Origin of the sequence: Streptomyces griseofuscus (genome assembly GCF_014673495.1) — a bacterium.
In the GTDB taxonomy this organism is placed as follows: domain Bacteria; phylum Actinomycetota; class Actinomycetes; order Streptomycetales; family Streptomycetaceae; genus Streptomyces; species Streptomyces murinus.
Window position 1 is genome coordinate 3,427,777 of the sequence record NZ_CP051006.1, and the last position, 111,052, is coordinate 3,538,828.

109 protein-coding genes and 1 riboswitch (2 of these 110 running past the window's edge) are annotated in these 111,052 nt (G+C 71.6%); of the genes, 51 read left to right on the forward strand and 58 right to left on the reverse strand.

Annotated features, from left to right (window positions below; translation table 11 throughout):
• Positions 1 to 425, forward strand: partial view of an ATP-binding protein gene (locus tag HEP81_RS15020; RefSeq protein WP_182788937.1) — the 3' portion only. It extends 898 nt beyond the left edge of the window; only the last 425 of its 1,323 coding nucleotides appear in the window; the start codon falls outside the window, past its left edge; the stop codon is at positions 423 to 425.
• A 138-nt stretch (positions 426 to 563) separates the two neighbouring features.
• On the opposite strand, the gene HEP81_RS15025 is transcribed toward HEP81_RS15020, so the two are convergent.
• Positions 564 to 1,604 (reverse strand): NAD(P)-dependent alcohol dehydrogenase, encoded by a 1,041-nt coding sequence (locus HEP81_RS15025; protein ID WP_037662826.1) that lies wholly within the window; start codon positions 1,602 to 1,604, stop codon positions 564 to 566.
• A gap of 182 nt (positions 1,605 to 1,786) precedes the next feature.
• Here HEP81_RS15025 and HEP81_RS15030 point away from each other — a divergent pair, with 182 nt between their 5' ends.
• A complete protein-coding gene (locus HEP81_RS15030) occupies positions 1,787 to 2,683 on the forward strand; it encodes a helix-turn-helix domain-containing protein (protein WP_037662823.1) in 897 nt (298 codons plus the stop codon).
• A 17-nt stretch (positions 2,684 to 2,700) separates the two neighbouring features.
• On the opposite strand, the gene HEP81_RS15035 is transcribed toward HEP81_RS15030, so the two are convergent.
• The 4 genes from HEP81_RS15035 to HEP81_RS15050 form a co-directional block, all read right to left on the reverse strand.
• Complete coding sequence (locus tag HEP81_RS15035) at positions 2,701 to 3,384, reverse strand: ABC transporter ATP-binding protein (RefSeq protein ID WP_037662821.1); 684 nt, start codon at positions 3,382 to 3,384, stop codon at positions 2,701 to 2,703.
• 48 nt (positions 3,385 to 3,432) lie between these two features.
• Positions 3,433 to 4,926 carry an ABC transporter permease gene (locus tag HEP81_RS15040; RefSeq protein ID WP_037662820.1) on the reverse strand — a complete coding sequence of 498 codons (1,494 nt, stop codon included), beginning with the start codon at positions 4,924 to 4,926 and terminating at the stop codon, positions 3,433 to 3,435.
• Positions 4,927 to 5,049: 123 nt separating this feature from the next.
• Positions 5,050 to 6,297 carry a L,D-transpeptidase gene (locus HEP81_RS15045; protein WP_037662817.1) on the reverse strand — a complete coding sequence of 416 codons (1,248 nt, stop codon included), beginning with the start codon at positions 6,295 to 6,297 and terminating at the stop codon, positions 5,050 to 5,052.
• 249 nt (positions 6,298 to 6,546) lie between these two features.
• Complete coding sequence (locus HEP81_RS15050; protein WP_172624668.1) at positions 6,547 to 6,891, reverse strand: hypothetical protein; 345 nt, start codon at positions 6,889 to 6,891, stop codon at positions 6,547 to 6,549.
• A 109-nt stretch (positions 6,892 to 7,000) separates the two neighbouring features.
• Here HEP81_RS15050 and HEP81_RS15055 point away from each other — a divergent pair, with 109 nt between their 5' ends.
• Together HEP81_RS15055 and HEP81_RS15060 are read left to right on the forward strand one after the other, a co-directional pair.
• The gene (locus HEP81_RS15055; protein WP_037662812.1) at positions 7,001 to 7,336 is read left to right on the forward strand and encodes an LAETG motif-containing sortase-dependent surface protein; all 336 of its coding nucleotides are present in this window, start codon (positions 7,001 to 7,003) and stop codon (positions 7,334 to 7,336) included.
• A 43-nt stretch (positions 7,337 to 7,379) separates the two neighbouring features.
• Positions 7,380 to 8,162, forward strand: a complete 783-nt coding sequence (locus HEP81_RS15060) for a hypothetical protein (protein ID WP_172636876.1) — start codon at positions 7,380 to 7,382, stop codon at positions 8,160 to 8,162.
• A 220-nt stretch (positions 8,163 to 8,382) separates the two neighbouring features.
• Here the strand turns inward: HEP81_RS15060 and hutH are convergent, their stop codons facing one another.
• The 3 genes from hutH to HEP81_RS15075 form a co-directional block, all read right to left on the reverse strand.
• Complete coding sequence (hutH, locus tag HEP81_RS15065; RefSeq protein WP_037656149.1) at positions 8,383 to 9,921, reverse strand: histidine ammonia-lyase; 1,539 nt, start codon at positions 9,919 to 9,921, stop codon at positions 8,383 to 8,385.
• A gap of 95 nt (positions 9,922 to 10,016) precedes the next feature.
• The gene (locus HEP81_RS15070) at positions 10,017 to 11,159 is read right to left on the reverse strand and encodes a GGDEF domain-containing protein (RefSeq protein ID WP_037656147.1); all 1,143 of its coding nucleotides are present in this window, start codon (positions 11,157 to 11,159) and stop codon (positions 10,017 to 10,019) included.
• A 148-nt stretch (positions 11,160 to 11,307) separates the two neighbouring features.
• The gene (locus HEP81_RS15075) at positions 11,308 to 12,102 is read right to left on the reverse strand and encodes an enoyl-CoA hydratase/isomerase family protein (protein WP_037656145.1); all 795 of its coding nucleotides are present in this window, start codon (positions 12,100 to 12,102) and stop codon (positions 11,308 to 11,310) included.
• A gap of 370 nt (positions 12,103 to 12,472) precedes the next feature.
• Here HEP81_RS15075 and HEP81_RS15080 point away from each other — a divergent pair, with 370 nt between their 5' ends.
• Positions 12,473 to 12,988, forward strand: a complete 516-nt coding sequence (locus HEP81_RS15080) for a hypothetical protein (RefSeq protein ID WP_243279419.1) — start codon at positions 12,473 to 12,475, stop codon at positions 12,986 to 12,988.
• 25 nt (positions 12,989 to 13,013) lie between these two features.
• On the opposite strand, the gene HEP81_RS15085 is transcribed toward HEP81_RS15080, so the two are convergent.
• Positions 13,014 to 14,132 carry an adenylate/guanylate cyclase domain-containing protein gene (locus HEP81_RS15085; protein ID WP_037656143.1) on the reverse strand — a complete coding sequence of 373 codons (1,119 nt, stop codon included), beginning with the start codon at positions 14,130 to 14,132 and terminating at the stop codon, positions 13,014 to 13,016.
• Positions 14,133 to 14,499: 367 nt separating this feature from the next.
• Between HEP81_RS15085 and HEP81_RS15090 the strand changes: the two genes are divergently transcribed.
• The 3 genes from HEP81_RS15090 to HEP81_RS15100 all read left to right on the forward strand — a co-directional run bounded on the left by HEP81_RS15090 (position 14,500) and on the right by HEP81_RS15100 (position 16,886).
• Positions 14,500 to 15,393 (forward strand): SDR family NAD(P)-dependent oxidoreductase, encoded by an 894-nt coding sequence (locus HEP81_RS15090; RefSeq protein WP_037656142.1) that lies wholly within the window; start codon positions 14,500 to 14,502, stop codon positions 15,391 to 15,393.
• A complete protein-coding gene (locus HEP81_RS15095) occupies positions 15,390 to 16,184 on the forward strand; it encodes an alpha/beta fold hydrolase (protein WP_037656139.1) in 795 nt (264 codons plus the stop codon). The genes HEP81_RS15090 and HEP81_RS15095 overlap by 4 nt, the downstream gene beginning before the upstream one ends.
• Before the next feature lie 117 nt (positions 16,185 to 16,301).
• Complete coding sequence (locus tag HEP81_RS15100; RefSeq protein WP_037656137.1) at positions 16,302 to 16,886, forward strand: TetR/AcrR family transcriptional regulator; 585 nt, start codon at positions 16,302 to 16,304, stop codon at positions 16,884 to 16,886.
• A 366-nt stretch (positions 16,887 to 17,252) separates the two neighbouring features.
• On the opposite strand, the gene HEP81_RS15105 is transcribed toward HEP81_RS15100, so the two are convergent.
• On the reverse strand, positions 17,253 to 18,116 hold the full coding sequence (locus HEP81_RS15105; RefSeq protein ID WP_037656136.1) for a biotin--[acetyl-CoA-carboxylase] ligase: 864 nt from the start codon (positions 18,114 to 18,116) through the stop codon (positions 17,253 to 17,255).
• A gap of 110 nt (positions 18,117 to 18,226) precedes the next feature.
• Here HEP81_RS15105 and HEP81_RS15110 point away from each other — a divergent pair, with 110 nt between their 5' ends.
• The 4 genes from HEP81_RS15110 (at position 18,227) to HEP81_RS15125 (ending at position 21,035) form a co-directional block, all read left to right on the forward strand.
• Positions 18,227 to 19,840, forward strand: a complete 1,614-nt coding sequence (locus HEP81_RS15110; RefSeq protein ID WP_037656133.1) for an acyl-CoA carboxylase subunit beta — start codon at positions 18,227 to 18,229, stop codon at positions 19,838 to 19,840.
• 25 nt (positions 19,841 to 19,865) lie between these two features.
• On the forward strand, positions 19,866 to 20,075 hold the full coding sequence (locus HEP81_RS15115; protein WP_037656131.1) for an acyl-CoA carboxylase epsilon subunit: 210 nt from the start codon (positions 19,866 to 19,868) through the stop codon (positions 20,073 to 20,075).
• A gap of 111 nt (positions 20,076 to 20,186) precedes the next feature.
• The gene (mmpB, locus tag HEP81_RS15120) at positions 20,187 to 20,324 is read left to right on the forward strand and encodes a morphogenic membrane protein MmpB (RefSeq protein ID WP_093675788.1); all 138 of its coding nucleotides are present in this window, start codon (positions 20,187 to 20,189) and stop codon (positions 20,322 to 20,324) included.
• Between the two features lie 93 nt (positions 20,325 to 20,417).
• On the forward strand, positions 20,418 to 21,035 hold the full coding sequence (locus tag HEP81_RS15125; protein WP_037656129.1) for a Maf family protein: 618 nt from the start codon (positions 20,418 to 20,420) through the stop codon (positions 21,033 to 21,035).
• Here the strand turns inward: HEP81_RS15125 and HEP81_RS15130 are convergent.
• On the reverse strand, positions 21,007 to 21,597 hold the full coding sequence (locus tag HEP81_RS15130; protein ID WP_381127071.1) for a hypothetical protein: 591 nt from the start codon (positions 21,595 to 21,597) through the stop codon (positions 21,007 to 21,009). The genes HEP81_RS15125 and HEP81_RS15130 overlap by 29 nt on opposite strands.
• A gap of 361 nt (positions 21,598 to 21,958) precedes the next feature.
• On the opposite strand from HEP81_RS15130, the gene HEP81_RS15135 reads away from it, so the two are divergent.
• Positions 21,959 to 23,731 carry an acetyl/propionyl/methylcrotonyl-CoA carboxylase subunit alpha gene (locus HEP81_RS15135; protein WP_037656128.1) on the forward strand — a complete coding sequence of 591 codons (1,773 nt, stop codon included), beginning with the start codon at positions 21,959 to 21,961 and terminating at the stop codon, positions 23,729 to 23,731.
• Positions 23,732 to 24,098: 367 nt separating this feature from the next.
• Here HEP81_RS15135 and HEP81_RS15140 read toward each other — a convergent pair whose 3' ends face one another.
• On the reverse strand, positions 24,099 to 25,031 hold the full coding sequence (locus HEP81_RS15140; protein WP_078967385.1) for a DeoR/GlpR family DNA-binding transcription regulator: 933 nt from the start codon (positions 25,029 to 25,031) through the stop codon (positions 24,099 to 24,101).
• 177 nt (positions 25,032 to 25,208) lie between these two features.
• Positions 25,209 to 26,657, reverse strand: a complete 1,449-nt coding sequence (locus HEP81_RS15145; RefSeq protein WP_037656125.1) for an NAD(P)H-quinone dehydrogenase — start codon at positions 26,655 to 26,657, stop codon at positions 25,209 to 25,211.
• A 217-nt stretch (positions 26,658 to 26,874) separates the two neighbouring features.
• Between HEP81_RS15145 and HEP81_RS15150 the strand changes: the two genes are divergently transcribed.
• The 3 genes from HEP81_RS15150 (at position 26,875) to HEP81_RS15160 (ending at position 31,010) form a co-directional block, all read left to right on the forward strand.
• Positions 26,875 to 27,312 carry a gamma-glutamylcyclotransferase family protein gene (locus HEP81_RS15150; protein WP_037656124.1) on the forward strand — a complete coding sequence of 146 codons (438 nt, stop codon included), beginning with the start codon at positions 26,875 to 26,877 and terminating at the stop codon, positions 27,310 to 27,312.
• A gap of 140 nt (positions 27,313 to 27,452) precedes the next feature.
• Entirely contained in the window at positions 27,453 to 28,277 is an 825-nt protein-coding gene (locus HEP81_RS15155; RefSeq protein WP_037656122.1) for a purine-nucleoside phosphorylase, read from the forward strand.
• Positions 28,278 to 29,366: 1,089 nt separating this feature from the next.
• A complete protein-coding gene (locus HEP81_RS15160; protein ID WP_037656120.1) occupies positions 29,367 to 31,010 on the forward strand; it encodes a phospho-sugar mutase in 1,644 nt (547 codons plus the stop codon).
• A gap of 144 nt (positions 31,011 to 31,154) precedes the next feature.
• Here HEP81_RS15160 and HEP81_RS15165 read toward each other — a convergent pair whose 3' ends face one another.
• A complete protein-coding gene (locus HEP81_RS15165) occupies positions 31,155 to 31,856 on the reverse strand; it encodes a PH domain-containing protein (protein WP_037656118.1) in 702 nt (233 codons plus the stop codon).
• A gap of 316 nt (positions 31,857 to 32,172) precedes the next feature.
• Here HEP81_RS15165 and deoC point away from each other — a divergent pair, with 316 nt between their 5' ends.
• From deoC to HEP81_RS15180, 3 genes are read left to right on the forward strand one after another with little or no spacing between them, the layout of a single operon-like run.
• Positions 32,173 to 33,132, forward strand: a complete 960-nt coding sequence (deoC, locus tag HEP81_RS15170; protein ID WP_037656117.1) for a deoxyribose-phosphate aldolase — start codon at positions 32,173 to 32,175, stop codon at positions 33,130 to 33,132.
• 5 nt (positions 33,133 to 33,137) lie between these two features.
• Positions 33,138 to 34,586, forward strand: coding sequence for an aldehyde dehydrogenase family protein (locus HEP81_RS15175; RefSeq protein WP_037656116.1), 1,449 nt, complete (start codon positions 33,138 to 33,140; stop codon positions 34,584 to 34,586).
• Positions 34,579 to 35,466 (forward strand): aldehyde dehydrogenase family protein, encoded by an 888-nt coding sequence (locus HEP81_RS15180; protein ID WP_037656114.1) that lies wholly within the window; start codon positions 34,579 to 34,581, stop codon positions 35,464 to 35,466. The genes HEP81_RS15175 and HEP81_RS15180 overlap by 8 nt, the downstream gene beginning before the upstream one ends.
• A gap of 90 nt (positions 35,467 to 35,556) precedes the next feature.
• Here the strand turns inward: HEP81_RS15180 and HEP81_RS15185 are convergent, their stop codons facing one another.
• Complete coding sequence (locus HEP81_RS15185; RefSeq protein WP_037656111.1) at positions 35,557 to 35,961, reverse strand: hypothetical protein; 405 nt, start codon at positions 35,959 to 35,961, stop codon at positions 35,557 to 35,559.
• A 127-nt stretch (positions 35,962 to 36,088) separates the two neighbouring features.
• On the opposite strand from HEP81_RS15185, the gene HEP81_RS15190 reads away from it, so the two are divergent.
• Positions 36,089 to 36,742, forward strand: coding sequence for a uridine kinase family protein (locus HEP81_RS15190; RefSeq protein WP_243279421.1), 654 nt, complete (start codon positions 36,089 to 36,091; stop codon positions 36,740 to 36,742).
• Between the two features lie 280 nt (positions 36,743 to 37,022).
• Here HEP81_RS15190 and HEP81_RS15195 read toward each other — a convergent pair whose 3' ends face one another.
• A complete protein-coding gene (locus HEP81_RS15195; RefSeq protein WP_037656109.1) occupies positions 37,023 to 37,811 on the reverse strand; it encodes a SigE family RNA polymerase sigma factor in 789 nt (262 codons plus the stop codon).
• Positions 37,812 to 38,141: 330 nt separating this feature from the next.
• Between HEP81_RS15195 and afsQ1 the strand changes: the two genes are divergently transcribed.
• The 5 genes from afsQ1 (at position 38,142) to HEP81_RS15220 (ending at position 42,359) form a co-directional block, all read left to right on the forward strand.
• Positions 38,142 to 38,819 carry a two-component system response regulator AfsQ1 gene (gene afsQ1 / locus HEP81_RS15200; RefSeq protein ID WP_046420463.1) on the forward strand — a complete coding sequence of 226 codons (678 nt, stop codon included), beginning with the start codon at positions 38,142 to 38,144 and terminating at the stop codon, positions 38,817 to 38,819.
• Positions 38,816 to 40,405, forward strand: coding sequence for a sensor histidine kinase (locus HEP81_RS15205; protein ID WP_037656105.1), 1,590 nt, complete (start codon positions 38,816 to 38,818; stop codon positions 40,403 to 40,405). Before afsQ1 ends, HEP81_RS15205 begins: the two co-directional genes overlap by 4 nt.
• Positions 40,405 to 41,049, forward strand: coding sequence for a hypothetical protein (locus HEP81_RS15210; protein ID WP_243279422.1), 645 nt, complete (start codon positions 40,405 to 40,407; stop codon positions 41,047 to 41,049). Before HEP81_RS15205 ends, HEP81_RS15210 begins: the two co-directional genes overlap by 1 nt.
• A 466-nt stretch (positions 41,050 to 41,515) precedes the next feature.
• Positions 41,516 to 42,079, forward strand: coding sequence for a VanZ family protein (locus HEP81_RS15215; protein ID WP_037656101.1), 564 nt, complete (start codon positions 41,516 to 41,518; stop codon positions 42,077 to 42,079).
• A gap of 76 nt (positions 42,080 to 42,155) precedes the next feature.
• Positions 42,156 to 42,359 carry a PspC domain-containing protein gene (locus tag HEP81_RS15220; protein WP_037656098.1) on the forward strand — a complete coding sequence of 68 codons (204 nt, stop codon included), beginning with the start codon at positions 42,156 to 42,158 and terminating at the stop codon, positions 42,357 to 42,359.
• 68 nt (positions 42,360 to 42,427) lie between these two features.
• On the opposite strand, the gene HEP81_RS15225 is transcribed toward HEP81_RS15220, so the two are convergent.
• Entirely contained in the window at positions 42,428 to 42,736 is a 309-nt protein-coding gene (locus tag HEP81_RS15225; RefSeq protein ID WP_037656097.1) for a hypothetical protein, read from the reverse strand.
• Positions 42,737 to 42,879: 143 nt separating this feature from the next.
• The gene (locus tag HEP81_RS15230) at positions 42,880 to 44,067 is read right to left on the reverse strand and encodes an adenosine deaminase (protein WP_037656096.1); all 1,188 of its coding nucleotides are present in this window, start codon (positions 44,065 to 44,067) and stop codon (positions 42,880 to 42,882) included.
• 156 nt (positions 44,068 to 44,223) lie between these two features.
• On the opposite strand from HEP81_RS15230, the gene HEP81_RS15235 reads away from it, so the two are divergent.
• Entirely contained in the window at positions 44,224 to 44,988 is a 765-nt protein-coding gene (locus tag HEP81_RS15235; RefSeq protein ID WP_106979922.1) for an alpha/beta hydrolase, read from the forward strand.
• A 23-nt stretch (positions 44,989 to 45,011) separates the two neighbouring features.
• Here HEP81_RS15235 and HEP81_RS15240 read toward each other — a convergent pair whose 3' ends face one another.
• Positions 45,012 to 45,965, reverse strand: a complete 954-nt coding sequence (locus HEP81_RS15240; protein ID WP_078967384.1) for a LysR family transcriptional regulator — start codon at positions 45,963 to 45,965, stop codon at positions 45,012 to 45,014.
• 62 nt (positions 45,966 to 46,027) lie between these two features.
• On the opposite strand from HEP81_RS15240, the gene HEP81_RS15245 reads away from it, so the two are divergent.
• Positions 46,028 to 47,305, forward strand: a complete 1,278-nt coding sequence (locus tag HEP81_RS15245; RefSeq protein WP_037656089.1) for an MFS transporter — start codon at positions 46,028 to 46,030, stop codon at positions 47,303 to 47,305.
• Positions 47,306 to 47,511: 206 nt separating this feature from the next.
• Positions 47,512 to 48,525 (forward strand): sigma-70 family RNA polymerase sigma factor, encoded by a 1,014-nt coding sequence (locus HEP81_RS15250; RefSeq protein WP_037656088.1) that lies wholly within the window; start codon positions 47,512 to 47,514, stop codon positions 48,523 to 48,525.
• Here the strand turns inward: HEP81_RS15250 and HEP81_RS15255 are convergent.
• Positions 48,409 to 48,768: an STAS domain-containing protein gene (locus HEP81_RS15255; protein ID WP_154822647.1), complete on the reverse strand. Its 360-nt coding sequence runs from the start codon at positions 48,766 to 48,768 to the stop codon at positions 48,409 to 48,411. The two genes, HEP81_RS15250 and HEP81_RS15255, sit on opposite strands and share 117 nt — an antisense overlap.
• Positions 48,769 to 48,907: 139 nt before the next feature.
• Here HEP81_RS15255 and HEP81_RS15260 point away from each other — a divergent pair, with 139 nt between their 5' ends.
• On the forward strand, positions 48,908 to 49,828 hold the full coding sequence (locus HEP81_RS15260; RefSeq protein ID WP_037656086.1) for an AEC family transporter: 921 nt from the start codon (positions 48,908 to 48,910) through the stop codon (positions 49,826 to 49,828).
• 6 nt (positions 49,829 to 49,834) lie between these two features.
• Here the strand turns inward: HEP81_RS15260 and HEP81_RS15265 are convergent, their stop codons facing one another.
• The 8 genes from HEP81_RS15265 to HEP81_RS15300 all read right to left on the reverse strand — a co-directional run bounded on the left by HEP81_RS15265 (position 49,835) and on the right by HEP81_RS15300 (position 58,862).
• Positions 49,835 to 50,251: a Uma2 family endonuclease gene (locus HEP81_RS15265; RefSeq protein WP_243279423.1), complete on the reverse strand. Its 417-nt coding sequence runs from the start codon at positions 50,249 to 50,251 to the stop codon at positions 49,835 to 49,837.
• Positions 50,252 to 50,329: 78 nt separating this feature from the next.
• Positions 50,330 to 51,613 (reverse strand): thymidine phosphorylase, encoded by a 1,284-nt coding sequence (locus tag HEP81_RS15270; protein ID WP_037656085.1) that lies wholly within the window; start codon positions 51,611 to 51,613, stop codon positions 50,330 to 50,332.
• Positions 51,614 to 51,688: 75 nt separating this feature from the next.
• A complete protein-coding gene (locus tag HEP81_RS15275; protein WP_037656084.1) occupies positions 51,689 to 52,093 on the reverse strand; it encodes a cytidine deaminase in 405 nt (134 codons plus the stop codon).
• On the reverse strand, positions 52,090 to 53,382 hold the full coding sequence (locus HEP81_RS15280) for an ABC transporter permease (protein ID WP_037656081.1): 1,293 nt from the start codon (positions 53,380 to 53,382) through the stop codon (positions 52,090 to 52,092). The genes HEP81_RS15275 and HEP81_RS15280 overlap by 4 nt, the downstream gene beginning before the upstream one ends.
• A complete protein-coding gene (locus HEP81_RS15285) occupies positions 53,382 to 54,509 on the reverse strand; it encodes an ABC transporter permease (RefSeq protein WP_037656079.1) in 1,128 nt (375 codons plus the stop codon). Before HEP81_RS15285 ends, HEP81_RS15280 begins: the two co-directional genes overlap by 1 nt.
• Positions 54,506 to 56,065 (reverse strand): ABC transporter ATP-binding protein, encoded by a 1,560-nt coding sequence (locus tag HEP81_RS15290; RefSeq protein WP_375139892.1) that lies wholly within the window; start codon positions 56,063 to 56,065, stop codon positions 54,506 to 54,508. Before HEP81_RS15290 ends, HEP81_RS15285 begins: the two co-directional genes overlap by 4 nt.
• A 192-nt stretch (positions 56,066 to 56,257) precedes the next feature.
• Entirely contained in the window at positions 56,258 to 57,313 is a 1,056-nt protein-coding gene (locus HEP81_RS15295) for a BMP family lipoprotein (protein ID WP_037656073.1), read from the reverse strand.
• A gap of 319 nt (positions 57,314 to 57,632) precedes the next feature.
• Complete coding sequence (locus HEP81_RS15300) at positions 57,633 to 58,862, reverse strand: amidohydrolase (protein WP_172624670.1); 1,230 nt, start codon at positions 58,860 to 58,862, stop codon at positions 57,633 to 57,635.
• 636 nt (positions 58,863 to 59,498) lie between these two features.
• On the opposite strand from HEP81_RS15300, the gene HEP81_RS15305 reads away from it, so the two are divergent.
• The gene (locus HEP81_RS15305; RefSeq protein ID WP_078967381.1) at positions 59,499 to 59,891 is read left to right on the forward strand and encodes a hypothetical protein; all 393 of its coding nucleotides are present in this window, start codon (positions 59,499 to 59,501) and stop codon (positions 59,889 to 59,891) included.
• Between the two features lie 19 nt (positions 59,892 to 59,910).
• Here the strand turns inward: HEP81_RS15305 and HEP81_RS15310 are convergent, their stop codons facing one another.
• The 4 genes from HEP81_RS15310 to HEP81_RS15325 all read right to left on the reverse strand — a co-directional run bounded on the left by HEP81_RS15310 (position 59,911) and on the right by HEP81_RS15325 (position 64,869).
• Positions 59,911 to 61,008, reverse strand: a complete 1,098-nt coding sequence (locus HEP81_RS15310) for a hypothetical protein (protein ID WP_375139849.1) — start codon at positions 61,006 to 61,008, stop codon at positions 59,911 to 59,913.
• Between the two features lie 341 nt (positions 61,009 to 61,349).
• Entirely contained in the window at positions 61,350 to 62,288 is a 939-nt protein-coding gene (locus tag HEP81_RS15315; protein WP_037656066.1) for an N-acetylneuraminate synthase family protein, read from the reverse strand.
• An 11-nt stretch (positions 62,289 to 62,299) separates the two neighbouring features.
• Positions 62,300 to 63,541, reverse strand: a complete 1,242-nt coding sequence (locus HEP81_RS15320; protein ID WP_037656064.1) for an N-acylneuraminate cytidylyltransferase — start codon at positions 63,539 to 63,541, stop codon at positions 62,300 to 62,302.
• Between the two features lie 17 nt (positions 63,542 to 63,558).
• Positions 63,559 to 64,869, reverse strand: coding sequence for a DUF6716 putative glycosyltransferase (locus HEP81_RS15325; protein WP_037656173.1), 1,311 nt, complete (start codon positions 64,867 to 64,869; stop codon positions 63,559 to 63,561).
• Between the two features lie 199 nt (positions 64,870 to 65,068).
• Between HEP81_RS15325 and HEP81_RS15330 the strand changes: the two genes are divergently transcribed.
• The 4 genes from HEP81_RS15330 to HEP81_RS15345 all read left to right on the forward strand — a co-directional run bounded on the left by HEP81_RS15330 (position 65,069) and on the right by HEP81_RS15345 (position 68,945).
• Positions 65,069 to 66,046 carry a glycosyltransferase family 2 protein gene (locus HEP81_RS15330; RefSeq protein WP_037656063.1) on the forward strand — a complete coding sequence of 326 codons (978 nt, stop codon included), beginning with the start codon at positions 65,069 to 65,071 and terminating at the stop codon, positions 66,044 to 66,046.
• On the forward strand, positions 66,043 to 67,377 hold the full coding sequence (locus HEP81_RS15335) for an alpha-2,8-polysialyltransferase family protein (protein ID WP_037656062.1): 1,335 nt from the start codon (positions 66,043 to 66,045) through the stop codon (positions 67,375 to 67,377). The genes HEP81_RS15330 and HEP81_RS15335 overlap by 4 nt, the downstream gene beginning before the upstream one ends.
• A 5-nt stretch (positions 67,378 to 67,382) precedes the next feature.
• A complete protein-coding gene (locus HEP81_RS15340; RefSeq protein ID WP_078967380.1) occupies positions 67,383 to 68,546 on the forward strand; it encodes an acyltransferase family protein in 1,164 nt (387 codons plus the stop codon).
• A 225-nt stretch (positions 68,547 to 68,771) separates the two neighbouring features.
• Positions 68,772 to 68,945, forward strand: coding sequence for a hypothetical protein (locus HEP81_RS15345; protein ID WP_157854437.1), 174 nt, complete (start codon positions 68,772 to 68,774; stop codon positions 68,943 to 68,945).
• A gap of 16 nt (positions 68,946 to 68,961) precedes the next feature.
• On the opposite strand, the gene HEP81_RS15350 is transcribed toward HEP81_RS15345, so the two are convergent.
• Positions 68,962 to 69,612 carry a TetR/AcrR family transcriptional regulator C-terminal domain-containing protein gene (locus HEP81_RS15350; RefSeq protein ID WP_037656054.1) on the reverse strand — a complete coding sequence of 217 codons (651 nt, stop codon included), beginning with the start codon at positions 69,610 to 69,612 and terminating at the stop codon, positions 68,962 to 68,964.
• 73 nt (positions 69,613 to 69,685) lie between these two features.
• Here HEP81_RS15350 and HEP81_RS15355 point away from each other — a divergent pair, with 73 nt between their 5' ends.
• Positions 69,686 to 71,089, forward strand: a complete 1,404-nt coding sequence (locus tag HEP81_RS15355) for an FAD-dependent monooxygenase (RefSeq protein ID WP_037656053.1) — start codon at positions 69,686 to 69,688, stop codon at positions 71,087 to 71,089.
• A 34-nt stretch (positions 71,090 to 71,123) separates the two neighbouring features.
• Here HEP81_RS15355 and leuE read toward each other — a convergent pair whose 3' ends face one another.
• Together leuE and HEP81_RS15365 are read right to left on the reverse strand one after the other, a co-directional pair.
• Positions 71,124 to 71,777, reverse strand: a complete 654-nt coding sequence (gene leuE, locus HEP81_RS15360; protein WP_037656051.1) for a leucine efflux protein LeuE — start codon at positions 71,775 to 71,777, stop codon at positions 71,124 to 71,126.
• A gap of 40 nt (positions 71,778 to 71,817) precedes the next feature.
• Positions 71,818 to 73,398, reverse strand: coding sequence for an acyl-CoA mutase large subunit family protein (locus HEP81_RS15365; RefSeq protein WP_037656050.1), 1,581 nt, complete (start codon positions 73,396 to 73,398; stop codon positions 71,818 to 71,820).
• Between the two features lie 79 nt (positions 73,399 to 73,477).
• Here HEP81_RS15365 and HEP81_RS15370 point away from each other — a divergent pair, with 79 nt between their 5' ends.
• A complete protein-coding gene (locus tag HEP81_RS15370; protein WP_037656049.1) occupies positions 73,478 to 74,242 on the forward strand; it encodes a L,D-transpeptidase family protein in 765 nt (254 codons plus the stop codon).
• Positions 74,243 to 74,481: 239 nt separating this feature from the next.
• On the opposite strand, the gene HEP81_RS15375 is transcribed toward HEP81_RS15370, so the two are convergent.
• From HEP81_RS15375 to HEP81_RS15410, 8 genes are all read right to left on the reverse strand, one after another.
• Complete coding sequence (locus HEP81_RS15375) at positions 74,482 to 75,684, reverse strand: hypothetical protein (RefSeq protein WP_051850174.1); 1,203 nt, start codon at positions 75,682 to 75,684, stop codon at positions 74,482 to 74,484.
• Entirely contained in the window at positions 75,684 to 76,406 is a 723-nt protein-coding gene (locus tag HEP81_RS15380; protein WP_037656048.1) for an RNA polymerase sigma factor, read from the reverse strand. Before HEP81_RS15380 ends, HEP81_RS15375 begins: the two co-directional genes overlap by 1 nt.
• Positions 76,407 to 76,909: 503 nt before the next feature.
• Positions 76,910 to 77,128: a hypothetical protein gene (locus HEP81_RS15385; protein ID WP_037656046.1), complete on the reverse strand. Its 219-nt coding sequence runs from the start codon at positions 77,126 to 77,128 to the stop codon at positions 76,910 to 76,912.
• Complete coding sequence (locus HEP81_RS15390; RefSeq protein ID WP_037656168.1) at positions 77,121 to 77,768, reverse strand: RNA polymerase sigma factor; 648 nt, start codon at positions 77,766 to 77,768, stop codon at positions 77,121 to 77,123. The genes HEP81_RS15385 and HEP81_RS15390 overlap by 8 nt, the downstream gene beginning before the upstream one ends.
• 152 nt (positions 77,769 to 77,920) lie before the next feature.
• Positions 77,921 to 78,346, reverse strand: coding sequence for a hypothetical protein (locus HEP81_RS15395; protein ID WP_243279802.1), 426 nt, complete (start codon positions 78,344 to 78,346; stop codon positions 77,921 to 77,923).
• A 118-nt stretch (positions 78,347 to 78,464) separates the two neighbouring features.
• Positions 78,465 to 79,037 carry a hypothetical protein gene (locus HEP81_RS15400; protein ID WP_037656042.1) on the reverse strand — a complete coding sequence of 191 codons (573 nt, stop codon included), beginning with the start codon at positions 79,035 to 79,037 and terminating at the stop codon, positions 78,465 to 78,467.
• A gap of 91 nt (positions 79,038 to 79,128) precedes the next feature.
• Positions 79,129 to 79,836, reverse strand: a complete 708-nt coding sequence (locus HEP81_RS15405; protein ID WP_243279424.1) for a DUF4328 domain-containing protein — start codon at positions 79,834 to 79,836, stop codon at positions 79,129 to 79,131.
• Between the two features lie 152 nt (positions 79,837 to 79,988).
• Positions 79,989 to 81,557, reverse strand: coding sequence for a beta-N-acetylhexosaminidase (locus HEP81_RS15410; RefSeq protein WP_037656040.1), 1,569 nt, complete (start codon positions 81,555 to 81,557; stop codon positions 79,989 to 79,991).
• A gap of 208 nt (positions 81,558 to 81,765) precedes the next feature.
• On the opposite strand from HEP81_RS15410, the gene HEP81_RS15415 reads away from it, so the two are divergent.
• The 9 genes from HEP81_RS15415 (at position 81,766) to HEP81_RS15455 (ending at position 88,479) form a co-directional block, all read left to right on the forward strand.
• Positions 81,766 to 82,314: a 2-oxo-4-hydroxy-4-carboxy-5-ureidoimidazoline decarboxylase gene (locus tag HEP81_RS15415; RefSeq protein ID WP_037656037.1), complete on the forward strand. Its 549-nt coding sequence runs from the start codon at positions 81,766 to 81,768 to the stop codon at positions 82,312 to 82,314.
• 192 nt (positions 82,315 to 82,506) lie between these two features.
• Positions 82,507 to 82,887: a succinate dehydrogenase, cytochrome b556 subunit gene (sdhC, locus tag HEP81_RS15420; protein WP_078967379.1), complete on the forward strand. Its 381-nt coding sequence runs from the start codon at positions 82,507 to 82,509 to the stop codon at positions 82,885 to 82,887.
• A gap of 5 nt (positions 82,888 to 82,892) precedes the next feature.
• Positions 82,893 to 83,375: a succinate dehydrogenase hydrophobic membrane anchor subunit gene (locus HEP81_RS15425; protein WP_037656035.1), complete on the forward strand. Its 483-nt coding sequence runs from the start codon at positions 82,893 to 82,895 to the stop codon at positions 83,373 to 83,375.
• Positions 83,376 to 83,394: 19 nt separating this feature from the next.
• Complete coding sequence (sdhA, locus tag HEP81_RS15430) at positions 83,395 to 85,149, forward strand: succinate dehydrogenase flavoprotein subunit (protein WP_037656033.1); 1,755 nt, start codon at positions 83,395 to 83,397, stop codon at positions 85,147 to 85,149.
• Entirely contained in the window at positions 85,149 to 85,928 is a 780-nt protein-coding gene (locus tag HEP81_RS15435; RefSeq protein WP_037656031.1) for a succinate dehydrogenase iron-sulfur subunit, read from the forward strand. Before sdhA ends, HEP81_RS15435 begins: the two co-directional genes overlap by 1 nt.
• A 96-nt stretch (positions 85,929 to 86,024) precedes the next feature.
• Positions 86,025 to 86,540 (forward strand): hypothetical protein, encoded by a 516-nt coding sequence (locus HEP81_RS15440; RefSeq protein WP_037656030.1) that lies wholly within the window; start codon positions 86,025 to 86,027, stop codon positions 86,538 to 86,540.
• 63 nt (positions 86,541 to 86,603) lie between these two features.
• Positions 86,604 to 87,014, forward strand: a complete 411-nt coding sequence (locus tag HEP81_RS15445; protein WP_037656029.1) for a VOC family protein — start codon at positions 86,604 to 86,606, stop codon at positions 87,012 to 87,014.
• Between the two features lie 37 nt (positions 87,015 to 87,051).
• Positions 87,052 to 87,792 (forward strand): TetR/AcrR family transcriptional regulator, encoded by a 741-nt coding sequence (locus HEP81_RS15450; RefSeq protein ID WP_037656028.1) that lies wholly within the window; start codon positions 87,052 to 87,054, stop codon positions 87,790 to 87,792.
• A 90-nt stretch (positions 87,793 to 87,882) separates the two neighbouring features.
• The gene (locus HEP81_RS15455) at positions 87,883 to 88,479 is read left to right on the forward strand and encodes a Uma2 family endonuclease (RefSeq protein WP_037656027.1); all 597 of its coding nucleotides are present in this window, start codon (positions 87,883 to 87,885) and stop codon (positions 88,477 to 88,479) included.
• An 8-nt stretch (positions 88,480 to 88,487) separates the two neighbouring features.
• Here the strand turns inward: HEP81_RS15455 and HEP81_RS15460 are convergent, their stop codons facing one another.
• Positions 88,488 to 90,032: an ABC transporter substrate-binding protein gene (locus tag HEP81_RS15460; protein ID WP_037656026.1), complete on the reverse strand. Its 1,545-nt coding sequence runs from the start codon at positions 90,030 to 90,032 to the stop codon at positions 88,488 to 88,490.
• A 227-nt stretch (positions 90,033 to 90,259) separates the two neighbouring features.
• Positions 90,260 to 90,508: an SCO4848 family membrane protein gene (locus HEP81_RS15465; RefSeq protein WP_037656024.1), complete on the reverse strand. Its 249-nt coding sequence runs from the start codon at positions 90,506 to 90,508 to the stop codon at positions 90,260 to 90,262.
• Positions 90,509 to 90,587: 79 nt separating this feature from the next.
• Here HEP81_RS15465 and HEP81_RS15470 point away from each other — a divergent pair, with 79 nt between their 5' ends.
• Positions 90,588 to 91,811, forward strand: coding sequence for a D-alanyl-D-alanine carboxypeptidase family protein (locus HEP81_RS15470; RefSeq protein ID WP_037656023.1), 1,224 nt, complete (start codon positions 90,588 to 90,590; stop codon positions 91,809 to 91,811).
• Here the strand turns inward: HEP81_RS15470 and HEP81_RS15475 are convergent.
• Entirely contained in the window at positions 91,759 to 92,670 is a 912-nt protein-coding gene (locus HEP81_RS15475) for a YihY/virulence factor BrkB family protein (RefSeq protein WP_037656021.1), read from the reverse strand. The genes HEP81_RS15470 and HEP81_RS15475 overlap by 53 nt on opposite strands.
• A gap of 160 nt (positions 92,671 to 92,830) precedes the next feature.
• Between HEP81_RS15475 and HEP81_RS15480 the strand changes: the two genes are divergently transcribed.
• A complete protein-coding gene (locus tag HEP81_RS15480) occupies positions 92,831 to 93,586 on the forward strand; it encodes a decaprenylphospho-beta-D-erythro-pentofuranosid-2-ulose 2-reductase (RefSeq protein ID WP_037656162.1) in 756 nt (251 codons plus the stop codon).
• Positions 93,587 to 93,619: 33 nt separating this feature from the next.
• Here HEP81_RS15480 and HEP81_RS15485 read toward each other — a convergent pair whose 3' ends face one another.
• The 5 genes from HEP81_RS15485 to HEP81_RS15505 all read right to left on the reverse strand — a co-directional run bounded on the left by HEP81_RS15485 (position 93,620) and on the right by HEP81_RS15505 (position 98,808).
• Positions 93,620 to 94,204 carry a 2'-5' RNA ligase family protein gene (locus HEP81_RS15485; protein WP_037656020.1) on the reverse strand — a complete coding sequence of 195 codons (585 nt, stop codon included), beginning with the start codon at positions 94,202 to 94,204 and terminating at the stop codon, positions 93,620 to 93,622.
• Positions 94,205 to 94,442: 238 nt separating this feature from the next.
• Positions 94,443 to 95,468 (reverse strand): tryptophan--tRNA ligase, encoded by a 1,026-nt coding sequence (gene trpS / locus HEP81_RS15490; RefSeq protein ID WP_375139848.1) that lies wholly within the window; start codon positions 95,466 to 95,468, stop codon positions 94,443 to 94,445.
• A gap of 108 nt (positions 95,469 to 95,576) precedes the next feature.
• On the reverse strand, positions 95,577 to 97,025 hold the full coding sequence (locus HEP81_RS15495; RefSeq protein ID WP_037656017.1) for a glycine hydroxymethyltransferase: 1,449 nt from the start codon (positions 97,023 to 97,025) through the stop codon (positions 95,577 to 95,579).
• 33 nt (positions 97,026 to 97,058) lie between these two features.
• A riboswitch (ZMP/ZTP riboswitch) is annotated at positions 97,059 to 97,147 on the reverse strand.
• A gap of 94 nt (positions 97,148 to 97,241) precedes the next feature.
• A complete protein-coding gene (locus HEP81_RS15500; RefSeq protein ID WP_037656014.1) occupies positions 97,242 to 98,426 on the reverse strand; it encodes a glutathionylspermidine synthase family protein in 1,185 nt (394 codons plus the stop codon).
• 13 nt (positions 98,427 to 98,439) lie between these two features.
• Positions 98,440 to 98,808, reverse strand: coding sequence for a hypothetical protein (locus HEP81_RS15505; protein ID WP_037656012.1), 369 nt, complete (start codon positions 98,806 to 98,808; stop codon positions 98,440 to 98,442).
• 128 nt (positions 98,809 to 98,936) lie between these two features.
• On the opposite strand from HEP81_RS15505, the gene HEP81_RS15510 reads away from it, so the two are divergent.
• Positions 98,937 to 99,788 (forward strand): DMT family transporter, encoded by an 852-nt coding sequence (locus HEP81_RS15510; RefSeq protein ID WP_037656009.1) that lies wholly within the window; start codon positions 98,937 to 98,939, stop codon positions 99,786 to 99,788.
• Between the two features lie 210 nt (positions 99,789 to 99,998).
• Positions 99,999 to 100,856, forward strand: a complete 858-nt coding sequence (locus tag HEP81_RS15515) for a helix-turn-helix domain-containing protein (protein WP_037656006.1) — start codon at positions 99,999 to 100,001, stop codon at positions 100,854 to 100,856.
• Between the two features lie 16 nt (positions 100,857 to 100,872).
• Here the strand turns inward: HEP81_RS15515 and pdxR are convergent, their stop codons facing one another.
• Positions 100,873 to 102,261 (reverse strand): MocR-like pyridoxine biosynthesis transcription factor PdxR, encoded by a 1,389-nt coding sequence (pdxR, locus tag HEP81_RS15520; RefSeq protein WP_037656005.1) that lies wholly within the window; start codon positions 102,259 to 102,261, stop codon positions 100,873 to 100,875.
• Positions 102,262 to 102,307: 46 nt separating this feature from the next.
• Here pdxR and HEP81_RS15525 point away from each other — a divergent pair, with 46 nt between their 5' ends.
• Together HEP81_RS15525 and HEP81_RS15530 are read left to right on the forward strand one after the other, a co-directional pair.
• Positions 102,308 to 102,805, forward strand: coding sequence for a carboxymuconolactone decarboxylase family protein (locus tag HEP81_RS15525; protein WP_037656003.1), 498 nt, complete (start codon positions 102,308 to 102,310; stop codon positions 102,803 to 102,805).
• On the forward strand, positions 102,802 to 103,536 hold the full coding sequence (locus tag HEP81_RS15530; protein WP_078967378.1) for an isocitrate lyase/PEP mutase family protein: 735 nt from the start codon (positions 102,802 to 102,804) through the stop codon (positions 103,534 to 103,536). Before HEP81_RS15525 ends, HEP81_RS15530 begins: the two co-directional genes overlap by 4 nt.
• Before the next feature lie 7 nt (positions 103,537 to 103,543).
• Here the strand turns inward: HEP81_RS15530 and HEP81_RS15535 are convergent, their stop codons facing one another.
• From HEP81_RS15535 to HEP81_RS15560, 6 genes are all read right to left on the reverse strand, one after another.
• The gene (locus HEP81_RS15535) at positions 103,544 to 104,503 is read right to left on the reverse strand and encodes an ABC transporter substrate-binding protein (protein ID WP_037656001.1); all 960 of its coding nucleotides are present in this window, start codon (positions 104,501 to 104,503) and stop codon (positions 103,544 to 103,546) included.
• Position 104,504: 1 nt separating this feature from the next.
• Positions 104,505 to 106,433, reverse strand: a complete 1,929-nt coding sequence (locus tag HEP81_RS15540; RefSeq protein ID WP_078967377.1) for an ABC transporter permease — start codon at positions 106,431 to 106,433, stop codon at positions 104,505 to 104,507.
• On the reverse strand, positions 106,433 to 107,548 hold the full coding sequence (locus HEP81_RS15545; RefSeq protein ID WP_037656000.1) for a quaternary amine ABC transporter ATP-binding protein: 1,116 nt from the start codon (positions 107,546 to 107,548) through the stop codon (positions 106,433 to 106,435). The genes HEP81_RS15540 and HEP81_RS15545 overlap by 1 nt, the downstream gene beginning before the upstream one ends.
• Positions 107,545 to 109,083 carry a GMC family oxidoreductase gene (locus tag HEP81_RS15550; RefSeq protein ID WP_037655999.1) on the reverse strand — a complete coding sequence of 513 codons (1,539 nt, stop codon included), beginning with the start codon at positions 109,081 to 109,083 and terminating at the stop codon, positions 107,545 to 107,547. Before HEP81_RS15550 ends, HEP81_RS15545 begins: the two co-directional genes overlap by 4 nt.
• A 69-nt stretch (positions 109,084 to 109,152) precedes the next feature.
• A complete protein-coding gene (locus tag HEP81_RS15555) occupies positions 109,153 to 110,673 on the reverse strand; it encodes an aldehyde dehydrogenase family protein (protein WP_037655998.1) in 1,521 nt (506 codons plus the stop codon).
• Between the two features lie 160 nt (positions 110,674 to 110,833).
• Positions 110,834 to 111,052 carry the final stretch of a LysR family transcriptional regulator gene (locus tag HEP81_RS15560; RefSeq protein ID WP_051850173.1) on the reverse strand. Its footprint extends 750 nt past the window's final position, so the window shows 219 of its 969 coding nt (coding positions 751-969); its start codon lies off the right edge, out of view — the gene reads right to left on this strand; the stop codon is at positions 110,834 to 110,836.

Here is a 111,052-nt window from a genome sequence, read left to right on the forward strand (position 1 = left end):
AGCTGCTGAAGCTGATCCCCGTCTTCCGCGAGCACGACTCACGGCTGCTGGTGTGTGCCACCAATTCCGTACGGTCCCTCGACGCGGCCTTTCTGCGGCCGGGGCGGTTCGACTACGTCATCCCCATCGGGCCGCCCGATCCGACCGCCCGCGCGGCGATCTGGGCCCGCTATCTCCGGGGCATGAACGACTCGGTGGACCTCGGCCGGCTGGTCGCCGCGAGTGAGCTGTTCACCCCGGCGGACATCGAGTTCGCCGCCCGCAAGGGAGCGCAGGCCGCCTTCGAACGCGAGGTCGCCCACCGGGAGGGCCGCCCGGCGGACACCGAGGACTACATGAGCGCCATCTCCGACACCCGGCCGACCCTCACCACCCGGGCGATCAAGGAGTTCGGCGAGGACATCGACACGTACAGCAGGCTGTGAGGACACACGTCCCGAAGGGGCGCGGGGAACGGCGCGGGCGACCACGGACAAGCCGCGCCCGGCCGCGCCCCGCCCCCGGCGGCGAATCGCCGCGACGGCCGAGCGCCGCAGGTCAGATCGTCGCGGGTCAGACGCAGGTCAGATCGTCGCGGTGTCGATCACGAACCGGTAGCGCACATCGCTCGCCAGCACCCGCTCGTACGCGTCGTTGATCTCCGACGCGGCGATCAGCTCGATCTCCGCGCCCAGCCCGTGCTCCGCGCAGAAGTCCAGCATCTCCTGGGTCTCGGGGATGCCGCCGATGCCGGAGCTGCTGAGGCTGCGGCGGTTGCCGAAGAGGGACTGGAGGGTGATCTGGACCGGCTCCTCGGGCAGGCCCACGTTGACCATGGCGCCGTCCGTGCGCAGCAGGGACAGGAAGGCGCTGAAGTCGAGCGGGGCCGAGACCGTGTTGAGGATGAGGTCGAAGGTGCCCTTGAGGTCCTCGAAGGTCTGCGGGTCGCTGGTGGCGTAGTAGTGGTCGGCGCCCAGCTTCAGGCCGTCGTCCTTCTTGCGCAGGGACTGGGAGAGGACGGTGACCTCCGCGCCCAGCGCGTGCGCGATCTTGACGCCCATGTGGCCGAGACCGCCGAGCCCGACGACGGCGACCTTCTTGCCGGGGCCCACGTTCCAGTGCTTCAGCGGGGAGTAGGTGGTGATGCCGGCGCACAGCAGCGGGGCGGCGACATCGAGGGACAGGCCCTCGGGGATGCGGACGACGTAGTTCTCGTCCACGACGACGTTCTCGGAGTAGCCGCCGTACGTCGGCGTGCCGTCCCGGCCCGTGTCGTTGTACGTCCAGGTGGGGCCCCGGTCGCAGTACTGCTGGAGGCCGGCCTTGCAGTTGTCGCACTCCCGGCAGGAGTCGACCATGCAGCCGACGCCCACGCGGTCGCCGACGGCGTACTTCGTCACACCGGAGCCGACCTCCGTGACGATGCCCGCTATCTCGTGGCCCGGCACCATCGGGAAGGACGCCTTGCCCCAGCCCTCGCGGACCTGATGGATGTCGGAGTGGCAGATACCGGCGAACTTGATGTCGATCAGGACGTCGAACTCGCCCACTGCCCGTCGCTCGATCTCGGTCCGCTCCAGGGGGGCCTTCGCGGCGGGCGCGGCGTACGCGGCAACAGTGGTCATGGCGGGGTTCTCCCTCACAAGGTCTACGCGTGCCCGGCTGCTTTTCCACCGAGCACATCCCAAGGGTGCCCCGTGTTCCGCGGCGCACCCAGTCCACGCCTTTGCGTACGACCGCTGTGCCTACCACTGGCGGTGTCAGGCTGGCATGCCTACGACCAGCGGGGACGACGGATACTTGCGGTATGGACGAACAGCAGGCCGCCGTGACCGGCCCGCCCCTGGACCGGCGGGCCGAACTCAGCGAGTTTCTGCGCAGCCGACGGGCCCGGCTCAAGCCCGAGGACGTGGGGCTGCCCGACTTCGGCCGGCACCGCCGGGTGCCGGGGCTGCGCCGGGAGGAGCTGGCGCAGCTGGCCGGGGTGTCGGTGGCGTACTACACGCGCCTGGAGCAGGGCAACGGCCGCAATGTCTCGGCGGAGGTCCTGGACTCGATCGCCCGCGCCCTGCGCCTGACGGACGCCGAGCACGCGCATCTGACCCATCTGGCCAAGCCGAAGTCGCACAAGAAGAAGCCGGCGGCCCGCCAGCAGCATGTGCGCCCGCCGCTGCGGCAGCTGCTGGACACGATGGAGGGCGTGCCCGCGTACATCGTGGGCCGGCGTTCGGAGATCCTCGCCTGGAACCGGATGGCGGCGGCGGTGTTCGGCGACTGGGCGGAGCTGCCGGTGACCGAGCGCAACTGGGCGCGGCTGGTGTTCCTCAAACCCGAGTACCGGGATCTGTTCGTCGACTGGGAGCAGAAGGCGATCGACGTCGTCTGCTCGCTGCGCATGGACGCGGGCTGCTATCCGGACGATCCCCGGCTGTCCGCCCTGGTGGGTGAACTCTCCGTCAAGAGCGAGGAGTTCGGCAGGCTGTGGGCCACGCACGACGTCAAGGAGAAGAACCACGGCGTCAAGCGGCTGCACCATCCGCTGGTGGGCGATCTCGCCCTGAACTTCGAGTCCTTCCGCCTGGCGGACGGCACCGACCAGTGCCTGGTCACCTATCACGCGGAGCCCGGTTCCGCGTCGGCCGAGTCGCTGCGGCTGCTGGCCAGTTGGGGCAGTGACGCGACCCGCGCGGGGACCTCCGCGTAGTCCCCGCGCGGCCGGTCTCAGGCGCCCGCGTTCTCCTTCACCGTGATCTTTCCCTTGCGGATGGTGGCGACCCGGGGGGCCTTCTTCGCGAGCGTGGAGTCGTGGGTGACCATGACGAAGGTCAGCCCGTGCTCCTTCCACAGCCGTTCGAGTACGTCCATGATCTCGTCCCGGGTGCTCTCGTCGAGGTTGCCGGTCGGCTCGTCGGCGAGCAGCACCTTGGGCTTCTTCACCAGCGCGCGGGCGATGGCGACCCGCTGCTGCTGGCCACCGGACATCTCGCCGGGCAGATGCCCGAGGCGCTCGCCGAGACCGACGGAGTGCAATGCCTCGGCGGCGAGTTCGCGCCGCTGCTTGGTCTTGATGCCGAGGGGTACGAGGGCGGTCTCCACGTTCTCCTGGGCGGTGAGCGTGGGGATGAGGTTGAAGGACTGGAAGACGAAGCCGATGTTCTCGCTGCGGACCCGGGTCAGCCGGGCCTCGCTCAGCTTGGCCAGGTCGATGCCGTCCAGGACGACCTCGCCGGAGGTGGGCCGGTCCAGGCCGCCGAGCATCTGGAGCAGGGTGGACTTGCCGCCGCCGGTGGGGCCCTGGATGACCAGGCGGTCGCCGTCGCCGATGACCAGGTCGACGCCGTCGAGGGCGTGGACGCTCTCCTTGCCCCGGGTGTAGCGCTTGGTGACGTTCTTGAGTTCATACATGGTGGCTCCTGGGAGGGGTTTCGGGGAGGGCGGTTGCGCGCGGCGCGGCTACTCCACCCGCCGCAGCGCGTCCGCCGGGCGCAGCCGGGAGGCCCGCCAGCCGCCGAACGCTCCCGCGATCAGGCCGCCCGCCACCGCGAGGCCCACCGCCAGCAGGATGGTCGTCAGGCTCACCGGGGCGGTCAGGGCCACCTCCAGGGACTTCGCGGCCTGCCGGCCGGGACCGCCGGCGCTGCCGAACCCGCCGCCGGCGCCGCCCCCGCCGAAGCCGCCGCCACCGGCGCGCCCGCCGCCGAAGCCGCCCCCGCTCGCGCCCAGCTGGGCCTGGAGGGTGGGGCTGATCGCGGTGACGACGTAGGCGCCGGCCAGGCCCAGGGCGATGCCGAGGACGCCGCCCACCAGGCCGTTGACGATGGCCTCGCCGACCACCTGCCGGGTGACCCGGCCCGACTTCCAGCCCAGCGCCTTCAGGGTGCCGAACTCGCGCACCCGGCGGGAGACCGCGGAGGAGGTGAGCAGGCCGGCGACCAGGAACGCGGCCACGAGCACCGCGATCGACAGCCACTTGCCGACGTTGGTGGCGAGCGAGGAGGCGGTGGACAGGGAGCCAGAGACCGTCTTGGCGAGGTCGGAGGAGGTGGTGACCGTCGTACCGGAGACGTTCTTCTGGATCGTGCTCTTGACGGAGTCGATCTTCTGGGAGTCGGTGGCCCGCACGTAGATCGTGGTGACCTTGTCCTTCTCGCCCGCGAGGGTCTGCGCCTGCTTCAGCGGGATGTACAGGTTGGCCGCCGGGTCGCCGCTGTCCGCGGTGGCGATGCCGATCACCGAGTACTTGGTGTCCTTGATGGTGACGGTGGAGCCGACCTTGTACTTCTTCTCCTTGGCGTACGCCGAGTCGGCCACGGCCACCTTGGCATCCGTCTCGGTGGACTTGAAGCCGCGGCCGCTGGTGATCTTGGAGGAGGTCAGCGGGCCGAGCCCGGTCCGCGTGACGTCGGTGCCGTAGACCGAGTACTGGTTGATGTTGAAGTCGGCGCCGCCGCCCTTGACCTCGCCCTGCGGCTGGCCGCTGCCGCCGCCGCGCCGGAAGCCGTAGCCGCCGCTCCCGCCGCTCTGCTGGAACTGGCCGCGGGTGAAGGTGCCGCTGACCTTGACCACGGAGAGGTTCAGACCGCCGGCGGCCGCCGCCACGCCCTGCTGGCCGGAGACCTTGGAGACGGTGGAGGAGGCGAGGGTGCTGAAGCCCTGCACCCGGACCCGGTCGCTGCTCTGCGTGGACTTGTCGCCCTCACCGTGCGCCCCGAACTGGAAACGGGGCTGCTGGGAGCCCGAGGCGGTGGGCGTGGCCGCCTTGGTGACCGTCATGTCCGTACCGAGGCCGTAGAGCGACTGAAGGACCTTGTCCTGGGCCTTGCCCATGCCGCTGGCCACGGAGTTGACGACGATGACCAGCGCGATGCCCAGCGCGAGGCCGGAGGCGACGACGAGCGCCGCCTTCCGACGGCGGCGCAGCTCGCGCCTCAGGTAGGTGAAGAACATGCGCCGCACGTTAGAAACGTCCCGTGACGGCACCCTGAGCCCCCTGTGAGAGATGGCTGAGAAACCCCGGAAACAGCGAGTGCCGCCCCCTCGGGGGCGGCACTCACGGGGCTGTGGGGAGGCTCAGACGGCCGAACCGGCCTTCCACTGGGCCCAGTCCATGTTCCAGCCGTTGAGGCCGTTGTCCGGGGAGACGGTCTTGTCGCCGGTGTGCTGGATCACCACGACGTCACCGATCAGCGAGTGGTCGTAGAACCAGGCGGCCGGGGTGTTCGGGTCGCCCGCGCCCTTGACGTCCTGGAGGCCGACACAGCCGTGGCTGGTGTTGACGCTGCCGAACACCGAGGGGGCGCCCCAGTAGTTGCCGTGGATGAAGGTGCCCGAGGTGGTCAGGCGCATGGCGTGCGGCACGTCCTTGATGTCGTACTCGCCCTTGCCGTCGTCGTCGGTGAAGCCGACGGTCGCGCCGTTCATGCGGGTCTGCTTGAACTTCTCGGAGATCACCATCTGGCCCTCGTACGTGGTGTGCTCGGGGGCGCCGGCGGAGATCGGGATGGTCTTGACGACCTTGCCGTCCTGCGTGACCTTCATCTGGTGGGTCTTCGCGTCGACGTAGGAGACCTGGTTGCGGCCGATGTGGAAGGTGACCGTCTTCTGCTGGACGCCGTAGACGCCGTTGGCTCCCTGGACGCCGTCGAGGGCGAGCTTCAGGGTGACGGTGGAGCCTTCCTTCCAGTAGTCCTGGGGGCGGCAGTCCATGCGGTTGGCGTTGAACCAGTGGCAGGCGACCTCCTGGCCGCTGCTGGTGCTGACCGTGATGCCCTTCTGGACGGCGGCCTTGTTGGTGATCGCCTTGTCGAAGTTGATCGAGACCGGCATGCCCACGCCGACGGTCGTGCCGTTGTCGGGGGTGAAGCTGCCGATGAAGCTGTTCGACGGCGAGACGGTGGTGAAGGACGCGTTCTCGTGGGCTATGCGGCCCTGGGAGTCCTTGGCCGTCGCGGCGATCTTGTAGGTGGTGGAGCGCTCCAGCTGGACGGTCGGCTTCCAGCTGAGCTTGTCCGCGGACAGCTGGCCGGCGACGGCCTTGCCGTCCTCGGTGGTCATGGTGACACCGGTGAGCGTGCCCTTGCCGACCGTGACGGTGCCGGAGTTGTTGATCGACGCGTTGTCCGAGCCGTCCTTCGGGGTGACCGCGATCTGTGCCTCGGACGACTTCTTGGCGGCGGCCGCGTCAGCCTGGGCCTGCGATGATTCACCGCTGCCGTGGGCCGCGGCCTTGTCCCCTCCGGAACAGGCCGAGAGCATCAGCACACCGCCGAGCAGAGCGGACGCGGCCACCAGGCCGTTGCGCCGCTTACCGTCCGTCATCACAAGCTTCTCCATCGTTGCCGAGTCGCAGATAACCCCGAGAGTCCCCGAGTCCCCGTAGGAACCTTCAACGCTACGGCCGGTTCGTCCCGTTCCGGATCCACCGGATCTGTGGGGCACACCACGTCCGCCGGCCCGTGCTGCGGTACATCGCCGGGCGGGTGGTGTGTGATCGGTCCGCGCGCCCCCTCGTACGACGAAACCCCGGACGGCAGGTGGCCGTCCGGGGTTTCAGGTGCCCCGGGACGCTCAGCCGATGCCGTCCTCTTCGTCGTCGTCCTGCCCATCATCCCCGTCGATGTCCCATTCGGGCGAGTCCGGGTCGTAGTCGATCCGCTCACTCGACCAGGAGGCCTGCTGGAGCTCCACCCCGGGCACCGCGCTGACCAGGTCGAACGGGTCCACGAGGTAGGCGAGGGCCTCCGCGGTGTCTTCGGTCACAGCACCCTCGGCCTGGTCCCGCTCGGAGTCCGGCAGCTCGGGATCGGCCGCGAGCCGGCCCAGCGCGGCCTTGGTCACCTCACCGTCGTCCAGGACCTCGACCACCAGCTCCACCCGAAGCCGCACATAACGTGATGTCTCTTCGTCGCTCATGGCGCGAGCGTACGGCCGAAACCTCCCGTGACTTTCCCGTGACCCGCGACTTTCACTAACATCTGCTCACACGGCCAATTCGCCAGCGCCACAAGGGGATCGATATTTCGTGTCATCCGCTCGCCGTCCGCTGCTGACCGCCACCGCCGCGGGCACTCTGCTGTGTGCCCTGTGGTTCGTCCCGTCCGCGAACGCGTCCCAGGAGGGACCGGCGCAGGACACGGCGGTCGGCTCCGTCACGACCTTCTCCGCGCCCGTCACCGAGCAGGCAAGTGTGGTGACGGCGGCGGCCACCAGAGCCGGTTCGGGGTCCGCGGACGACGCCCGGCTCGCCGACACCGGCAGCCCGGACACCACGCCGTACGTCGTCGGCGGCTCCCTGTTCCTCGCCCTCGGCGCCGGGTTCGTGGTCTATTCCGTGCGCCGCGAACGCCTGGGTTTTTAATCTCCCTTGACTGATCTTTCACAGGGCTTACATAGTTCGCCTCATGAAGAGATCATCGGGCGTGCGGCTGTGCGCCACCGTCGCCGTGAGCGCGCTGTCGTTCGCCCTTGTCACGGGGTGTTCTGACGAGGGGTCGAAGGATTCCGCGGACAAGGGCTCCGCGCGAAAGGCGCTGAGCGCCGCCGAGTTGAAGAAGCTGATCGTCACTCAGGACGACCTGCCCGGCTACGCGGTCGGGGCGGTGACTAAGGCCCGCGCCAGCCGGATCACCACCGACAAGGCGGCCTGCGAGCCCCTGACCCGGGTGATGAGCGGGCTCGCGCCCACCGAGGCCCCGGCGAGCACCGACCGCATGGTCACCGAGAACGCGAAGAAGCAGCCCTCGGCCAAGCCGACGTCCCTGGACGACCTGGACGAGGGCGAGTTCGAGAAGACGATGCGCAAGTCCCTCGACCGGGACGTCACCACGGTGGCGCTCGCCTCGTACGACGGGGACGGCGCCGAGCGGGCCCTGACGTCGCTGTCCGCCGCCGTGAAGGCGTGCGCGGGCGGCTTCACCGGCCGGCAGGCGGGCGCCTCGGTGAAGTTCACCCGGATCGCCGCGGAGAAGCCCGCGGGCGGCGGGGACGGGTCGGTGGCGTTCGCCGCGACCATGAAGGAGGACGAGGGCGACGGCGGGGGCACGGCCCTGGTGCACGCCGAGGTGGACCGGCACGGCTCCACCGTCTCCGTCTACTTCACGTCGAACCTGGGCGCGATGATGGCCGAGCAGGCGTACACGGTGACACCCGCGGTCGTGAAGGCCCAGGAGACCAGGCTGAAATGACGGCTAGGGCCTGTCTGACCATTCCCGTCGTCGCCCGGAGGGCGGCCGCGCGGCGTCAGGTGCGTGCTCTCGGGGTGCCGGGCGTAGGCCCTCGTACTGGACGTACTCGGGTCTGCGCCCGGTGCCGCGAGAGTGCGTGCATGGCGTCGCGCGGCAGACGGGAATTGTCAGACAGGCCCTAAGGGGCCCCGGACGCCGCCGGGGCCCCTCCGTCCGCAAGTCACCGGAGCGGGCCGGTGACCTTCTCCACGGCCTCGACCAGGTGCCCGCCGCGCACGAAGGCGTCGGCCGCGGCCAGATCGGGCGCCAGGAAGCGGTCCGGGCCGGGGCCCTGGACACCGGCGGCGCGCGCGGCCTCGATCACGGCCCGGGAGGCGGGCGCCGGGCTCAGGCCCTCGCGCAACTGGATCGCACGGGTGGCCGCGTACAGCTCCACGGCGATGATCCGGGTGAGGTTGTCCACGGCGGTGCGCAGCTTGCGCGCGGCCGACCAGCCCATGGAGACGTGGTCCTCCTGCATGGCGGAGGACGGGATGGAGTCCGCGGAGGCCGGTACGGCGAGCCGCTTCATCTCGCTGACCAGGGCGGCCTGCGTGTACTGGGCGATCATCAGACCGGAGTCCACACCGGCGTCGTCGGCGAGGAACGGCGGCAGGCCGTGGCTGCGGTTCTTGTCGAGGAGACGGTCGGTGCGGCGCTCGGCGATGGAGCCGAGGTCGGCGGCGGCGATGGCCAGGAAGTCCAGCACATAGGCCACGGGCGCGCCGTGGAAGTTGCCGTTGGACTCCACCCGCCCGTCGGGCAGCACCACCGGGTTGTCGACGGCCGAGGCCAGCTCGCGCTCGGCGACCAGGCGGGCGTGCGCCATGGTGTCGCGACCGGCGCCGGCGACCTGGGGGGCGCAGCGCACCGAGTAGGCGTCCTGGACGCGCGGGGCGTCGTCCTGGTGGTGCCCGGTGAGCTGGGATCCCTCGAGCACGGCGAGCATATTGGCGGCCGCGGCGCCCTGGCCCGGGTGCGGGCGGATGGCGTGCAGCTCGGGTGCGAGCACCTTGTCGGTGCCGAGCAGCGCCTCCAGGCTCAGCGCGGCGGTGATGTCGGCGGACTTGTAGAGGGTGTCGAGGTCGGCGAGGGCCATGACCAGCATGCCCAGCATGCCGTCGGTGCCGTTGAGCAGGGCGAGGCCCTCCTTCTCGCGCAGCTCGACGGGCTGGATCCCGTGCTCGGCGAGCAGTTCACCGGCGGGCCGTACGACGCCGTCGGGGCCCTCGGCGTCGCCCTCGCCCATCAGGGTCAGGGCGCAGTGCGACAGCGGGGCGAGGTCGCCGGAGCAGCCGAGGGAGCCGTACTCGTGCACGACCGGGGTGATCCCGGCGTTGAGCACATCGGCCATGGTCTGCGCGACCTCGGGGCGTACGCCGGTGTGTCCGGAGCAGACGGTCTTCAGCCGCAGGAACATCAGGGCGCGGACGACTTCCCGCTCCACCCGCGGGCCCATGCCCGCGGCGTGCGAGCGGACGATGTTGCGCTGCAACTGGGCGCGGAGTTCCGGGCTGATGTGCCGGGTCGCCAGGGCGCCGAAGCCGGTGGAGACGCCGTAGACCGGGTCCGGCTTGGCCGCCAGCGCGTCCACGATCTCGCGGGCCGCGGCCAGCGCCGCCACGGCCTCCTCCGACAGCTCGATCCGGGCAGCGCCGCGCGCCACGGCGAGAACGTCGGACGCCGAGACACCGGACGTCCCCACCACCACAGTGTGCATATCCATATTCAGGAGCGTACGCATTGAATGCAGCGGTGTCACTAGTGGGGACGGGGTGCACCCCTTACCCGGTGGTGTGGGCTTCGTCGCAGCCTTCAGGGGTTGCGGCCGCGGAAACGGCGGCGCTCGGCGCGGGTCGGGGGCGGTTCGTCGGCGAGCCGGACGACCGGGTCGTCGGGGCCCTCGCGGCCGGCGACCACGGGCCGGTCGGCGCGCATGGCCTTGGCACGGTACTGGGCCGCGTCCGCGAGACGGAACAGCCGCCGGGCGTCGGCCACCGGTCCGATCGGGTCCTCGGTCGAGGCGACCCCGCAGGCGACCCCCTCCCCCAGCTCCAACTCGCCCGCGCGGCGGCACAGTTCGTCGGCCGCCTTGACCACGTCGTCGGCGGCCGGGCCGACCGCGAGAAGGCAGAACTCGTCCCCGCCGAGCCGCGCGGCCAGCGCACCGGGCACCATGGCGCCGCACAGCGAGAGCACCGAGCCGAAGCGCTCCAGGAGCCGGTCGCCGACGGCGTGGCCCTTGGTGTCGTTGACCCGCTTGAGCCCGTTGAGGTCGCAGACCACGAGGCTGACGACGGCGCCCTCGACGCGATGCCGTTCGAGCGCCTCGTCGAGGTGGGTGTCCACGGCGCGGCGGTTGGCGAGACCGGTCAGGGCGTCGGTGTAGGCGAGCCGGCGGGCCTCCTCCAGGCGCTCGGTCTGCGCGAGCCCCGCGGCGACGACGGCCGCGAGGACGGTCGCGAAGTCGGCGTCGGCGCGGCCGAACACCGGGGCTCCGACGGCCCGCGCCACATACACCTCGCCCCAGGCCCTGCCGTGCAGCACGACCGGGGCGACGACACAGCAGCCGCGGCCCCGGCGGCGCAGGGCGGCGACGCGCTGGTGGAAGTAGCCGGGGACACCGGCGGCGGCGCCCTCGGCGGTCTCCACCCAGGCGTTGGGACCGCCGCCACCGGCCCAGCGCTCGTGCAGGAACTCGGTGATCTCCGGGAACTGGTGCACCGGGTAGGACTCGGCCGCCGGGAACTCCTCCTCGTCCGGACGCCGGTCCCCGACATTCACCAGGACCCGCAGCCGGCCCAGCTCCCGCTCCCAGACCGACAGCGCGGCGAAGCTGCCGTCCAGCGCGTGGCAGGCACCGAGCGCGGCGGCCTGCCACGAGTCCTCAGGGGTGTGCGCCGCGGCCATCCCCTGCGCCAACGCCACCACTGCGGCAAGCCGCTCGTCGTCGCCCATTACTCCAGATTAGGGAGGATTTGGCCGGAGAGATACGTCGATGCGGCGAATAGGGGGTTTGGCCAGGGGTACGCCATGGTGCCCCTTGAGGGGCGCGCACGGCGTGCCTCAGGGGCGCGCACGTGGGCGCGCCCAAGGGTGTCCGCCCCTACTCCCCCGGCCACTCCGGCTTCCGCTTCTCGTTGAATGCGGCGACGCCCTCCGCGCGGTCTCCGGAGAAGGCCACGGAGCGCCATGCGGCGTCCTCGACCTCCAGGCCGGCCCGCAGGTCGAGGCCCTGTCCCAGTCGCAGCGCGCGCTTGGCCGCGCGCAGGCCCACCGGGGAGTTCCCGGCGATGCGCGCCGCCAGCTCCAGCGCCTCCTCCCGGTCCCGGCCCTCCTCGACCACGTGGTCCACGAGCCCCAGCTCGCCGGCCTCCGCGGCCTCCAGGCGCCGCGCCGAGAAGACCAGCTCGGCCGCCCGTGCGGCGCCGACCCGCCGGGGCAGCAGCTGGGTGCCGCCGCCGCCCGGGATCACGCCCACGGACACCTCGGGCAGGCCCACCACGGCCGTACGGTCGGCCACGATCACATCGCAGGACAGCGCCAGCTCGAAGCCGCCGCCCAGCGCGAAGCCGTGCACCGCCGCGATCGTCGGCATCGGCAGCTCCAGCACGCCGGTGTACGCCCCCCGCGCCACCGGCCGCTGCCGCATCAGGTCCGCGTCGCTGAAGGAGTTGCGCTCCTTGAGGTCCGCGCCGACGCAGAACGCCCGCTCGTGCGACGAGGTCAGGACGACCACCCGGGCGTCCCGGTCCGCCCCCAGCGCCGTACAGGCGGCCGCGATCGAGCGGGCCATCTGCGTGGAGACGGCGTTCATCGCCTTGGGCCGGTCCAGGACCAGCTCCGCGACGTACCCGTGCCGCCGTACCAGCACGAACTCCCCGAACCGCGCCTCGCTCATCGCATCCTCCGGTACACGTGTTAACGCGGGTTAACCCCTGTCGGCCCGATCATCGCAGCCGCACCCGACCACAGGAAACCCCGTACCGCTACGCCCGTTCGGGTGACATCACGGCCGTCTCGCCCCACATCACCCACACGAGCGCATAGCGTGCGCTGCGCGGTGGGGGCGCGAAGGGGAGCGCGGGGAGTTGTGGGGGAGAACAGGCATGGCGGAAACACGTATACGCAGAGGCCCGGCAGAGGCGGCGGAACCGGGTGGCTGGTTCTTTGGCCTACGTCGCGGACGGCACCGTAAACCCCGCCCCCGCAGGGCGTTGCTCGCCGCGAGCGGGCTCGTCCTCGCGGCCGGGATGCTCAGCCTGGTCCGCATGACCCCGGAGTCCGGCGTGGGCGCCCCCGGCACCGCGGCGGCCGAACCCCGGCTCGACCCGGGCGGCGGGCTCGCGAGCGGCGGTCCGAGGACCGGCGCGTCCTGGATCGGCGGCCGTACGGCCCCGACCACCACCGGCACCGGCACCCTGACCACCGGCCCGCTCGCACCGCCCTCGACGGTCGCCGACCTGGCCGGGCGCACTCCCGCGCCCACGCCCACCGGCGCCGCGGCGACACCTGGGAACCCGGGCGGATCGGAGGGCTCGCGCGGATCGGAGGGCTCGGACGGCGGGGTGCCGCCCGCGCCCGGGAAGAGCGGCGCCCCGGGCGCCCCGACCGGGCCCACGGGTCCGGAACCGGCCCCTCCCGCGCCGTCCCCGCACCCGGCACCGCCCACGACCCCGGCGCCCGCACCGACCCACGGCTCCCCCGCGCCCGCTCCGGGCGGGCTGTGCCTGCCGGTCATCGCCCTCTGCGTGGACGTGGACGTGCTCGGCGGCCACGGGGGCTAGAAACTACGGGACCCAGGGCCGGCGGCTACTGCTCGCCGTTCCTCCGGGTGAGCAGCCACGGCTCGACCACGCCGAGGCCGCGCACCGGGCGCTGCCACATCGGCTGGAGCGCGAAGCGGTACGACGGCGGCTCCTCGCCCTCCTTCTCGGCGGCCGCCGCGGCCTCGGCGGCCTCCGCCTCCGAGGAGGGCGCCTCACCGGTGCGGATCAGCTCCTTGGCGAACGCGCTGTCCATGAGGACGGCGTCGCGCGGGGCTATGGAGGTCAGCCGGGAGGCCAGGTTCACCGTCGTGCCGAACACATCGCCCATCCGGGTGGTCACGGTGCCGAAGGCCATGCCGACACGCAGTTCGGGCATCGTCTCGTCGTTCGCCAGCGTCTCCACCAGGCGCAGCGCGATGTCCGCGGCCGTGCCCGCGTCGTCCGCGGCGAACAGGACCTCGTCGCCGAGGGTCTTGATGAGCCGGCCGCCGCGCGCGGCCACCAGGTCGGCGGCGGTGGTCTCGAAGGCCTCGACGAGTTCGCCGAGTTCCTCCTCCTCCATACGGCGGGTCAGGCGGGTGAATCCGACGAGGTCGGCGAAGCCGACGGCCAGGCGACGGTCCACCATCTCCTCGTCGTCCGCGGCCTGGACGACCCGCCCGGTCGCGGCGGCGAGCTGGCGGCGCCAGACGTAGACCAGGAACTCCTCCAGCTCCGGCAGCAGCAGCTCGACCAGGGGGTACGTCACCTCGGTGCGGGTCATGCCGGGTTCGGGGGGCTCGGTCAGGCCTTCCAGGAAGGAGTCGATCTGCCACTCGGCCAGCCGGGCGGTGGTCTGCCCGGTGGAACGGGCGACCTGTACGGCCATGGCCTCGCTGAGCAGCCCCGCCTCCACGAGACCGGCGAGGCGGCGCAGGGCGAGAACGTCGGCCTCGGTGAGGGCCTTGGCCTGGCCTATGTCCGCGAAGCCCATCGCCCGCCAGAAACGGGATGCCAGCTCCATGGAGACGCCGGCGCTGCGGGCGGCCTGGAAAGGGGTGTAGCGGCGCTCGGCGCCCAGGATGAGCTGTTCGAGACGGAGCGCGAGCGGGTCCTCGCCGGAGTCGGCGGCGCTTGGGTCCGTCCGGTCCTGCTCGCCGGGGCCCGTGTCGTCGACGGTCACGCCTGCTGCCCTTCCGATCTGCCGCGGTCAGGTACGACCGGCCTCAACTCTACGGCAGGTGTGCGCCAGCTCACTCCGTCGGGTTCGGCCGGGGTCTGCTGGTGCGGTGCCGAGTCGTGTGCCGGGGTGGTGCCGACGCCCTTTCCGGGGGCCTGCGGCCCCCGGACCCCCCGCCATCAGCTTGGGGGGCGAAGTCGTTGTGCGCACCTGCGGGCCGGTGGTGGCTGCTCGCGCAGTTCCCCGCGCCCCTTTCGAGGCGGTGCAGGTACCCGGAGATTAACCGGATAGGTAATCCGATTGCGTGCTAGCGTCCGTCGCCATCAATCGGATGACCTATCCGGTTTTATCTCGGGGTGGAGGCGCGCTCATGTCGGAGACAGCTGTGGTGACGGGTGGGACGGGAGGGATCGGGCTGGAGACGGCGCTCGGGCTGGCGGCGGCCGGGTTCGCGGTGACCGTGGTCGGGCGCGATCATGTGCGGGGGGCCGGGGCGGTCGAGCGGATCAACGCGGTGAACCCGGCGCGGCCCGCACGGTTCCTGGGCGCCGACCTCTCCTCGCTCGACCAGGTGCGCTCGCTCGCGGCCCGGATCGCCGACGACCACGCCGCCTCCGGGGAACCCCTGGCGCTGCTGGTCAACAACATCGGAGCGATGTTCGCCGAGCGGCGGATCCTGGACGGCGTCGAGGCGTCGTTCGTCGTCAACCACCTCTCGCCCTACCTGCTGACGGAACTGCTGCTGCCCACGCTGCGGGCCGGCGCGCCGAGCAGGATCGTGAACGTCACCTCGGGCGCGGTCGGCGTCGCCAAGCGGGACTTCGGCGCAGTCGAACCGCCCGGCGGCTACTACGGCTTCCACCACTACGGACGCGCCAAGCTCGCCCACCTCGCGTACACCCTGGACCTGGCCGCACGGCTGGACGGCACGGGTGTCTCGGTCTTCGCCGCCGATCCCGGGGGCGCGGCGACCGACATGACCGACGGCACCCTGACCGACCCCAGGATCGTCTCCCCCGTCCTACGGCTGCTGTGGCCGCTGGTACGGCGCAGGTTCGCGCGTTCCACCTCAGGACCGGCGTCCGTGGCGGCCAGGTCCTCGATCGCCGCGGCCACCGACAGCGCGCTGACCGGCAGGACCGGCCTCGTCCTTGGCCCCGAGGCGCTCCCGGTCGCCCCGTTCCGCCCCGCGACCGACCCGCGTCTCGCCGCGGCCGTACGCCGGCTCAGCGAGACCCACGCCCCGTTGGGGGCACGTCCGTGACCGACGCAGCCCCGACCGCCTATACCCGCACCGTCCGCGGCTCCGGGCCCGGTCTCCTGCTCGCCCATGGCGCGGGCGGTGGCATCGAGGCCAACTACGGGCCGCTCCTGGAAGGGCTCGCCGCCCGGCACACCGTCGTCGGGGTCGACTACCCCGGCTCGGGGCGGACGCCCGCCGCGCCGACGGCCCTCGAACTCGACGAACTGGCGGACCAGCTCGTCGGCGCGGCGGACGCGGCGGGCCTCGACACGTTCGCGCTCTGCGGGTACTCGCTCGGCGGGCCGGTCGCGATCAGGGCCGCGGTACGGCATCCCGGCCGGGTCACCGCGCTCGTGCTGAGCGCGGCCTTCGCCCGGCTGGACACGCGCACCGACCTGGCCGCCGCCATCTGGCAGCAGTTGTACGAGTCCGGGCAGCACGTCCTGCTCGCCCAGTACCTGACCCATCTGGCCGTGAGCACGCCGGTGCTCAACACCCTCACTCCGGCCCAGGCGCGCGGGGGCGCCGAGCAGACCGCGGCGGCGCTGCCGACCGGTACCGGTGCCCAGGTCGACCTGGTCCGCCGCGTCGATGTCCGGGCCGACCTCGGGGCGCTCGACGTGCCCACGCTGGTCGTCGTCACCACCGCCGACCCCCTGATACCGGCCGCCCTCCAGCGGGAGTTGGCCGCGGCCGTACCCGGCGCGCGGACCGCCGAGCTGGCGACCGGGCATCTGCCCTTCCTGGAGCAGCCGCAGCGGTGGCTGGAGCTGATCACCGGGTTCCTCGGGGAGGAGGGGCGCCGGGGCTGACGGCCGGGGGCGTGGGCGGGCCGGCACGGGCCCGCCCGCGGCCGCGCCGGTCCGAACGCCCCACGTACGATCGAACGCCGAACCGATGCCGCGAGACGAGCGATCTGGACTGCCCCTATGACGAGCACGCCGCTGCGCAAGGACGCCGCCCGCAACTGGGACCGGATCGTCGCCATAGCCCGCGAACTGGTGGACGAGGGCACCGCGCTCCAGCTCAACGATGTCGCGCGGCGGGCGGGGCTCGGAGTCGGGACCGTCTACCGGCACTTCGCCACGCCCGAGGCGCTGCTGGAGACCGTGGCCGCGCCCTGTCTGGAAGGTCTCGCGGAGCACGGGCGCCGGGCGCTGGCCGAGGCGGATCCGCTGCGCGCGCTGGAGGGGTTCCTGTCGCGTGTCGTGGAGGCGCAGATCACGGATGCGGCGCTGGCGCCGGTCGCGGCGGCGACGGTGGACGCGTTGCCGCGGACGGCCGAGCTCAAGCGGTCCCTCGCGACGGCCGGCACGGAGCTGCTCGACCGGGCGCACGCGGCGGCGGCGATCCGCCCCGACCTCATCGCGGGCGACCTCGTCCCGCTGATGTGCGGCATCGCGCACGCGGTGAACCTCCACGGCGGCGACACGGCGTCCCGCCTCCGCACCGCCCACCGCTACCTGACCACGTTCTTCGAGGGCGCACGCATCCCACCCGGGACGACGCCCTAGCCCTCGGCTGCCGCCCTGGCCGCGGGCCGCCGCCGTGGCCCTGGACGCCGCCCTAGCCGTGGGCCGCCCGGCTGCCACGGCTCGCCGCCGCAGCAGCCTGCCGCCGCTGCGGGCAGTCGTGCCGCTTGGGGCGGCACGGGTGGCGCAGCGGCACCCCGCCGGCGCGGGCAAGCGTCCCGGCCCCCGGCCCGCTGACCCAAGTGCGGCGCCATCGTGGCTGATCGCGCCCACGCGGCGGAGCCGCACATCAACACAGCCCCGCGCCCCTAAAAAGACTCCCCGGCCCCGCCGTACGCCTGTGCAGCACCGTTCCCCGCGCCCCCGGGGAATCTCAGCCCCCTCAGCCGAGAAGTCCCCGGTAAACCCTCACGCCGGGCGCAGATGCACGATGTCGCCCGCCCCCACCGGCTGAACCCCCTCCGCCGTCGCGATGACCAGGCGGCCGTCACCGTCCACGGCCACCGCCTCGCCGGTCAGGTCGCGGTCGCCCGGCAACTCCGCCCGTACCGTGCGGCCGAGGGTCGCACAGCCGGCCGCGTAGGCCTCCTGGAGGCCGCACTCGGCGGGGTCGCCGAGGGCCGCGCGCCAGCGGCCGTACCAGTCCTCCAGGGAGCGCAGGACCGCCCGCAGCAGGGGGTCCCGGTCGGTGTTCACCGCGCCCGCGAGCAGCAGCGAACCCGCCCGCGCCACCGGCAGTTCCTCCGCGCGCAGCGAGACGTTGAGGCCGAAGCCGATGACGACGCCGTCCTCGCCGGCCCGCTCCAGCAGGATGCCGCCCGCCTTGCGCTCCTCCCCGTCGACCGTCACCAGCAGATCGTTCGGCCACTTCAGCGCCATGTCCACGCCCGCCGCCCGCGCCAGCCCCGTCGCCACCGCGACCCCGGTGAGCAGCGGCAGCCACCCCCAGTGATGCACCGGCACCTCCGCGGGCCGCAGCAGCACGGAGACGAAGAGACCGGAGCGCGGCGGTGCCGACCAGCGGCGGTCCAGGCGGCCCTTGCCGGTCGTCTGCTCCTCCGCCACCAGCACCGTGCCCTCGGCCACCGGACCGGCCGCGGCGCGCGCCACGAGGTCGTTGTTGGTGGAGCCGGTGCGCTGCACGACCTCCAGCTCGGACCACAGCCCGCCCTCGCGCACCAGCGCGCGGCGCAGGGCGGTCGCGTTCAGCGGCGGGCGGTCCAGATCGGACCAGCGGCCGGGATTGTCGTCTGCTGCATCTCGGGGCGTCATGCAAGCCACCCTAGGTGTGGCAAACGACGCAGTGCTGATCGGTAGCCCCAGCACTACTCTACGAACGAGTAACCGTCCCCCCTTTTGAGCAGGCAGGGAGCCGCATCCCGATGTCCGAGCCGGAAGAGCGTCACGAGATCCAAGAGATCGACATTCACACGACCGCGGGCAAACTCGCGGATCTCCAGCGGCGCATTCACGAGGCGACGCACGCCGGCTCGGAGCGCGCCGTCGAGAAGCAGCACGCCAAGGGCAAGCTGACCGCCCGTGAGCGGGTCGAACTGCTCCTGGACGAGGGGTCGTTCGTCGAGCTCGACGAGTTCGCCCAGCACCGTTCCACCAACTTCGGGCTTGAGCAGAACCGGCCCTACGGCGACGGTGTCGTCACCGGATACGGAACGGTCGACGGCCGCCCCGTCGCCGTCTTCTCCCAGGACTTCACCGTCTTCGGCGGCGCGCTCGGCGAGGTGTACGGCCAGAAGATCGTCAAGGTCATGGACTTCGCCCTGAAGACCGGCTGCCCGGTCATCGGGATCAACGACTCCGGCGGCGCCCGGATCCAGGAGGGCGTCGCCTCGCTCGGCGCCTATGGCGAGATCTTCCGCCGAAACACCCACGCCTCCGGTGTCATCCCGCAGATCTCCCTGGTCGTCGGCCCCTGCGCCGGCGGCGCGGTGTACTCCCCGGCCATCACCGACTTCACGGTCATGGTCGACCAGACCTCGCACATGTTCATCACCGGACCCGACGTCATCAAGACCGTCACCGGCGAGGACGTGGGCTTCGAGGAGCTGGGCGGCGCCCGTACCCACAACGCCGTCTCCGGCGTGGCCCACCACATGGCCGGGGACGAGAAGGACGCCATCGAGTACATCAAGCAGCTGCTGTCGTACCTGCCGTCCAACAACCTCTCCGAGCCCCCGGTCTTCCCGGAGGAGGCGGACCTCGCGCTCAACGACGAGGACCGCGAGCTGGACACCCTCGTCCCGGACAGCGCCAACCAGCCGTACGACATCCGCACGGTGGTCGAACACGTCGTGGACGACGGCGAGTTCTTCGAGACGCAGGCCCTGTTCGCGCCGAACATCGTCACCGGGTTCGGCCGGGTCGAGGGGCACCCGGTGGGTGTCGTCGCCAACCAGCCGATGCAGTTCGCGGGCTGCCTGGACATCGACGCCTCCGAGAAGGCCGCGCGTTTCGTGCGCACCTGCGACGCGTTCAACCTGCCGGTGCTGACCTTCGTGGACGTGCCCGGCTTCCTCCCGGGCGTCGGCCAGGAGCACGAGGGCATCATCCGGCGCGGCGCCAAGCTGATCTACGCCTACGCCGAGGCCACCGTCCCGCTGATCACCGTGATCACCCGCAAGGCCTTCGGCGGCGCCTACGACGTGATGGGCTCCAAGCACCTGGGCGCCGACCTCAACCTCGCCTGGCCGACCGCGCAGATCGCCGTCATGGGCGCCCAAGGCGCGGTCAACATCCTGCACCGGCGCACCCTCGCCGAGGCGGCCGCGACCGGCGAGGACGTGGAGGCCGTACGGGCCCGGCTGATCCAGGAGTACGAGGACACCCTCCTCAACCCCTACGTGGCGGCCGAGCGCGGCTACATCGACGCGGTGATCATGCCGTCCGACACCCGCGCCCACATCGTCCGGGGCCTGCGTCAACTGCGCACCAAGCGGGAATCACTGCCCCCGAAGAAGCACGGCAACATCCCCCTCTAGGCCCGGCCGACCGACAGGAGCCGATATGACGATCAAGGTCGTACGAGGCAACCCGACCCCCGAGGAGCTGGCCGCCGCCCTGGCGGTGGTCCGCGCCCGCGCGGCCGCCGCGGCGGCCGCGCCGGACGGCGCGCGGGGCCCGAAGGACGCGTGGTCCGACCCGGCCCGCATCGCCGCCGCCCGCCTCCCCCAGGCGGGCGCGGCGGCCTGGACCCGCACCTACTGGCCGAGCTAGGGCTGACTCCCTAAGGGGCGCGGGGAACCGCGCACAGCGGCAGGACACCGGGCGCCTATTTGAGTACGGCTACTCAGGCGCCCGGCCCCCCGCCACCCGCACGCTGGACAGGTGCTCTGGTCAGACCCTGATGACGAACCGCCGAAGGAGCTGCGCGAGGCGCAGGACATGCTGCGGCGGCTCGGCGTCATCATGGCCGTGGCGGTGACCGCGGCGATGGTCGTGGCCGCGCTGGTGGGTCTGCGCTGAGCCCACCGGGCCGCGCCGGGCCCATCGAGTCTGCGGCGAGCCCGCCGCCAGGTGATTCGCGCGGGCCCGCAACCGGGTGACTAACCTGACCGCATGACCGCAACACACCGCAGGCGACTCGTTCTCGCCTCCCAGTCCCCCGCCCGCCTCGGCCTGCTCCGGCAGGCGGGCCTCACGCCCGAGGTCATCGTGAGCGGGGTCGACGAGGACGCCGTCACCGCCCCCACCCCGGCCGAACTGGCCCTCGCCCTCGCCGAGGCCAAGGCATCGGTCGTGGCGGCGCTGCCCGAGGTGCGGGGCGCCCTGGTGATCGGCTGCGACTCGGTGCTGGAGCTGGACGGGCACGCGCTCGGCAAACCCGCGGACGCCGAGGAGGCCACCGCGCGCTGGAAGTCCATGCGCGGCCGGGCCGGCACCCTCCAGACCGGGCACTGCGTCTGGGACACGGCGGCCGAGCGCTACGTCTCGGCGACCGCCTCCACCGTCGTACGGTTCGGCGAGCCCAGCGACGAGGAGATCGCCGCCTACGTGGCCTCCGGCGAGCCTCTGTACGTCGCCGGGGCGTTCACCCTGGACGGCCGTTCCGCGCCCTTCATCGAGGGCATCGACGGCGACCACAGCAATGTGATCGGCATCAGCCTGCCCCTGGTGCGCAAGCTGCTGGCCGAACTGGGCGTCGGCATCACGGAGTTGTGGGCACCGGCCGAGTGAGCCGCTCGGGGACGGCGTCCTGCGGCTCGTCGTCCCCGTCCTGGGGCTCCGCCGGGCGCCCGGCGACCGGTTCCCCCGGCGGGACGGTACGGGCGTCCACGGGCTCGTCAGCGGCCCTGGGGCCGCCGCCGGTCCCGCCGTCCCCGCCGGGCGCGGCCTCGGCCGGGCCGCCGTCACGGTCGTAGGACACCAGGAGCAGCACCAGGAGTGCGAGCACCACGACCATGACCAGGAAGGCCGTCGCGTTGACCAGGCCCCAGGCGAAGGCGCCCAGCAGTCCGTGCACGACGGCCGCGCTGATCAGCACGACGCGCCCGAAGCCGGCGGGGGCGCGGTCGCGGACCGCCACCAGCAGGGCGACCAGGGCGCACAGCAGGAAGTAGAGGCCGAAGACGACGCCGCCGATCTTCGAGGACGTCGACATCAGATGCGGGTCCAGGCCGGCCATGGACATCTTCTGCCGCTCCACGACCACGCCGAGGAACCAGTTCAGCGCCCCGATGCCGAGCGCCTCCACGAGGAGGACGACGGTCACCACCCACGCCACGATCCTGCGCACCACCGGCCCACCCGCTCCCCACCTTGACCGCTGTTACCAGCAGTAGTCCGAGACAGGGCGAACGCTACTAACGGGTAAACCAGGGGACAAGGGTTCGTGCGGCAGCAAAGAATCATTGGGCCATTCGTAGGGACTCGACAAAGAAACCGAGTGGGCCGCAGCACGCCCTTACAGAGACCTTGGCCACATGACAGGGCTAGGGTTTTCCGGAGGAGTCCTGCGTAGCAAGGTGCCACCGGGGCTTTCGCGGGTCGGGCGAGCCCCGCATCACGCTCCGTGTGGGCAAGCTCACCATTGGGGACGGGTCGAAGAGCCGTGTCGGCAGTCCCTAAACTCGGCTTGTTTCAAGGAGGGAGCCTCAATCGTGCGCAAGGTGCTCATCGCCAACCGTGGCGAAATCGCTGTCCGGGTGGCTCGGGCCTGCCGGGACGCGGGGATCGCGAGCGTTGCTGTCTACGCGGACCCGGACCGGGACGCTCTGCATGTCCGCGCTGCGGATGAGGCGTTCGCCCTGGGCGGTGACACACCGGCAACCAGTTACCTGGACATCGAGAAGGTCCTGAACGCGGCCCGGGAGTCCGGCGCGGACGCCATCCACCCGGGTTACGGCTTCCTCTCGGAGAACGCCGAATTCGCGCAGGCCGTCCTCGACGCCGGTCTGAACTGGATCGGCCCGCCGCCGCAGGCCATCCGCGACCTGGGTGACAAGGTGGCGGCCCGCCACATCGCCCAGCGCGCCGGCGCGCCCCTGGTGGCCGGCACACCCGACCCGGTCTCGGGCGCCGACGAGGTCGTCGCGTTCGCCGAGGAGCATGGTCTGCCGATCGCCATCAAGGCGGCGTTCGGCGGCGGCGGTCGCGGCCTCAAGGTCGCCCGCACTCTCGAAGAGGTACCGGAGCTGTACGACTCCGCGGTGCGCGAGGCGGTCGCCGCCTTCGGGCGCGGCGAGTGCTTCGTGGAGCGCTACCTGGACCGTCCGCGGCACGTGGAGACCCAGTGCCTGGCGGACAAGCACGGCAATGTGGTCGTGGTGTCCACCCGTGACTGCTCGCTCCAGCGCCGTCACCAGAAGCTCGTGGAGGAGGCGCCCGCGCCGTTCCTGTCCGACGAGCAGGTCGCCGAGCTGTACCGCGCCTCCAAGGCCATCCTCAAGGAGGCCCGCTACGAGGGCGCGGGTACCTGTGAGTTCCTGGTCGGCCAGGACGGCACGATCTCCTTCCTGGAGGTCAACACCCGTCTCCAGGTCGAGCACCCGGTGACCGAGGAGGTCGCCGGCATCGACCTGGTCCGCGAGATGTTCCGCATCGCGGACGGCGAGGAACTGGGGTACGGCGACCCGGAGCTGCGCGGTCACTCGTTCGAGTTCCGCATCAACGGCGAGGACCCGGGCCGCAACTTCCTGCCGGCCCCGGGTACGGTCACCACGTTCGCCCCGCCGTCCGGTCCCGGCGTCCGGCTGGACGCCGGTGTGGAGTCGGGCTCGGTCATCGGCCCGGCGTGGGACTCGCTCCTCGCCAAGCTGATCGTGTCCGGCCGCACCCGCAAGGAGGCCCTGGAGCGGGCCGCGCGTGCGCTGGACGAGTTCCAGGTCGAGGGCATGGCGACGGCGATCCCCTTCCACCGTGCGGTGGTCCGGGACACGGCGTTCGCGCCCGAACTCACCGGTTCCGCGGACCCGTTCAAGGTCCACACCCGCTGGATCGAGACGGAGTTCGTCAACGAGATCAAGCCCTTCGCCGCGCCGGCCGACGCCGAGGCGGACGAGGACATGGGCCGTGAGACCGTCGTGGTCGAGGTGGGCGGCAAGCGCCTGGAGGTCTCGCTGCCCTCCTCGCTGGGCATGTCCCTGGCCCGTACCGGCCTCGCGGCGGGCGCCAAGCCCAAGCGCCGCGCGGCCAAGAAGTCGGGCCCCGTGGCCTCCGGCGACACCCTCGCCTCCCCGATGCAGGGCACCATCGTCAAGGTGGCCGTCGAGGAGGGCCAGGAGGTCAAGGAGGGCGACCTGGTCGTCGTCCTGGAGGCCATGAAGATGGAACAGCCTCTGAACGCCCACAAGGCCGGCACGATCAAGGGCCTGGGCGCGGAGGTCGGCGCGTCGATCACCTCGGGCGCGGCGATCTGCGAGATCAAGGACTGACGTCCGCCTGTACGACCCTGAACCGGCTCCTGGTGCGTGTGCACCGGGGGCCGGTTCGTCGTCGGGGGGCGGTGAGGGGCCTGGGGGTTGGTTAAGGGGCGCGAGAGGCAGCGGGTGCGCCGGGCGGCGCTTCGGGGGCGGGGTGCGGGGGCGTGCGGGTGCGTCGGGCAGCCCCGATCACGTCCGTATACGACTCACGGCGTCATAAACCCGCCGACGGGGGTCGCTTGGCCCGGTTCTCCAGCGGCTGCTCGGCCCCTCGGACCGGCCCGCCCGTACGGCGCCTGCCGAGCTCCCGCCCGGCCGGACAGGAGCAGCTCACCGCCCCCGTGTCCGCCCTCTCCGGGCCCCCGCCGGGCGGGCGTGGCTACCTGCGCCGCAGATCCGCGACCCTCGCCCGTTCGGAAGGCTGTGGCTGGTCCGAGAGGACGGAGGTCGGGCGGAGGGGGTTGCCCCGGCGCGGTCCCGGCAGCTGGGGGCGGCGGGCCGGCGGGACCTGGTCACCCCCCGGGTTTCCGTTCGCCCCGGTCACGGCGATCTGCACCCCCTGGTCGGCGAGGGCCTGCAACTCCGTGGCGGCGCGGTCGTCATGGCCGGGCGGCTCGTCCGTGACGAGGCGGGTGATGAGATCCGTCGGCACGGTCTGGAACATCGTGTCCGTGCCGAGCTTGGTGTGGTCGGCGAGGACCACCACCTCCGCTGCGGCCTGCACGAGCGCACGGTCGACGGAGGCGGAGAGCATGTTGGAGGTGGACAGCCCGCGTTCGGCCGTAAGACCGCTCCCGGACAGGAACGCCTTCGACACCCGCAGCCCCTGGAGGGACTGCTCGGCGCCGGAGCCGACGAGCGCGTAGTTGGAGCCGCGCAGGGTGCCACCGGTCATGACGACCTCCACCCGGTTCGCGTGGGCCAACGCCTGGGCGACCAGGAGGGAGTTGGTGACCACCGTGAGACCGGGCACACGGGCGAGCCGGCGGGCCAGCTCCTGCGTGGTCGTACCGGCACCGACCACGATCGCCTCGCCCTCTTCGACGAGGCCGGCCGCGAGATCGGCGATCGCCGTCTTCTCGGCGGTCGCGAGATGCGACTTCTGCGGGAAGCCGGACTCCCGGGTGAACCCACCCGGCAGTACGGCACCGCCGTGCCGGCGGTCGAGGAGTCCTTCCGCCTCCAGTGCCCGCACGTCCCGCCGTACGGTCACTTCGGAGGTCTGGACGACGCGGGCGAGCTCACGGAGCGACACGGCACCGTTCGCTCGCACCATTTCGAGGATCAATTGGCGACGTTCAGCAGCGAACACGAAACTGACAGTAACCCCAGCGACCGTCTGCTTTCAGCAGTTTGCGCCGATTAACAGAAGTTGTTCGCATGGGGGAACCCGAAGTGGTATAGGACCTTCCCCGGACCTATCCCTCCCGACTATGCCAGCCGCACGTACGGCAACTCCCCGCGACCAGCGAGGAGTTGCCGCAGGTCATCAGCCCTCGGCACTCGCCTTGCGGTTGTGCAGCTGCCGCGCGACCTCCGCGATCGACCCCGAAAGAGAGGGGTACACCGTGAAGGCGTTCGCGATCTGTTCGACCGTCAGATTGTTGTCGACGGCGATCGAGATGGGATGGATGAGTTCCGAGGCGCGCGGCGCGACGACCACACCGCCGACGACGATGCCCGTGCCCGGCCGGCAGAAGATCTTCACGAAGCCGTCCCGGATGCCCTGCATCTTGGCGCGCGGGTTGCGCAGCAGCGGCAGCTTGACGACCTTGGCGTCGATCTTGCCCGCGTCCACGTCCGCCTGCGAGTAGCCGACGGTGGCGATCTCGGGGTCGGTGAAGACGTTGGAGGAGACGGTCTTCAGGTTCAGCGGGGCCACCGCGTCGCCCAGGAAGTGGTACATCGCGATCCGGCCCTGCATGGCGGCGACGGACGCGAGCGCGAAGACACCGGTCACGTCACCGGCGGCGTAGACACCGGGCGCGGTGGTGCGGGAGACCTTGTCGGTCCAGATGTGCCCGGAGTCGCGCAGCTTGACGCCGGCCTCCTCCAGACCGAGGCCCGCGCTGTTCGGGATGGCGCCGACGGCCATGAGGCAGTGCGTGCCGGTGATGACGCGGCCGTCGGCGAGCGTGACCTCGACCCGGTCGCCGACGCGCTTGGCGGACTGCGCGCGGGAACGGGCCATGACATTCATGCCGCGGCGGCGGAAGACGTCCTCCAGGACGGCGGCGGCGTCCGGGTCCTCGCCGGGCAGCACCCGGTCGCGGGAGGACACGAGGGTGACCTTGGAGCCGAGGGCCTGGTACGCGCCGGCGAACTCGGCACCGGTCACACCGGAGCCGACCACGATCAGCTCTTCCGGCAGCTCGTTGAGGTCGTAGACCTGGGTCCAGTTGAGGATGCGCTCGCCGTCGGGCTGGGCGTCGGGCAGCTCGCGCGGGTGACCGCCGGTGGCGATGAGGACGGCGTCGGCGGTGAGGGTCTCCTCGGTGCCGTCGGCGGCGGTGACGACGACCTTCCTCGACCCGTCGAGCGCCTGCATGCCCTCAAGGCGGCCGCGCCCGCGCATGACCCGCGCGCCGGCACGCGTCACGGAGGCGGTGATGTCGTGCGACTGCGCCAGCGCGAGCCGCTTGACCCGTCGGTTGACCTTGCCCAGGTCCACCCCGACGACGCGGGCGGCCCGCTCCAGGGGCGGGGTGTCGTCGGCGACGATGATGCCGAGCTCTTCGTACGAGGAGTCGAAGGTCGTCATCACCTCGGCCGTGGCGATGAGGGTCTTGGACGGCACGCAGTCGGTGAGTACCGACGCGCCGCCCAGACCGTCGCAGTCGACGACGGTCACCTCCGCGCCGAGCTGAGCGGCCACCAGCGCCGCTTCATATCCGCCAGGTCCGCCACCGATGATCACGATCCGAGTCACGTACCCCATTGTCCCGCACGCTTCAAGATGCCACTGCCCGGGGGCGGCGGGACCGTCCCGAAGTGCGCCGCGGCACCGTGCACGACCGGTTCGTCCGCTGGTCGCCGCCCCGGCGGAGAGCCGCCGGGAGACCCGGTGAGCCCCGGCCCCGTGCCCCAGGGGCGCCCCGGGGGCTCGCTCTCGGGGCGCGTGAGGGGGGCCGGAGCGCTGCCGTACTCTCTCCCCCATGTCGCTCTATGCCGCCTACGCCGGCAACCTCGACGCCCGGCTGATGTCCCGCCGCGCCCCGCACTCCCCGTTGCGCGCCACGGGCTGGCTGAACGACTGGCGGCTGACCTTCGGCGGCGAGCAGTTCGGCTGGGAGGGCGCGCTGGCGACGATCGTCGAGGAGCCGCTGGCCCAGGTGTTCGTCGGCCTGTACGACATCGCGCCCATGGACGAGGAGTCCCTCGACCGCTGGGACGGCGTGGACCTCGGCACATACCGCCGTATGCGCGTCCGCGTGCACACCCTGGACGGCGAGAAGTCGGCCTGGACCTACGTCCTCAACGACTACGAGGGCGGCCTGCCCTCGGCCCGCTACCTGGGCGAGATCGCCGACGCCGTGGAGTCCGCCGGGGCGCCCCACGACTATGTGATGGAACTGCGCAAGCGCCCCTGCTGACCGGCGCACGACCAGCGCACACCCGTCACACGTACGAATTACCCGCGGTAATCCATCGTCGGAAACGACAAGACAACGATCCCAATCCCGTGAGGTCTGTCATCTACGCGCGTAGGCGAGAAGCGGCTACCCTCGTCCCCGTGAACGCATCTCTTCTTCCGGACGACATCCAGGGCGACCCGTACGCCGCCGCCGACGCCGCCGCCGCGCGCCTGCGCGCACTGACCGGCGCCGAGACCCACGACGTCGCCCTCGTGATGGGCTCCGGCTGGGCTCCGGCCGTCGACGCCCTCGGCGCTCCCGACGCGGAGTTCCAGGTCACCGAGCTGCCCGGCTTCCCGCCGCCGGCCGTCGAGGGGCACGGCGGCAAGATCCGCTCGTACTCCTTCGGCGACAAGCGCGCCCTCGTCTTCCTGGGCCGTACCCACTACTACGAGGGCCGTGGCGTCGCCGCCGTCTCGCACGGCGTCCGTACGGCCGTCGCCGCCGGCTGCAAGACCATCGTGCTCACCAACGGCTGCGGTGGTCTGCGCGAGGGCATGCGCCCCGGCCAGCCGGTGCTGATCAGCGACCACATCAACCTCACGGCGACCTCGCCGATCGTGGGCGCGAACTTCGTCGACCTGACCGACCTGTACTCGCCGCGGCTGCGCGCCCTGTGCAAGGAGGTGGACCCCACCCTTGAGGAGGGTGTCTACGCGCAGTTCCCCGGCCCGCACTACGAGACCCCGGCCGAGATCCGTATGGCCCGCGTCATCGGCGCGGACCTGGTCGGCATGTCCACGGTCCTGGAGGCCATCGCCGCGCGCGAGGCCGGTGCCGAGGTCCTGGGCATCTCCCTGGTCACCAACCTCGCCGCGGGCATGACCGGCGAGCCCCTGAACCACGAGGAAGTCCTCCAGGCCGGCCGCGACTCCGCCACCCGCATGGGAACCCTGCTGGCACAGGTCCTGCGCAAGCTGTAGTCAGGCGACCTGCTGGACACGGGGCGACTTGGGCGCGCTGCGACCCGGACACAGGGTGACCTGGGCACGGAGCGACTTGGATACCGGGCCACCTGGACAACGGGCGGCCCGGGCACCGGGCGACGTGGACATCGGGACCTGGGCGTCGGGTGATCTGGATGCCAGAGACCTGGGTGCCGGGTGACCTGGACGCTGGGGACCTGGACGCCGGGGACCTGGATGCCAGGAGCTTGAGCGTCGGGTGATCTGGATGCCGGGGCACCTGGGCATCGGGCGACCTGGATGCCGAGGCACCTGGGCATCGGGCGGTCTGGATGCCAGGGGCTTGGGTGCCGGGTGACCGGGACGCCGGGGACCTGGACACCAGGGCCCGGCATCGGGTGACCTGGGCGTCAGGAGCCTGGGCGTCGGGCGATCCGAACGCCGGGGGCTAGACGCCGGGTGATCTGAACGCCCGGAGCTGGGCACCAGGTGACCTGGATGCCAGGGGCCTGGGCTCCGGCAGCCTGGACGCCAGGGAGCCTGACCGGGCGCCGGGCCTGGCACCGGGTGACCCGGGCGTCAGGAGCCTGGGCGTCGGGTGACCTGGACGCCGAGAGCTTGGGCGTCAGGCGACCCGGATGCCGGGGCACCTGGACATCGGACGATCCAACCGGGCGCCGGGAGCACGGGGGCTTCCGGGGGCCGCGGTGAGGGCGGCTCGTGCGGGGCGTGCGTGTCTCCGGCGGTGGCGAGTCCTGCGCGGGTCTGGCTGGTGCCGGGTGGCGTGCGCGTTCCCGGGCTGGGCCGGGCCGGGCCCGGGTCACGTCGGGCCGAGTCCCGCCGGGCCGGGTCACGCCGTTCGTTCCGTTCCGGATGATCGGATGATGTGGGTGTCGCGGCCCCCACCGCAGCTCCCGGCACCGCCCGCCACCAGCGCCACCAGCACCAGCACCAGCAATTACGGCCAAGCCGCCCCCTCCCCCCAGCCGACCAGAGCCACCCCCACCCGCCCGCACCGCTCCGTACCTACCGTTCACCTCTCGACCGACCGAGTCGGGCGGGCGGGTGGGCGGGGCGGCGGTAAACACAGGAGAGGTTGATCCCAAGGTGCACGATCTGATCGCGCGGGCCAGCGCATGGCTCGCCGAGGACCCCGACCCGGACACCCGTGCCGAGCTCGCCGAACTGATCGAGGCCGGCGACGAGAAGGAACTGGCGGCACGTTTCGCCGGCACCCTCCAGTTCGGTACCGCAGGCCTGCGCGGCGAACTCGGTGCCGGCCCGATGCGCATGAACCGGAGCGTCGTCATCCGCGCCGCCGCCGGTCTCGCCGCGTACCTGAAGAAGAACGGCACCCCCCACGGGGGCCCCGACGCCGGCCTGGTCGTCATCGGCTACGACGCCCGCCACAAGTCCGCCGACTTCGCCCGCGACACCGCCGCCGTGATGACCGGCGCCGGTCTGCGTGCCGCCGTACTCCCCCGCCCGCTCCCCACCCCCGTGCTCGCCTTCGCGATCCGGCACCTGGGCGCGGTCGCGGGCGTGGAGGTCACCGCCAGCCACAACCCGCCCCGGGACAACGGCTACAAGGTGTACCTGGGCGACGGCTCCCAGATCGTGCCCCCGGCCGACGCGGGCATCGCCGCCGAGATCGACGCGATCGCCTCCCTGCACGACGTACCCCGCCCGGAGTCCGGCTGGGAGACCCTGGACGAAGCGGTCCTGGACGCCTATCTCGCCCGTACCGACGCCGTACTGGCCACCGGCTCCCCCCGCACCGCCCGCACCGTCTACACCGCCATGCACGGCGTCGGCAAGGACGTCCTGCTCGCCGCCTTCGCCCGCGCCGGCTTCCCGGAGCCCGTACTGGTCGCCGAACAGGCCGAGCCCGACCCGGACTTCCCGACCGTCGCCTTCCCCAACCCGGAGGAGCCGGGCGCGATGGACCTGGCGTTCGACCGGGCCCGCGCGACCGACCCCGATCTGATCATCGCCAACGACCCGGACGCCGACCGCTGCGCCGTGGCCGTCAAGGACGGCGGCGACTGGCGGATGCTGCGCGGCGACGAGGTCGGCGCGCTGCTCGCCGCCCACCTGGTGCGCCGCGGCGTCCAGGGCACCTTCGCGGAGTCGATCGTCTCATCCTCCCTGCTCGGCCGGATCGCCGGCAAGGCGGGGCTGCCGTACGAGGAGACGCTCACCGGCTTCAAGTGGATCGCCCGCGTCGAAGGACTGCGCTACGGCTACGAGGAGGCCCTCGGCTACTGCGTGGACCCCGAGGGCGTGCGCGACAAGGACGGCATCACCGCGGCCCTCCTGATCACCGAACTGGCGTCCGGGCTGAAGGAGGAGGGCCGTACCCTTCTCGACCTCCTGGACGACCTCGCCGTCGAGCACGGCCTGCACGCCACCGACCAGCTGTCCGTGCGCGTCCAGGACCTCTCCCTGATCGCCGACGCGATGCGCCGCCTGCGCGAGCAGCCCCCGACGCGACTCGCGGGCCTGGCCATCACCCGGGCGGAGGACCTGAACAAGGGCACGGAGACGCTGCCGCCGACGGACGGCCTGCGCTACACCCTGGACGGCGCCCGGGTCATCGTCCGCCCCAGCGGCACCGAGCCGAAGCTGAAGTGCTACCTGGAGGTCGTCGTACCGGTTCCGGACCGCGCCGACCTCCCGGCAGCGCACGCCCGCGCGAAGGAGCTCCTGGAGGCCGTCAAGCGCGACCTCTCCGCGGCTGCCGGCATCTGAAACCCCGGAGCCACCGGAGAACACCGGAAAAGCACCGGAAAAAACCAGGGGCACCCCCGGATCCCGACCCCGGGGGTGCCCCTTGTCCGTGCGGACGCCGTCAACTCGTCCGTGCGGACGCCGTCAACGCCGTACCGCCGCCGCTCAGCCGCCGGTCACCAGCAGGATCACCAGCAGCACGGCCCCGGCCAGCGTCGGCGCCGCGACCTCGTAGGCCCAGCGGATCGTCGTACCGCCCTGGGTCGGCTCCTCGTTCCCGCACCGGTCCAGCAGGTCGCGCAGGTCGTCCATGACCTTGTCGCTCTCCGCGCGGGACGGTCCGGTGTCGTCGGCGCCGCGGGCGGCGAGCCCGGCGAAGCCGGCGCCCCTGGCGCCGAGCCCCCCGCCGAGACCGGCCTCACCCCTCGCCGACCGCCGTGCCGCGGACGCCGCCCGCCGCTCGGCCTTCTTGCGGCCGCGCAGCGACACGGGAACGGCCCACAGCTGGTACTTGCCGCCGGACTTGGTGCGCACCTCGTTGGTGAAGCTGGAGCGCAGCGCCTCGACCTCGCTCCACGGCACGGAGATCACCCGGTAGGGGTTGCGGATCCGCAGCCGTTCCTCGTTGGCGAACACGGCCGGGCGCAGCGTGAAGGCGATCACCAGCGGCAGCACAAGGATCATCGTGGCCAGCGCGAGCCACGGGGTGCGGCCGTGGCCGTTGAACAGCGCGTCGCAGCCCAGCCAGGCGACGACCGCGAGCAGCAGCACGCCGCCCACGAGCCCCATGGGCGAGCGGTAGATCCGGTCCTTCACGGCGGGCACCGGAGGCGGCGACGCGGGTGGCTTGTTGTCCGGGGTCGTCATGGCCCCGATTGTGCATGACGACACGGCGGGCACCGCCATGTGCCCCGGCACCCGTATCCATACCCGTATCCATCCGTGATGCTCCGCTGTCCATCCGTGGTTCTCGGCGGTCCGCCGTGATCCTCGGTGATCCCTCGTGATCCCTCGTGCTCTCCGGGCCACGGTCGGAGAGCACGAGCCGTGAACCAGACCCGCACGAGCCACGACCCGGACCCGCACGAGCCACGACCCGGACCGCGCACCGCCCCCGTCCGGCGCCGAATCCGCCCCGGGGGTGTACAGCCGCTACGCGCGTAGATATGCTCGTCTGGTGACCATGCCCACCACTGCACCCCCCGCACATGCGCTCGCCGACGTCACCGCGTCCGACAGCACGCTGCGCCGCTTCCTGCACGGGCTGCCCGGCGTCGACACGGTCGGCCTGGAGGCGCGCGCCACGTCGCTCGGCACCCGTTCCATCAAGACCACCGCGAAGGCGTACGCCATCGACCTCGCCATCTCGATGGTCGACCTGACGACGCTGGAAGGCGCGGACACCCCGGGCAAGGTCCGGGCGCTCGGCGCCAAGGCCGTCCACCCCGACCCGACCGACCGCACCGCCCCGACCACGGCCGCGGTCTGCGTCTACCCGGACATGGTGGCCGTCGCCAAGGAGGCCGTCGCCGGTTCCGGCGTCAAGGTCGCCTCGGTCGCCACCGCCTTCCCGGCCGGCCGTGCCGCCCTCGACGTGAAGCTGGCCGACGTGCGGGACGCCGTCGCCGCGGGCGCCGACGAGATCGACATGGTCATCGACCGCGGCGCGTTCCTCGCGGGCAAGTACCTGAAGGTGTACGACGAGATCGTCGCCGTCAAAGAAGCCTGCGGGACGAGCGCCCGGCTGAAGGTCATCTTCGAGACCGGCGAGCTGTCGACGTACGACAACATCCGCCGCGCCTCCTGGCTCGGCATGATCGCCGGCGCCGACTTCATCAAGACCTCGACGGGCAAGGTCGCCGTCAACGCGACGCCCGCCAACACCCTTCTGATGCTGGAGGCGGTGCGCGACTTCCGCGCCCAGACCGGCATCCAGGTCGGCGTGAAGCCGGCCGGCGGCATCCGTACGAGCAAGGACGCCATCAAGTTCCTCGTCCTGGTCAACGAGACGGCGGGCCAGGACTGGCTGGACAACCACTGGTTCCGCTTCGGCGCCTCCTCACTGCTCAACGATCTGCTGATGCAGCGTCAGAAGCTGGCCACCGGCCGTTACTCCGGCCCCGACTACGTGACGGTGGACTGATCACCATGGCACCCGTATCCGCATCCGCGTTCGAGTACGCACCGGCGCCCGAGTCCCGCTCCGTCGTGGACATCGCGTCGTCCTACGGTCTGTTCATCGACGGCGAGTTCACCGACGCGACCGGCGGCAAGGTCTTCAAGACCGTCTCGCCGTCCACCGAAGAGGTGCTGTCGGAGGTCGCCGAGGCCTCCGAGGAGGACGTCGACCGCGCCGTGAAGGCCGCCCGCAAGGCCTTCGAGAAGTGGTCCGCGCTGCCCGGCGCCGAGCGCGCCAAGTACTTGTTCCGCATCGCCCGGATCATCCAGGAGCGCAGCCGCGAACTGGCCGTCCTGGAGACGCTGGACAACGGCAAGCCGATCAAGGAGACCCGCGACGCCGACCTCCCGCTGGTCGCGGCCCACTTCTTCTACTACGCGGGCTGGGCCGACAAGCTCGACCACGCCGGCTTCGGGGCGGACCCGCGGCCGCTGGGCGTGGCCGGCCAGGTCATCCCGTGGAACTTCCCGCTGCTGATGCTGGCCTGGAAGATCGCCCCGGCGCTCGCGACCGGCAACACGGTCGTCCTGAAGCCCGCCGAGACCACCCCGCTGTCGGCCCTGTTCTTCGCGGACATCTGCCGCCAGGCGGGCCTGCCCAAGGGCGTCGTCAACATCGTGACCGGTGACGGCCGTACCGGCGCCGCCCTGGTCGCGCACCCGGACGTGAACAAGGTCGCGTTCACGGGCTCGACGGCGGTCGGCAAGGCGATCGCGCGGACCGTGGCCGGCACCCGCAAGAAGCTCACCCTCGAACTCGGCGGCAAGGGCGCGAACATCGTCTTCGACGACGCCCCGATCGACCAGGCCGTCGAGGGCATCGTGAACGGCATCTTCTTCAACCAGGGCCAGGTCTGCTGCGCAGGATCGCGCCTGATCGTCCAGGAGTCGATCCAGGACGAGCTGCTGGACGCGCTGAAGCGCCGCCTGTCCACGCTGCGCCTCGGCGACCCGCTGGACAAGAACACCGACATCGGCGCGATCAACTCCGCGGAGCAGCTGGCCCGGATCACCGCGCTGGCCGACGCGGGCGAGGCGGAGGGCGCCGAGCGCTGGTCCCCCGCCTGTGAACTGCCGGACACCGGCTACTGGTTCGCGCCGACGCTCTTCACGAACGTCACCCAGGCCCACACCATCGCCCGTGAGGAGATCTTCGGCCCGGTGCTGTCGGTCCTCTCCTTCCGCACCCCGGACGAGGCGGTCGCCAAGGCGAACAACACGCAGTACGGCCTGTCGGCGGGCATCTGGTCCGAGAAGGGCTCCCGCATCCTGGCCGTCGCGAGCAAGCTGCGCGCCGGTGTCGTCTGGTCCAACACGTTCAACAAGTTCGACCCCACCTCGCCGTTCGGCGGCTACAAGGAGTCGGGCTTCGGCCGCGAGGGCGGCCGCCACGGCCTGGAGGCGTACCTCGATGTCTGACGCACGACTTTCCGTCTTCAAGACCTACAAGCTGTACGTGGGCGGCAAGTTCCCGCGTTCCGAGAGCGGTCGGGTGTACGAGGTGACGGACCCGAAGAACAACTGGCTGGCCAACGCCCCGCTGTCCTCCCGCAAGGACGCCCGGGACGCGGTGGTCGCGGCGCGCAAGGCGTTCGGCGGCTGGTCCGGCGCGACCGCCTACAACCGCGGCCAGGTCCTGTACCGGGTCGCGGAGATGCTGGAGGGCCGCCGCGAGCAGTTCGTGCGCGAGGTGGCCGAGGCGGAGGGCCTGTCGAAGTCCAAGGCCGCGGCCGTGGTGGACGCCGCGATCGACCGCTGGGTCTGGTACGCCGGCTGGACCGACAAGATCGCCCAGGTGGTCGGCGGCGCGAACCCGGTCGCGGGTCCGTTCTTCAACCTCTCCTCCCCGGAGCCGACGGGCGTGGTCGCCGTACTCGCCCCCCAGGACTCGTCCTTCCTGGGCCTGGTCTCGGTCCTCGCCCCGGTGATCGCCACCGGCAACACGGCCGTCGTCATCGCCTCCGAGAAGGCCCCGCTCCCGGCGCTCTCCCTCGCCGAGGTGCTGGCCACGTCCGACGTCCCAGGCGGCGTGGTGAACATCCTCTCCGGCCGCCCGTCCGAGATCGCGCCCTCACTGGCCGCGCACCAGGACGTGAACGCGATCGATCTCGCGGGCGCGGACGAGGAGTTGGCCAAGGAACTGGAGATCGCCGCCGCCGACAACCTGAAGCGCGTACTGCGCCCCCAGACCGTCGACTTCACCCAGACCCCCGGCATCGAGCGCCTGACAGCCTTCCTCGAGACGAAGACCGTGTGGCACACGACGGGTGCGCTGGGCGCGTCGGGTTCGTCGTACTGACGGGGTTCGGGCGGGAAACTGCCGTCGTCGGCCGGGTACGGGTCGTACCCGGCCGGCCGCGCAGTTCCCCGCACCCCTTGCGGGCCGCCCCTAGTGACTCAGCCCCGCCAGCACCTGTCCCACCATCGGAAGGCTTCCCAGGGACTGGGCCTCCGCGATCGGGGCGGTCAGCATCTGGGAGCCCACGGGCTTGAAGTCGGCGACCTGGGTGCCCACTCCGTTGTCGAGGGGGTCGACGCCGGTGCCCGCGAGGGGGTTGGGCTTGAGGCCAGCGACCGGGCCGGTGACGTAGCCGACCGTGCCGGTGAGGACCGTGAGACCGGCCTCGGGGTCGATGTTGCCCAGGGATGTCGGCCGCCACGGCACGTGCACGAGGGGTGCGCCTGTGTCCGCCTGGGCCGTCGCCGCGCCCGCGCCCAGCGCCGCGCCGGCGGTCACGAGGGCGAACAGGGCACGGCGCGCGGTGGGGTGCTGGGGCTTGCTGTGTCGGGCCATCGCTGGTGCCACCTTCTGGTGCGCAGGGTAATGATGTCGCGACACAGGGTAGTTGAGAGGTGACCCGCGCTTCAAAAGCGAACCGCGGGGTCGGCAGGCGCCGCGCCATGCGTCAAACTGGTGTTCCGTGAGCATTCATCCCCCGTCCCCCGCCCGTGTCGTGCTGCTGTGCGGCCCCTCGGGTTCGGGCAAGTCCCTGGTCGCCGCCCGTTCCGGGCTGCCCGTCCTGCGCCTGGACGACTTCTACAAAGAGGCCGACGACCCGACTCTGCCCCTGGTGGAGGGGAGTTCGGACATCGACTGGGACCACCCGGACTCTTGGGACGCACAGGTCGCCCTCGACGCCATCAGCCGCCTGTGCGCCACGGGTTCGACGCCGGTGCCGGTGTACGACATCCCGCTCAGCGCCCGTACCGGCGAGGAGACGCTGCGGCTGGACCGTACGCCCCTGTTCATCGCGGAGGGCATCTTCGCCGCGGAGATCGTCGAACGCTGCCGGGAACTCGGCGTCCTCGCCGACGCGCTCTGCCTGAACCGCGGCGCGGTCACCACCTTCCGGCGGCGGTTCGTGCGCGATCTGAAGGAGGGCCGTAAGTCGGTGCCGTTCCTGTTGCGCCGCGGCTGGCGGCTGATGCGCGCGGAGCGCACGATCGTCGCCCGCCAGGTCACGCTGGGCGCACATCCCTGCGACCGGGACGAGGCCCTGCGCCGGCTCGCGGTCGCCGAGTGGGCCGGCAAGTACACCACCGCCGGACGGCGGCACCGGGAAGCGGAGCGGTAGAGGACGCGGCAGAGAGCACAGGGGGAACCGAAGAGGGGCCGCCCGGACCCCCCGGTCCGACCAGCCCCTCTTCGGTTCCCCTCCCCCGTGATTCCCCCGTATCCCCCGTTCCCCCGTCGCTCCTCCCCATGAGCCGACGGCCGAGAGGCCCACGGGCCACCACCCCCACAGCGGCTGTCCCGTGTTCCCCGTCGTCCCTCGCACTCCCCCGTCGTTCCCCCGTACGCTCCGAACCGCCCCCCAGCGGCCCGGCCCCCGTCCCCCGTGCTTCCCCCGTACCTCAGGCGACCAGTTCGCCGAAGGCGCTCTCCTCGTCACGGCCGAAGCTGAGGACCTCGTCCTCGCGCAGCCGGCGCAGCGAGCGCCAGATGCTGGACTTCACCGTGCCGACACTGATGTTGAGTATGTCCGCGATCTCCGGGTCCGTACGGCCCTCGTAGTAGCGCAGGACCAGCATGGTGCGCTGGAGCTCGGGCAGCCGGGCCAGCGCCTGCCACAGGACCGCGCGCAGCTCGGTGCCGCGCATCGCGTCCGTCTCGCCGGGCGTCTCGGGCAGTTCCTCGGTCGGGTACTCGTTGAGCTTGCGGCGCCGCCAGGCGCTGATGTGCAGGTTCGTCATCGTGCGCCGCAGGTAGCCGCCGACGGCCGCCTTGTCGCTGATCCGGTCCCACGCCCGGTAGGTCGAGAACAGCGCGCTCTGGAGCAGGTCCTCGGCCTCGAAACGGTCGCCGGTCAGGTGGTAGGCGGTCGCGTACAGGGAGGCGCGGCGCTCCTGGACGTAGGCGGTGAACTCCGCCTCCGTCAGCGAGCGGCGCTCCCCCGTGTCCTCCTTGTACGCGCTTCCCCCGTGCGTGTCCCCCGTACGCGCGTCGATCACCGACATGTAGGGCTGCTGCCCGTACACACCGTGCTGACGCCCGGCACCGCGAGCGCACCCCCGCACTCCCCCACGCTCGAACGCACTCGCGCGGGAGGTACCCCCCTCAGCACCGGACTTCTCCGAACCCCGGTGCACGTCGTGCAGACGCGTGACCACTGCGCTGGTGCTGATGCTGTGCAGCGTGTTCATCTCGCGCTCCCCGTCGTGGACTTCCGGTGCTTCTGTCCTGCTCCGGGCCTGCGCCCGGCCGTACCCCGGGCCTCGCCCGGTCGTGCTCCGGGCTGTTCCGGCCATTTCGGCCGGATCCGGCTGCTCGCCGTGCCCGTGACGAAAAGCCTGCCGGGGTGACTTCATCGGTGTGTCCCCCGACTGTCACAGACCTGTCACAGGGCCCGGGCCATCGGCGCCGTCACAGGAAGTGCACAGCCGGTGGCGCTAGCCCTGAGCGGGTCGTGGGGATCCTGCGGGGCTGTGGCCGACAGGTCGTACGACACCCCGTCCATGGGCCAGAATGAGCGGGTGCCTTCCCTGTTGCTGATCGAGGACGACGACGCCATCCGTACGGCCCTGGAGCTCTCACTGACGCGCCAGGGACACCGTGTGGCCACCGCTGCCAGCGGCGAGGACGGTCTGAAGCTGCTGCGCGAGCAGCGGCCGGACCTGATCGTGCTGGATGTGATGCTGCCCGGTATCGACGGGTTCGAGGTGTGCCGGCGCATCCGGCGCACGGACCAGTTGCCGATCATCCTGCTGACCGCGCGCAGCGACGACATCGACGTGGTCGTCGGACTGGAGTCCGGCGCCGACGACTATGTGGTCAAACCGGTCCAGGGCCGGGTGCTGGACGCCCGGATCCGGGCCGTGCTGCGCCGCGGCGAGCGCGAGTCCAGCGACTCGGCGAGCTTCGGCAGCCTGGTCATCGACCGCTCGGCGATGACCGTGACGAAGAACGGCGAGGACCTCCAGCTCACCCCGACCGAGCTGCGGCTGCTCCTGGAGCTGAGCCGCCGTCCGGGCCAGGCGCTGTCCCGCCAGCAGCTGCTGCGGCTGGTGTGGGAGCACGACTACCTGGGCGACTCCCGCCTGGTGGACGCGTGTGTGCAGCGGCTGCGCGCCAAGGTGGAGGACGTGCCCTCGTCCCCGACCCTGATCCGTACGGTCCGTGGTGTCGGCTACCGCCTGGACACTCCTCAGTGAGCGATACGCGAGGGGGGCCGCGCGGCTGGTCCGCGGGGCGCAAGGGAGGTCTGTCCCGGCTCAGGTTCACCAGTCTGCGGCTGCGGCTGGTCGTCGTCTTCGGCCTGGTCGCGCTCACCGCCGCGGTGTCGGCGTCGGGCATCGCCTACTGGCTCAACCGCGAGGCGGTGCTCACCCGCGCCCAGGACGCGGTGCTGCGCGATTTCCGCCAGGAGATGCAGAACCGCGCGGGCGCGCTGCCCGTCCATCCGACCCAGGACGAACTCCAGCGCACCGCCGGGCAGATGGCGTCCAGCAGTCAGAGCTTCTCTGTGCTCCTGGTCGGCCAGGACGCGCGCGGCAAGACGGTGTACGGCAACTCCGGTGGCATCAACGGGTTTTCCCTGGAGGACGTGCCCAAGTCGCTGCGTACGGCGGTGGACCGCCAGCAGGAGATCAGCGACGCCAACAAGCAGCCGTACCACCTGTACTGGCAGCGCGTCTCGGAGCACGGCACGCCGTACCTGGTCGCCGGCACCCGGGTGATCGGCGGCGGCCCGACCGGCTACATGGCGAAGTCCCTGGAGCCGGAGGCGAAGGATCTCGACTCGCTGGCCTGGTCGTTGGGCATCGCGACCGGTCTCGCGCTGATCGGCGCCGCGCTGCTCGCGCAGGCCGCCGCCACGACCGTACTGAAGCCGGTGCACCGCCTCGGGGTCGCCGCCCGCCGCCTCGGCGAGGGCAAGCTGGACACCCGGCTGCGTGTGTCCGGCACGGACGAACTCGCCGATCTCTCCCGTACCTTCAACAACGCGGCGGAGGCTCTGGAGAAGCGGGTCGCGGACATGGCCGCACGGGACGACGCCTCCCGGCGCTTCGTCGCCGACATGAGCCATGAGCTGCGTACGCCGCTCACCGCCATCACCGCCGTCACGGAGGTGCTGGAGGAGGAGCTGGACGCGGACGCGGGCAGCATGGACCCGATGATCGAGCCGGCCGTCCGCCTGGTCGTCAGCGAGACGCGCCGCCTGAACACCCTGGTCGAGAACCTCATGGAGGTCACCCGCTTCGACGCGGGCACGGCCCGGCTGGTCCTGGACGACGTGGACGTCGCCGACCAGATCACCGCCTGCATCGACGCCCGCGCCTGGCTGGACGCGGTGGAACTGGACGCCGAGCGCGGCATTCACGCCCGCCTCGACCCGCGCCGCCTCGATGTGATCCTCGCCAACCTGATCGGCAACGCCCTCAAGCACGGCGGCTCACCGGTCCGGGTCTCGGTGCGCGAGGCGTCCGACTCGGTGGTCATCCGGGTCCGCGACCACGGCCCCGGCATCCCGGAGGACGTCCTCCCGCATGTCTTCGACCGCTTCTACAAGGCCAGCGCCTCCCGCCCCCGTTCGGAGGGCAGCGGCCTCGGCCTCTCCATCGCGATGGAGAACGCGCACATCCACGGCGGCGAGATCACGGCCGCCAACTCCCCCGAGGGCGGCGCCGTGTTCACCCTCCGATTGCCCCGGGACGCCTCGGAGCTGACGGAGGAACCGGACGGGAGCACCGAGAAGAAGAACGGCGAAGGCGGCGCGACGCAAGGGAAGGAGGGGTGATGACGACGACGATGACAATGACGACGCTACGACGACGATCACGACACGGGCGCCGATGGCTCGCCCTGCCCCTCCTGGGCGCCCTGCTCACCGGCTGCGGCATCCGCGCCACCCAGGTGCCGACCGACTTCGGCCCGGCACCCTCGCGGGTCCCCTGCTCCCTGACGGGCTCCGGCCAGACGACCCAACAGGGCGTACCCGTGCAGGTCTTCCTGCTGTGCGGGTCGTCCCTGGTGACGGTGGACCGTACGGTACGCGTCCCGGAGGGCACCCCCGACGGCCGCCGCCGGGTGATGGTGGCCCAGGGTCTGCTGGACCAACTGGCCACGGCGCCCTCCTCGGCGGAACGTTCCGCGGGCTATGCCACGTACGTCCCGGGCGGCCTGACCGTCTCCGGACCCGCCCCGCACGACCCCGAGGACACCCTCCGCCTGAGCACCACCCCCGCCCGCCTCCCCACCGCCGCACTGGCCCAACTGGTCTGCACCCTCTCGGACTCCGCCGCGACAGAGGGCGACGGCTCCGTCACCCTGGGCGGCCCCTCCCCCACCCCACCACGCCGCTACGCCTGCACGGACGACGTCCGCAACCACCCGGGCACAGCAGCCCCACCGACGAGCGAGGTAGCAGAGCGCACGGGCTGACTTCACGCTTCGTACCCAGAGGTCGGCATTCCACCGCGCCCGCGCCATGAGCTGATCAATGACCGGCCCGGCGCTATACGGATCACTTCGCGGAGGCCGTGGAGCGAGGCGGCTTGACGCTGAGTGGCTCGGCGCTGAATGGCTCGGCGCCGGGTGGTCGGCGGGGCGTATCCGCGAGTTCGCGTGCCCTCGCCGTTTCCGGGTCTGGTTCGGACGTACGAGTACGCATGCCCGTGCAGTCCCGTGCGCTGGCGCTCGCAGCTGATCCGCTCGTCACAGCGCGTGTCCCCATGAGCCCGCCCCCCCCCGGCGCACGTCCGCCGACCCGACGCGCACGGTACCGAGCGGGTCACCCCCGTGGTGATGCGCGCGCCTTCCGGCCGTCGAGGTGGTCGACAAGACGTTCGAGGGTCGGGTCACATCCGGATGCGGAACCGATCGTACGAACCCACGCGTCTTGGGGGACGTGCAGGGTCAAGGGGACTTCGGCGGCATCGCCGCCATCCGCGTCCGGACGGCAGGGGGCATCCTCCTCCTCGCCCACATCGCCTTCGTCGCCTGGCTGATGCTGCGGCCACTGGACGTGCCCTGGGTGATGCCGCCCAACCTGCACCCGCTGGCCGGTATCCGCGCCGACCTGGCGCTGGGGTGGCCGGCCGCGGTGAAGCCGCTCGGTGAGGGGCTCGGGCTGCTCGCGCCGCTCGGGGTGCTGCTGCCGATGGCGCACGGGCGGCTCACGGTGTCCCCGCTCGCCTCGCTGCTGCGCACCGCCGCCGCGGCCTGTCTGATCTCGCTCGGCATCGCCCTGTTGCAGACCGGGGTCCCGGGCCGGGTCGTGGACGTCGACTCGCTGCTGCTGAACACGGCCGGGGCGATAGTGGCCCATCTGCTCGTCGTCCCCGCTGCTCGCGCGCGTCTGCGCAGGTGGGAGCCGCTGCACGAGGGCCTGGAGGAGGAGCCGGTCACCTTTCAGGAGGGGCTTTCTCAGGGGCGGACCCCGACGATTCCCAGGGTCGGAATCGCTCCCTAGAGTGACGCTTCATCCCCTTCGTGTCCGTATCGTCGTAAACAGCTGATCGAGCCGACCGACGACCACGGAGGATGTCATGACCGCCCTTGCCCGACCCACCCACGGCCGCATGATCGGCGGAGTGTGCGCGGGCCTGGCCCGCCGCTTCGGCACCTCCGCGACCACGATGCGCGTGATCTTCGTGCTGTCCTGTCTGCTGCCGGGCCCTCAGTTCCTGCTCTACATAGCCCTGTGGATCCTGCTGCCGTCCGAGGACAAGGCCCGCGCCTCCAGCTGGTGACACACCGCGCCGCCGGGGCGCTCCGGTCGGATCCGGAACACACCGGCGGCGTCGGGACAGCGGTGGCGTCAGCCGAGCGGGATCCCGTTGACACCCATGCCGTGGGTGGGCAGGCCGGTGCTGCCGAGCGGCAGTCCGCCGAGCAGCCCGGTCGGCCCCTGCGCGAGCACCCGCTGTACGGCCGGCTTCGCGGCGGCCACACCGGAGGCCACGGCACCCTGCCCCTGGGTGAGCGCCTCGACGGTCCCCGGCAGCGCCTTGGCGACCTGCGTGGCGTCGGGAGCGGCGGGAGCGGCGTTGGCGGCACCCGCGCCGACGGCGGCGAAGGCGGCACCGAGGGCGGCGACACCGAGGGTCTTGACGGCAGACTGCTTCATGGTAAATGCGTCCTTGAATGCGGAGACGGAAAACTTCAGGAGCGGTCCATGACCGTAAACGCGCCGCACCCCGACCCGCAAACACCGAAATGCGGACACCCGGTGAAAGCGCGTCCGAATTCCGCACCGCGAGAGGCCGCCACCTACCCCTCGGAACTCACAGAACCGCTGGTGGGAGACGTCTGCTGAAACAGCCATTCGGATTTCAGTTCGGCATATCCGGGCTTGATGACGTCATTGATCATGGCAAGGCGTTCATCGAAAGGAATGAAAGCTGATTTCATCCCATTGACAGAGAACCACTGGAGGTCGTCGAGCGTATAACCGAACGCGTCGACAAGATGCTCGAACTCCTGGCTCATGCTGGTGTGCGACATAAGACGATTGTCGGTATTAACCGTGGCCCGGAACAGAAGCTTGCGCAGCAACCCGATCGGATGCTCGGCGTAGGAGGGCGCGGCCCCCGTCTGAAGGTTGGAACTGGGGCACAGCTCCAGCGGGATCCGCTTGTCCCGGACGTACGACGCGAGCCGCCCGAGCCGCACCGACCCGTCCGGCCGGACCTCGATGTCGTCGATGATCCGCACCCCGTGCCCGAGCCGGTCGGCGCCGCACCATTGCAGCGCCTGCCAGATGGAGGGCAGTCCGAAGGCCTCTCCGGCGTGGATGGTGAAGTGGTTGTTCTCGCGCTTGAGGTACTCGAAGGCGTCCAGGTGCCGGGTGGGCGGGTGCCCGGCCTCGGCGCCGGCGATGTCGAAGCCGACGACGCCGGAGTCCCGGTAGCGGTTGGCGAGTTCGGCGATCTCCAGGGAGCGGGCCGCGTGCCGCATCGCGGTGAGCAGGGCGCCGACCCGGATCCGGTGCCCGTTCTCCCGGGCGAGCCGCTCCCCCTGCCGGAACCCCTCGTTGACCGCCTCGACGACCTCTTCCAGGGTCAGCCCCTGCTCCAGGTGCTGCTCGGGCGCGTATCGCACCTCGGCGTAGACCACCCCGTCCTCGGCGAGGTCCTCGGCACACTCCCGGGCGACCCGGAGGAGGGCCTCCCGGGTCTGCATCACGCCGACGGTGTGCCGGAAGGTCTCCAGATAGCGCTCCAGGGACCCGGAGTCGGCGGCCTCCTGGAACCAGATCCCCAGCTTGCCGGGATCGGCCTCGGGAAGCTCCGGGTACCCGCTGTCCCGGGCGAGTTCGACGACGGTCCCGGGCCGCAGCCCGCCGTCCAGATGATCGTGCAGCAGAACCTTGGGCGCCCGGCGGATCTGGTCCGGCGTCGGTACATGCCCCGGCACATTCGCCGGAACGGTCCCCTTCGGTGCAGTCTGGCTCGTCATTTCCGCACTGTACTGCCTACGCGCGTAGAAAGCTCCGGCCGCGCAGCCGGACACGGCCGGACGTTTTCCGCCTGCTTTCCGCCCTCTTTACGTCGAGACCCAACGGTGACCGCGCGGACGGGTTTCGTACACCGTGGCTTCTGACACTGTTCTGTCATGGGACAGCAAGCATCGCCGGTCCGAACGGCCGGGCTGGGCAAGGTGGTCGGGCCGGGGCCGGAATCGGTGTGCGGGGTGGTGCTGCTGCTGCCCGGTGGGGAGGAGGTCTCCGTGCGCAGGCCGTCCGTAATGGGGGCGACGGCGTTCGTGCGTTCGCTGGGCCGGCGGTTCGTCCGTACCGGAAAGGGCGAGGGCCTGGCCGTACACACCGTCCGCTACCGGTACCGGGGGTGGAACGGCAGCGAGGCACATCTGGCCGCCGACGCGGAGTGGGCGGCGGACGAGGTCGTACGGCGGTACGGGGATGTCCCGGTGTGCCTGGTCGGCGTCGGCATGGGTGGCCGGGCGGCGCTGCGGGCGGGCGGGCACGAGGCCGTCAACTCGGTGGTGGCGCTGGCCCCTTGGCTGCCCGAGGAAGATGTGGCCGCGCCCGCCGAGCCGGTGAAGCAGCTGGTGGGGCGGCGGGTGCTGATCGTGCACGGCACGAACGACGAGCGCAGCGACCCGGAGCTGTCGTTCCGGCTCGCGGCGCGGGCGAAGAAGGTGAACCGGGAGGTGTGCCGGTTCGAGGTGCACTCCGACGGGCACCGGCTGCACGGTCACCGGGACGAAGTGGAGTGCCTGGCCGCCGACTTCATGCGGGGCGCGCTGTTCGGGCACCCGGTGTCCCGGCCGGTCGAGGACGCGCTGGCGGCGCCGCCGCCGATAGGGCTGCGGATGCCGCTGGCGGTGGGGTTCGGCACGTCGCTGCGGCGGCGGTGAACCAGCGGGTCACGCAGCGGGGTTCAGGACGGGAGCAGGTTGCCGCGCCTCGACAGCAGGAACTTCTTGAAGGCGGCGACCGGTGGGGTGTCCGGGCGGTCGGCCGGCCAGGCGACGCCGATCTCGCGGACGGCGCGGGGCGCGGTGACGGACAGTTCCACCACGCCCGGCCGCGGCACCGTCGGCGGCGGCAGCAGCGCGACCCCGAGCCCGGCCGCGACCAGGCCCCGTAGCGTCTCGGCCTCCTCCCCCTCGAAGGCGATCCGGGGCGCGAACCCGGCCTCGCGGCACAGGGCGTCGGTGATGCGGCGCAGTCCGTAGCCGGGTTCCAGGGTCACGAAGTTCTCCTCGGCCGCCTCGGCCAGCCGGATCCGGCGGCGGCCCGCGAGCGGATGGTCGGCGGGGACTACGAGGCGGAGCTTCTGTTCGTCCAGGCGGCGGACGACGAGATCGGGGGCGTCCGGGACGGGTGAGGTCAGACAGAGGTCGAGGCGGCCGGCGCGCATGCCCTCCAGCATGGCCTCGCCGTAGTTCTGGACGAGGCTGAAGCGGATACGCGGGTGCTCGGCGCGGAAGGCGCCCAGCAGTCCGGGCACGGTTTCGGCGCCCATGGTGTGCAGAAACCCGAAGGCGACCTTTCCGGTGGCGGGGTCGGCGTCGGCGCGGACCTCCTCGGCTGCGCGTTCCACCTCGCCGAGGGCGCGTTCGACGGAGGCGAGGAAAGTACGGCCCGCGGTGGTGAGGACGAGGGTGCGGCCGCGCCGGGCGAACAGTTCCACACCCAGGTCCTGCTCCAGGCGGGCCATCGCGCGGGAGAGGGTGGACTGGGGGACGTTCAGTTCCTGGGCGGCGCGGGTGACGTGCTCGTTGCGGGCCACGCCGGCGAAGTAGGCGAGGCGGGGCGCCAGCAACAGCGCCATGTCTTCTGTGTCACCGGATGGTGACAGGCGGGCCTCTGACCTCTGCTGATGCTCCATGGGAACGATTATGACGATTCCATGCATTGGACGGATGAGAGGCGCGTCCTTACGGTCGAAGCATGTCTCCCGCCAGTACCGGGGCGTCCAGCACCCTGGGCGCCGCGTCCCCTGTCATCGCCCCCTCCTCCGACACCCGGCTGACCCCGGGCGGCCCCGGCTACCGCCGGATGAGCTTCGCCCTCTTCCTCGCCGGGGTCGCGACCTTCGCGCTGCTGTACTCCACCCAGGCCCTGCTGCCGCTGATCTCCGACGATTTCGGGGTCGCGGCGAGCGAGGCGAGCTGGACGGTCGCGGCGGCGACCGGCGGGCTCGCGCTGTTCGTGCTGCCGATGAGCGCCCTGTCGGAGCGCTTCGGGCGTCGTACGGTGATGACGGCGTCGCTGGCGGTCGCGGTGGCCGTCGGTCTGCTGGTGCCCTTCGCGCCCTCGATCGGCGCGCTGGTGGCGCTGCGCGCGGTGCAGGGCGCGGCCCTCGCCGGGCTGCCCGCCTCGGCGCAGGCGTATCTGGCCGAGGAGGTGCGCCCGCGCGCGCTGGTCACGGCGATCGGCCTGTTCGTGGCGGGCAACAGCGTCGGCGGTATGAGCGGCCGGGTGATCACCGGCTGGGTGGCGCAGATGTGGGGCTGGCGGGCGTCGGTCGGGGTGATCGGGGTGATCGCGGTCGGGTGCGCGGTGGCGTTCCGGCTGCTGCTGCCGGCGCCGCGGCACTTCAAGGCGGGTTCGCTGCGCCCCCGGGTGCTGCTGGGCACGGTCCGCACTCATCTCTCGGACCCGCTGCTGCGCCGTCTGTACGCGATCGGCGCGCTGTTCATGACGGTGTTCGGCGGGGTGTACACGGTGATCGGCTACCGGCTGACGGGTGCGCCGTTCGGGCTGCCGCAGGGCATCGTGGGCTCGATCTTCCTGGTCTATCTGGTGGGCACGGTCTCGGCGTCCACGGCGGGACGTCTGGTGGGCCGGCTCGGCCGCCGCGGTGCCCTCTACCTTGCGGGCGGTACGACGACGGCGGGGCTGCTGCTCTCCCTCGCGGCGTCCCTCCCGCTCGTCCTGCTCGGCCTGGTGCTGATCACCGCGGGCTTCTTCGCGGGGCACGCGGTCGCCTCCTCGGCCGTCAGCAAGACCGCCACCCAGGGCCGCGCCCAGGCGTCCGCGCTCTATCAGTCCGCCTACTACATCGGCTCCAGCGTCGGCAGCACGGTGGGCGCGCTGGCCTTCCACGCGAACGGCTGGACGGGCACGGTGAGCGTCGGTCTCCTCGCGGTCCTGGGCGTCGTGACCATCACGGTGCTGGGGTCGCGGGCGGCGCGGGTGGCGGCCCGGCCGGTCGCGGCGCACTGAGCGTCCCGAAACATCCTGAACAGGTGAGGGGTACGGGGCGTACGGTCCCGTGCCCCTCACGCGCATCCAGAACCGATCACAACCGGTCCCAGATGGTCTGATCTGGTCGGCTTCTTGCTCCGGCGGTCGTTGTCAGTGGGCTGCGGTAGCTTGCGAAGTGCTGGGCGTGCAGGCGCGTACGGGACGGCCACGGGGGTGGGTGGGCGATGGGTGAGGACACGGCGACGGCGGGGATCGACGCCGCGCTGGAGAAGCACCGGACCGAGCTGACCGGGTACTGCTACCGGATGCTCGGCTCCTCCTTCGAGGCGGAGGACGCGGTGCAGGACACCCTGGTGCGGGCCTGGCGCGGACACGAGAGATTCGAGGGGCGGTCCTCGCTGCGCTCGTGGCTGTACCGGATCGCGACGAACGTGTGCCTGGACATGCTGGCGGCGGGCGGCAAGCGGGCCCGGCCGATGGATCTGACCGACGCGACCCCGCTGGCCCGGGCGGCGCTGTCCCCGCGGCCGGACCACACCTGGCTGGAGCCGGTGCCGGACGCGCGGGTGCTGCCCACGGTGGCGGATCCGGCGGAGGCGGCGGTGGCCAAGGAGTCGATCCGGCTGGCGTTCATGGCGGCGCTCCAGCGACTGCCGCCCAGGCAGCGGGCGGTGCTGATCCTGCGCGAGGTGCTGGCATGGCGGGCGAGCGAGGTCGCCGAGCTGCTGGACACCTCGGTGGCCTCGGTCAACAGCGCGTTGCAGCGGGCGCGGGCCACGCTCGCCGAGCGGGCGGCCGCGGGCGGCGCGGGCGAGGTGTCCGATCCGCTGGACGAGGAGCAGCAAAGGCTGCTGGAGCGCTATGTGAAGGCGTTCGAGGGGTATGACATGGCGGCGCTGACGGCGCTGCTGCACGAGGACGCGGTGATGACGATGCCGCCGTTCGACCTGTGGCTGCGCGGTCCGGCCGACATCACCGGTTTCATGAGCACGATCGGGGCGTCCTGCGCCGCTTCCCGGCTGGTGCCGGTGCGGGCGAACGGGCTGCCCGCCTTCGCGCACTACAAGCCGGACCCGGACAGCGGCGGGTTCAGCCCGTGGGCGGTGCAGGTGCTGGAGCTGTCAGCGGGCCGGATCACCGGTTTCCACTGCTTCCTCGACACCCCGCGCTGGTTCCCCCTCTTCGGACTGCCGCTCCGTCTGGAAGCGGAGTCCGACGGCCGCGAGGAGCGCGAGTAGCGCGGGGGCGGGGGCGCGCAGCCGGATGCGGCCGCCGGAGCGGCGGGCGGTGAGTTCCAGGCGGGCCAGCAGGTCCACCTGGGCGAGGTCCGGCGGTCCGAGCGCGCCCGTGTCGCAGACGACGACGCGGGCGCGGTCGCCGGCGCGCTCCAGCGCGGACCGTACGGCGTCACAGAGCGCCGGTGTCCCGTCGCGGCCGACGGCCTCGGGCAGTACCAGCACAGGGGGTTCCTCGGTGTCCACGCGGGGATGGACGGCGGCCGAGGGCCCAACTCATCGCGCCGGCCGGATTCTTTCCCCCCGGGACACCACCGGCGGCCGGCGACCGGCATCACCTGAATCACATTGACCAACTCCTTCCCCAAGACGGAGGGTTGGGACCGTGACGGGGGTACTGAGCGGGTTCGCGGTGATCGCGATCGTCATCGGGGTGGGCTACGTCCTTGGGCGGCGCGGAACGCTCGGCACGCAGGGCATGGACGTACTGACCCGGCTGGCGTTCATGGTGGCGGGTCCGGCGCTGCTGTTCACCACCCTGGCCAGGGCCGACCTGTCGGTGCTCTTCTCCGCCCGCCTGCTGGTGACGGCGCTGAGCACGGCGGCGGTCTCGGCCGTCTTCGTGGTGGCGGGGGTGGTACGGGGGTGGGGTGTGGGCCGTACGACGATCGGCGCGCTGTGCTCCGGTTACGTCAACTCGGGCAACCTCGGGATCCCCATCGCCGCGTATGTTCTGGGCGACGCGTCCCTCGTGGCGCCGGTGCTGCTCTTCCAGGTCGTCCTGGTGACGCCGGTCGCGCTGACCGTCCTCGACCTGTCCGGCATGGGCGAGAAGGGCACGCTCGGGCAGCGGCTGCTGACCCCGCTGCGCAATCCGATCGCGGTGGGTTCACTGTCCGGCGTGGTGGTCGCCGCGGCGGGCTGGAAGCTCCCCGGTCCGGTGATGGACCCGCTCACCCTGATCGGCAACATGTCCGTCCCCGCGGCCCTGCTGGCCTTCGGCATGTCCCTGCACGGCAGCGCGGCCCCCTGCCGCGGCCAGGACCGCCAACTCGTGCTGCTCTCCGTGGCCTTGAAGTCCCTGGGCCAGCCCCTGGCCGCGTGGGCCCTCGCGACCTCCCTCTTCGACCTCCACGGCGCCCCCCTCCTCGACGTCGTCGTCACCTCCGCCCTCCCCGCCGCCCAGAACCTCTTCACCTACGCCAGCCGCTACCACGTCGCCCAGTCCCTGGCCCGCGAGTCGATCCTGCTGTCGACGGTGGTGTCGGTACCGGTGCTGGTGGGGGTGGCGGCGGTGCTGGGGTGACCCCTCTCAGCCGACGGACACGGCGAGCCGAAAGGGAGCGGGCAGCTCCAGTGGCGACCCGAACCCCACCGAGGCGAGGACACGGTAGGCGCCGCCGAGCGGAGTGCCGTACAGCCTGACCGTCGGTCCGTCGGGCGCCAGTTGGTCGACGAGGAGATACAACGGAACACCGGCCGCGGCGTAGCCCGCCGCCTTGGTGCTCCGGTCGTGGCAAGCGGTGGCGACGGAGGTGACCTCCACGACCAGTTCGGCCGCGCCGGCGGGGACGTAGTACTCGTCCTCGCCTTCCATGCCCCGCTCCGGCACCGCCGCGAGATCCGGCACATACAGTTCCGAGCGGGCGGGACACGCCAGGGCCAGCCGCTGGTAGATCCCCCAGGACGCCGGAATCACCTCGTGCAGATGCCTCTGTCGCGGCGTCATCCATGGGCCCATCACACACGCCGAACGGGACCGGCGGAGTTTCGCCGGTCCCGTTCATCCGAATGAGGAGATCGCAGGTCAGGCGATACGTTCCAGCACCACCGGGGTCGTCGAGAACTCGGTGCCCGGGGCCGCGATGTCGTAGGAGCCGGACACAGCCTCCAGGGCGTAGTCGAAGCGCTCGGGGGTGTCCGTGTGGAGGGTCAGCAGGGGCTGGCCGGCGGTCACGGTGTCGCCCGGCTTGGCGTGGAGTTCGATGCCGGCGGCGGCCTGCACCGGGTCCTCCTTGCGGGCGCGGCCCGCGCCGAGGCGCCAGGCGCCGATGCCGATGTCGTAGGCGTCCAGACGGGTCAGGACACCCGAGGAGGGGGCCGTGACCACGTGCTGCTCGCGGGAGGTGGGCAGCGCGGCGTCCGGGTCGCCGCCCTGGGCCGCGATCATCCGGCGCCAGGCGTCCATCGCCGAGCCGTCGGCCAGCGCCTTCGCCGGGTCGGCGTCCTTCAGGCCCGCCGCGTCCAGCATCTCCCGCGCCAGGGCGAGGGTCAGCTCGACGACGTCCGCGGGGCCGCCGCCCGCGAGCACCTCCACCGACTCGCGGACCTCCAGCGCGTTGCCCGCGGTGAGGCCGAGCGGGGTGGACATGTCGGTGAGGAGGGCGACCGTGCGTACACCGTGGTCGGTGCCCAGGCCCACCATGGTGGAGGCCAGCTCGCGGGCGTCCGCCAGGTTCTTCATGAACGCGCCGGTGCCGACCTTGACGTCCAGCACCAGCGAGCCCGTGCCCTCGGCGATCTTCTTGGACATGATCGAGGAGGCGATCAGCGGGATCGCCTCGACCGTGGCGGTGACGTCACGCAGGGCGTACAGCTTCTTGTCCGCGGGGGCGAGGCCGTCGCCCGCCGCGCAGATCACCGCGCCGACGCCGTCGAGCACGTTGAGCATCTCCTCGTTGGAGAGCAGCGCGCGCCAGCCGGGGATGGACTCCAGCTTGTCCAGGGTGCCGCCGGTGTGGCCGAGGCCCCGGCCGGACAGCTGCGGCACGGCCGCGCCGCAGGCCGCGACCAGGGGGGCCAGCGGCAGGGTGATCTTGTCGCCGACGCCGCCGGTGGAGTGCTTGTCGGCGGTCGGGCGGGCCAGCGTGGAGAAGTCCATGCGCTCGCCGGAGGCGATCATGGCCGCCGTCCAGCGGGCGATCTCCCGCCGGTTCATGCCGTTGAGCAGGATCGCCATGGCGAGCGCGGACATCTGCTCGTCGGCGACCTCGCCGCGCGTGTACGCGTCGATGACCCAGTCGATCTGCGCGTCGGTCAGCTCGCCGCGGTCCCGCTTGGTGCGGATCACGGAGATGGCGTCCATGGCCATGGCTGATGGCTTCCTTCCGGGAGGTGCAAGGGGTACGGCCCTCCTGTGCGGATGCGCCAGGAGGGCCGTACGGAATTACTTGGTGAGATGGTCCGGGCCGAAGGCCTGGGGCAGCATCTCGGACAGCGGCAGGACGCCCGCGGGGGTGTCCAGGAGCAGGTCCGCACCGCCGAACTCGTAGAGCAGCTGACGGCAGCGCCCGCACGGCACGAGCAGCGCGCCCGCGCCGTCCACACAGGTGAAGTGCGTCAGACGGCCGCCACCCGTGCGCTGGAGCTGCGACACCAGGCCGCACTCGGCGCACAGGCCGAGGCCGTACGAGGCGTTCTCGACATTGCAGCCGGTGACGGTGCGGCCGTCGTCGACCAGCGCCGCCACACCGACCGGGTAGCCGGAGTAGGGGGCGTAGGCGTGGGCCATCGCCTCCCGGGCCTCGGCGCGCAGCGCCTCCCAGTCGAAACCGGCCGCGTTCTTCGTCACTTGCCCTGGCCCTTCCGGTACCGCATGCCGTCCGCCTTCGGCATCCGCAGCCGCTGCGCGGACAGCGACAGCACCAGCAGCGTGACGACGTACGGCGTGGCGCCCACGAAGTCGCTCGGCACCTCGTCGGTGAACAGGTACCAGACCAGGACGGCCGCCGCCACGACCAGGCTGATCGCGCCGTGCCACGCGGCCTTGCGATACACCTTCCAGGCTGCCAGGGCGACGAGCAGGACGACCAGCAGGAGCAGCAGCGCGTGCACGGTCGTACCGCCGTTGCGCAGCTGGAGGGCGTCGGAGTAGCCGAACAGGCCCGCGCCCATGGCAAGGCCGCCCGGCCGCCAGTTGCCGAAGATCATCGCGGCGAGACCGATGTAGCCGCGGCCGCCGGTCTGGCCCTCCAGATAGGTGTGCGAGGTGACCAGCGCGAGGAAGGCGCCACCGAGGCCGGCGAGGCCGCCGGAGACGGCCACGGCCGCGTACTTGTAGCTGTAGACGTTGACGCCGAGCGACTCCGCCGCGACCGGGTTCTCACCGCAGGAGCGCAGCCGCAGCCCGAAGGGGGTGCGCCACAGCAGCCACCAGCTGCCCGCGAACAGCACCACGGCCAGGATGGTCACCACGGACAGGTGGGTGACCAGGCCGCCGATGACGCCGGCGAGGTCGGAGACGAGGAACCAGTGGTGCTTCTCGATGGACTGGAGGCCGTCGGACAGACCGGGGATCGTGATGTCCGGCAGGGCGTCCACGGGCGGGGACTGCTTGGGGTTGCCGCCCGCGTTGGCTGCGGCGCCGCCGGTGAAGCTCAGCTTGGCGAGGTACTGGGTGGCACCGAGCGCGAGCAGGTTGAGGGCGACACCGGAGACGATGTGGTCGACGCCGAAGGTGATGGTGGCGACCGCGTGCACCAGACCGCCGACGACACCGAAGCCGATGCCGCACAGCAGGCCGAGCCAGGGGCTGGACTGCCAGCCGGCCCAGCCGGCGCCGAAGGTGCCGAGGATCATCATGCCCTCGAGGCCGATGTTGACCACGCCGGCCCGCTCCGACCACAGACCGGCCAGACCGGCCAGACCGATCGGTACGGCGAGCCCGAGGGCGGCGCTGACCTGGCCCGCGGAGTCCAGGTCCTGCGAGCCGGTGATCACCCGGACCGCGGCCAGGAGCAGCAGCCCGCCCGCGACCAGGAGCAGGATCTGGCCGAGGGAGCGGCTCGAACTCCTGGGCGTCGCGGCACCCGCGGCCTTGGGCGCCGCCGGCGGCGGCGTGTCGGTCATCGTGGCAGTCATCACGCCACCTCCAGCTTCTTCGTCGGGGCGGCGGCCTGGGCGGCGAGTTCGGCGCCGACCTTCTGCTGCTGGCGCTTGAGGCCGTAGCGGCGTACGACCTCGTAGGCGATCACGACGCACAGGACGATGACGCCCTGGATCACGCCGAGGATCTCCTTGTCGTAGCCCTGGAACTCCAGGTGGTTGGTGGTGCGCTCCAGGAAGCCCCACAGCAGGGCGCCGAGCGCGATGCCGATCGGGTTGTTGCGGCCGAGCAGCGCGATGGCGATGCCGGTGAAGGCGATGCCGGTCGGGAAGTCGCTGCTGAACTGGTAGCTCTCGTTGAGCAGGGTCGGCATGCCGATCAGACCGGCCGCCGCACCCGAGATGATCATGCTGGTGACGACCATCTTCTTCACCGACACACCGCTCGCGGTGGCCGCGCTCTCGGACTGGCCGACGGTGCGCAGGTCGTAGCCGAAGCGGGTGCGGCCGAGGACGAACCAGTAGGCGATGCCGACGATCGCCGCGATCACGATGAAGCCGTCCAGCTCACCGGCCGGGCCGGCGTTGATCAGGAAGAAGTGCGAGGCCGACGGGAGCGGCTTGGTCGCGACGACGGTGCCGCCCTGGTAGAGGTGGGCGAGCTTGCCGGGCTGGAGCAGGTAGCCGATGATCGCGGTGGCGATCGAGTTCAGCATGATCGTCGAGATGACCTCGCTGACGCCCCGGGTCACCTTGAGGACACCGGCGATGGCCGCCCACACCGCGCCGGTCGCCATGGCGCAGATCAGGATCAGCAGCATGGAGAGCCAGCCCGGCAGGGTCAGCGCCCCGCCGAGGACGGCGGCGAAGAACGCGGCGAGCCGGTACTGGCCGTCGACACCGATGTTGAACAGGTTCATCCGGAAGCCGATGGCCACCGAGACGCCCGCGAGGTAGTACGTGGTCGCCTTGTTGAGGATGTAGACCTGGCTGTCGCTGGCGAAGCCGTAGGTCATCATGTCGCTGAAGGCGGGGCCGGGGTTCTTGCCGGTCGCGAGGATCACCAGGGCGGTGATGACGAGCGCGGCGACGATCGCGAGCAGCGGGGCCGCGATGCCGAGGAGCAGCCGCTCCTTGTCGATCCGTGAGGTCAGCTTCTTCATCGGGCGTCGTCCTCTGCGTGCTCCAGGTGGCCGGTGGCCGCACCCGTCATGGCGGAGCCCAGCTCCTCGGGGGTGATGGTGGCGGGGTCGGCGTCGGCGACCAGGCGGCCGCGGTACATCACCCGCAGGGTGTCGGACAGGCCGATCAGCTCGTCCAGGTCGGCGGAGATCAGCAGCACGGCCAGGCCCTCGCGGCGGGCCTCGCGGATGTGGTCCCAGATGGCCGCCTGCGCGCCGACGTCCACACCGCGCGTGGGGTGGGCGGCGATGAGCAGCTTGGGGGCGTGGCTCATCTCGCGGCCGACGATCAGCTTCTGCTGGTTGCCGCCGGACAGCGAGGCCGCGGTGACGTCGATGCCGGGGGTGCGGACGTCGTACGACGCCACGATCCGCTCGGTGTCGGCGCGGGCGGCTTTGTTGTCGAGCAGGAAGCCGCGGGAGTTGGGCTTCTCGGTGACATGGCCGAGGATGCGGTTCTCCCACAGCGGGGCTTCCAGCAGCAGGCCGTGGCGGTGCCGGTCCTCGGGGATGTAGCCGATGCCGGCCTCGCGGCGCTGCCGGGTGGCGCGCTGTGAGATGTCGGCGCCGTCGAGGGTGATGGTCCCGGCGTCCGGGTGGCGCATGCCCATGATGGCCTCGACCAGCTCGGACTGGCCGTTGCCCTCCACACCGGCGATGCCGAGGACCTCGCCCTTGTGGATGGTCAGCGAGACCTTGTCGAGGATGACGCGCTCGATGCCGTCGAGGTCGGTCTGGCCCAGGTGCAGGCCCTCGATGGTGAGCATCGGGACGTCGGTGACCGTGGACTCCTCGGTCTCCGGGGTGGGCAGCTCGCTGCCGACCATCATCTCCGCGAGCTGGCGGGGGGTGGTGGAGGCCGGCTCGGCGGTGCCGACCGTCGTACCGCGCCGGATGACGGTGATCTCGTCGGCGACGGACAGCACCTCGCCCAGCTTGTGGGAGATGAAGATGACCGTGAGGCCCTCGGCCTTCAGCTCGCGCAGGTTGTCGAAGAGCGCGTCGACCTCCTGCGGCACGAGGACGGCGGTCGGCTCGTCGAGGATGAGGGTGCGGGCGCCGCGGTAGAGGACCTTGAGGATCTCCACGCGCTGGCGGTCGGCGACGCCCAGCTCCTCCACGAGGACGTCGGGGCGCACGTTCAGGCCGTACGCGTCGGAGATCTCCTTGATCTTCGCGCGGGCCCTGCCGCCGATGCCGTGGAGCTTCTCCGCGCCGAGGACGACGTTCTCCAGGACGGTGAGGTTGTCGGCGAGCATGAAGTGCTGGTGCACCATGCCGATGCCGAGGGCGATGGCGTCGCCGGGGTTGTTCAGGACGGCCCGCTCGCCGTCGATGGTGATGGTGCCCTCGTCCGGCTGCTGCATGCCGTAGAGGATCTTCATCAGGGTGGACTTGCCGGCGCCGTTCTCACCGCACAGGGCATGGACGGTGCCCTTGGTGACGGTGATGTCGATGTCGCGGTTGGCGACGACGCCGGGGAAACGCTTGGTGATGCCGCGCAGTTCGACGGCAGCGGGAGGGCTGGACGCGTTGATGGCGCACTCTCCTCGGGGAAAGGGGCTGCGTAAGGGGAGGGAGGGCAGGCGTCGGCGACGCTAGCGCGGCAACTCTTAGCTACACGCGTAGAGTTGACACATTGTTATGGCCCGGCGAAGGGAGCGCGAACGGCTCCCCGCGCCGAGCCGGGGTCCGGGTGGACCGGACCCTTACCTGCTGCTCAGGTCAGATCAAGGGGTGGTCTTGACCTTGATCTTGCCGTCGACGATCTTCTGCTTCGCGGCGTCCAGCTTGGGCTGGATGTCCTTCAGGTAGCCACCACTGGTGGCCAGGGAGACACCGCCCTTGGCGAGGGAGTACACGTTGTTGCCCGCGAGCGGCTTGCCGTTCTTGACGGACTGGATGAAGTCGAAGACACCGACATCGACGTTCTTGACCACGGAGGTGAGGATGGAGCTCTTGTACTTCGCGAGGCCCGGAATGTTGTACTGGTCCGAGTCCACGCCGATCGCCCAGGCGCCCTTGACGCCGTTCACGGCCTCGATGGCACCCGTGCCGGAGGAACCGGCCGCGCTGTAGACCACGTCGGCGCCGTTGTCGAGCATGCCCTGAGCGGCCTGCTGGCCCTTGTCCGGGCTGGAGAAGCCGGAGGTGTCCGTGCCATGGCTCAGGTACTGGACGTCGACCTTGATCTTCGCGTTGGTGTCGTGCACACCCTGGACGTAACCCGCCTGGAACTTCTTGATCAGCGGGCTGTCGACGCCACCGATGAAGCCGACGTGGTCCTTCTTCGTCTTGAGCGCGGCCGCGACACCGGCCAGGTAGGAGCCCTGCTCCTCGGTGAACGTGATGCTGTTGACGTTCTTGCCGTCCACAACGGAGTCGATGAGGCCGAAGGAGGTCTTCGGGAACTGCTTCGCCACCTGCTGCACGGCGGGCGCGTAGGTGTAACCGACGGCGATGATCGGGCTGTAACCGGCCTGGGCCAGGTCCGTGAGACGCTGCACCCGGTCCGCGGGAGTGTCCGAGGTCTTCGCGGTCAGCTCCTTGATGGAACCGCCGAACTGCTTCTCGGCCTTGTCGGCACCGCGCGCGGCGGAGTCGTTGAAGGACCGGTCACCACGGCCGCCGACGTCGTAGGCGAGACCGATCTTGATGCCGCCCTTCGCGCCGCCCGAGGAGGAAGAGCTGGCATCGTCGGAGGACGTCTTGCCACACGCGGTGGCGGAAAGGGCGAGGGCTGCGGTGGCGAGACACGCAGCGGAAAGCTTGGCTACCCGGCGCACGGGAAGGCTCCTTCACCTGACCTGAGCGCCATGTCGGCGCTTGAGCCGAACACCCCGGCGGCGTCGGCTTCGCGGCATCGTAACGCGCGTAGATGTCGCAAAAAACCCCCTCTCGAAGCCGTTATCGATTCGAGGCAAACAGCGTCTGAACTCGTTCTCCGAGTCCTCTCACGCGGCTGTTGCGCACAGTGCACGATTGGCTTGCGAGTGTGTTGCGCCGAAGCGGGTGAACCTTTACGGGCGGCGGGGGCGCCCCTCCGCAAGGGGCACCCCCGCCGCCTGACCAGTCGCCGCTCTCGCCCCGGTCGCCGCTGTCGCCTCAGACGTCGCTGACGTCCAGGAACGCGGCCGCGGTGAACATCTCCACGCCGACCGTGATGGCGTGCTCGTCGGCGTCGAAGTCGCCCTGGTGCAGGTCGCGGACCGTGCGCTCGCCGGGGCGGCGGACGCCGAGGCGGGCCATGGCGCCGGGCACATGCTCCAGGTACCAGGAGAAGTCCTCGCCGCCGAGGCTCTGCTCGGTGCTCTCCACGGAGTCCCGGCCCCGGCGGGCGGCCATCGCGCGGCGCAGCAGTTCGGCGGAGCCCTTGTCGTTGACGACGGGCGGCACCCCTCGTACGTAGTTGATCTCCGACTTGGCCCGGTGCATGGTGGCGACCTCGTCGATGGCCGCGTGCACGATGTCGGGCGCCTGCCGCCAGGCCTCCAGGTCCAGGCAGCGCACGGTGCCGGAGAGCTCGGCGTGCTGCGGTACGACGTTCGGGGCATGGCCCGACTCGATACGGCCCCAGGTGAGGGCGAGGCCGACGCGGGTGTCGACGCGGCGGGCGATCAGCGCGGGGACGTCGACGGCGACGCGGGCGGCGGCGGTGACCAGGTCGGTGGTCAGGTGCGGGCGGGCGGTGTGGCCGCCGGGGCCGTCCAGCAGGACCTCCAGGCGGTCGCAGGCGCTGGTGATGGGCCCGTGCCGCAGCCCGACGCGGCCGGCGTCGACGCGGGGGTCGCAGTGCACGGCGAGGATCCGCCCGACGCCGTTGAGCACACCGTCCTCGATGGCGCCGAGGGCACCACCGGGCAGCACCTCCTCGGCGGGCTGGAAGATCAGCCGTACGGGGCGGGTGAGCAGCCCCTTCTCATGCAGGTCGGCGAGGACGAGGCCGGTGCCGAGCACGATGGTGGTGTGCATGTCGTGGCCGCAGGCGTGCGCGCGGTCGGGCACGGTGGAGCGGTACGGGCAGTCGGCCTTGGTGTCCGGGATGGGCAGCGCGTCGATATCGGCCCGCAGCGCCAGCACCGGCACATCGGGGCGCTCGCCCTCTTTCACGCCGATGTCGCACACGAGCCCGGTTCCGGTGGCGAGGACACGGGGGTGCAGCCCGGCCTTCTCCAGCCGCTCCTTGATCGCGGCGGTCGTACGGAACTCCTGGTTGCCCAGCTCGGGGTGCATGTGCAAGTCGCGGCGGAAGGCGACGAGTTCGGCGTGCAGGGACTCGCTCAGCACGCCGGGGAGCGCATCCCCCGCGAGGCCGGACTCGGACTCTAGGGACATCAATTGCTTCACCCTCTGAAGGGTAGGACGCCCGGGTGGCCAACTGCCCCTGGATCAACAAAAGTTCAGCCCGTTAGGGGAAGAAAATCTGACCGCTGGACGCATGACTGTGGACTGTGATGGGTAAAACCACTTTTTTCTTCTTCCACGCATACCACGCCTTGCCCGAGTCACGCTCGCCATGTCCACGAACCGGACCTCCACTCGGCCCGCAGCCAGTAGGGTCGCGATCCGTGACCGAGACGAGTGAGGATTTCCTCGGGGCGGGGCGCCGGTGACCGACCCCGGGAGCGGGCCCGTGGTGTCACCGCACTGCTGCACGAGCTGGGGGTGCCGGCGTTCGGGATCGACCTCTCGCCCGAGATGGTGGCGCCGGCCCGCGAGGCCCACCCCCAACTGCGCTTCCACGCGGGCTCGATGATGTCCCTGAACATCCCTCCCGCGTCCCTCGGCGAGTTCCACCGCACCCTGCGCCCCGGCCCTCCTCGCCGGCCAGGTCATCGCCCTGCTGGTGGAGGCGGGGCCGGCTCTGACCGCGACCGTTTGCCGTGCGCCGATGGGCGGGGAGAGCAGGGCGAGGACGTTCATCCTGGCCAGGAGGCCGTAAGACGGCGAGGCGGTGGGTAGACGTACGGCGTGGACGACAAGGACGAACGCCGGCAGTGGCTCATGGAGGTGCACGCGGAACGGGACCGCCTGTTGCCGCTGCGCTCCGAGGCCACCCGGACCACGATCGGCATGCTCCGCGGCAACGCGGCCCACGCCTCGCAACCCGACCTCGTGCCCTATCTGAACCTGACCTACCTGATGGCGGTCAAGGAGGGCCGCGGCGAGGACGAGCTGATGGCCTTCGCCCTGTCCCTGGCCAACTGGGCGGTCTCGGCCGTCGTCGACCTGGCACAGCACACGAACCGCACCGTGGAACAGGTCCTCGACAGCTACGAGACGGCGATCATGGCGGCGGCGGAGGCGGAGGCGGAGGCGGACGAAGAGGACAGGGCGGACCAGGCGGACGAGGAACAGCCGTAGAACCGCCCCCCTCGGGCCTTCACACCGCGGTGACGCTCGTCAGCCGGTGGACGTCCCTGGCCGTTCCCGTCACGCCCGACAGGAAGCCCTGGGCGCGGGGGGAGGCGTTCTCCGTCAGCCAGGCGGGGTCGATGTCACAGACCGCGACACGGACGCCGGTGCCGGCCAGGGCCAGCGGGAGGGTGTGGACGACGGTGGAGGGGAAGCTGAGGATTGTACGGCCGATGGGGCCGCGCCGGGCGATCAGTTCCAGCGGGAGGTCGGGGCGGACGATCTCCAGGCCGGTCTCCTTGGCCAGCCGGTGGAGTTTGTCCGTGCTCTCGCGGCGGTGGGCGAAGTAGCGGGTGGTGCCGTGGGCCTTGGCCAGGGTGCGGACGGCCTCCAGATAGGAGTCGCCGTCGACCACGCCCGTCTCCACCAGGGACGTGCCCACCATGTCGGCGCCCTTGGTGATGCGCGGCGGCCCGAAGCGGGCCCTCGTCCAGGAGAAGTCGTTGGCCGTGACCGTGACACCGTCGGGGGTCTCGTGCACCGGCATCGAGGAGAAGACCTCCACCCGGCGGCGCGCGCTGGGCGTCAGCCGGCGGCGGGCCGAGGAGGACACCGGCGCGAAGAGCAGATCGCGGGGGCCGGGGCGGCCGCCCTTGCGGTGCCAGCGCACCAGGCGTTCACCCCGGGCGAGTTGGGCGACGAACTCCATCGTCGCGGTGCCGTCGTCCACCACCACCAGGTCGCGCGCCCGGGTGATGGTCAGCAGCAGCTGGACATAGCGGGAGAAGGGGTCGCCCATGACCACGCGGTCGGCGCGGCGGAGCAGGCCGCTGAGCCCGCCGATGGTGGCGAAGGGCGCGGTCGGGCCGCCGCGGGCCTCTTCCCAGCGCACCCGGTAGCCCTCGTCCCGGGCCAGGTCGGCCATGCGACGCAGCTGGCCCCGGGTCATGGGGTCGGTCGGGGCGAGTACGACGACCGTGAGCTCCGCGTCGGCCGGTGCGGCCGTGGCGCCGGCCACCGTCCGCCGCACCTGCGCGGGAACGGAGGAGAGCGGGCCGCAGGAGGGCAGGCCGGAGGCCGGTACGGGGGGCGCGCCCGACGCCGACGCGGACGGCGTGGACGACATAGGCGTAGACGGTGACACCGCCGCCGGGTCCGCGTCACCGTCCGACGGACCGAAGCCGGACGGATCGGAGACAGACGGATCGGAGACAGACGGCCCCGAACCCGGCAGGCCCGAACCCGGCAAGCCGGTCGCACCCCCTTTCCCCCCGCCCCCCAGCCGGACGCTTCCGCCCGGACCCGGGTCGGGGTCCGGCTCGCGCGGCCCGCGCAGATGTGCCCACTCCAGCACGTTGAGCAGCTGGACCGGGCTCTCCACGAAGGCGAGCGTGCGGGTGGGGTGGCCGGTGCGGCCGGTGCGGGGGCTCATCGGGGTGCGACCGTCCCGTCGTAAGTGACCTGGATTCACACCGTGACCGGCTCGCCGGCGGCGGCCGCGATCTCCGCCTCGGCGACGACACCGGCGACGCGGCGCAGCTTCTTCATCGGGCCGAGCTCGGAGTCGTAGACCTTCTTGACGCCGTCGCCGAGCGAGGACTCGATGGTGCGGATGTCGCGCACCAGGCGGGTGAGGCCCTGCGGCTCGACCGAGGCGGCCTGGTCGGAGCCCCACATGGCGCGGTCGAGGGTGATGTGGCGCTCGACGAAGGTGGCGCCGAGGGCGACGGCGGCCAGCGTGGTCTGGAGGCCCGTCTCGTGGCCGGAGTAGCCGATCGGGACGTTCGGGAACTCCTTCTCCAGCGTGTTGATCACGCGGAGGTTCAGCTCCTCGGCCTTCGCCGGGTAGGTCGACGTGGCGTGGCACATCAGGATGTTGTCCGAGCCCAGGACCTCGACCGCGTGGCGGATCTGCTTGGGGGTGGACATGCCGGTGGAGAGGATGACGGAGCGGCCGGTGGCGCGCAGGGCGCGCAGCAGCTCGTCGTCGGTCAGGGAGGCGCTGGCCACCTTGTGGGCGGGCACGTCGAACTTCTCCAGGAAGGCGACGGCCTCGGTGTCCCACGGGGAGGCGAACCAGTCGATCCCCTTCTCCTTGCAGTACGCGTCGATCTGGCGGTACTCGTCCTCACCGAACTCCACGCGGTGGCGGTAGTCGATGTAGGTCATCCGGCCCCAGGGGGTGTCGCGCTCGATGTCCCACTGGTCGCGCGGGGTGCAGATCTCGGGGGTGCGCTTCTGGAACTTGACGGCGTCGCAGCCGGCGTCGGCGGCGACGTCGATCAGCTTGAAGGCGTTCTCCAGCTCACCGTTGTGGTTGATGCCGATCTCGCCGCAGATGTAGACGGGACGACCGGGGCCGACCTCGCGCGACCCGAACGTACGCAGACGGGAGTTGGTGCTCATCAGGGGGTTCCTTACTTGGGGAGGGAATCGAGAGAGGGGCCGAGGATCCAGCTGGCGATCTCTCGGATCGCGCCGTCACCGCCGGGCAGCGTGGTGACCGCGCGTGCGGCGCCGCGTACGACGTCATGAGCGCTCGCGACCGCCACGGGCCAGCCCACGAGGGCGAAGCACGGGAGGTCGTTGACGTCGTTGCCGACGTAGAGCACGCGCTCCGGCGCGATGCCCTGCTCCTCGCACCACTGCTTGAGGGCGAGGTCCTTGCGGTCGATGCCGTGCAGCACGGGAAGCTTGAGCTTCCGGGCGCGGGCGGCGACCACAGGGTTCTGTTCCGTGGACAGGATCAGCATCTTCAGGCCGCTCTTGCGCAGCGCGGCGATGCCGAGTCCGTCCCCGCGGTGCACGGAGACGAGTTCCCGTCCTTCGGAGTCGATCAGCACCCGGTCGTCGGTCTGGGTGCCGTCGAAGTCGAGTACGACCGCGTCGATGTCGTCGGCCGTCGGGAGCGAACCGGGGCGGTCCGCGTCGAAGAGGGGGGCGAGGGCGCGGGCCCGGGCCAGGTCGTGCGGGTCGTCGATCTCCAGGACCCGCGCGGGGTCGGTGCGCACGAGTTCGGTGCGGCCGAAGAAGCGGTGCCCGTGCTCGCGGAAGCCGGCCGCGTCCATGGCGTACGCGGTGCCGGTCTCCAGGAAGTCCTGGGGGCGGTCCTGGCGGCGGGGGCGGTACGACTTGTCGTGGTTCACCCCGACACCGCCCTCGCCCTCGCCCGCGCCGTCACCGTCGCTCTCCCGCCAGACGAAGCCGTGGAAGGGGGCCACCGTCACCGCGGTGTCCGCGCCGTCCTCGGCGACCGCGCCGGCCACTCCGTCGATGTCCTCGCGGACGATGAAGGGGCTGGTGCACTGCACGAGGAGGACGATGTCGACGGCCGCGCCGTGCAGGGCCTCATGGGCGTCCATGGCGTGCAGCACGGCGGCCTCGGAGGTGGCGGTGTCCCCGGCGATGACGGCCGGGCGCAGCACCACCTCGGCGCCGGCCTCGCGGGCGGCGGCGGCGATGGCCTGGTCGTCGGTGGAGACCACGACATCGGTCACCAGGCGGGTGGCGCGGCACTCGCGCACCGCGCGGGCCACCAGCGGGACGCCGCCGACCGGGGCGAGGTTCTTCGCGGGCACGCCCTTGGAGCCGCCGCGGGCGGGGATCACCGCGAGCACCCGGCGCACCGTCGCGCCCTGGCTCGCTTCCGGGTGGGACATCCGATCTCCTTGTGAGGTCACAGCTCCCCCATCCGCCGGATCACCGGGGCGACCCGCTGGACGCCGTGCCGGTAGGCGCCGCGCGCGGCCCGGCGCACGATCTGGCGCACCGGTCCCGGCGCCTTGTCGGCGGTGGGCGCGCCGGGCAGCGGGGCGCCGTCGGGGCCGAGGTGGTGGCGGGCGAGGATGCCGGGCAGATAGCCGGGCGCGGTCTCGGGGGTGTAGTAGGGGGTCAGGGGCGGCAGTCCGCCGGCGCGGTCGAGCAGCGTGGCGATGCGCTCGCGGGCCGCGTCGAAGGCGGTCTCGTACGAGCCGTCGGTGGCGACCCCCTGCCGGGCCACCCACTCCTCGTCGGGGGCGGGCCGGTGTCCGGCGTCGAGCTGGTCCCAGGAGGCGAGGCAGCCGGAGCCGGTGAAGTGGTGGTTGCCGAGCGCCTCGCGCACCCCGAGGTCGGTCAGTACGACCGTGGGGACCCGGCGGTGCAGGGCCTCCAGGGCGGCCGTGGAGCTGACCGTGACCAGCAGGTCGGTGCGGTCGAGGACCTCGCCCATGTGGCCGTACACCAGGCGGAAGTTGTCGGGTACGTCCTTGCCCTGGACCAGCTTCTGGTAGGGCAACTCCTCGATGTGGGTGGTGTGTTCGCCGGGCTTGGAGCGCAGCTTGAGCAGCACCTCCCGCTCGGGGTGCGTGCGGGCGTGCCGGATGAGGCGGTCGAGGAGGTAGGTGCGGTCGCGGCGGTTGTCCGGGACGGACGGCTGGGCCGCGAACACCACGGTGTAGGGCTCGTGTTCACCGGAGTAGGGCGCCCCGCCGAGGAAGGGCAGCGCGACCTCGGTGACCGAGGAGGCGTCCGCGCCGACCCCCTCGTACACGGCGCGGAACCGGTCCGCGTCATGGCGGGAGTTGGCGAGGACCAGGTCGGCGCCGTGCCGCAGCAGCAGGCCGTCGGCGAGCTTCTCGTAGACGACGCCGACGTAGCCGGTGACGACCACGGGCCGGGGGCCGGTGCCCCACGCGTCGCGCAGGCCGTGCAGCATGGCCTGCACTCCGCCGCCGACGAGCGCCAACACCAGGATGTCGTACGGCTCTTGGCTCATGGCGTGCAGGAACTCGACGCCGGTGACCTCGCTGAGGGAGTCGGCGCGGACGCCGACCTCCTGGAGCTGGCGGGCGGTCGGGGTGGCTCGTCCGCGCAGGAGGTAGCCGTCGAGCCGGACCTCGGCAGCCGCCGGAGTGAGTCGTCGCGCGGTGAGCGCGCCCCACTTCCACCGGGTGTCGGAGTCCGCGAGGACGGCGACCCGCAGGGACTTCGTTGCACTTGCTGGCACGTCCAAGACGCTAGAAAGCGATTCCGCCGTTCCGCCCAACCCGAATGCAACAAACGGTTAACAGCACATCGCCGAATGACGAATCGGCTCGTGGAGGGCACCGAAAAAGGCCCGGTTCACAGCTTCGCCACGTGCCATTCACCCAGTATCAAGCAGAGCGTCAAGACGAATGACGGGCATCCCCCCTAACGTCCCTGACGTGGTCAAGCTCTCCGTCATCGTGCCGTTCTACAACGTGCAGCAATACGCACCCGACACGCTCAGGAGCCTGAAGGCGAACGCGCGTGAGGACTTCGAATTCATTCTCGTCGACGACTGTTCCCGCGACGGGACACCCGAGATTCTCGCGCGCGCGGAGCGCGAGCTGCCCGGAGCGGTCCTGGTCCGGCACGAGCAGAACGGAGGTCTGGCGACCGCGCGCAACACCGGTATCGACCGGGCGCGCGGCGAGTATCTGACGTTCCTGGACGGCGACGACTGGCTCGCCCCGGGTTACTTCTCCCAACTGGTCGGCGCCATAGAGGAGTTGGGCGTCGACTTCATCCGCACCGACCATGTGCAGTGCACCGCGCGGGCCCGCCAGGTGCAGCGGGTGCCGGTCGGCCGGCGCGGCCGGGTGCTCAGCCCGCGGGAGGCGATCCTGCCCGCGGACCGCTCCACCTCGGTGGACTACGCGTTCGCCTGGGCGGGCGCCTACCACCGCAGGCTGGTCGACCAGGGCCTGCTGCACTTCACCGACGGGCTGCGCACGGCCGAGGACCGGCCGTGGATCTGGAAGCTGCACCGGGAGGCGGAAACCTTCGCCGCGGTGAGCCTGCTCGGCGTGTTCTACCGGCGCGGGGTCGCCTCCTCGCTCACCCAGATCGGCGATGTCCGTCAGCTCGATTTCATTCGGGCATTCGATCAGGTGATCGCGGAAACCGCGAAGGACCGGGACGCGGACGCGCTGCTGCCGAAGGCGGTCCGTACATATTGCGCCATCATTTCCCATCATCTGGGATCCATCGAAAGGTTCGAGCCGGCGGTGGCGAAGAAACTGAAATCCCTGAGTGCCGCCGCGCTGCGCCGCATGCCGCAGGACGTGCTGGACGACGCGCTGGACTCCATGGACCTCCAGCGCGCCACCAAGCTGCGCCGGCTGCGCCGCCGCCCCGCCACCGCGGGAGCCGCCGCGTGACCACCCAGATCTTCCAGGCGTCGACGCTGTACGGCATCGCGACCCTCGCCGCCGCCCTGGACTCCGGCTGCTTCGACTCCGCCGACCGGCGAATCCTGCTGGTCTGCAACAACGCGGCGACGCCCGAGACGACGCCGGGTCCGGACGAGATGCCCGGGTTCGAGCGGCTGCGCGACCGGTTCGACGAGGTGATCTCGTACAACGAGACGATCTTCCCCTTCCACCCGGGCGGCTGGGCCCCCCGGGTGGACGACATGCCGCTGTGGGAACGCTTTCTGCGGCACGAGTGGCGCCTTGGCGCCGAGGACGTCGAGTTGGTCGTGGAGTCGATCCAGGTCAACCCGGCGCTCGCGCTCGGGCAGATCTTCAACGGGGCGCCGGTCACGGTCTACGCCGACGGCCTGATGTCGTACGGCCCGACCCGCAACAAGATCGACCCGCTGGTCGGCACCCGCGTCGACCGGGTGCTCCACCTGGACCTGGTGCCGGGCCTCACGCCGCTGCTGCTGACCGAGTTCGGGGTGCCCGGCGAGCTGGTGCCGACCTCCGCCTTCACCAAGGTGCTCGCGGAACTCGCGCCGGTGGCCGAGGAGTTGCCGGTGGTCGAGGAGCCCGCGCTGCTGCTCGGGCAGTACCTGTCGGCGCTGGACATCCTCACCGCCGAGCAGGAGGAGAACCTGCATGTGCGGATGCTGAAGGGCGCCGCCGGACTGGGCCACCACAAGGTCGTGTTCAAGCCGCACCCCACCGCCCCGGCCCGCTACAGGCGCTCGCTTGAGCAGGAGGCGGAGCGGCTCGGCGTGGAGCTGATCGTCGTGGACACGCCGGTGCTCGCCGAGGTGCTGTACCAGCGGATGCGTCCCGCGCTGGTCGTGGGCTGCTTCTCCACGGCCCTGCTGACGGCCTCCGCGCTCTACGGCCTGCCGGTCGCCCGGGTCGGCACGGAGCTGCTGCTGGAGCGGCTCGCGCCGTACGAGAACAGCAACCGGATCCCGGTCACCGTGGTGGACGCGCTGCTGCCCGATCTGGCGGACGGGGCCGCGGTCACCGAGCGGCGGCCGGGCATGGACGTGGAGCGGCTGGGCGCGCTGGTGCGGGTGGTGGGCTTCGCGATGCAGCCGAAGATCCTGCCGGGGCTGCGCGCGGAGGCCGAGGCGTGGCTCGCGGCGAACTTCGGTCCGCGGACGTCCCGTTACTTCAAGCGCCGGCGGCTGACGTCGCTGGCGCTGCCCGGCGGGATCCCCGCGCAGCTGGCGTTCATCCCGCGCAACGCGACCGTGCGCAGGGTGGCGAAGAAGGCGCGCAGTCTGCGCAGAACGGTACGGGGCTGAGCGCCATGACCACTACCTCTTCCCCCGCCCTCGACGACGTCCCGATACCCACCCCGGAGGGGACCGCCACGCCCGCGCCCGCCGAACGCCGCAGCCGCCTTCTCGCCCTCGACGGGCTGCGGCTGGTGGCCGCGCTGATGGTGTGCCTCTACCACTACACCGGGCGCGGCGGCACGATCTCCGAGTCCTGGCACCAGAGCCCGTCCGTGGTCTTCCCGACCCTGTCCCGGGCGGCCGTCTACGGCTGTTTCGGCGTGCAGCTGTTCTTCGTGATCAGCGGCTTCGTGATCTGCATGAGCAGCTGGGGCCGCACCCTGGGGGACTTCTTCCGCTCCCGGGTGTCCCGGCTCTACCCCGCCTACTGGGTGGCGCTGGCCTTGGTGACCGCGGCGTCCCTGGTCCTGCCCGCCGTCATCGCACCGGTCCGGCTGGACGAGTTCCTGGTCAACCTGACGATGCTCCAGCAGCCGATGGGCGCGACCCGGGTGCTCGGGGTGTGCTGGACGCTGTGGGCCGAGGTCCGCTTCTACGCGCTGTTCGCCCTGTTCGTCGTGGTGCGGGGGGTGACCTACCGCCGGGTGGTGCTCTTCTGCTCCGTGTGGGTGCTCGCGCTGGTGCTCTGCCGCACGACCGGCAACGCGCTGACCGACCAGGTCCTCATGCCCGAGTACGCGCCGTTCTTCATCGGCGGTCTCGCGCTCTATCTGATCCACCGCTTCGGCAGCGATCTGCTGCTGTGGGGCATCGTCGCGGTGGCCCTGCTGCTCGGCCAGAGCGAGGCCACGCGGGGCCTGTGGCACCGCACCGGCCACTCCGATCCGCACCGCGACCCCTATGTGGTCGTCCTGATCGTCGCCCTCTCCTTCGCCGTCGTCGCCGCGGTCGCCCTGGGCTGGACCCGCTGGGCCTCCTGGCGCTGGCTGACCACGGCCGGCGCGCTGACCTACCCCTTCTACCTGGTCCACGAACACCTGGGCTGGTTCGTTATCCGCATCCTGCACCGCTTCCTCGGCCTCCCCTCGGCGGCGACCCTCGCAGCGACCGTCCTGACCATGCTGACCCTGGCCTGGCTCATCCACCGCTTCGTGGAGAAACCGTTCGGCCCACGACTGAGAAAGGCATTGAGAGGGCGTAATTTGTCCGGCCGTTCACCTCGCATTGGCTTCTGAAGCCACCCCTCGGGCAGGCACCGTTGAGTTCGAGCCACCCCCGCCCCACCGCCTCGATGACGTCCCCGGCTGGTTCCCGGTGCTCGACCAGGTGCTCTTCGACTGGTTCAGGCCGCCGGGCACCGGATCATCCGGCTGAAGTCGAAGAACACGCGGGCCCCGGAGTTCCCGCTGTCCAAGCACGCGCAGCAGGAGTCGGCGCGGGCCGAGGCGGGGGCGGCCTCCGTGTCGGCCGCGCTGCCCGCCGCCGTGCCCGCCCCGGCACCGAACCCCGTCGCGCCCGCGTCCGCTCCCGCGCCGCGCCGCGCTGCCGGCCGGCGGGTCCGCCGGGCCGCCGTGGACCTGCTTCCGCCGGTCCTCACCCGCGCCATCCGCAACGCGCGCGCCGCCCGGCGCTGAGCGACAGCCCGGCCCCTCACTCCACCCCGTACCGCGCCCCGATCCCCGCGATCACGACCGCCAGACCTTCCTCGAACTGGCGGTCGTAGTCGTGGAAGAGGTGTTCGCCGGCGGCTGCCGCGAGGGGGTGGTCGGGCATGCGGCGGGCGCGGTCCGCGATGTCGGTGCGGGCCTCCCGGTCGCCCGACAGGGGGCGCATGCCCTGTTCCTCGGTGACGAAGCCGACGGTGTAGGCGTGGACGGTGCGGCCCGCGTCGACGGCCTGGGCGAGGGTCAGTCCGGCGGCCGTCAGCAGGCGGAGGTTCTCCTCCAGGACGGGGGCGTGGCCGGTGTCGGTGAAGAGTGAGCCGCTGAAGACCCTGGCGCCGTCGCGGTAGCCGAGCAGCGCGGTGCGCAGACCGCGGTTGATCTTCAGCAGGCGTTCCCGCCAGGTGTCGGCGGGGTCGAGCGCGGTGTCGGCCAGCATCCGCCGGTGCATCCGCGTCGCCATCTCGTCCAGCAGCGCCTGCTTGTCCTTGAAGTGCCAGTACAGGGCGGGCGCCTTGACGTCCAGCTCCTTCGCGATGGCACGCAGGGTCAGCCCGTCGAGGCCGACCTCGTTCAGCAGCCGCAGCGCCGTGTCGGCGACCCGCGCACGGTCCAGGGGCGATCGTCGTTCCGCACTCACACTTGACACCTTAACAGCGTTAAGGGGACCCTCGTGCCCGATGGAACTTAACAACGTTAAGGGGAGATGGGCCATGGAGACGACGGACGTCCTGATCGTGGGCGCGGGCCCCACCGGGCTCGCCCTCGGCATCGACCTCGCCCGGCGCGGGGTCGCGGCCCGGCTCGTGGAGCGCGCCGAGGCCCTGTTCCCGGGCTCGCGCGGCAAGGGGATCCAGCCCCGCACCCAGGAGGTCTTCGACGACCTGGGCGTCATCGACGCCGTCCTCGCGTCGAGCGGCCCCTACCCGGACCGGATGGTGTGGCGCGGCGGCGAGCGGGTCGGCGAGGAGTCGATGTTCGAGCGGTTCGAGCCGGACGCGGGCACCCCGTATCCCGCGCCGCGGATGATCCCGCAGTGGCGCACCCAGGAGATCCTGTACGCCCGGCTCACGGAACTGGGCGGCAAGGTCGCCTTCGGCCGCGAGGTCACGGGCCTGACCCAGGACGCGGACGGCGTGGACGTGGCCTTCGCCGACGGTACGACGGTCCGCGCGTGCTACGTGGTGGGCGCCGACGGCGGACGCTCGGGGATCCGGCGGGCCCTCGGCGTCGACATGACCGGCGAGACCGTCGACCCGGCGCCGTTCGTGGTGGCCGACCTGCGGCTGCGCGGCCTGGACCGGGTGTACTGGCACGCCTTCCCGGCGGCGGACGGCAGCGTCCTCGGACTGTGCCCGCTGGCCGGCACCGAGGAGTTCCAGCTGGCCGCGCGGCTGCCGGAGGGCTCGGAGCCGGAGGTCAGCCCGGACGGCGTGCGCGAGCTGGTCGCGCGGTACACCCACCTCGCCGCCGAGGACGTGACCGAGGTGCGCTGGGCCTCGGGGTTCCGGCCCCGGGCGGCGCTCGCGGACCGGTTCCGGGTGGGCCGGGTGTTCCTCGCGGGCGACGCCGCGCATGTGCACTCACCGGCCGGCGGACAGGGCCTGAACACCAGCGTCCAGGACGCCTACAACCTCGGCTGGAAGCTGGCCGCGGTCCTGGACGGCGCCCCCGAGACCCTGCTGGAGACGTACGAGGAGGAGCGGCGGGCGAACGCCGCGGCCGTGCTGGAGCTGTCCACCGGTGTGCACCGCGGCGAGGTCCAGCGGGGCCGGGCCACCGTCCAACTCGGCGTCGGCTACCGGGATTCGTCGCTCAGCACCGAGACCCGGGCCGACCCGGGGCCGGTGCGCGCGGGCGACCGCGCGCCCGACGCCGAGGTGCCCGGTGCCGCCGAGGTGCCCGGCGGGCGCCTCTTCGACCTCTTCCGGGGCCCGCACTGGACCCTGCTGGGCGCGACCGCTCCCCCGCGCGCGGGCGTACGGACCCTGCCGTCCACCCCCGAGTCCTACGGCCCCGGCGTCTTCCTGATCCGCCCCGACGGCTATGTCGGCTGGGCGGGCGAGACGGCGACGGAGGACCTGCCGGCCTACCTCGACGGCGTCGGCATCCGCTGAACCCCGCCGTCCCCGTCGAGCCGCGGGGACCGGGCTACGAGGCCAGCGACAGCTTGACCGCGAACCCGAGGAAGAGCGCACCGGCCGCCGAAGTGGCCGTCGCGGACAGGCGCTTGCGACGCCGGAAGGCGGCGGCGAGCCGGGTGCCGCCGAATATCAGGGCGCTCAGGTAGAGCACGCTGGCTATCTGGGCGAAGGCCCCGAGCACGACGAAGGACAGGGCCGGATAGGCATAGCCCGGGTCCACGAACTGCACGAAGAAGGCGACGAAGAACAGGATCGCCTTCGGGTTGAAGAGGCTGACGACGAGGGCACGCCGGTAGGGGCGCTCCTCGGTGGCGCCGGCCGATTCCACGGCCGTCTCCTCGGCCGCCTGCTCCCGCCGGGTCCGCCACAGCTGCCGGGCGGAGCGCATCATGCCGATCGCCAGCCAGGTCAGATAGCCGGCACCGGCGTACTTCACGATCCCGAACAGCAGCGCGTTGGCCTGGAGCAGCGAGGCGACCCCGGCGGCGGACAGGGTCATGAGCACGGTGTCCCCGCAGAACACTCCGGCGGCCGCGGTGTACCCGGCGCGCACCCCTCGGCGGGCGGCGACGGACAGGACGTAGAGCGAGTTGGGCCCAGGGAGCAGCACGATCAGGGCCACGCCCGCGAGATACGTGGGGAGATGGATGACACCGAACATGGAAAGGAGTGTCGCACGGAGGTACGACAGCGGGTCCCGGTCAAAAGGCGTCGGTCGGCACATACCTCCCCCACACCTCCCGCAAGGCCCCGCACACCTCGCCCACCGTGGCCCGCGCCCGCAGCGCCTCCTTCATGGGATAGAGGACGTTGTCCTCGCCTCCCGCGGCCTTCCTCAGCGCGGCCAGGGCGGCGTCGACCGCGCCCTGATCGCGTCCGGCGCGCAGCGCGGCGAGGCGCTCGCACTGGCGGGCCTCGATGGCGGGGTCCACCCGCAGCGGCTCGTACGGTTCCTCCTCGTCCAGCCGGAAGCGGTTGACGCCGACGACCACTCGCTCCCCGGAGTCGGTCTCCTGGGCGATGCGGTAGGCGTTGCGCTCGATCTCGGCCTTCTGGAAGCCCTGTTCGATCGCCGCCTCCGCGCCGCCCAGCCCCTCGACCCGGTCCATCAGCTCGACGACCGCGGCCGCCATGTCGTCGGTCATCCGCTCCACCGCGTAGGAACCGGCGAAGGGGTCCACGGTCGCAGTCACGTCCGTCTCGTACGCCAGTACCTGCTGGGTGCGCAGGGCGAGCCGCGCGGAGGTGGCGGTGGGCAGCGCGATCGCCTCGTCGAAGGAGTTGGTGTGCAGGGACTGGGTGCCCCCGAGGACCGCGCCGAGGGCCTGGACGGCGACCCGGACCAGGTTCACCTGCGGCTGCTGCGCGGTGAGCTGGACCCCGGCGGTCTGGGTGTGGAAGCGCAGCATCAGCGACTTGGGGTTCTTCGCGCCGAACTCCTCCCGCATCACCCGCGCCCAGATCCGGCGCGCGGCACGGAACTTGGCGACCTCCTCCAGGAACGTCGTACGGGCCACGAAGAAGAAGGACAGGCGCGGTGCGAAGTCGTCCACGTCCATCCCGGCCGCGACCGCCGTGCGCACGTACTCGATGCCGTCGGCGAGGGTGAAGGCGATCTCCTGTACGGGCGAGGCGCCGGCCTCGGCCATGTGGTAGCCGGAGATCGAGATCGTGTTCCACCGGGGGATCTCGGCGGTGCAGTACCGGAAGATGTCCGCCGTCAGCCGCAGCGAGGGCTTCGGCGGGAAGATGTAGGTGCCGCGGGCGATGTACTCCTTGAGCACGTCGTTCTGGATGGTGCCGGTCAGCCGGTCGGCCGGGACGCCCTGTTCCTCCGCCACCAGCTGGTACAGGAGCAGGAGGAGGGCGGCCGGGGCGTTGATGGTCATGGACGTGGAGACCTGGTCCAGCGGGATGCCGTCGAACAGCACCCGCATGTCCTCGATCGAGTCGATCGCCACGCCGACCTTGCCGACCTCGCCGTGCGCGAGGGGCGCGTCGGAGTCATGGCCCATCTGGGTGGGCAGGTCGAAGGCGACGGACAGTCCGGTCGTGCCGTGGGCGATCAGCTCCCGGTAGCGGGCGTTGGACTCCGCCGCCGTGCCGAACCCGGCGTACTGGCGCATCGTCCAGGGGCGGCCGGTGTACATGCTCGGGTAGACCCCCCGGGTGAAGGGGTACGACCCCGGCTCCCCGAGCTGCTCGGCCGGGTCCCAGCCGGTCAGCGCGGCCGGCCCGTAGACCGGCTCGATCGGCAGGCCCGACTCCGACTCACGCGCCATGGATGCCTCCGCAGTACGTTCCGTACCTCCTCACCATGCCTCGTAGTTCGGCGGGGGTCACGCGGGGAAGCATCCAGGGATGAGGACCAGGGGCAGGACCCTCGCCGCGCTCGGAGTTCTCGCCGCCCTCGTCGCGCTGTGCGGATGCACCGTGCAGCCGCTGGGCGCGGACGGCCGGCCCCTGGGCGGGGGCCCGGTGTCCGCGGGGAACACGGGGGTGCCGTTGCGGCCGGGCGACACCGGATCGGCCGTACGGGAACTCCAGGCGCGGCTGCGGCAGGTGGACTGGCTGTTCGACGGGCCCACGGGTTCGTACGACGATCTCACCGAGCGGGCCGTACGGGGCTTCCAGGGCAAGCGCGGGCTGCCGGTCACCGGTGTCACGGACGCCGCGACCTGGCGGCGGCTGGTGGCGATGACCCGGCCGCCGGGCAGGTGGGAGCTGTATCTGATGGGCGGCCAGCCCGCCGCCGCGCCCGATCCGCGCTGTCTGACGGGCCGGGCGCTGTGCATCAGCAAGACCAGCCGGACGCTGCGCTGGATGGTCGACGGACGGACCGTGTCCGAGATGGCCGTGCGCTTCGGCACCCTGCGCAGCCCGACCCGCGAGGGCACCTTCCACGTGTACTGGAAGTCCCGCCACCATGTGTCGACCCTGTACGACTCGCCGATGCCGTACGCGATGTTCTTCAGCGGCGGTGAGGCGGTGCACTACTCGTACGACTTCGCGGCGCGCGGCTATGCCGGGGGTTCGCACGGGTGCGTGAACGTACGGGACGAGGGGGCGATCGCCCAGGTGTTCGCCGAGGTGCGGGTGGGCGACAAGGTCGTCGTGTACCGGTGAGGCCGGCGGGCCGAGCGGCTGGGCTTTGGGGCGCGGGCGGGACCGGGGGAACATGTCCCGCCCGCGCCAGGTGCACGAGCCGCGGGTACGGGGGGAACCCCGGCTCAGTGCTACGGCCGATGACCAGTCGGCTCACTCAGTACTGCGTCGAGGGATCCAAAAGTGTCACACCCTGCGCGGAAAAACTTTCGCGACTTCTGAAAGTGCCAGGTCACAGGGGTGTGGACGAGCAAGATTGATCAGCGGGTGGGGGTGGGCGCCGGCTGCGGGACGGTGGCGGACGCGGACCCGCCGTGGCCGCGCGGGGCGTGCGGCGGAGTGTGCGAGGGAGTGTGCCGGGGGGCGTGCGGCGGCGCGGGGGCCGGTGCGGCGGGGCCGCGATGCCGGATGCGCACCTTGCCGAAGGTGTCGCCGCGGCCGTTTCCGTGGCCGGTGCCGGGGTGGCTCTCGTCGTCGCCACCCTTTCCGTCACCGCCCTGGCCGTTGCCGCCCTGCCCGGAGCCCCTGCCCTGACCGCCCTGGCCCTGGTCCGCGCCCTGGCCGCCGTGGTCACGGCCCTCGCGGCCCTTGCCCTGGGCGGGGTTGCCGGCGAGGTGGTCGCCCGCGGTCAGCACGAGCTTGCAGTACTGGGTGAGCCGGGCGGAGCCGCCCGCGAGGTTCTCCAGGGCGCGGCGGCGGTCGGCGTTCAGTCCGCTGCCGGAGCGCAGGTCGCGGCATGCGGTGAGCGCTCCGTTCCAGCGGCCGCCGCCCGGGGAGGCGGAGGTGCCGGGGGAAGCGCTCGTACCCGTACGGCCGTCTGTCGCACCGGCGTGCTCGGAGCCGTCGCCCGGTCCCGGGTCCGCGCCGCCTCCGGGGACCTGGAGGCCGCCGGACGCCTGCGGAGTGGCCGAGGCGGGCGGGCGGGCGGAGTTGTCCGCGGTGGCGGTGACGGCGGGGCCCGGCTTCTCCACGTCGAACGGCGTGGGCAGCACCCCGCCGGCGGCCATGGCGACCCCGCCGAGGGTGCCGGCGGCCACCACCGCGGCCAGCGCGAGCCGCACCGGGCGGCCCCAGCGGGGGCGGCGGGCGGCGACGCCGGTGCGGGTGGGGGCGCCGATACGGACGAGCCCCGCGTCATGGCCGCGGGCACCCGCGCCGTGTCCGTGCGCGCCCGCGCCGACCGGGTCGCCCGCACCGGTCCGACGGCCGGGAGCGGCCGCGGCGAGCGCGGCCGTGCGCTCGTCGGCGGCGGCCTCGCGGGCCTTGCGGAACGCGGCCAGGGCGGCCTGCTCACCGGGGAGTTCGAAGGCGGCCGGGGCCGCCTGCGCGGACAGCGCGTCGAGGACTCGGACGAGGCGTTCGGCCTGGTCACGGGTGGCGGGGTCGACGGCTCCCAGGGGCTCCCCGTCCAACAGGCGTTCCGCCGCCTCCGGGTTGAGCCACTTGTCCTGCTCGTCGGCCATCACATGTCCTTCTGCGTCCGCGCGCGCGTATGCGTCACAGTGGCGGACGTCACCGCGGGTCCACGCGGTTCTCGCTCGGGGTCCTGCCGGTCCGCTCGCCTCGATCCGGGCCGGGGTGTCTGCTCGGGGTCCCGCTGGGGTGGCAGCGCGTCGAGGACGCCCGCCGTCTCCGGGTCGTCGCCGAGCAGTTCGGCGAGCCGTTTCAGGCCGCGGTGCGCTGCGGTGCGGACGGCGCCGGCGCGTTTGCCGAGGGTCTCGGCGGCGGTCTTGGCGTCGAGGCCGACGACCACGCGCAGGACGACCGCCTCGGCCTGGTCCTGCGGGAGCCGGGCGATGAGAGAGAGGGTGCTGCCGGTGGTGAGCGCCTCGATGGCCTCGCCCGCGGTGTCGGACTCGGCGGCGCGGCCGGTCAGTTCTGTCTCGTCACCGCCGATCGCGGGGCGGCGGCCGCGCATCCGGATGTGGTCCAGGGCACGGTTGCGGGCGATCCGGGCGGCCCAGCCGCGGAACCGGTCGGCGTCCCCGCTGAACCGGTCGAGGTCGCGGGCGATCTGCAACCAGGCCTCGGAGGCCACGTCCTCGGCGTCGGGATCGCCGACGAGCGTGCGCACATACCCGAGCAGCCGTGGATGCACCGCGCGGTACACCGCACGGAACGCGCTCTCGTCGCCGTCCTGTGCCGCACGCACCGCGGCGGTCAGCTCCGCGTCGTCCCCCAGCACCGCACTCCCTTTACGCCTGTCTTCTGGTCGGCGCGAATGGCACGTTACGGCCTGAAACCTTGCTCCGTCCATGTCCGTAGAAGATGCAACTAACTCGTGACCGGGTGCGGGTAAGCGCAGGGTGAGCACCGGGTGAGGACGGAACGCACCCGGGGTGTGACAGAAAACGCACCCGCGACGCTGTAGAGAGTACGGGTCGCCCAGCGGCCCTCAGAGCGACGGTCGGGGCCTCTCCTGTGGGGGGTGGCGGCCCCGGCCGTTGCCCTTGGCGCCGGGCCCGGGTCACCCCTTGACGGCGACCATGTGGCCCCCGACGACGGCAGCCACCGTGAGGAAGACCACCACGAGGCGAGCGGTCCGGGCGGGAGATTCGGTGCTGCGCGGCGGCGTCGAAAAGTGTCACACCCGCGACGCGCGGGCGGCCGCACGCGTAAGAAGCGGACCGGAACCCTTGCCTTCGGCCACGTGGGGCGCAATGCCGCCCGGGGTGAGGGAGGCCAGGGTCAGCGCGGCGCCGCCCCGGTGGGGGCCGGGCGCCAGTCGTCGCGGGGGCGTGTGTGGGGGGTGCGGCCGGATGCGTGGGCGGTGCGGAAGGCGGCCAGGGCGCGGCGTTCGGCCTCGGGGTCGGGGGTGTAGGCGCGCAGGGCCGTGCCGAGGTGGGACTCGATGTCGGGTGTCGCGGCGCGCCCGGTGCCCCGTCGGTCGCCGTCGCGTTCACCCATGTCCGGTTCCGTCCTCGTCCCTCGTGCCGTCCCCCGGCGTGCCGGGGCCCTCGTCCGTCGCGCCCGGGTCGGGTGCCAGGGCGCGGGCGAGGCGTTTGAGGCCGCGGTGCGCGGCGGTACGGACCGCGCCGGGACGCTTGCCGAGGACGCGTGCGGCGGCGGGGCCGTCGAGGCCGACGACCACCCGGAGCAGTACGGCCTCCGCCTGGTCGCGGGGCAGCGAGCGCACCAGTTCGAGGGCGCGCGCGGTGGACAGCGACTCCAGGGCCTGTTCATGTGTGCTGTGCGGGGCCGCCCGGTCCAGCGCGTCCTGGTCGAGCGCGGTGGTAGGGGGCCGGGTGCGGCGGCGGCGCAGATGGTCCAGGGCGCGATGGCGGGCGATGGTCGCGGTCCAGCCGCGGAAGCCCGCGCCGTCGCCGGTGAACCGGCCGAGGTCCCGCGCTATCTCCAGCCAGGCGTCGGCGGCCACGTCCTCCGCGTCCTCGCCGACCAGCCCGCGCAGATAGCCGATCAGGCCGGGCTGCACGATCCGGTAGGCCACCGCGAAGGCGCTCTCGTCGCCGTCCTGGGCCCGCGCGACGGCCGCACCCAGTTCCCCGTCCCGCGGCCGCCGGCTGCGGGGCTGCCCACCCTGGCTCAAGACCGTCCTCGTCATGCCGAGTTCATGGCCACCGGCGCGTCCCGCACGGTGCGACACGCTCCGGCCGTGTCTTTCGCCCTCCACGGTCATCAGCGTCCGCCCTGACAGAAGTGTCACAGCGAACGGCCCGTCAGGTGCGGGGCGCCGTGCTCTCAGGCGTCCGTCGTCGCGTCCCTGCACAGCAGCCGCAGCGAACCATGCCCCAGGAAGGAGCGCCGGGCCTCCTCGATGGGGTCCCAGAGCCGGCCGTCGGGGGTGCGCACCCAGTGTTCGCCGCCGGTCGCCCACCACTCGGCGCCGGTGCGGCGGACGACCACCTCACCGGCGTACGCGCCGAAGCCCCGCAGCACGCCGGCGACCGCCTCGATGGGCGCCCCCTCGCGTCGTATCTCCTCGATCACGCGGTCCACGCGCCACAGGCTCTGCGCCGAGTAGTCGAGCCGCACCCGGGCGCCCTCACGCATGGTCGCGACCGCGTCCGCCGCCCAGCGCACTGGCTTCGCGGCGGCGTAGGGCCTGGTCTCCTGCGCGGCCGTCCCGTCCGGGGCGGTCGCGGCAGCGGTCTTATCGGCCGTCACATGGGCCGTCACATGGGCGTTCACATAAGGAAGAGCGAGCGGGGCGGAGCTTTCGTCACCCTCCGAGGAACCGTTTCGCCAACCGTCGCAGGACCACCCCACCGCCACCGCACGACCGTCACACCCCGCTCTCCGCGTTCCCCCGCGCCCGCCGTGAGACCACCGCGCGCAGCACCCGGCGTCCCTCGCCCGAGACATCGAGCGCGCGGCGCAGGCCCTGCTTGCCGTGGCCTTCGAGGAGTTCCAGCACGGTGATCTGGCGGCGCAGTTCGGCGGCGACGAGCGGCGGTGGGTCCTCGGTCCCTGCGGGGTCCGGGGCGCCCTCGGCCGCGGGGTCGAGCAGCCGGTGGACGCGCAGCGAGACCGCGGAACAGGACTCGGCCCAGGGCCGTACGGCCTCGGCGGTGCGCTCGGCCGGGGCCGTGTCCAGCAGGTGCGCGACGAGCCGTACCGCCTCCGCGTGCTCGTCCCCGCCCGCGCCCGCCGCCTCTTCCCCGCCGAGACCGAGGAGCGCGCCCCGCGCCTTCTCCAGGAAAGCGCTCCAGTCCGATCCGTCGGCGAGGCTCCCCCACAGCGGGCGCAGCAGTTCCTCGTCGCCGTCGAGCAGCGGCAGGCACCGATCCAAACAGGCCAACCCACTGGCGGCGAGCCCCCGCTCGTCCGCCCGCGCGATCCGTTCCTCAAGGCTCATGAAGCCTCCCTGGTCTGGGCGCCGACCGGTACGGAGCCCGCACTTCCCCTTACTGCGTGCAACCGGGTGGAAGTGTCACAGCGGTCGAGTTTCAGCCAAAGACGGGCATGGCGGCGGGGCCCGCGAGAATCCTGGCCCGCTGCATCCGGGTCAGATGGACGACGACCACGACGGCGAGGATCGCGGCCGCGGCGTCCAGCGCGTCGGAGAACAGCATCAGCCGCGCGGCGTCGGCGAGTTGATCGGCGCCGTGGGCGGCGTCGTACTGCCGGGAGGCGGTCCGGCCGACGAGGAGGCTGATGATCCACAGCGTCCACCAGGCATTGACCGGGGTGGTCCGCACCCGGGTGCCCGGCAGGGCACTGGCCCTCCAGACGTCCACGACGACCCGGCGCGGCAGCCACAGGTTCCCGATCGGCACGAACCAGCCCCCGATGGCCCAGCCGCGCTTCATACGGTGCCCGTGCGGCTCGAACACCTCGGCGTTCGTCCGCACCCGCCACAGCCAGCACAGGTAGACGGCGATGGTGGCCACCAGGGTGATCCCCTGGGTGACGCTCGCCGCGTTGTAGAGGGTGTCGGCGCGGTGGGCCCGGCGGACCAGGCCCTCGTCGACGCCGCCGCCGAGCAGGTCCTGGGCGATGCTCGCCTGTGTCTGGTCCGCGAAGCAGGCGAACAGGTCGGCGCCGACGACCAGCCCCAGCAGGACGGCCGCGGCCATGCCGAGCCCGGCGGGCGAGCGCGGCGGGGCACCGGGCGGCGGGGCCAGGGGCGGCGCGGACTGGGGCGGTACGGGCATGGGCGTGGCCATGGTGCGGAAATCCCCCGAGGTGAGAAACAGCGACCGGCGGTCCGCGTACGACACGCACACGGCCGCCGGAAATGTGAACACCGGAAGATACGTCCGATGATCACTCCGCGTCCACAGGAATCACACAGCCCGGCCGGGGATCAGCCCAGCCGGTCCGCCAGGGACTTGAAGTCCGTCCAGGACATGGCGGGTGTGCCCGGGTCCCACAGCTTCTGGACGGTGGCCCGCAGCGGCATCCGGATGCCGGCCGCGACCTGGTCCGGCGTCTGCGCGTCGGGGAAGTCGCCCCACACCGCGAAGGTGCCGCCGAGGATCTGGTCGTCGTACCGCGCCGGGACGGCGGTGGTGCCGCGCACCACCCGCGGGTTCCACTGCTCGTAGATCCGCTGCCCGGTCGGGTAGACGAAGGTCTGCGGCTGGCCGAGGACGTAGTAGAGGAACTCGTCGTTGTAGTTGATGAGTTTGCGGCCGGCGCTCAGATAGTCCTCCGGCGGCCTGGCGCCGATCTCCTTGCCGGTCCAGTAGGCGACCTGGAGATCGTCCGCGGGCCGCACGGCGGTGGCGCTGCGGTAGAAGCCGTCGTTCCAGGCGCGCATGGTCCTGCCGTGGGCGCGGACGGTGGCGGCGCGGTCGTTGAGCCACTGGGTGGTGAGGTCGGCGACATTGCCGCTCGCGCCGAACCTCTGCCGGGCGGCCGCGGCCAGCTGCGGATAGGCGGTCTGGGGGTTGCCCGCCATCAGCGCCTGGTACTCGTCGCCGCCGAGGTTCCACTGACCGCCGGTGAACAGCCCCGCGTACTCGTTCAAAAGGTCGTCGATCAGCTCGGCGGAGCCGGGCTTGGAGATGTCGATCGCGCCCTTGGTCACCACGCCGTTGCCGTTGCGCAGTTTGAGATCGGGGTGGGCGGCGAGGACCGCGCCCAGGTGTCCGGGCGAGTCGAGCTCCGGTACGACGGTGATGTGCCGGCTGTTCGCCAGGTCCACGATCCGCTTGACCTGCGCCTTGGTGAGATGGTCCGGGGAGACGATCTCCGGGTGGGTGCTGGACTCGATCCGGAAGGCCTGGTCGTCCGAGAAGTGCAGCCCCAGCTCGTTGTACTTCAGGTCCCCCAGCTCCCGTATCCGGTCCTCTATCCAGGACTCGGAGTACGGTTTGCGCGCGATGTCCAGCATGAAGCCGCGCACCGGCTTGGCCGGCTCGTCGCGCACGACGCCCTCCGGCGCCGTACCGCCCCCGTGGACCTCCTGCTTCAGGGTCCGGGTGCCGTAGAAGACCCCCGCCTGGCCCGGCCCGCTGATGTCGACCCGGCCGCCCCGGACGGTCATGGTGTACGACTCCTGGTCGCCGCCCCCGCCGCCCAGCGACAGCCGCAGATCGCCCGCCTTGGTGTCGTTCTTCTGCCCCGCGTAGCTCATCCCCAGCTCGCCGGCTATCAGCCTGCCCTCGTCGGCGAGGCCCGCGTCGGCGATCACCACGCGGTCGCCGGGCCGCGGACGCCAGCCGGGACCGCGCGCGGGGGTGTGGGAGCGGACCGCCGGGATCGTCTGCGGCGCCTTGGACATCGGGTACGAACGGGTGGGCGAGGGATTCGTCTCGGCGACGGTCGCCTGCCCGGTGGAGCCCTGGCCGCCGCCACCGCCCGACGAGGCCCACACCCCGATGCCCGTCCCGAGGGCGACGGTCCCGGCCACCGCCGCGGCCACCGCCATCCGTTTCCGCTTCACCTGTTGCGCCGACGCCCGGCGCCTGTGCTGGGTCACTCGCCCAACGTAAGACCCCTCGCCGCTCGAACGGTCACCCGAGCGTGCGCAAACTCTCCCGTCCGGGTGAATTTCAGACAGCAGGAGGACACAGAGTTACCACTCTCGATAACCTGGCGACACATCTTTCACAGCCCTCCCCTGCCACACACGATCTGTGACGCGAGGACCCACGCTGCCCGCTCACCACCCCCCACAGCTGCCCCGGCCCCTCGACGCCTTCAACGCGGCGTGCGCCACCGAGGCCCGGGCCCTCCTCCTGCGCTGTCTGCACAGCCCGCGCTGGTCCCACCGCATCGCGGCCCACCGCCCCTACCCCGACCTGGACGCCCTCCTGGCCGCGGCGGACGAGGCGGCGTACGACCTCTCCCCCGCCGACATCTCCGAGGCCCTCTCCCACGAGTGCCTGCCGCGGCTGCCGGAGGACACATACTCGGCCGCGCACATGGCCCTGGACGCGGCACACGCGGCCTACGAGGCGCGGTTCGGACATGTGTTCGTCATCTATCTGGGGGACACGGCGCCGAGCGAGACCGCCGACCGCGTCCTGGAAGCCATCCGGTCACGATCGGCGAACGATCCCGACGAGGAACGCGCGATAGCCGCGGACGAGCTCCGCCGCCTCGCAAGGGGCCGACTGGGCACCTATCTGAGGGGCGCGGGCAGCTGTGCGACCAGCCCGAACGCACCCACATCCGGACGATAACGGGACGGATCGCCCTCGTATCCGCCCCCCGCTAGCCCAACCGCGTGCCAGTTTGATCACACAGGTAGGCCCCCCGTAAGCCTCGCCCCGCCACACGGATACCATGCTGGGGGCCGGTGGACCGTACCCGGCCGGGCCCGACCGACAGTGAAGCCGGCGCGGCCCTAATCCCCGCTCCCGGAGGGTTCTTCCGTGCCGGCTGGAACGCTGTACCGCGGCCGGGAAGGAATGTGGTCCTGGGTGGCTCACCGAGTCACCGGCGTCCTCATCTTCTTCTTCCTGTTCGTTCACGTGCTGGACACCGCTCTCGTGCGTGTCTCCCCCGAGGCCTACGACAAGGTCGTGGCCACGTACAAGACGCCGATCGTCGCGCTGCTGGAGTACGGCCTCGTGGCCGCAATCCTCTTCCACGCGCTCAACGGTCTGCGCGTCATCGCCGTCGACTTCTGGTCGAAGGGCCCGCGCTACCAGAAGCAGATGTTCTGGACCGTGATGGGTGTCTGGGTCGTGCTCATGCTCGGCGCGATCTACCCCGTGCTCGGCCACGCCGCTCGTGTTCTGTTCGGGAGCTGACGCCGATGTCTACCACTGAGACCACCGCCTCCGGGGTCGGCCCCGTCGAGGGTGCCGCCGTCTACAACGTGGACAACCCGGCCCCGCTGATCGAGGCGCCGCGCAAGCGGACCAAGAAGACCCCGAAGTCCACCCGCGGCAACTTCGAGCTGGCGGCGTGGCTGTTCATGCGCCTGTCCGGCATCGTGCTGGTCGTCCTCGTCATCGGCCACCTGGTCATCCAGCTGGTCCTGGACGGCGGCGTCTCCAAGGTCGGCTTCGCCTTCGTCGCCGGCCGCTGGGCCTCCCCCTGGTGGCAGATCTGGGACCTGGCCATGCTGTGGCTCGCGATGCTGCACGGCGCCAACGGCCTGCGCACGGTCATCAACGACTACGCCGAGCGGGCCGCGTCCCGCATGTGGCTGAAGGCCCTGCTGTACACCGCCACGGTGTGGACCATCCTGCTGGGCACGCTGGTGATCTTCACCTTCGACCCGAACATCCGCTAGGCACGGGGCTGCGAGAATCATGAAGATCCACAAGTACGACACCGTCATCGTCGGCGCCGGTGGCGCGGGCATGCGTGCCGCCATCGAGGCGACGAAGCGCAGCCGCACCGCGGTCCTGACCAAGCTCTACCCCACCCGCTCCCACACGGGCGCCGCGCAGGGCGGTATGGCCGCCGCGCTCGCCAACGTGGAGGAGGACAACTGGGAGTGGCACACCTTCGACACGATCAAGGGCGGCGACTACCTGGTCGACCAGGACGCCGCCGAGATCCTGGCGAAGGAGGCCATCGACGCGGTCCTCGACCTGGAGAAGATGGGCCTGCCGTTCAACCGGACGCCCAAGGGTGAGATCGACCAGCGCCGCTTCGGCGGCCACTCCCGCAACCACGGCGAGGCCCCGGTCCGCCGTGCCTGCTACGCGGCCGACCGCACCGGCCACATGATCCTCCAGACGCTGTACCAGAACTGCGTCAAGGAGGGCGTGGAGTTCTTCAACGAGTTCTACGTCCTGGACCAGCTGATCACCGAGGTCGACGGCGTCAAGAAGTCCGCCGGTGTCGTGGCCTATGAGCTGGCGACCGGCGAGATCCACGTCTTCCAGGCGAAGTCGGTCATCTACGCGTCCGGCGGCACCGGCAAGTTCTTCAAGGTGACCTCCAACGCGCACACCCTGACCGGTGACGGCCAGGCCGCCTGCTACCGCCGGGGTCTGCCGCTGGAGGACATGGAGTTCTTCCAGTTCCACCCGACCGGCATCTGGCGCATGGGCATCCTGCTCACCGAGGGTGCCCGTGGTGAGGGCGGCATCCTGCGCAACAAGGACGGCGAGCGCTTCATGGAGAAGTACGCTCCCGTCATGAAGGACCTGGCGTCCCGTGACGTCGTGTCCCGCTCCATCTACACGGAGATCCGCGAGGGCCGCGGCTGCGGTCCCGAGGGCGACCACGTGTACCTGGACCTCACCCACCTGCCGCCGGAGCAGCTGGACGCCAAGCTCCCGGACATCACCGAGTTCGCGCGCACCTACCTCGGTATCGAGCCGTACACGGACCCGATCCCGATCCAGCCGACCGCGCACTACGCGATGGGTGGCATCCCCACCAACGTCGAGGGTGAGGTCCTGGCGGACAACACCACCGTCGTGCCGGGTCTGTACGCGGCCGGCGAGGTCGCCTGCGTGTCGGTGCACGGCGCCAACCGCCTGGGCACCAACTCGCTGCTCGACATCAACGTCTTCGGGCGCCGCGCGGGCATCGCCGCCGCCGAGTACTCCCACACGGCCGAGTTCGTCGAGCTGCCGGAGAACCCGGAGAGCCTCGTCGTCGAGCAGATCGAGCGACTGCGCAACTCCACCGGCAACGAGCGGGTGGCCACGCTGCGCCGCGAGTTGCAGGAGACCATGGACGCCAACGTCATGGTGTTCCGCACCGAGCAGACGATCAAGACGGCGGTCGAGAAGATCGCCGAGCTGCGCGAGCGCTACAAGAACGTGTCCATCCAGGACAAGGGCAAGCGGTTCAACACGGACCTCCTGGAGGCCATCGAGCTGGGCAACCTGCTCGACCTGGCCGAGGTCATGGCCACGTCGGCCCTGGCCCGCAAGGAGTCCCGCGGCGGTCACTACCGCGAGGACTACCCGAACCGCGACGACGTCAACTTCATGCGCCACACCATGGCGTACCGCGAGGTGGGCGACGACGGCACCGAGTCCATCCGTCTCGACTACAAGCCGGTCGTCCAGACCCGCTACCAGCCGATGGAGCGTAAGTACTGATGGCTACCCCTGTTCTGGACAAGGCGGACGCGGCCGGCCAGCCCGAGCCCGGCTTCGCCGACTCCCCCTACATCACGGTCACCTTCCGGATCCGCCGGTTCAACCCGGAGGTCTCGGCGGAGGCCGTCTGGGAAGACTTCCAGCTGGAGATCGACCCGAAGGAGCGTGTCCTCGACGGTCTCCACAAGATCAAGTGGGACATCGACGGCACCCTCACGTTCCGCCGCTCCTGCGCGCACGGCATCTGCGGCTCGGACGCCATGCGGATCAACGGCAAGAACCGTCTTGCCTGCAAGACGCTGATCAAGGACATCAACCCCGAGAAGCCGATCACGGTCGAGCCCATAAAGGGCCTGACGGTCCTCAAGGACCTGGTCGTGGACATGGAGCCGTTCTTCCAGGCGTACCGGGACGTCATGCCGTTCCTGATCACCAAGGAGACGAACGAGCCGACGCGCGAGCGTCTCCAGTCCGCGGAGGACCGGGCGCGCTTCGACGACACCACCAAGTGCATCCTGTGCGCCGCGTGCACCTCGTCCTGCCCGGTGTTCTGGAACGACGGCCAGTACTTCGGCCCGGCCGCGATCGTCAACGCCCACCGCTTCATCTTCGACTCGCGTGACGAGGCCGGGGAGCAGCGTCTTGAGGTGCTGAACGACCGTGACGGCGTGTGGCGCTGCCGTACGACCTTCAACTGCACCGACGCGTGCCCGCGTGGCATCGAGGTCACCAAGGCGATCCAGGAAGTCAAGCGGGCGCTGATCACCCGCCGCTACTGACGCGACGACTGGCACAATACGAGGGCCGTTCCCCCGTTCGGGGGAACGGCCCTCGTATCTTGTCCACGCCTTTCACGACCTATCGGGGGCACCAGCGTGACCGAGCAGAACCCGTACCACAGCGGCGCCGGCGACTGGGGTCCCGGTCATCCGCCCGGGCCGTCGGACACACCGCCGCCGGGATACGGGTACCCCGCCGCGGGTGCGCCCGCAAAGGGGTACGGCTTTCCGCAGCCGCCGACCGCGGGCGCGCTGCCGATGGGCGGCGCCCCCCTGCTCTCCATCGGCGACATCATGGTGATGGGGGATCAGATCATCACGCCGGCGGGTCAGTTGCCGCTGCGCGGGGCGATATGGAACGCGACGGACATGTCGCACACCGAGGAGAAGATACCGACGCACGCCATCGTGCTCGCGATCGTGTTCTTCCTGTTCTGCCTGCTCGGACTGCTCTTCCTGCTGATGAAGGAGCGGAAGACCACGGGCTACATCCAGGTCACCGTGACCAGTGCGGGCCGGCACCACCAGACGATGGTCCCGGCGCACGGTCCGGAGACGTTCCCGGCGATCATGGGGCAGGTCAACTACGCCCGGTCGCTGAGCAGCATGTGACGCACACGAGCCGACGGCCCGGCAATCACGGGATCCCGGCGCCCCGCGCTCTAATCTGACGATATGTCAGACGAAGAGTCGTACGAACTGCTCGGGTTCGACAACGTACTGCTCCCCGTCGGGGACCTCGCGGAAGCCGTCGGGTTCTACGAGCGGGCCGGGTTCGGGGTGGGGTTCCGGTTCGACGAGGCCGGGATCGCGCTGCTCACGGCGGGCAAGGAGACACCGGGCATCCTGCTGCGGGTGGAGGAGGCGCTGGGCCATCGCAGTCCGCCGTGGCCCTCGCCGCGCCTGTGGCTGGAGGTGCCGGACGCGCGGGTGGCGGCGCGGCGGCTGTCCGCGGTGGGCATCGAGCCGGTGGACGAGGTGTTCCAGACGGCGACCGGCTGGACGGTGGAGATCGCGGACCCCTGGGGCAATGTGCTCGGCCTGACGGACTACACCCGGCGCCCGGAGCTGGGGCGCCGAGGCTGAGCCGAGCGCGCGGACGGCACTCGTTAGGCTTCGTGGCGTGCCCGTGAAGAACGACGGTCCCGAGGCGGCCGGTACCCCCAGCAGCAAGTCCGAGCAGACCCGTGCGCTGATCCTGGAGACGGCCATGCGGCTGTTCCGGGAGCGGGGGTACGACAAGACCACCATGCGGGCGATCGCCCAGGAGGCGGGCGTCTCCGTCGGCAACGCGTACTACTACTTCGAGGGCAAGGAACACCTGATCCAGGGCTTCTACGACCGGATCGCGGCCGAGCACCGGCAGGCGGTCCGGGGAATCCTGGAGCGGGAGACGGACCTGGAGACGCGGCTCGCGGGCGTCCTCACCAGCTGGCTGGACCTCGCGCGGCCGTATCACGAGTTCGCGGTGCAGTTCTTCAAGAACGCCGCCGATCCGGACAGCCCGCTGAGCCCCTTCTCGCAGGAGAGCGAGCACGCGCGCGAGCAGGCGATCCAGGTGCACCGGGAGGTGCTGGCCGGCTCCAAGGCCAAGGTCCCGGCCGAACTCCGCGATGTGCTGCCGGAGTTGATGTGGCTGTCCCAGATGGGCCTGATCATGTACTGGATCTTCGACCGCACCGAGAACCGCGAACGCAGCTACCGCCTGGCCCGCCGCGGCGCCCGCCTCACCACCCGCGGCGTCACCCTCTCCCGCTTCCGCGTCCTGCGCCCCCTGGTCCTGGAGGTCCACGAACTGTTCACGGACTTCCTGCCGGGGATGACGCGACTGCTGCCCGCTCCGGGACGAAACCTGGCCGAGTGATCGCTTTCGGGTGAAGGAGAAGGGAAAGGACATCCCGCCGGGGGGCTGCCTACCATGATGTTCTCGATACCGGCCCTTGGGAGGCACCTGATGTCCGCAGCAGCCGTCGAGCGACCTCATGGCCGTCCGCTGATCGCGGAGGCCGACCGGATCATGGAGCGCTTCCCGGGCTATCGCGTCGAGATCATCGGAGACCAGATCATCGTGTCCCCGCCACCGGACGGCCCGCACGCCGATGTCCTGACCGACTTTATGGCGCCTTTCATCGCAGCCGGTCTGCACGGGTCGGAATCCAGACTGGTCCACGGGGTCGGCCTCTGGCTGCCGACTGGCGCCGAGGACTACGCGATCCCCGACCTCTCCCTGATCGACGCCGACTACCGAGACCACCACATCGAGAACAACTGCTACGACCCCGTCTGCTTCCGCATGGTCCTGGAGGTCACCTCCAGGAACTACCGGACCGACCTGCGCACCAAGGTGAACGCCTACGCGGAGGCCAAGGTCCCGGTCTACGTCATCGTCGACCGCAAGCACCAGCGGCTCCACGTGCTCACCGAGCCGGCCGGGAGCGAGTACGCGAACCATCGCGTCCACGCCCCCGGCGAGACCGTCGCCCTCCCTGACTCACTCGGTGCCAAGGTCACCGTCGACGTCGAGCAGATCATCCGAGCCGGGCAGAACTAGGGCAGAGGTCAGATCCAGTCCAGCCGCCACAGGCGGTACACGCCCGTGCCGTCCATCAGGTACTGGCCGCCGCCCACGTCCTCCGTGGTGACCGTGTACTCCTTGCGCTGCCACAGGGGGACCAGGGGGACGTCCTGGGCGATGGTGGACTGGATCTGCTGGAAGTCGGAGGCGGCCCGGCTCCGGTCGGCGAACTGCTGGCTGTCGCGGATCAGCTGGTCGACCGTCTTGTTGCTGTAGCCGGTGGCCATGGTCGAGCCGGTGCCGACCAGCGGCTGGCCGAAGGTGTCCGCGTCGGGGTAGTCCGCGACCCAGCCGACGGCCCAGGCGTCGAGCTTGCCCGCGGCCATCCGCTCCTGGAAGTCCGTCCACTCGTAGCCCTTGACGTCGACCTTGAACAGGCCGCCCGCCTCCAGCTGCTTCTTCAGCGCCGCGGCCTCCTGCTCACCGGGGCCCTGGCCCTTGCCGTAGGCGAAGGTGAAGCGGACCGGCAGGCTCACCCCGGCCTGGGTGAGCAGCTCGCGCGCCTTCTTCGCGCTCTGCGTCGGGTAGGCGTCGAAGAAGGACGTGGTGTGGCCGGTGATGCCGGTCGGGATCAGCGAGTACAGCGGATCGACCGTGCCCTGGTAGACCGTGGCCGCCAGCTGCTCCTGGTCCACCAGCCAGGCGACCGCCTGCCGCACCCGTACGTCGTGCAGCGGGGAGCTCGCCCGGGTGTTGAGGTACAGATTGCGGGTCTCGGACGAGTCGGACTCGGTGACCCGCTCCTTGGGATCGCTCGGGTTCAGCCCGGCGAGCACGTCCGGCGGCAGCGTCCGCGACGCCACGTCGATGTCCTTCGCCTTCCACGCGGCGTCGAGCTTCGCGGAATCGGTGTAGTAGCGCAGCTCGACCGGGCGCCCGGTGGAGCTCAGGTAGCCCTTGTACGTCGGGTTCGGCGCGAGCCGGGCCTGCTGGTCCTTGGTGTACGAGGTGAGCCGGTAGGGACCGGTGCCGTCGACCGAGGAGTCCTTGCGCAGCGCGTTCGCCGGGTAGGTGTCCCGGTCCACGATCGCACCCGCGCCGGTGGCGACCTTCAGCGGGAAGGTGGCGTCCGGCTCCGAGAGGTGGAAGGTGACGGTGTGCGTGTTGTCGGCGGTCACCGAGGAGAGGTCGGCGAGCAGCGAGGAGGGGCCGACGTCGGAGTTGATCCGCTTGACCCGGTCGAAGGAGAACTTCACGTCCTCGGCCGTCATCGCCCGCCCGCTGGGGAAGGTGATCCCCGAGCGCAGCGTGCACCGGTAGGTCTTCGTGGCGCTGCCGACGAAGGCGCAGCTCTTGGCCGCGTCCGGCACCGGCTGGACGCCGTCCGGCTCGAAGGTCATCAGTGTCTGGAACACATTGCTGAACAGGGCCCAGGACCCCGCGTCATAGGCTCCGGCCGGGTCGAGCGAGGTGACCGCGTCCGTCGTTCCGACCGTGATGGTCTTGTTCTTGTTCTCCTGGGACGGCAGCAGTTTCCAACCGCCGATGCCCACGATCGCCAGCACGAGCAATGTGACAACAATCCGCATGCGAACAGATCGCACGGTGGTGCCCTCCCCAGACCCTTGTGAGGTCCTACCCCTGGTCAGCACAAATCCCGCCACTCCCCTGAGTGACGCGGCTCACCCAATCACACGTGTTTCGGCGTGTGAAGGGCTTTCTGACCAGTTGTGGAAGAACTTGCCCAAGACGTTGTCTCCGCCGGGCGTTTGCCGTGCCTTCACAGCGTCTCCACAGACGGCTGGGGAGATTCCGGTCACATGGACGACGTCTCCCGGCGCAGGGCCCGTACACCGCGCAACCCGATGCCCCCGATGACCGTCCCCAATACGAAGGAGACGATCGCCAGCACCAGGTGCACCCAGAAGTAGGCGGTCGGCCGGCCGTCATGGAAGGCGAGACCGCTGCCGTCCTTGACCAGGTTCTTTACGAAAGTGACCCAGATGAACCAGCTCCACACCCCGAAGGCGAGCAGGAACCAGGAGACCGGGCGGCTGAGTTTCATACCTCCAGTATCCGGGGTGCGCTTCGGTGGCAGGGGCTGGGGCGGGTCTTCCCGATCCACCACGGGTACGTTCCCGGTCGTGCCCGCGCCCAAGAACACCGCCCGGCGATCCCTGTTGATCAGCGCCGCGACCCTGCTGTCCCTCGCCGTCACCGCGCCCGCCGCCCTCGCCGCCCCGACCGCCGACAAGGCCCCGGCCGCCACGCCCCCGGCCCGTATGTCGACGCTCGGCGGCGCCCGGCTCGGGCTGCCCGGCACCCAGGTGAACCTCGCGCCCGGCGTCCCGGTGCTGCCCAAGGACCTGACGGCGCGCTCCTGGATCGTCTCCGACGCGCAGAGCGGCGAGGTGCTGGCCTCGCACAACGCGCACTGGGCGCTGCCTCCGGCGTCCACGATGAAGATGCTGTTCGCGGACACCCTGCTGCCCCGCTTCCCGCGGACGACGGAGCACAAGGTCGCCGCGAAGGACCTCGCCGGGATGGGCGAGGGCTCCAGCGTGGTCGGCATAAAGCCGGGCAAGACCTACAGCGTGCACGATCTGTGGCTCGGGGTGTTCCTGCGCTCGGGCAACGACGCGGTGCATGTGCTCTCCGCGATGAACGGCGGTGTCGCCCAGACCGTCCAGGACATGCAGCACCACGCGGACGAACTCCAGGCCCTGGACACCCATGTGGTCTCCCCCGACGGCTACGACGAGCCGCACCAGGTGTCCTCGGCGTACGACCTCACCCTGGTCGCCCGCTCCGGGCTCCAGAAGAAGGACTTCCGGGACTACTGCTCCACGGTGAGCGCCGACTTCGGGGGCCGGCAGATCCGCAACACCAACCGGCTGCTCAGCGGTGACACCGATGTGCCGGTCTACCAGGGCATCGCGGGCGTGAAGAACGGCAACACCACGCATGCGGGCGCCACCTTCACCGGGGTCGCCCAGCGCGGCAAGCAGGTGCTGCTCGTCACCGTGATGAACCCGCAGAAGCAGGAGCACAACGAGGTCTACAAGGAGACGGCGAAGCTGTTCGACTGGGGCTTCCAGGCGGCCGGCAAGGTCAAGCCGGTGGGTGAACTGGTGCCGCCGCGCGGCGCCGCGCAGGCGGGTACGGCACCGAGCGGCTCGCCGACGGCCTCCGCACCTGCGGGCCAGGCGGGTTCGAAGCCGGCGGCGGCCGCCGCGACCGGCTCGCGTGGGATCGGCACCGCGCTCGCCGTCGCGGTCGGGCTGCTGGTGCTGCTGGCGGGCGGGGTGTTCCTCGTCAACCGCCGGTGGCCGCTGCCGGACCTGATGCGCCGTCGGCCACGGCCGTGAGCTTCGCGGTCCCGCCCGGCGTGGCCGTCCAGGCGGCGCAGTACAGGACCAGTTTCGCGGTGAAGTTGATCCACAGCAGCAGCGCCACGGGGACCCCGAACGCACCGTACATGCTCTTCGCCGCGACCCCCTGGATATAGCCGCTGAGCAGCAGCTTCAGTAGTTCGAAGCCGACCGCGCCGAGCAGCGCCGCGACCACCAGACGGCGGCGCGGCGGCTCCACCCCGGGCAGCAGGGTCAGCACGTAGAGCAGCACGAGGAAGTCGGCGAGCACGGCGACGGCGAAGGCGGCGGCCCGCAGCAGCGCGGTGCCCCAGCCGTGCTGGGCGAGACCCAGCTGGTCGGAGACCCGGCCGACGGCGGCGGAGGCGAGCGTGGACGCGGCGAGGGTGACCAGCAGGGCGCCGCCGAAGCCGACCAGGATCCCGGCGTCCTTGGCCTTGGCGACCAGCGGGTTCTGCTCCTGGTCCGGCAGTTCCCAGACCACGCGCAGACAGTCCCGCACCTGGCCGACCCAGTTGACGCCGGTGAGCAGCAGCACGGCACCCGCGATGACACCGACGGTGCCCGCGTTGTGGACCAGCGTGGTGATGTCCAGCTGCTGGGAGACGACCCCCGGGAACTGCTGGGCGACCTTGTGCTCGACGGTCCGCTGCCGGGCCGGGCTGAGCGTGGCGGCGGTGATCGCCGCGGCCACGGTGAGCAGCGGGAACAGCGCCACGAAGCTGACGAACGTCATCGCCGCCGCCAGCCGGGACCACTTCACCCGGTCGAGCCGCTCGTACGCCCGCCAGGCGTGGGTGGCCGTCAGCCAGGTCACCAGCGGCCCGATGACGGGCAGTCTCTTGAGCCAGTCCATGATCCGTCCCTGCCCGGTGTGCGAGGTCCCATGTCCGGGTACTCGCAACGGTTTGCGGGCCGAAGCCCGGCCCTCCCACTTTCGAGTGATCTTCGACCTTACAAGGTGACGTTCATGGACGAAGAGCGCACTTCCGGACGATACGGTCACTGACATGCCTGTGAAGGACGCCCTCGCCCTGCCCCAGTCCCTGCTCGTCCTCGGCGGCACCTCCGAGATCGGGCTCGCCACCGCCCGCCGGCTGATCACCCGCGGCGCCCGCACCGTATGGCTGGCCGGCCGCCCCTCCCCCGCGCTCGAGCAGGCCGCCGAGAGTCTGCGCGCGCTCGGCGCGGACACCCGTACGGTCGACTTCGACGCCCTGGACCCCGCCTCCCACGAGACCGTGCTCGGCAAGGTCTTCGCCGAGGAAGCCATCGACCTGGTGCTGCTCGCCTTCGGCGTCCTCGGCGACCAGGCCCATGACGAGCGGGCGCCGCTGCGCGCGGTGCATGTCGCCCAGACCAACTACACCGGGGCGGTCTCCGCGGGGCTGGTCGCCGCGAGCGCCCTCCAGGCCCAGGGCCACGGCTCGTTGGTCGTGCTGTCCGCCACCGCCGCCGAACGCGCCCGCCGCGTCGACTTCATCTACGGCTCCAGCAAGGCGGGCCTGGACACCTTCGCCCAGGGCCTCGGCGACGCGCTGTACGGCACGGGGGTGCGGGTGATGGTCGTACGCCCCGGGTTCGTGCGCACGAAGGCGACGGCGGACCGGCCCCGCGAGCCGTTCGCCACCACCCCGGCGGCGGTCGCCACCGCGATCGAACTGGGCCTGCGCCGGGGCGCGGAGGCGGTGTGGGTGCCGGGGGTGCTGCGGCTGGTGACGGCCGCGCTGCGGCACGCGCCGCGGGCGCTGTTCCGCAGACTGCCGTTCTAGAGCCGCCCTTCCGGGAGGGGCCCGGGACCGCGCCTACCGGCTGGCGATGCTTCCGTGGTCGATGTCGGCGGGGCCCGCCTGGAGCGGTACGACGGAGCCGCCGAAGGTGTACTCGCGCAGCTTGCGCCACACTCCGTCCGCGCCCTGTTCGTACAGCGCGAACCCGTTGCACGGCCACTCGGCCTCGAAGTCGGCCAGTTCGGCGAAGGCGCGGTCCATCGCCGCGTCCTCGATGCCGTGCGCCACGGTGACATGCGGGTGGTACGGGAACTGGAGCTCGCGGGTGCAGGGCCCGGTGCTCTCCCGGACCCGCTGCTGGAGCCGGCCGCAGTCCTCGGCGCCGCGCACCACCCGGACGTAGACCACCGGGGAGACGGGCCGGAAGGTGCCGGTGCCGTGCAGCCGCATCGGGAAGGGGCGGCCGGTGGCGGCCACCTTCACCAGATGGGCCTGTACGGCGGGCAGCGCGGCGCGGTCCACCTCGGTCGGCGGCAGCAGCGTGACATGGGTGGGGATGCCGTAGGCCGCGGCGTCGCCGAAGCCCGCGCGCCGCTCCTGGAGCAGGCTGCCGTGAGGCTCCGGAACCGCGATCGACACGCCGATCGTTACGGTCCCCACGTCGTCTCCTGTCGTCGCGTCCGTCGTCTACTCGGCCGACTCGTACGGGCCTTCGGCTTCGACTGTACGGCCATGGGTGTCCTGTGGGCAGGCGCAACGGAAGTGATGTGCAGCGCTCCGCCCACAGGGACGTGCGAACGGCCGTGCGCCCTCGCGCCGGTTCCGTGCCTCTCGGCGCGGGCCGTGCCGTTCGGTGCTCCGGTCAGTGGCTCGGCCGGTGCTTCGGTCAGGGCTTCGGTCAGTGCTTCGCCGGCAGGAAGCCGACGCGGTCGTACGCCTGCGCGAGCGTCTCGGCGGCGACGGAGCGGGCCTTCTCGGCGCCCTTGGCGAGGATCGAGTCGAGGGTCTCGGCGTCGTCCAGGTACTGCTGGGTGCGCTCCCGGAACGGCGTCACGAACTCGACCATGACCTCGGCGAGGTCGGTCTTGAGCGCGCCGTACATCTTGCCCTCGTACTCCTGCTCAAGGTCGGCGATCGGCTTGCCGGTGAGGACGGAGTAGATGGTGAGCAGGTTGGAGACGCCCGGCTTGGTCTCCGCGTCGTAGCGGATGACGGTGTCGGTGTCGGTGACCGCGCTCTTGACCTTCTTGGCGGTGGTCTTCGGGTCGTCCAGGAGGTTGATCAGGCCCTTCGGCGTGGACGCCGACTTGCTCATCTTGATCGACGGGTCCTGGAGGTCGTAGATCTTGGCCGTCTCCTTGAGGATGTACGGCGCCGGGATCGTGAACGTCTGCCCGAAGCGGCCGTTGAAGCGCTCGGCCAGATCCCGGGTCAGCTCGATGTGCTGGCGCTGGTCCTCGCCGACCGGCACCTGGTTGGCCTGGTACAGCAGGATGTCCGCGACCTGGAGGATCGGGTACGTGAACAGGCCGACCGAGGCGCGCTCGGCGCCCTGCTTGGCGGACTTGTCCTTGAACTGGGTCATCCGGCTGGCCTCGCCGAAGCCGGTGAGGCAGTTCATCACCCAGGCCAGCTCGGCGTGCTCGGGCACATGGCTCTGCACGAACAGGGTGCAGCGCTCGGGGTCCAGACCGGCGGCGAGGAGCTGCGCGGCGGCGAGGCGGGTGTTGGCCCGCAGCTCCTTGGGGTCCTGGGGCACGGTGATCGCGTGCAGGTCGACGACCATGTAGAAGGCGTCATGGGTCTCCTGGAGGGACACCCACTGGCGTACGGCGCCGAGGTAGTTGCCGAGGTGGAACGAGCCGGCGGTGGGCTGGATACCGGAGAGCACGCGGGGCTTTTCAGCGGAGGCCATGCCGCCCATTCTCTCATCGGCCGGGGGGTGGGATCGGCCCGGGAGGTGGGGGGTGGTGCGGAGCCGTGTACCGGACACGGCCCCGCGCCCCCAGGGCATCGCTCCTGACGGCGTTGATCAGCCCAGGTCGACTTCCGGGTACAGCGGGAAGCCCGCGACCAGGTCGGTGGCGCGCTCGGCGATCTCCGCGGAGACCTTCTCGTCCAGGACGTGGGAGGCCTTGCTGGGGGCGCCGGACTTGGTGGTGCCCGGTTCGGTGGCCGCGAGGACTCGGTCGATCAGGCCCGCCACCTCGTCCATCTCCGCCGTACCGAGACCGCGGGTGGTCAGGGCCGGGGTGCCGATCCGGATGCCGGAGGTGTACCAGGCGCCGTTGGGGTCGGCCGGGATGGCGTTGCGGTTGGTGACGATGCCGGAGTCGAGCAGGGCGGCCTCGGCCTGGCGGCCGGTGAGGCCGTAGGAGCCGGCGACGTCGATCAGGTTGAGGTGGTTGTCGGTGCCGCCGGTGACGAGGGTCGCGCCCCGGCGCATCAGACCCTCGGCCAGCGCCCGGGAGTTGTCCACGATGCGCTGCGCGTAGTCCTGGAACGCGGGCTGCCTGGCCTCGGCCAGGGCGACCGCCTTGGCGGCCATGACGTGCGGCAGCGGACCGCCGAGGACCATCGGGCAGCCGCGGTCCACCTGGTCCTTGAGGGAGTCGTCGCACAGCACCATGCCGCCGCGCGGGCCGCGCAGCGACTTGTGGGTGGTGGTGGTGACGATCTGGGCGTGCGGCACCGGGTCGAAGTCGCCGGTGAGGACCTTGCCGGCGACGAGACCGGCGAAGTGGGCCATGTCGACCATGAGGGTCGCGCCGACCTCGTCCGCGATCTCGCGCATGATCCGGAAGTTCACCAGACGGGGGTACGCCGAGTAGCCCGCCACGATGATCAGCGGCTTGAACTCGCGGGCCTGGACGCGCAGCGCGTCGTAGTCGATCAGGCCGGTCGCGGGGTCGGTGCCGTAGGAGCGCTGGTCGAACATCTTGCCGGAGATGTTCGGGCGGAAGCCGTGGGTGAGGTGGCCGCCGGCGTCCAGGGACATGCCGAGCATCCGCTGGTTGCCGAAGGCCTGGCGCAGCTCGGCCCAGTCCGCCTCGGAGAGGTCGTTGACCTGGCGGGCGCCGGTCTTCTCCAGGAAGGGGACCTCGACCCGGTCGGCGAGTACGGCCCAGAAGGCGACGAGGTTGGCGTCGATGCCGGAGTGCGGCTGGACGTAGGCGTGCCGGGCGCCGAAGAGCTCGCGGGCGTGCTCGGCGGCCAGGGACTCCACGGTGTCGACATTGCGGCAGCCCGCGTAGAAGCGGCGGCCGGCGGTGCCCTCGGCGTACTTGTCGCTGAACCAGTTGCCCATCGCGAGGAGGGTCGCCGGGGAGGCGTAGTTCTCGGAGGCGATCAGCTTGAGCATCGCGCGCTGGTCGGTGACCTCCTGGCCGATGGCGTCGGCGACCCGCGGCTCCACGGCGCGGATCACGTCGAGGGCGGCGCGGAAGGCGGTGGACTCGGTGGACAGGTGCTGCTCTGGCATGGGGACCTCCGGACGGGGTGCGTTTCGGCGTTCACGTTCGGCCCAGGCGCACGGCACTGTTTCCAGCAAGGCCGCTCCCCGATGGTCCGTCCCATCCCAGCGCGCCAGTCACGGCCCGTGGCTCAGCGTACCGGCCTGCCCGGAGGGCGGAGATCCGGCGTCCACCATGCGGGCGAGAACGCGGACCGCTCGGCTCGGAGGATCACGCGCGACAGGTCAGAGGATCACATGCGGCAGGAAGCGCGCGTACCCGTCGGTGACCGGGCCCGCCGACTCGCGGATGCCGAGGCCCGCGGGCTCGCCGTCGATGACCCAGGTGCCGAGGACGACATGGTTGCCGTCGAAGGCGGGCAGGGGCGCGAGCTGCTGGTAGCAGCAGGGCTCGGGGTGGACGGCCGGCGGGTGGCCCGGCGGGTGCAGGGTGATGCCCTCGCCCTCGCGGCCCAGCAGGGGCTTGGCGGCGTAGCCGCTGGTGGTGGCGAGCTCGCGGGGGCCGTCGAGATAGGAGGGCAGCAGGTTGGGGTGGCCGGGGTACAGCTCCCACAGGACGGCCAGCAGGGCCTTGTTGCTCAGGAGCATCTTCCAGGCCGGCTCGATCCACAGGGTGCTGCCGGTGCCGCCGCCGTTGTCCAGGGTGTCCAGGACATGGCCGCCGAAGGCGTCGGTGGTGAGCCATTCCCAGGGGTAGAGCTTGAAGAGGGCGCGGATGAACCGGAGCCGGTTGTCCACGAAGCGGCCGGAGAGGGTGTCCCAGCCGATCTCCTCCATGGCGAGCCAGTCGGTCGCAAGGCCCGCCTGCTCCGCGGTCTCCTTCAGATAGGCGACCGTCATCAGGTCCTCGCCCAGCTCGTCGGCGGCGGAGTGCGCGAAGTGCAGCAGGCTCCCGGGCGGGAGCAGCGCGGACTGCCTGCGCCAGGACGCCACGAGGCGTTCGTGCAGCGAGTTCCACTGGTCGGCGCCGGGGAAGCGGTCCTCCATCCAGAACCACTGCGGGGAGGCGGCCTCCACCAGGGAGGTGGGGGTGTCGGCGTTGTACTCCAGCAGCTTGGCGGGGCCCGTGCCGTCGTAGCGCAGGTCGAACCGGCCGTAGAAGGAGGGCAGTTCGGCCCGGCGCCGCCAGGACTCGGTGACCGCGGCGGCGACGGCGGGGTCGGTGATGCCGAGGTCGGCGAGGCGGCCCCGCTCCACGATGTGGCCGGCCGCCGCCAGGCACATGGCGTGCAGTTCGGCGACCGTCTCCTCCAGCGCCTCGACCTCGGGCAGCGAGAAGACGTAGTAGGCGCTCTCGTCCCAGTAGGGGCGCAGGCTCCCGTCGGGGTGGCGGGTGAGCGGGTAGATCAGGCCCTGTTCCTCGACGGTGCGCTGCCAGTCGGGGCGGGGGGTGAGGGTACGGCGTTCCATACGGCGGTCCCGGTCAGCCGCCGGAGCTGTGCGAACCGCCGCCGAAGCCGCCGCGGTGCACCCCGCCGGAGCCGGAGCCGTAGTGGTTCGTGGAGTGGCTGGTGGAGTGCCCGGAGCCGGTGCGGGGCTTGGTGAAGGAACCGCCGCTCACCCAGGAGCCCTTCTTCTTGCCGCCGTAGTACCAGGCGCCGTTGACCGCCGACTTGACCGACTTGCAGTTCTTGTCGGAGACGACCTTGTAGCCCTTGGCGTAGGTGTAGCTGCTCTGGTCCACGCAGCGCTTGTCCGGCTGGGACGAGCAGGCGGTGAGCGCGGCGGCCAGCAGTCCGACGCCGCCGAGGACCACCGTGCCGGAGCGCAGTCGCCGCCTGGTTTCGGCCATGTTCGTGTCTCCCCCGTGTGCGATGTGCGGTGCGGCAAGCCTAGAGACCGGTATGAGAACCGGCCAAGGGGGGTGAGCATGACAGGGCGGTGGTGGGGCTCCCTTAGAGTCCCTTTGTGCTCTTTGGAATGGTGTGCGCCCTTGGCGCGGCGGTCTGTTTCGGTACCGCGACGGTGTTGCAGGCGGTGGCGGCGAGGCAGGCCGGTCCCGGTGGTGGCGGTGAGGCGGCGCTGCTGCTGCGGGCGTTGCGGCAGTGGCGGTACATCGCCGGGCTCGGGCTGGACGGGCTGGGGTTCCTGTTCCAGATCGTGGCGCTGCGCTCGCTGCCGATCTACGCGGTCGGCGCGGCCCTCGCGGCCAGCCTCGCGGTGACGGCGGTGGTCGCGGCGCGGCTGCTGGACGTGCGGCTGCGCGGTGTGGAGTGGGGCGCGGTGGGCGTGGTGTGCGCCGGGCTCGCGATGCTGGGCCTCGCCTCCGGGCCGGAGGGCGGCGAGACCGGCTCGGACACGCTGCGGTGGGTGATGCTCGCGGTGGCGGTCGGACTGCTGCTGCTCGGGCTCGCGGGCGGCCAGCTGTCCGGTCCGGCGCGGGGGCTGGTGCTGGGGCTCGGCGCCGGGTGCGGGTTCGGGGTGGTCGAGGTGACGGTCCGGCTGATCGACAGCCTCGCGCCCGTCGACCTGCTCACCAATCCCGCGGCGTACGCCCTGCTGATCGGCGGCGGCGCCGCGTTCATCCTGCTGACCTCGGCCCTCCAGCGCGGCTCGGTCACGACGGCGACGGCCGGGATGGTGCTCGGCGAGACGCTCGGCCCCGCCGCGATCGGCGTCGTCTGGCTCGGCGACCGCACCCGCGAGGGCATGGCCTGGCTGGCGATCCTGGGCTTCGCGGTGGCGGTGGCCGGCGCCCTGGCCCTGGCCCGCTTCGGCGAGGCCCCGGAGACGGAGACGGCGGAGCCGAAGGGGCAGCCGACGGGCCGGTGACAGAGACCGGGTGACCGGGACCGGTGAGCGGGCCCCCGAAAAGTGAGGGACCGGCTGCGCCCCCCGCAGCGCAACCGGTCCGGGGACCATCCTGCGGCAAGCGCACCTCCGTGACCAGGAGCCGCTTTTTCCGGAACCTGAATTTCAGGAACGTAGACTTCCGTTATTTGCCGGGGCGGTGAGACGGCCCGCGCCGAGAGGGAGTTGGGGATGGACAGGGAAGCCCTGCGGTCGCTGCTGCGGCACAAGCGCTCGCTGATCGACCCCGGCGAGCTGGGCTGGCCCCGCCGCACCGGCCGCGGCCGCCGGTCCGCCGGGCTCTCCCAGGCCCAGGTGGCGCACGCGCTGTACGTCTCCGAGCGCACGTACGCGCAGCTGGAGCGGGGCGACATGCCCTCCCCCGCGCCCGAGTTCCTGGACGCGGTCTCCACCGTGCTGCGGATGGCCGAGCCGGAGCGCGGCGCGCTGTACGTCTACGCGCTGGGCCATGAGCCGCCGGTGCCCATGAACCCCGAGGCCGGCACCCGGGTCGACCCGGCCTGGTTCACGGCCGTCCAGGGCGTGTCCGGCGTGCCCTGCTACGTCAACGACGTGGCCTGGAACCTCCTCGCCTGGAACGACGACTTCCTGCGCATGTTCCCCCGGGCCGAGGGCGCGGAGCCGGAGTTGCCCGAGCGGAACGTGATGCGCTGGATGCTGCTGCGCGAGGAGGCACGCGAGCACCATCTGCTGGACTGGACGGAGCGCTGGGCGGCACCGGTCGCGGCCCAGCTGCGGGCGGCCGTCGCGGCCCACCCCGACAACCCGGATCTGCGGCAGCTGGACGCGGAGGTGAACGACGATCCCGTGGTGGGTCCCATCTACCGCCGGCACGACATCACCTATGTGCAGCAGGACGGCGACACCCGGCCGGTACGGCACGCGGGGCTCGCCGCCGAGGAGTCCGAGCGGTGCTGCGAGAAGCACACCCCCTCCGCGCGCGGCCTGGTGACCCTGTGCGCCGCGCAGCCACTGGGTTCACCGGGCGCCCGGTTCTTCTTCCTGGTCTTCCGCCCGCTTTCCGGCTGACCCTGGCCTGGCGCCCCTAGGGCAGCACCCTGCACAGTGCCTCCAGGGCTCCCGCCCACGCGCTGTCCGGTGGTGTTCCGTAGCCCACCACCAGTGCGTCCAGCGGCTCGGCGACGGCCTCGGGATGGCGGTGGAAGGAGAGGCCGTGCAGGGCGAGGCCCTGCCAGGCGGCGGCCTGGACGACGGAGGGCTCGGTGCCCGGGGGCAGCCGCAGCAGGGCGTGCAGACCGGCGGCGACCCCGGTGACCCGGACGCCGGGGGCGCGTTCGGCGACGGCCGCGGCGAGGGCGTCGCGGCGGCGCCGGTAGCGCAGCCGGGAGGCGCGGACCTGGCGGTCGTACGCCCCTGAGGTGAGGAACCCGGCGAGGGTGAGCTGTTCGAGTACGCCGACGGTGTCGACGTGTCCCTTGACTGCGATCACCTCCCGGGTGAGGGCCGGCGGCAGCACCATCCAGCCCAGCCGGATGCCGGGGGCGAGGGACTTGCTGGCGGTGCCGAGGTAGACGACGCGGTCGGGGTCGAGGCCCTGGAGGGCGCCGACGGGCTGGCGGTCGTAACGGAACTCGCCGTCGTAATCGTCCTCCAGGACAAGGGAATCGGTGCGCCTCGCCCAGTCGACGACGGCCGCGCGGCGGTCGGGGTGCAGGGGCATGCCCATGGGGAACTGGTGGGCGGGGGTGAGGAGTACGGCACCCTCGGTGGTCAACGGGCCGGTGTCGGTGCCGAGTTCGTCCCAGGGCAGTGCGGGGGTGGCGAGTCCGGCGGCCTGGAGGAGACCCCAGTAGGCGTCGAGGCCGTACGACTCGACGGCCACCGAGTCCGCCCCGCGGGCGCGCAGCACCGGGCCGAGGATGCGCAGGGCGTGCGAGAAGCCCGCGGTGACCACCAGGTGGTCGGGGTCGCAGCGGACGCCCCGGACCCGGGCGAGATAGCCGGCGAGCGCGGTGCGCAGTTCGACCCGGCCGCGTGGATCGCCGTAGCCCAGGGCGTCGTTGGGGGCGGCGGTCAGGGCACGGCGGGCGGCCCTGGCCCACTCGGCGCGCGGGAACGCGGCGAGGTCGGGGGTGCCGGGGACGAGGTTGTGGGTGGGCCGGGGCGGGACGCGGGGCCGGCGGGCGGGATCGCTCGGTGGGACCACGGTGCGTTCGGCGACCCGGGTGCCGGAGCCCTGCCGTGCGGTGAGCCAGCCCTCGGCGACCAGGTCGGCGTACGCCTCGCCGACGGTGTTGCGGGCGATGCCGAGGTCGGCGGCGAGGGCCCGGGAGGAGGGCAGCCGGGTACCGGGGGCCAGCCGGCCGGTGCGGACCGCGTCGCGCAGGGCGTCGGTCAGCCCCCGGCGCAGCCCGCCCGGACCGACCGGTTCCAGATGTAGGTCGACGCCCGAAGTGGCCCAGGATTCCGCCATGGAAATGGACCATACTCCTGGGCTGCCTCGCTTCTACGGTTGAGGCATGAACACGGACGAGAACACCGAGTACGCCGCCGAGCACGCCCCCCGTCTGAACTGGAGCGAGCACGCTCCGGACGTGTACAAGGCGATGGTGCGGCTGGACATCGCGGCCCGGCAGGGGCTGGACCCGAAGCTGCTGGAACTGGTCAAGATCCGCGCCTCGCAGCTCAACCACTGCGCGTTCTGCCTGGACATGCACACCAAGGACGCGCTGGCGGCCGGGGAGAGCGTGGAGCGGGTCATCCAGCTCTCCGCGTGGGAGGAGTCGCGGCACTTCTACACGGAGAAGGAGCTGGCGGCGATCGAGCTGACCGAGGCGATCACCGTGCTGACCGACGGCTTCGTGCCGGACGACGTGTACGAGCGGGCCGCCAAGCAGTTCGAGGAGCCCGAGCTGGCCCGGCTGATCGCCGCGATCACGGTGATCAACGCCTGGAACCGGTTCGGCGTCACCGCCCGGATGACCCCGGGCCACTACCAGCCGGGGCAGCACCGGTGAGCGACGGCGTGGAGGTACTGCGCGCGCTGCATCTGCGGCGCCCGCCCGGCGAGCCGCTGATCCTGCCCGGCCCCTGGGACGCGGCCAGCGCGCGGGCGCTCGCGGAGGCGGGGTTCGAGGCGCTGGCCACGCCGAGCGCGGGGGTCGCCGCCGCGCTCGGGTACGCGGACGGCGAGACCCCGGCGGACGAGATGTTCGCGGCGGTCGCCCGGATCACCCGCGCGGTGGACGTGCCGGTGACGGCGGACGTCGAGGACGGGTACGGGCTCGCGCCGAAGGAGCTGGTGGAGCGGTTGCTGGCGGCGGGTGCCGTCGGCTGCAACATCGAGGACTCCACCCGGGGTGTGCTGAAGGACCCCCGGGAGCACGCCGGATACCTGGCCGAGTTCTGCGCGGCCGCCGCGGGCCGGATCTTCCTGAACGCCCGCGTCGACACCTTCGTGCACGGCGACGGCGACCCCGGACGGGCCGTCGAACAGGCCGTCGAGCGGGCCGCGTTGTACCTCGCGGCGGGTGCCGAGTGCGTGTACCCGATCATGGCCCCGGTGGCCGTACTGCCCCTGCTGCGGTCCGGCATCGAGGGCCCGCTGAACGCGCTGGCCCTGCTGACCCCGGACGGCCCCTCGCCCGCCGCGCTCGGCGAACTCGGGGCCACCCGGATCACGTTCGGCCCCCAGCTCCAGCGCAGGGCCACGGCGGCGGCGGCCGAACTCGCCGCCGGGCTGCGCTAGTCGGCGCTCAGGACAGCCACTGCTTCCAGACGGAGGGGTGGCTGTCCACCCACTTCTTCGCCGCCGCGTCCGGGGACAGCTTGTCCTGGGCGATCAGCAGGGAGACCTCGTTCTGGTCGTCGGTGGTCCAGCGGAACTTCTTCAGGAACTCCGCCGCCTTGCCGCCCGACCTGGCGAAGTCCGCGTTGAGGTACTTCTGGAGCGGGGTGCGCGGATAGGCGCAGGTGATCTTCGCCGCGTCCGCGTCGCAGCCGTCCTTGTACGGCGGCAGCTTCACCTCCGTCATCGGGACCTTCTTGAACAGCCACTGCGGTGAGTACCAGTACGTCAGGAAGGGCTTCTTCTCCTTGGCGAACTGCTTCATCTGGGTGATCTGCGCGGCCTCGGAACCGGCGAAGACGACCTGGTAGTTCAGCTTCAGGTTCTTCACCAGGGCCTTGTCATTGGTGACATAGGACGGGGAGCCGTCCATCAGCTGGCCCTTGCCGCCGCTCTCCGCGGTGCGGAAGAGGGAGGCGTACTTGTTCAGGTTGTGCCAGTCGGTGATGTCGGGGTGCTGTTCGACGAGGTACGTCGGCACGAACCAGCCGATGTGACCGGTCACCCCGAGATCGCCGGCGCGGGCGATCGTCTTCTTGTCGTCGACGTAGCGCTTCTCCTGGTCGGGGTGGCCCCAGTCCTCCAGGATGGCGTCGACCCGGCCCTGGCTCAGCGCGTCCCACGCGGGCACCTCGTCCACCTGCACGGTGTCGACGCGGTAGCCCAGCTTGTGCTCCAGCAGGTACTGGGCGACGGCCACATTGGACTCGGCGCCCACCCAGGACTGCACGGACAGGGTGACGCTCTTGCCGCCGCCGGTGTGCGCGAACGGGCTGGCCTGCTTGGTCATGTCGGCGGCGCCGCAGCCGGTGGTCAGCCCCAGCACGGCGAGCGCGACGGGGACCGCCGTACGCAGTCGGATCCGCATGTCAGGCTCCCTTCCCCGGGCGGCGTTCGGTCGGCTGGGTCACCCGGTCCAGCATCAGGCCCAGGCAGACGATGGCGGCACCGGCCACCAGACCGGTCGCCAGGTCGCCCTGGGCGAGGCCGAAGGCGACGTTGTAGCCGAGGGAGCCGCCGCCGACCAGACCGCCGATGATGACGACGGCGAGGACCAGGACCACGCCCTGGTTGACGGCGAGCAGCAACGCGCGGCGGGCGAGCGGAAGTTGGACCTGCCACAGCTGCTGCCGTCCGGTCGCGCCGAGCGAGCGCGCCGACTCCAGGGCCGCCGGGTCCACCTGGCGCAGGCCCTGGGTGGTGATGCGGATGACGGCGGGCAGCGCGTAGACGACGGCCGCGGCGACCGCGGGGGCGCGGCCGACGCCGAACAGGGCGACGACCGGGATCAGGTACACGAACTGCGGCATCGTCTGGAAGACGTCCAGGACCGGGCGCAGGGCGCGCTCGACGCGGTCGCTGCGGGCGGCGGCGATACCGGTGGCGAAGCCGAGCACCAGGGTGACGGCGACGGCGGCCAGTACCTGGGAGAGGGTGTCCAGGGAGGGCTCCCACACGCCGAGGACACCGATCGCGGCCATGGCGAGGACGGCGGTCAGCGCGGTGCGCCAGGTGCCGATCACCCAGGCGAGGGCGGCGACGATCAGCAGCAGCGACCACCAGGGCAGCCACTGGAGTCCGTCGCGGATCGGGTCCAGGACCCAGGTGGTGAAGTGGGCCGCCCAGTCGGCGGTGCCGCCGATGACCGGGACGCCGGAGTAGAGGTGGCCGGTCATCCAGTCGACGGCGCGGTTGACCGGGGCGGCGATCTGCACGCTCCAGCCGTTCGGCCAGTCGAGGACGCCGAGCAGGCGGGCGGCGAGGGCGGCGGCGGCGGTGACGGCGAGGGCGTACGGCCAGCCGATCGTCCGGGGTCCCTTCGCGCCGTCGGCGCCGGCCGCGCCGGTCACCCGGTCCAGGACCACGGCGAGCAGCACGATCGGGATGCCGGCGGCGAGGGCCTGGCCGACGTCGACGGTGGACAGGGCCTGGTAGACCCGGTCGCCGAGGCCGCCGGCGCCGATGACGGAGGCGATGACGGCCATGGACAGGGCCATCATGATCGTCTGGTTGAGGCCCAGCAGCAGTTCCTTGCGGGCCAGCGGGATACGGGCGGTCAGCAGCCGCTGGCGGCGGGTGGCGCCGAGCGACTCCACGGCCTCCAGGACCTCGGGATCGGCGCCGCGCAGGCCGAGGGCGGTGAGACGGGCCATGGGCGGGGCGGCGTAGACGACGGTGGCGAGGACGGCCGCGGGGACGCCGATGCCGAAGACCAGGACGACGGGGAGGAGGTAGGCGAAGGCCGGGAGGACCTGCATCGTGTCCAGGACCGGGCGCAGGGCGCGGTCCAGGCGCGGGGAGAGTCCGCCGGCGAGGCCGAGGGCGGTGCCGACGAGCACCGAGGCGAGGACCGCGGCGACCATCAGCGCGAGGGTCTGCATCGTCGGTTCCCACATGCCGAGGGCGCCGCAGGCGAGGAACGCGACGGCGGTGCCGGCGGCCAGGCGGGGGCCCGCCACCCGCCAGGCGACGAGGGCGCCGAGCGCGGTGACGCCGGGCCAGCCGAGGGCGAGGAGGGCGACGTAGACCGCGCGCACGGCGAGGACGACGGCGTTGCTGATGTAGCCGAAGAAGTAGAGGAAGAGGGGGTGGGTGTCGCGGTTGTCGATGATCCAGTTGCTGGCGCTGGTCAGCGGCTGGGTGAGGCTGACCGTGAGGTGGTGGGGCCAGGTGCGGCCGTGCAGCAGCGGGAGCAGGACGGCCGTGATCAGGGCGAGCAGCAGGAGCTTGCCGACGGCTCTGTTGCGCAGGACGGCGGGGGTCCTGGTGCGCAGGGCGGGGACGGTGAGGGTAGCCATCAGACGGCCTCCGGGGTGGCGCGGGGGCCCGCGGCCGGGGCGACGGGCACGCCGGCCACCACGCCCAGCAGCTGCTCGTGGTCGACCACGCCCAGGCACTTGCCGTGGTCCATGACACGGGCCGGGCTGCCGGTGCGGGCGACGGCCTCGATGGCCTCCGAGACCGTGGCGTCCGGCGTGAGCGCGGGGCCTTCGGCGCTTTCCCCCAGGGACGCGGGCCGCATGGCCGTACGGGCGGTCAGCACCTGCTCGCGCGGTACGTCCCGGACGAACTCGCGGACGTAGTCGTCGGCCGGGGAGCCGACGATCTCCTCGGGGGTGCCGAGCTGGACGACCTGGCCGTCGCGCATCAGGGCGATGCGGTCGCCGAGCTTGAGGGCCTCGCTGAGGTCGTGGGTGATGAAGACCATCGTGCGGCCCTCCTCCTCGTGGAGGCGGGCGACCTCGTCCTGCATATCGCGCCGGATGAGGGGGTCCAGGGCGCTGAACGGCTCGTCGAAGAGCAGCACTTCGGGGTCGACGGCGAGTGCGCGGGCGAGGCCGACGCGCTGGCGCTGGCCGCCGGAGAGCTGGCCGGGGCGGCGGTGCTCCATGCCTTCGAGGCCGACCTTGGCGACGATCTCGGCGGCGCGCTCACGGCGCTCGGCCTTGCCGACGCCCTGGATCTCCAGGCCGTAGGCGACATTGTCGAGCACGGTGCGGTGCGGGAGCAGGCCGAAGTGCTGGAAGACCATCGCGGCCCGGTGCCGGCGCAGTTCGCGCAGCCGGGTCCTGTCCATGGCGCGGACGTCCTCGCCGTCGATGGCGATGGTGCCCGCGGTCGGCTCGATCAGCCGGGTCAGACAGCGCACGAGGGTGGACTTGCCGGAGCCGGACAGGCCCATCACCACGAAGACCTCGCCCTTGCGGACGTCGAAGGAGACATCGCGGACGGCGGCGGTGCAGCCGGTGCGGGCGCGCAGCTCGGCGGCGTCGAGGGCGCCGAGTTCGGGGTCGGCGGGGACGCGCTCGGGCTTGGGGCCGAAGACCTTCCACAGGCCGGAGACGGAGAAGACGGGCGCCTCGTCCTGGGCGGTGGGGGGCTTGCGGGTGGGGACGGGGGTGGTGGTACTCATCGGCGATCGCCTCCGATCAGATCGACGGCCTTCTCCCCGACCATCAGCACCCCGATCATCGGGTTGACGGCGGGAACGGTCGGGAAGACGGACGCGTCCGCGACGCGAATGCCGTCGAGACCACGGATCTTCAACTCCGGGTCGACCACGGCGAGTTCGTCGTCGGCCGCGCCCATCCGGCAGGTGCCGGCGGGGTGGTAGACGGTGTGGTGGGCCTTGCGCAGCAGCTCGCTGAGCTGCTCGTCGTCGGTGACCTCGGGGCCGGGGAAGACCTCGCGCTTCAGCCAGCCCGCGAACGGCTCGGTCCGGGCTATCTCGCGGGCTATCTTCACGCCGTCGACGAGGGTCCGCGCGTCGTAGCCGTCCTCGTCGGTGAAGTACCGGAAGTCGAGGGCGGGCTTGGTCTCGGGGTCGGCGCTGGTGAGGTAGAGGCGGCCGCGGGCCCGGGACTTGGGGATGTTGGGGGTCATCGACACGCCGTGCTCGGGTCGTTCGTAGCCGAGGCGCTCGGGGTTGTCGGTGAAGGGGATCTGGTAGAAGTGGAACATCAGGTCGGGGGCGTCCAGCGACTCGTCCCGGCGCACGAACAGCGCGGCGTCGGAGTCCATCGCGGAGTTCGCCGGCAGCGGCCGGTTCGTCTCCCAGACGATCACCGACTCGGGGTGGTCCTGGAGGTTCTCGCCGACGCCCGGCAGGTCGTGCGCGACCGGGATGCCCAGCTCTTCGAGGTCACGCTTCGGGCCGATGCCGGAGAGCAGCAGCAGCCGCGGGGAGTCGACGGCACCGGCGCAGACGACGACCTCCCGGCGGGCGCTGATCAGCTGCTCGGTGCCGTCCTTGGTGCGGACGTGGACGCCGGTGGCGCGCTTGCCGTCCAGCTCCAGCCGGTACGCCCAGGTCTCCAGGAGGAGCGTGAGGTTGGGGCGGTCGCCGGCCTCCAGATGCGGGTGGAGGTAGGCCACGGAGGCGGAGGAGCGCTTGTTGTTCTCGGGGTGGTAGGCGAGGTCGAGGAAGCCGACGCCCTCGTGGAACGGCTTGTCGTTGAAGCCGATCACCTCGGGGACGCCGATCGCGGTCTTCGTCGCGTCGATCCAGTCCTTGGCGATGGCGTTCTGGTCCTTGTCGGCGACGCGCACGATGTTGTTGCGCAGCCGGGCGTAGTACGCCTCCATCGGCACCGCGCCCCAGCCCTCGGCGCCGGCCCGCTCCCACTCGTCCCAGTCGGAGGGCAGCGGCTTGAAGGAGATCAGGGTGTTGTGCGAGGAGCAGCCGCCGAGGACCTTGGCGCGGCTGTGCAGGATGTGGGAATTCCCGTTTGGCTGCTCGACGGTGGTGTACTCGTAGTCGAGATCACCGCCGAGCAGGCCCAGCCAGCGGCGCAGGGTGAGGACGTCCTCGCGGTCGATGTCGCTGGGGCCGCCCTCGATGACGGCGACGGTGACATCGGGGTCCTCGGTGAGGCGGGAGGCGATGACCGAGCCCGCGGTGCCGCCGCCGATGACGACGTAGTCGTAGAGGTGGGGGGTGTGGGACATGGGGTGCTGCTCCAGAGGGTGTCGAGAGGTCTCGGGGCCCGAACCGGGGCTTTCCTGAACGGAGTCGGCTCAGCCGGCGAACCAGCGCACCGGCTTCGGCGCGAGGTTCTGGTAGACGTGCTTGGTCTCCCGGTACTCGGCGAGTCCGGCGGGGCCCAGCTCGCGGCCGGTGCCGCTCTTGCCGAAGCCGCCCCACTCCGCCTGCGGCAGGTAGGGGTGGAAGTCGTTGATCCAGACGGTGCCGTGGCGCAGCCGGGCCGCGACACGCCGGGCCTTGCCGGGGTCGCTGGTCCATACGGCGCCGGCGAGGCCGTACTCGGTGTCGTTGGCGAGGCGGACGGCCTCGTCCTCGGTGGTGAAGGTCTCGACGGTGAGGACGGGTCCGAAGACCTCCTCGCGGACGACCTTCATCTCGCGGTGGCAGCCGTCGAGGACGGTCGGCTCGTAGTAGTAGCCGGACTCGGGCCGCTCGGGGGCGGGTTCGGGGCGCTTGCCGCCGCAGCGCAGGACGGCGCCCTCGGCGAGCGCGGAGGCGACATAAGCCTCGGTCTTGGCGCGCTGCTGTTCGGAGACGAGCGGGCCGACCTCGATGCCGTCCTCGGTGCCGCGGCCGATCCTGATCCGCCGGGCGCGGCGGGCGAGTTCGGTGACGAAGCGGTCGCGCACCGACTCCTCGACGATGAGCCGGCCGCCGGCCGAGCAGACCTGGCCGCTGTGGATGAAGGCCGCGTTCAGGGCCTGGTCGACGGCGGTGTCGAAGCCCTCCTCGGTGGCGCAGGCGTCGGCGAAGACCACATTGGGGTTCTTGCCGCCGAGTTCGAGGGCGACCTTCTTCACGCCGGGCGCGGCGGCCTGGGCGACCTTGGTGCCGCTGACCAGTCCGCCGGTGAAGGAGACCAGGTCGACGTCGGGGTGCTCGGCGAACCGGGCGCCGACGGTGTGGCCGGGGCCGGTGACGATGTTGGCGACGCCCGCGGGCAGTCCGGCCTCCGCCAGCAGCCCGATCAGCGCGACGGTGGTCATCGGGGTGATCTCGCTGGGCTTGATCACGAAGGTGTTGCCGGCCGCGAGCGCCGGGGCGATCTTCCAACTGGCCTGGAGCAGCGGGTAGTTCCAGGGGGTGATCAGGGCGCAGACACCGACCGGCTCATGGACGACGACGCTGTGGATGTCGGGCGAGCCGGCGTCCACGACCCGGCCGGGGGCCTCGGCGGCCACCAGGTCGGCGAAGTAGCGGAAGGCGTCGGCGACACAGTCGATGTCGACCCGGCCCTCTTCCACGGTCTTGCCCGCGTCCTGGGCCTCCAGACGGCCGAGCGCTTCGCGATCGCGTACGAGGAGGTCGGCGACGCGGCGCAGCAGGGCGGCGCGCTCGGCGACGGGGGTGGTCGGCCAGGGGCCGTGGTCGAACGCCTGCCGGGCCGCGGCCACGGCACGCTCGGCGTCCTTCTCGTCACCCTCCGCGACCACGGCGAACGGCCGGGCGTCCGCGGGGTCGAGGATCTCCCGGGTCGCCCCGGAGATCGCGGTCAGCCACTCGCCTCCCGCGTGGATGGTCGCCTGGGTCTGTCGTGCCGTGCTTTCCGCCATGATCGGTGTTGCCTTCCGTTACTGTTCGACGCCCCCGTGTCATGCAAAGGGCCGGCTCAGGGACCGTGGCCCCCTGCCCCGGACCTCCGTTCGCATGCGGAATCAGTCACCGAAAGTGCGCGGCGTCACTAAAAAGACGGCGGAAAACGGACAGAAGCGGTTATCCGGGGCGCTGCGTTCGGTCCATGGGACCGGTACAGCCCGTGGCGGCGGGACCGGCGCCCTGTTCCATCAGCTCGCGGACCCGGGCGCGCAGCCAGGCGTGGGCCGGGTCGGCGTCGTGGCGGGGGTGCCAGGCGAAGCCGACCGGGGCGGCCGGGAGCCGCAGCGGGATCTCGAAGACGGTCAGTCCGAGGGGTTCGGCGAGCGGGCGGGCCCA

Excerpts from the sequence above, each read along its gene's own strand:
- HEP81_RS15510 (WP_037656009.1), top strand. The coding sequence starts at position 98,937 with ATGGTGTGCGCCCTTGGCGCGGCGGTCTGTTTCGGTACCGCGACGGTG.
- HEP81_RS15495 (WP_037656017.1), bottom strand. The coding sequence starts at position 97,025 with ATGCCAGAGCAGCACCTGTCCACCGAGTCCACCGCCTTCCGCGCCGCC.
- HEP81_RS15175 (WP_037656116.1), top strand. The coding sequence starts at position 33,138 with ATGGCACCCGTATCCGCATCCGCGTTCGAGTACGCACCGGCGCCCGAG.
- HEP81_RS15060 (WP_172636876.1), top strand. The coding sequence starts at position 7,380 with ATGAAGAGATCATCGGGCGTGCGGCTGTGCGCCACCGTCGCCGTGAGC.
- HEP81_RS15240 (WP_078967384.1), bottom strand. The coding sequence starts at position 45,965 with ATGGAGCATCAGCAGAGGTCAGAGGCCCGCCTGTCACCATCCGGTGAC.
- trpS (WP_375139848.1), bottom strand. The coding sequence starts at position 95,468 with ATGGGCGGCATGGCCTCCGCTGAAAAGCCCCGCGTGCTCTCCGGTATC.
- HEP81_RS15525 (WP_037656003.1), top strand. The coding sequence starts at position 102,308 with ATGAACACGGACGAGAACACCGAGTACGCCGCCGAGCACGCCCCCCGT.
- hutH (WP_037656149.1), bottom strand. The coding sequence starts at position 9,921 with ATGCACACTGTGGTGGTGGGGACGTCCGGTGTCTCGGCGTCCGACGTT.
- HEP81_RS15410 (WP_037656040.1), bottom strand. The coding sequence starts at position 81,557 with ATGGCGGTGGCCGCGGCGGTGGCCGGGACCGTCGCCCTCGGGACGGGC.
- HEP81_RS15320 (WP_037656064.1), bottom strand. The coding sequence starts at position 63,541 with ATGTCCCACCCGGAAGCGAGCCAGGGCGCGACGGTGCGCCGGGTGCTC.
- HEP81_RS15165 (WP_037656118.1), bottom strand. The coding sequence starts at position 31,856 with ATGACGACCCCGGACAACAAGCCACCCGCGTCGCCGCCTCCGGTGCCC.
- HEP81_RS15375 (WP_051850174.1), bottom strand. The coding sequence starts at position 75,684 with ATGGCCGACGAGCAGGACAAGTGGCTCAACCCGGAGGCGGCGGAACGC.
- pdxR (WP_037656005.1), bottom strand. The coding sequence starts at position 102,261 with ATGGCGGAATCCTGGGCCACTTCGGGCGTCGACCTACATCTGGAACCG.
- HEP81_RS15270 (WP_037656085.1), bottom strand. The coding sequence starts at position 51,613 with ATGGCCATGGACGCCATCTCCGTGATCCGCACCAAGCGGGACCGCGGC.
- HEP81_RS15225 (WP_037656097.1), bottom strand. The coding sequence starts at position 42,736 with ATGAAGCAGTCTGCCGTCAAGACCCTCGGTGTCGCCGCCCTCGGTGCC.
- HEP81_RS15115 (WP_037656131.1), top strand. The coding sequence starts at position 19,866 with ATGACGATCAAGGTCGTACGAGGCAACCCGACCCCCGAGGAGCTGGCC.
- HEP81_RS15340 (WP_078967380.1), top strand. The coding sequence starts at position 67,383 with ATGACCACTACCTCTTCCCCCGCCCTCGACGACGTCCCGATACCCACC.
- HEP81_RS15045 (WP_037662817.1), bottom strand. The coding sequence starts at position 6,297 with ATGACGGACGGTAAGCGGCGCAACGGCCTGGTGGCCGCGTCCGCTCTG.
- HEP81_RS15505 (WP_037656012.1), bottom strand. The coding sequence starts at position 98,808 with ATGGCCGAAACCAGGCGGCGACTGCGCTCCGGCACGGTGGTCCTCGGC.
- HEP81_RS15210 (WP_243279422.1), top strand. The coding sequence starts at position 40,405 with ATGACGACGACGATGACAATGACGACGCTACGACGACGATCACGACAC.
- HEP81_RS15315 (WP_037656066.1), bottom strand. The coding sequence starts at position 62,288 with ATGAGCACCAACTCCCGTCTGCGTACGTTCGGGTCGCGCGAGGTCGGC.
- HEP81_RS15195 (WP_037656109.1), bottom strand. The coding sequence starts at position 37,811 with ATGAACACGCTGCACAGCATCAGCACCAGCGCAGTGGTCACGCGTCTG.
- HEP81_RS15110 (WP_037656133.1), top strand. The coding sequence starts at position 18,227 with ATGTCCGAGCCGGAAGAGCGTCACGAGATCCAAGAGATCGACATTCAC.
- HEP81_RS15235 (WP_106979922.1), top strand. The coding sequence starts at position 44,224 with ATGGGACAGCAAGCATCGCCGGTCCGAACGGCCGGGCTGGGCAAGGTG.
- sdhA (WP_037656033.1), top strand. The coding sequence starts at position 83,395 with ATGAAGATCCACAAGTACGACACCGTCATCGTCGGCGCCGGTGGCGCG.
- HEP81_RS15550 (WP_037655999.1), bottom strand. The coding sequence starts at position 109,083 with ATGTCCCACACCCCCCACCTCTACGACTACGTCGTCATCGGCGGCGGC.
- HEP81_RS15310 (WP_375139849.1), bottom strand. The coding sequence starts at position 61,008 with ATGTCGTCCACGCCGTCCGCGTCGGCGTCGGGCGCGCCCCCCGTACCG.
- HEP81_RS15280 (WP_037656081.1), bottom strand. The coding sequence starts at position 53,382 with ATGACTGCCACGATGACCGACACGCCGCCGCCGGCGGCGCCCAAGGCC.
- HEP81_RS15075 (WP_037656145.1), bottom strand. The coding sequence starts at position 12,102 with ATGAGCGAGGCGCGGTTCGGGGAGTTCGTGCTGGTACGGCGGCACGGG.
- HEP81_RS15040 (WP_037662820.1), bottom strand. The coding sequence starts at position 4,926 with ATGTTCTTCACCTACCTGAGGCGCGAGCTGCGCCGCCGTCGGAAGGCG.
- HEP81_RS15460 (WP_037656026.1), bottom strand. The coding sequence starts at position 90,032 with ATGCGGATTGTTGTCACATTGCTCGTGCTGGCGATCGTGGGCATCGGC.
- HEP81_RS15535 (WP_037656001.1), bottom strand. The coding sequence starts at position 104,503 with ATGCGGATCCGACTGCGTACGGCGGTCCCCGTCGCGCTCGCCGTGCTG.
- HEP81_RS15455 (WP_037656027.1), top strand. The coding sequence starts at position 87,883 with ATGTCCGCAGCAGCCGTCGAGCGACCTCATGGCCGTCCGCTGATCGCG.
- deoC (WP_037656117.1), top strand. The coding sequence starts at position 32,173 with ATGCCCACCACTGCACCCCCCGCACATGCGCTCGCCGACGTCACCGCG.
- HEP81_RS15385 (WP_037656046.1), bottom strand. The coding sequence starts at position 77,128 with ATGGGTGAACGCGACGGCGACCGACGGGGCACCGGGCGCGCCGCGACA.
- HEP81_RS15540 (WP_078967377.1), bottom strand. The coding sequence starts at position 106,433 with ATGGCTACCCTCACCGTCCCCGCCCTGCGCACCAGGACCCCCGCCGTC.
- HEP81_RS15180 (WP_037656114.1), top strand. The coding sequence starts at position 34,579 with ATGTCTGACGCACGACTTTCCGTCTTCAAGACCTACAAGCTGTACGTG.
- HEP81_RS15400 (WP_037656042.1), bottom strand. The coding sequence starts at position 79,037 with ATGAGCCTTGAGGAACGGATCGCGCGGGCGGACGAGCGGGGGCTCGCC.
- HEP81_RS15250 (WP_037656088.1), top strand. The coding sequence starts at position 47,512 with ATGGGTGAGGACACGGCGACGGCGGGGATCGACGCCGCGCTGGAGAAG.
- HEP81_RS15355 (WP_037656053.1), top strand. The coding sequence starts at position 69,686 with ATGGAGACGACGGACGTCCTGATCGTGGGCGCGGGCCCCACCGGGCTC.
- HEP81_RS15370 (WP_037656049.1), top strand. The coding sequence starts at position 73,478 with ATGAGGACCAGGGGCAGGACCCTCGCCGCGCTCGGAGTTCTCGCCGCC.
- HEP81_RS15230 (WP_037656096.1), bottom strand. The coding sequence starts at position 44,067 with ATGACGAGCCAGACTGCACCGAAGGGGACCGTTCCGGCGAATGTGCCG.
- HEP81_RS15185 (WP_037656111.1), bottom strand. The coding sequence starts at position 35,961 with ATGGCCCGACACAGCAAGCCCCAGCACCCCACCGCGCGCCGTGCCCTG.
- HEP81_RS15050 (WP_172624668.1), bottom strand. The coding sequence starts at position 6,891 with ATGAGCGACGAAGAGACATCACGTTATGTGCGGCTTCGGGTGGAGCTG.
- HEP81_RS15435 (WP_037656031.1), top strand. The coding sequence starts at position 85,149 with ATGGCTACCCCTGTTCTGGACAAGGCGGACGCGGCCGGCCAGCCCGAG.
- HEP81_RS15365 (WP_037656050.1), bottom strand. The coding sequence starts at position 73,398 with ATGGCGCGTGAGTCGGAGTCGGGCCTGCCGATCGAGCCGGTCTACGGG.
- HEP81_RS15475 (WP_037656021.1), bottom strand. The coding sequence starts at position 92,670 with ATGGACTGGCTCAAGAGACTGCCCGTCATCGGGCCGCTGGTGACCTGG.
- HEP81_RS15300 (WP_172624670.1), bottom strand. The coding sequence starts at position 58,862 with ATGTCCCTAGAGTCCGAGTCCGGCCTCGCGGGGGATGCGCTCCCCGGC.
- HEP81_RS15405 (WP_243279424.1), bottom strand. The coding sequence starts at position 79,836 with ATGCCCGTACCGCCCCAGTCCGCGCCGCCCCTGGCCCCGCCGCCCGGT.
- HEP81_RS15035 (WP_037662821.1), bottom strand. The coding sequence starts at position 3,384 with ATGTATGAACTCAAGAACGTCACCAAGCGCTACACCCGGGGCAAGGAG.
- HEP81_RS15515 (WP_037656006.1), top strand. The coding sequence starts at position 99,999 with ATGGACAGGGAAGCCCTGCGGTCGCTGCTGCGGCACAAGCGCTCGCTG.
- HEP81_RS15500 (WP_037656014.1), bottom strand. The coding sequence starts at position 98,426 with ATGGAACGCCGTACCCTCACCCCCCGCCCCGACTGGCAGCGCACCGTC.
- HEP81_RS15070 (WP_037656147.1), bottom strand. The coding sequence starts at position 11,159 with ATGGGCGACGACGAGCGGCTTGCCGCAGTGGTGGCGTTGGCGCAGGGG.
- HEP81_RS15285 (WP_037656079.1), bottom strand. The coding sequence starts at position 54,509 with ATGAAGAAGCTGACCTCACGGATCGACAAGGAGCGGCTGCTCCTCGGC.
- HEP81_RS15100 (WP_037656137.1), top strand. The coding sequence starts at position 16,302 with ATGACGAGCACGCCGCTGCGCAAGGACGCCGCCCGCAACTGGGACCGG.
- HEP81_RS15030 (WP_037662823.1), top strand. The coding sequence starts at position 1,787 with ATGGACGAACAGCAGGCCGCCGTGACCGGCCCGCCCCTGGACCGGCGG.
- HEP81_RS15555 (WP_037655998.1), bottom strand. The coding sequence starts at position 110,673 with ATGGCGGAAAGCACGGCACGACAGACCCAGGCGACCATCCACGCGGGA.
- HEP81_RS15125 (WP_037656129.1), top strand. The coding sequence starts at position 20,418 with ATGACCGCAACACACCGCAGGCGACTCGTTCTCGCCTCCCAGTCCCCC.
- HEP81_RS15265 (WP_243279423.1), bottom strand. The coding sequence starts at position 50,251 with ATGACGCCGCGACAGAGGCATCTGCACGAGGTGATTCCGGCGTCCTGG.
- HEP81_RS15220 (WP_037656098.1), top strand. The coding sequence starts at position 42,156 with ATGACCGCCCTTGCCCGACCCACCCACGGCCGCATGATCGGCGGAGTG.
- HEP81_RS15245 (WP_037656089.1), top strand. The coding sequence starts at position 46,028 with ATGTCTCCCGCCAGTACCGGGGCGTCCAGCACCCTGGGCGCCGCGTCC.
- leuE (WP_037656051.1), bottom strand. The coding sequence starts at position 71,777 with ATGTTCGGTGTCATCCATCTCCCCACGTATCTCGCGGGCGTGGCCCTG.
- HEP81_RS15080 (WP_243279419.1), top strand. The coding sequence starts at position 12,473 with ATGACCCCGGAGTCCGGCGTGGGCGCCCCCGGCACCGCGGCGGCCGAA.
- HEP81_RS15025 (WP_037662826.1), bottom strand. The coding sequence starts at position 1,604 with ATGACCACTGTTGCCGCGTACGCCGCGCCCGCCGCGAAGGCCCCCCTG.
- HEP81_RS15545 (WP_037656000.1), bottom strand. The coding sequence starts at position 107,548 with ATGAGTACCACCACCCCCGTCCCCACCCGCAAGCCCCCCACCGCCCAG.
- HEP81_RS15425 (WP_037656035.1), top strand. The coding sequence starts at position 82,893 with ATGTCTACCACTGAGACCACCGCCTCCGGGGTCGGCCCCGTCGAGGGT.
- HEP81_RS15445 (WP_037656029.1), top strand. The coding sequence starts at position 86,604 with ATGTCAGACGAAGAGTCGTACGAACTGCTCGGGTTCGACAACGTACTG.
- HEP81_RS15150 (WP_037656124.1), top strand. The coding sequence starts at position 26,875 with ATGTCGCTCTATGCCGCCTACGCCGGCAACCTCGACGCCCGGCTGATG.
- HEP81_RS15090 (WP_037656142.1), top strand. The coding sequence starts at position 14,500 with ATGTCGGAGACAGCTGTGGTGACGGGTGGGACGGGAGGGATCGGGCTG.
- HEP81_RS15465 (WP_037656024.1), bottom strand. The coding sequence starts at position 90,508 with ATGAAACTCAGCCGCCCGGTCTCCTGGTTCCTGCTCGCCTTCGGGGTG.
- HEP81_RS15145 (WP_037656125.1), bottom strand. The coding sequence starts at position 26,657 with ATGGGGTACGTGACTCGGATCGTGATCATCGGTGGCGGACCTGGCGGA.
- HEP81_RS15105 (WP_037656136.1), bottom strand. The coding sequence starts at position 18,116 with ATGACGCCCCGAGATGCAGCAGACGACAATCCCGGCCGCTGGTCCGAT.